Source organism: Candidatus Palauibacter scopulicola, assembly GCF_947581915.1.
GTDB classification, from domain to species: Bacteria; Gemmatimonadota; Gemmatimonadetes; order Palauibacterales; family Palauibacteraceae; genus Palauibacter; species Palauibacter scopulicola.
In genome coordinates this window covers 1-113,293 of sequence record NZ_CANPWG010000054.1, presented here as the reverse complement: position 1 = coordinate 113,293, position 113,293 = coordinate 1, and the positions used below count along the sequence as shown (strand labels likewise).

General features: G+C 69.6%; 107 protein-coding genes and 1 tRNA gene (1 of these 108 cut by a window edge). 74 read left to right on the top strand and 34 right to left on the bottom strand.

Features of this window, described 5'->3' with window-relative positions:
* The 7 genes in view from RN743_RS10480 to RN743_RS10450 are tightly spaced (at most 52 nt apart) and all read left to right on the top strand, a layout consistent with a single transcriptional unit that may run on beyond the window.
* Nucleotides 1–651: the 3' portion of a type II toxin-antitoxin system VapC family toxin gene (locus RN743_RS10480; protein WP_310779682.1), read on the top strand. Its footprint begins 180 nt before the window's first position; the window shows 651 of its 831 coding nt (coding positions 181–831); its start codon lies beyond the left edge, outside the window; it ends in the stop codon at nucleotides 649–651.
* A gap of 5 nt (nucleotides 652–656) precedes the next feature.
* On the top strand, nucleotides 657–2,453 hold the full coding sequence (locus RN743_RS10475; RefSeq protein ID WP_310779681.1) for a DUF885 domain-containing protein: 1,797 nt from the start codon (nucleotides 657–659) through the stop codon (nucleotides 2,451–2,453).
* Nucleotides 2,454–2,488: 35 nt separating this feature from the next.
* A complete protein-coding gene (locus tag RN743_RS10470; protein ID WP_310779680.1) occupies nucleotides 2,489–3,328 on the top strand; it encodes a metallophosphoesterase in 840 nt (279 codons plus the stop codon).
* A 52-nt stretch (nucleotides 3,329–3,380) separates the two neighbouring features.
* Complete coding sequence (locus RN743_RS10465; RefSeq protein WP_310779679.1) at nucleotides 3,381–4,055, top strand: hypothetical protein; 675 nt, start codon at nucleotides 3,381–3,383, stop codon at nucleotides 4,053–4,055.
* Nucleotides 4,048–4,533: an MOSC domain-containing protein gene (locus RN743_RS10460; RefSeq protein WP_310779678.1), complete on the top strand. Its 486-nt coding sequence runs from the start codon at nucleotides 4,048–4,050 to the stop codon at nucleotides 4,531–4,533. Before RN743_RS10465 ends, RN743_RS10460 begins: the two co-directional genes overlap by 8 nt.
* Complete coding sequence (locus RN743_RS10455; RefSeq protein WP_310779719.1) at nucleotides 4,455–5,498, top strand: alpha/beta hydrolase; 1,044 nt, start codon at nucleotides 4,455–4,457, stop codon at nucleotides 5,496–5,498. Before RN743_RS10460 ends, RN743_RS10455 begins: the two co-directional genes overlap by 79 nt.
* Complete coding sequence (locus tag RN743_RS10450; RefSeq protein ID WP_310779677.1) at nucleotides 5,495–6,199, top strand: gamma-glutamylcyclotransferase family protein; 705 nt, start codon at nucleotides 5,495–5,497, stop codon at nucleotides 6,197–6,199. The genes RN743_RS10455 and RN743_RS10450 overlap by 4 nt, the downstream gene beginning before the upstream one ends.
* A gap of 39 nt (nucleotides 6,200–6,238) precedes the next feature.
* Here RN743_RS10450 and mazG read toward each other — a convergent pair whose 3' ends face one another.
* Nucleotides 6,239–7,090 (bottom strand): nucleoside triphosphate pyrophosphohydrolase, encoded by an 852-nt coding sequence (gene mazG, locus RN743_RS10445; protein WP_310779676.1) that lies wholly within the window; start codon nucleotides 7,088–7,090, stop codon nucleotides 6,239–6,241.
* A 65-nt stretch (nucleotides 7,091–7,155) separates the two neighbouring features.
* Between mazG and alr the strand changes: the two genes are divergently transcribed.
* The 8 genes from alr to fbp all read left to right on the top strand — a co-directional run bounded on the left by alr (nucleotide 7,156) and on the right by fbp (nucleotide 16,567).
* Entirely contained in the window at nucleotides 7,156–8,328 is a 1,173-nt protein-coding gene (gene alr, locus RN743_RS10440; protein ID WP_310779675.1) for an alanine racemase, read from the top strand.
* Nucleotides 8,325–8,771 carry a cytidine deaminase gene (gene cdd / locus RN743_RS10435; protein ID WP_310779674.1) on the top strand — a complete coding sequence of 149 codons (447 nt, stop codon included), beginning with the start codon at nucleotides 8,325–8,327 and terminating at the stop codon, nucleotides 8,769–8,771. Before alr ends, cdd begins: the two co-directional genes overlap by 4 nt.
* On the top strand, nucleotides 8,768–10,000 hold the full coding sequence (locus RN743_RS10430) for a hypothetical protein (RefSeq protein ID WP_310779673.1): 1,233 nt from the start codon (nucleotides 8,768–8,770) through the stop codon (nucleotides 9,998–10,000). The genes cdd and RN743_RS10430 overlap by 4 nt, the downstream gene beginning before the upstream one ends.
* Nucleotides 10,000–11,217, top strand: coding sequence for a hypothetical protein (locus tag RN743_RS10425; protein ID WP_310779672.1), 1,218 nt, complete (start codon nucleotides 10,000–10,002; stop codon nucleotides 11,215–11,217). The genes RN743_RS10430 and RN743_RS10425 overlap by 1 nt, the downstream gene beginning before the upstream one ends.
* A 7-nt stretch (nucleotides 11,218–11,224) precedes the next feature.
* The gene (gene miaB, locus RN743_RS10420; protein ID WP_310779671.1) at nucleotides 11,225–12,628 is read left to right on the top strand and encodes a tRNA (N6-isopentenyl adenosine(37)-C2)-methylthiotransferase MiaB; all 1,404 of its coding nucleotides are present in this window, start codon (nucleotides 11,225–11,227) and stop codon (nucleotides 12,626–12,628) included.
* 8 nt (nucleotides 12,629–12,636) lie between these two features.
* A complete protein-coding gene (locus RN743_RS10415; RefSeq protein ID WP_310779670.1) occupies nucleotides 12,637–12,975 on the top strand; it encodes a hypothetical protein in 339 nt (112 codons plus the stop codon).
* 115 nt (nucleotides 12,976–13,090) lie between these two features.
* Nucleotides 13,091–15,466, top strand: a complete 2,376-nt coding sequence (locus RN743_RS10410; RefSeq protein WP_310779669.1) for a DNA internalization-related competence protein ComEC/Rec2 — start codon at nucleotides 13,091–13,093, stop codon at nucleotides 15,464–15,466.
* A gap of 99 nt (nucleotides 15,467–15,565) precedes the next feature.
* Nucleotides 15,566–16,567, top strand: coding sequence for a class 1 fructose-bisphosphatase (fbp, locus tag RN743_RS10405; RefSeq protein WP_310779668.1), 1,002 nt, complete (start codon nucleotides 15,566–15,568; stop codon nucleotides 16,565–16,567).
* An 83-nt stretch (nucleotides 16,568–16,650) separates the two neighbouring features.
* Here fbp and RN743_RS10400 read toward each other — a convergent pair whose 3' ends face one another.
* The 13 genes from RN743_RS10400 to truA all read right to left on the bottom strand — a co-directional run bounded on the left by RN743_RS10400 (nucleotide 16,651) and on the right by truA (nucleotide 35,230).
* Complete coding sequence (locus tag RN743_RS10400; RefSeq protein WP_310779667.1) at nucleotides 16,651–19,860, bottom strand: carboxypeptidase regulatory-like domain-containing protein; 3,210 nt, start codon at nucleotides 19,858–19,860, stop codon at nucleotides 16,651–16,653.
* Between the two features lie 142 nt (nucleotides 19,861–20,002).
* Complete coding sequence (locus RN743_RS10395; RefSeq protein WP_310779666.1) at nucleotides 20,003–21,247, bottom strand: ABC transporter permease; 1,245 nt, start codon at nucleotides 21,245–21,247, stop codon at nucleotides 20,003–20,005.
* 3 nt (nucleotides 21,248–21,250) lie between these two features.
* Nucleotides 21,251–22,483 (bottom strand): ABC transporter permease, encoded by a 1,233-nt coding sequence (locus tag RN743_RS10390; protein ID WP_310779665.1) that lies wholly within the window; start codon nucleotides 22,481–22,483, stop codon nucleotides 21,251–21,253.
* Nucleotides 22,484–22,528: 45 nt separating this feature from the next.
* Nucleotides 22,529–23,623, bottom strand: a complete 1,095-nt coding sequence (locus RN743_RS10385) for an efflux RND transporter periplasmic adaptor subunit (protein ID WP_310779664.1) — start codon at nucleotides 23,621–23,623, stop codon at nucleotides 22,529–22,531.
* A 160-nt stretch (nucleotides 23,624–23,783) separates the two neighbouring features.
* Nucleotides 23,784–25,361, bottom strand: a complete 1,578-nt coding sequence (locus tag RN743_RS10380; RefSeq protein ID WP_310779663.1) for a bifunctional UDP-sugar hydrolase/5'-nucleotidase — start codon at nucleotides 25,359–25,361, stop codon at nucleotides 23,784–23,786.
* On the bottom strand, nucleotides 25,361–26,806 hold the full coding sequence (purF, locus tag RN743_RS10375) for an amidophosphoribosyltransferase (protein ID WP_310779662.1): 1,446 nt from the start codon (nucleotides 26,804–26,806) through the stop codon (nucleotides 25,361–25,363). Before purF ends, RN743_RS10380 begins: the two co-directional genes overlap by 1 nt.
* On the bottom strand, nucleotides 26,803–29,109 hold the full coding sequence (gene purL, locus RN743_RS10370) for a phosphoribosylformylglycinamidine synthase subunit PurL (RefSeq protein WP_310779661.1): 2,307 nt from the start codon (nucleotides 29,107–29,109) through the stop codon (nucleotides 26,803–26,805). The genes purF and purL overlap by 4 nt, the downstream gene beginning before the upstream one ends.
* Nucleotides 29,106–29,888 carry a phosphoribosylformylglycinamidine synthase subunit PurQ gene (purQ, locus tag RN743_RS10365; protein WP_343219021.1) on the bottom strand — a complete coding sequence of 261 codons (783 nt, stop codon included), beginning with the start codon at nucleotides 29,886–29,888 and terminating at the stop codon, nucleotides 29,106–29,108. Before purQ ends, purL begins: the two co-directional genes overlap by 4 nt.
* 40 nt (nucleotides 29,889–29,928) lie before the next feature.
* Complete coding sequence (gene purS / locus RN743_RS10360) at nucleotides 29,929–30,186, bottom strand: phosphoribosylformylglycinamidine synthase subunit PurS (RefSeq protein ID WP_310779659.1); 258 nt, start codon at nucleotides 30,184–30,186, stop codon at nucleotides 29,929–29,931.
* On the bottom strand, nucleotides 30,183–31,136 hold the full coding sequence (locus RN743_RS10355; protein WP_310779658.1) for a phosphoribosylaminoimidazolesuccinocarboxamide synthase: 954 nt from the start codon (nucleotides 31,134–31,136) through the stop codon (nucleotides 30,183–30,185). Before RN743_RS10355 ends, purS begins: the two co-directional genes overlap by 4 nt.
* An 85-nt stretch (nucleotides 31,137–31,221) precedes the next feature.
* Entirely contained in the window at nucleotides 31,222–32,652 is a 1,431-nt protein-coding gene (gene purB / locus RN743_RS10350) for an adenylosuccinate lyase (RefSeq protein WP_310779657.1), read from the bottom strand.
* 143 nt (nucleotides 32,653–32,795) lie between these two features.
* Nucleotides 32,796–34,301: a trypsin-like peptidase domain-containing protein gene (locus RN743_RS10345; protein ID WP_310779656.1), complete on the bottom strand. Its 1,506-nt coding sequence runs from the start codon at nucleotides 34,299–34,301 to the stop codon at nucleotides 32,796–32,798.
* A gap of 110 nt (nucleotides 34,302–34,411) precedes the next feature.
* Entirely contained in the window at nucleotides 34,412–35,230 is an 819-nt protein-coding gene (truA, locus tag RN743_RS10340; RefSeq protein ID WP_310779655.1) for a tRNA pseudouridine(38-40) synthase TruA, read from the bottom strand.
* A gap of 80 nt (nucleotides 35,231–35,310) precedes the next feature.
* Here truA and trpD point away from each other — a divergent pair, with 80 nt between their 5' ends.
* The 4 genes from trpD to RN743_RS10320 all read left to right on the top strand — a co-directional run bounded on the left by trpD (nucleotide 35,311) and on the right by RN743_RS10320 (nucleotide 39,440).
* Nucleotides 35,311–36,324: an anthranilate phosphoribosyltransferase gene (trpD, locus tag RN743_RS10335; RefSeq protein WP_310779654.1), complete on the top strand. Its 1,014-nt coding sequence runs from the start codon at nucleotides 35,311–35,313 to the stop codon at nucleotides 36,322–36,324.
* Nucleotides 36,325–36,440: 116 nt separating this feature from the next.
* A complete protein-coding gene (locus RN743_RS10330) occupies nucleotides 36,441–36,926 on the top strand; it encodes a hypothetical protein (protein ID WP_310779653.1) in 486 nt (161 codons plus the stop codon).
* 16 nt (nucleotides 36,927–36,942) lie between these two features.
* The gene (locus RN743_RS10325) at nucleotides 36,943–38,151 is read left to right on the top strand and encodes a hypothetical protein (protein ID WP_310779652.1); all 1,209 of its coding nucleotides are present in this window, start codon (nucleotides 36,943–36,945) and stop codon (nucleotides 38,149–38,151) included.
* 137 nt (nucleotides 38,152–38,288) lie between these two features.
* The gene (locus RN743_RS10320; RefSeq protein WP_310779651.1) at nucleotides 38,289–39,440 is read left to right on the top strand and encodes a carboxypeptidase-like regulatory domain-containing protein; all 1,152 of its coding nucleotides are present in this window, start codon (nucleotides 38,289–38,291) and stop codon (nucleotides 39,438–39,440) included.
* A 132-nt stretch (nucleotides 39,441–39,572) separates the two neighbouring features.
* Here the strand turns inward: RN743_RS10320 and lexA are convergent, their stop codons facing one another.
* Nucleotides 39,573–40,181 carry a transcriptional repressor LexA gene (gene lexA, locus RN743_RS10315; RefSeq protein WP_310779650.1) on the bottom strand — a complete coding sequence of 203 codons (609 nt, stop codon included), beginning with the start codon at nucleotides 40,179–40,181 and terminating at the stop codon, nucleotides 39,573–39,575.
* A gap of 170 nt (nucleotides 40,182–40,351) precedes the next feature.
* Here lexA and trpC point away from each other — a divergent pair, with 170 nt between their 5' ends.
* The 19 genes from trpC to RN743_RS16030 all read left to right on the top strand — a co-directional run bounded on the left by trpC (nucleotide 40,352) and on the right by RN743_RS16030 (nucleotide 57,092).
* Nucleotides 40,352–41,203 carry an indole-3-glycerol phosphate synthase TrpC gene (gene trpC / locus RN743_RS10310; RefSeq protein WP_310779649.1) on the top strand — a complete coding sequence of 284 codons (852 nt, stop codon included), beginning with the start codon at nucleotides 40,352–40,354 and terminating at the stop codon, nucleotides 41,201–41,203.
* The gene (locus RN743_RS10305; protein ID WP_310779648.1) at nucleotides 41,200–41,829 is read left to right on the top strand and encodes a phosphoribosylanthranilate isomerase; all 630 of its coding nucleotides are present in this window, start codon (nucleotides 41,200–41,202) and stop codon (nucleotides 41,827–41,829) included. Before trpC ends, RN743_RS10305 begins: the two co-directional genes overlap by 4 nt.
* Nucleotides 41,826–43,088, top strand: coding sequence for a tryptophan synthase subunit beta (gene trpB, locus RN743_RS10300; RefSeq protein WP_310779647.1), 1,263 nt, complete (start codon nucleotides 41,826–41,828; stop codon nucleotides 43,086–43,088). The genes RN743_RS10305 and trpB overlap by 4 nt, the downstream gene beginning before the upstream one ends.
* A 2-nt stretch (nucleotides 43,089–43,090) precedes the next feature.
* Nucleotides 43,091–43,309, top strand: a complete 219-nt coding sequence (locus RN743_RS10295; RefSeq protein ID WP_310779646.1) for a hypothetical protein — start codon at nucleotides 43,091–43,093, stop codon at nucleotides 43,307–43,309.
* A 138-nt stretch (nucleotides 43,310–43,447) separates the two neighbouring features.
* Nucleotides 43,448–43,636 carry a hypothetical protein gene (locus RN743_RS10290; RefSeq protein WP_310779645.1) on the top strand — a complete coding sequence of 63 codons (189 nt, stop codon included), beginning with the start codon at nucleotides 43,448–43,450 and terminating at the stop codon, nucleotides 43,634–43,636.
* An 11-nt stretch (nucleotides 43,637–43,647) separates the two neighbouring features.
* Nucleotides 43,648–44,331 (top strand): VOC family protein, encoded by a 684-nt coding sequence (locus tag RN743_RS10285; protein WP_310779644.1) that lies wholly within the window; start codon nucleotides 43,648–43,650, stop codon nucleotides 44,329–44,331.
* 41 nt (nucleotides 44,332–44,372) lie between these two features.
* Nucleotides 44,373–45,650 carry an amino acid ABC transporter substrate-binding protein gene (locus tag RN743_RS10280; protein ID WP_310779643.1) on the top strand — a complete coding sequence of 426 codons (1,278 nt, stop codon included), beginning with the start codon at nucleotides 44,373–44,375 and terminating at the stop codon, nucleotides 45,648–45,650.
* Between the two features lie 10 nt (nucleotides 45,651–45,660).
* Nucleotides 45,661–46,557, top strand: coding sequence for an arginase (gene rocF / locus RN743_RS10275; protein ID WP_310779642.1), 897 nt, complete (start codon nucleotides 45,661–45,663; stop codon nucleotides 46,555–46,557).
* A 104-nt stretch (nucleotides 46,558–46,661) separates the two neighbouring features.
* A complete protein-coding gene (locus tag RN743_RS10270) occupies nucleotides 46,662–46,883 on the top strand; it encodes a YlcI/YnfO family protein (RefSeq protein WP_310779641.1) in 222 nt (73 codons plus the stop codon).
* Nucleotides 46,861–47,121 carry a type II toxin-antitoxin system RelE/ParE family toxin gene (locus RN743_RS10265; RefSeq protein ID WP_310779640.1) on the top strand — a complete coding sequence of 87 codons (261 nt, stop codon included), beginning with the start codon at nucleotides 46,861–46,863 and terminating at the stop codon, nucleotides 47,119–47,121. The genes RN743_RS10270 and RN743_RS10265 overlap by 23 nt, the downstream gene beginning before the upstream one ends.
* A 99-nt stretch (nucleotides 47,122–47,220) precedes the next feature.
* Entirely contained in the window at nucleotides 47,221–49,308 is a 2,088-nt protein-coding gene (locus RN743_RS10260; RefSeq protein ID WP_310779639.1) for a S9 family peptidase, read from the top strand.
* Nucleotides 49,305–50,150, top strand: a complete 846-nt coding sequence (gene trpA, locus RN743_RS10255; protein ID WP_310779638.1) for a tryptophan synthase subunit alpha — start codon at nucleotides 49,305–49,307, stop codon at nucleotides 50,148–50,150. Before RN743_RS10260 ends, trpA begins: the two co-directional genes overlap by 4 nt.
* Nucleotides 50,147–52,549: a choice-of-anchor B family protein gene (locus RN743_RS10250; protein WP_310779637.1), complete on the top strand. Its 2,403-nt coding sequence runs from the start codon at nucleotides 50,147–50,149 to the stop codon at nucleotides 52,547–52,549. Before trpA ends, RN743_RS10250 begins: the two co-directional genes overlap by 4 nt.
* Nucleotides 52,550–52,577: 28 nt before the next feature.
* A complete protein-coding gene (locus tag RN743_RS10245; protein ID WP_310779636.1) occupies nucleotides 52,578–53,033 on the top strand; it encodes a CDGSH iron-sulfur domain-containing protein in 456 nt (151 codons plus the stop codon).
* Between the two features lie 3 nt (nucleotides 53,034–53,036).
* A complete protein-coding gene (locus RN743_RS10240) occupies nucleotides 53,037–55,355 on the top strand; it encodes an acyl-CoA dehydrogenase (RefSeq protein WP_310779635.1) in 2,319 nt (772 codons plus the stop codon).
* Nucleotides 55,356–55,440: 85 nt separating this feature from the next.
* Nucleotides 55,441–56,169 (top strand): ion transporter, encoded by a 729-nt coding sequence (locus RN743_RS10235; RefSeq protein ID WP_310779634.1) that lies wholly within the window; start codon nucleotides 55,441–55,443, stop codon nucleotides 56,167–56,169.
* A 91-nt stretch (nucleotides 56,170–56,260) separates the two neighbouring features.
* Nucleotides 56,261–56,566 (top strand): BrnT family toxin, encoded by a 306-nt coding sequence (locus tag RN743_RS16035; RefSeq protein WP_343219019.1) that lies wholly within the window; start codon nucleotides 56,261–56,263, stop codon nucleotides 56,564–56,566.
* Nucleotides 56,514–56,768, top strand: coding sequence for a BrnA antitoxin family protein (locus RN743_RS10230; RefSeq protein ID WP_310779633.1), 255 nt, complete (start codon nucleotides 56,514–56,516; stop codon nucleotides 56,766–56,768). The genes RN743_RS16035 and RN743_RS10230 overlap by 53 nt, the downstream gene beginning before the upstream one ends.
* 96 nt (nucleotides 56,769–56,864) lie before the next feature.
* Nucleotides 56,865–57,092, top strand: coding sequence for a type II toxin-antitoxin system HicB family antitoxin (locus RN743_RS16030; RefSeq protein ID WP_343219018.1), 228 nt, complete (start codon nucleotides 56,865–56,867; stop codon nucleotides 57,090–57,092).
* Here the strand turns inward: RN743_RS16030 and RN743_RS10225 are convergent.
* Together RN743_RS10225 and RN743_RS10220 are read right to left on the bottom strand one after the other, a co-directional pair.
* Nucleotides 57,059–58,054: an ADP-ribosylglycohydrolase family protein gene (locus tag RN743_RS10225; protein ID WP_310779632.1), complete on the bottom strand. Its 996-nt coding sequence runs from the start codon at nucleotides 58,052–58,054 to the stop codon at nucleotides 57,059–57,061. The genes RN743_RS16030 and RN743_RS10225 overlap by 34 nt on opposite strands.
* A complete protein-coding gene (locus RN743_RS10220) occupies nucleotides 58,051–59,850 on the bottom strand; it encodes an NFACT RNA binding domain-containing protein (protein ID WP_310779631.1) in 1,800 nt (599 codons plus the stop codon). Before RN743_RS10220 ends, RN743_RS10225 begins: the two co-directional genes overlap by 4 nt.
* A gap of 61 nt (nucleotides 59,851–59,911) precedes the next feature.
* Here RN743_RS10220 and RN743_RS10215 point away from each other — a divergent pair, with 61 nt between their 5' ends.
* Both RN743_RS10215 and RN743_RS10210 read left to right on the top strand, forming a co-directional pair.
* Complete coding sequence (locus RN743_RS10215) at nucleotides 59,912–60,493, top strand: HD domain-containing protein (RefSeq protein WP_310779630.1); 582 nt, start codon at nucleotides 59,912–59,914, stop codon at nucleotides 60,491–60,493.
* 222 nt (nucleotides 60,494–60,715) lie between these two features.
* Nucleotides 60,716–61,231, top strand: a complete 516-nt coding sequence (locus tag RN743_RS10210; protein WP_310779629.1) for a LytR C-terminal domain-containing protein — start codon at nucleotides 60,716–60,718, stop codon at nucleotides 61,229–61,231.
* 27 nt (nucleotides 61,232–61,258) lie between these two features.
* Here RN743_RS10210 and rlmN read toward each other — a convergent pair whose 3' ends face one another.
* Nucleotides 61,259–62,329, bottom strand: a complete 1,071-nt coding sequence (gene rlmN, locus RN743_RS10205) for a 23S rRNA (adenine(2503)-C(2))-methyltransferase RlmN (protein WP_310779628.1) — start codon at nucleotides 62,327–62,329, stop codon at nucleotides 61,259–61,261.
* A gap of 174 nt (nucleotides 62,330–62,503) precedes the next feature.
* Between rlmN and aspS the strand changes: the two genes are divergently transcribed.
* The 6 genes from aspS (at nucleotide 62,504) to meaB (ending at nucleotide 70,714) form a co-directional block, all read left to right on the top strand.
* Entirely contained in the window at nucleotides 62,504–64,282 is a 1,779-nt protein-coding gene (gene aspS / locus RN743_RS10200) for an aspartate--tRNA ligase (protein WP_310779627.1), read from the top strand.
* Between the two features lie 2 nt (nucleotides 64,283–64,284).
* Nucleotides 64,285–65,262, top strand: a complete 978-nt coding sequence (locus tag RN743_RS10195) for a PhoH family protein (RefSeq protein ID WP_310779718.1) — start codon at nucleotides 64,285–64,287, stop codon at nucleotides 65,260–65,262.
* Nucleotides 65,259–67,754, top strand: coding sequence for an HDIG domain-containing metalloprotein (locus tag RN743_RS10190; protein ID WP_310779626.1), 2,496 nt, complete (start codon nucleotides 65,259–65,261; stop codon nucleotides 67,752–67,754). Before RN743_RS10195 ends, RN743_RS10190 begins: the two co-directional genes overlap by 4 nt.
* Nucleotides 67,751–68,269 carry an rRNA maturation RNase YbeY gene (gene ybeY, locus RN743_RS10185; protein WP_310779625.1) on the top strand — a complete coding sequence of 173 codons (519 nt, stop codon included), beginning with the start codon at nucleotides 67,751–67,753 and terminating at the stop codon, nucleotides 68,267–68,269. Before RN743_RS10190 ends, ybeY begins: the two co-directional genes overlap by 4 nt.
* Nucleotides 68,270–68,348: 79 nt before the next feature.
* Complete coding sequence (gene mgtE, locus RN743_RS10180; RefSeq protein ID WP_310779624.1) at nucleotides 68,349–69,710, top strand: magnesium transporter; 1,362 nt, start codon at nucleotides 68,349–68,351, stop codon at nucleotides 69,708–69,710.
* Nucleotides 69,707–70,714, top strand: a complete 1,008-nt coding sequence (gene meaB, locus RN743_RS10175) for a methylmalonyl Co-A mutase-associated GTPase MeaB (protein WP_310779623.1) — start codon at nucleotides 69,707–69,709, stop codon at nucleotides 70,712–70,714. Before mgtE ends, meaB begins: the two co-directional genes overlap by 4 nt.
* Here the strand turns inward: meaB and RN743_RS10170 are convergent.
* Nucleotides 70,701–71,552, bottom strand: coding sequence for a transporter (locus RN743_RS10170; RefSeq protein ID WP_310779622.1), 852 nt, complete (start codon nucleotides 71,550–71,552; stop codon nucleotides 70,701–70,703). The two genes, meaB and RN743_RS10170, sit on opposite strands and share 14 nt — an antisense overlap.
* A 137-nt stretch (nucleotides 71,553–71,689) precedes the next feature.
* On the opposite strand from RN743_RS10170, the gene RN743_RS10165 reads away from it, so the two are divergent.
* The 4 genes from RN743_RS10165 to RN743_RS10150 all read left to right on the top strand — a co-directional run bounded on the left by RN743_RS10165 (nucleotide 71,690) and on the right by RN743_RS10150 (nucleotide 75,047).
* On the top strand, nucleotides 71,690–73,357 hold the full coding sequence (locus tag RN743_RS10165; protein ID WP_310779621.1) for a methylmalonyl-CoA mutase family protein: 1,668 nt from the start codon (nucleotides 71,690–71,692) through the stop codon (nucleotides 73,355–73,357).
* 89 nt (nucleotides 73,358–73,446) lie between these two features.
* Nucleotides 73,447–74,358 carry an NINE protein gene (locus tag RN743_RS10160; protein WP_310779620.1) on the top strand — a complete coding sequence of 304 codons (912 nt, stop codon included), beginning with the start codon at nucleotides 73,447–73,449 and terminating at the stop codon, nucleotides 74,356–74,358.
* 32 nt (nucleotides 74,359–74,390) lie between these two features.
* Entirely contained in the window at nucleotides 74,391–74,615 is a 225-nt protein-coding gene (locus RN743_RS10155) for a hypothetical protein (protein WP_310779619.1), read from the top strand.
* 15 nt (nucleotides 74,616–74,630) lie between these two features.
* The gene (locus RN743_RS10150; protein ID WP_310779618.1) at nucleotides 74,631–75,047 is read left to right on the top strand and encodes a hypothetical protein; all 417 of its coding nucleotides are present in this window, start codon (nucleotides 74,631–74,633) and stop codon (nucleotides 75,045–75,047) included.
* 42 nt (nucleotides 75,048–75,089) lie between these two features.
* On the opposite strand, the gene RN743_RS10145 is transcribed toward RN743_RS10150, so the two are convergent.
* The 4 genes from RN743_RS10145 to ggt form a co-directional block, all read right to left on the bottom strand.
* Nucleotides 75,090–78,242 carry an amidohydrolase family protein gene (locus RN743_RS10145; RefSeq protein WP_310779617.1) on the bottom strand — a complete coding sequence of 1,051 codons (3,153 nt, stop codon included), beginning with the start codon at nucleotides 78,240–78,242 and terminating at the stop codon, nucleotides 75,090–75,092.
* Nucleotides 78,243–78,292: 50 nt separating this feature from the next.
* A complete protein-coding gene (locus tag RN743_RS10140) occupies nucleotides 78,293–78,661 on the bottom strand; it encodes a hypothetical protein (protein WP_310779616.1) in 369 nt (122 codons plus the stop codon).
* A 9-nt stretch (nucleotides 78,662–78,670) separates the two neighbouring features.
* The gene (locus RN743_RS10135; RefSeq protein ID WP_310779615.1) at nucleotides 78,671–79,024 is read right to left on the bottom strand and encodes a DUF5674 family protein; all 354 of its coding nucleotides are present in this window, start codon (nucleotides 79,022–79,024) and stop codon (nucleotides 78,671–78,673) included.
* A gap of 121 nt (nucleotides 79,025–79,145) precedes the next feature.
* Nucleotides 79,146–80,786, bottom strand: coding sequence for a gamma-glutamyltransferase (gene ggt / locus RN743_RS10130; RefSeq protein WP_310779614.1), 1,641 nt, complete (start codon nucleotides 80,784–80,786; stop codon nucleotides 79,146–79,148).
* A gap of 381 nt (nucleotides 80,787–81,167) precedes the next feature.
* On the opposite strand from ggt, the gene RN743_RS10125 reads away from it, so the two are divergent.
* From RN743_RS10125 to RN743_RS10110, 4 genes are all read left to right on the top strand, one after another.
* Nucleotides 81,168–81,779, top strand: a complete 612-nt coding sequence (locus RN743_RS10125; protein WP_310779613.1) for an AAA family ATPase — start codon at nucleotides 81,168–81,170, stop codon at nucleotides 81,777–81,779.
* Between the two features lie 64 nt (nucleotides 81,780–81,843).
* Nucleotides 81,844–83,469, top strand: a complete 1,626-nt coding sequence (locus RN743_RS10120) for a benzoate-CoA ligase family protein (RefSeq protein ID WP_310779612.1) — start codon at nucleotides 81,844–81,846, stop codon at nucleotides 83,467–83,469.
* On the top strand, nucleotides 83,457–84,182 hold the full coding sequence (locus RN743_RS10115) for a porin family protein (protein WP_310779611.1): 726 nt from the start codon (nucleotides 83,457–83,459) through the stop codon (nucleotides 84,180–84,182). Before RN743_RS10120 ends, RN743_RS10115 begins: the two co-directional genes overlap by 13 nt.
* Nucleotides 84,172–84,627, top strand: coding sequence for a hypothetical protein (locus RN743_RS10110; RefSeq protein WP_310779610.1), 456 nt, complete (start codon nucleotides 84,172–84,174; stop codon nucleotides 84,625–84,627). Before RN743_RS10115 ends, RN743_RS10110 begins: the two co-directional genes overlap by 11 nt.
* Here RN743_RS10110 and RN743_RS10105 read toward each other — a convergent pair.
* Nucleotides 84,582–85,142 (bottom strand): hypothetical protein, encoded by a 561-nt coding sequence (locus RN743_RS10105; protein WP_310779609.1) that lies wholly within the window; start codon nucleotides 85,140–85,142, stop codon nucleotides 84,582–84,584. The genes RN743_RS10110 and RN743_RS10105 overlap by 46 nt on opposite strands.
* Nucleotides 85,143–85,369: 227 nt before the next feature.
* On the opposite strand from RN743_RS10105, the gene RN743_RS10100 reads away from it, so the two are divergent.
* Nucleotides 85,370–86,419, top strand: coding sequence for a hypothetical protein (locus RN743_RS10100; protein WP_310779608.1), 1,050 nt, complete (start codon nucleotides 85,370–85,372; stop codon nucleotides 86,417–86,419).
* 24 nt (nucleotides 86,420–86,443) lie between these two features.
* Here RN743_RS10100 and RN743_RS10095 read toward each other — a convergent pair whose 3' ends face one another.
* Nucleotides 86,444–87,283, bottom strand: coding sequence for an SAM-dependent methyltransferase (locus RN743_RS10095; RefSeq protein WP_310779607.1), 840 nt, complete (start codon nucleotides 87,281–87,283; stop codon nucleotides 86,444–86,446).
* A 228-nt stretch (nucleotides 87,284–87,511) separates the two neighbouring features.
* Here RN743_RS10095 and RN743_RS10090 point away from each other — a divergent pair, with 228 nt between their 5' ends.
* From RN743_RS10090 to RN743_RS10080, 3 genes are read left to right on the top strand one after another with little or no spacing between them, the layout of a single operon-like run.
* Complete coding sequence (locus RN743_RS10090) at nucleotides 87,512–88,285, top strand: outer membrane beta-barrel protein (RefSeq protein ID WP_310779606.1); 774 nt, start codon at nucleotides 87,512–87,514, stop codon at nucleotides 88,283–88,285.
* Nucleotides 88,285–89,394: a hypothetical protein gene (locus RN743_RS10085; protein ID WP_310779605.1), complete on the top strand. Its 1,110-nt coding sequence runs from the start codon at nucleotides 88,285–88,287 to the stop codon at nucleotides 89,392–89,394. Before RN743_RS10090 ends, RN743_RS10085 begins: the two co-directional genes overlap by 1 nt.
* 20 nt (nucleotides 89,395–89,414) lie before the next feature.
* Nucleotides 89,415–89,906, top strand: a complete 492-nt coding sequence (locus RN743_RS10080; protein ID WP_310779604.1) for a hypothetical protein — start codon at nucleotides 89,415–89,417, stop codon at nucleotides 89,904–89,906.
* 6 nt (nucleotides 89,907–89,912) lie between these two features.
* Here the strand turns inward: RN743_RS10080 and RN743_RS10075 are convergent, their stop codons facing one another.
* Nucleotides 89,913–90,545, bottom strand: a complete 633-nt coding sequence (locus RN743_RS10075; RefSeq protein WP_310779603.1) for a nucleotidyltransferase substrate binding protein — start codon at nucleotides 90,543–90,545, stop codon at nucleotides 89,913–89,915.
* Between the two features lie 157 nt (nucleotides 90,546–90,702).
* Here RN743_RS10075 and RN743_RS10070 point away from each other — a divergent pair, with 157 nt between their 5' ends.
* The 3 genes from RN743_RS10070 to RN743_RS10060 are packed head-to-tail and all read left to right on the top strand — an operon-like array spanning nucleotide 90,703 to nucleotide 92,035.
* Nucleotides 90,703–90,870: a type II toxin-antitoxin system HicB family antitoxin gene (locus RN743_RS10070; RefSeq protein WP_310779602.1), complete on the top strand. Its 168-nt coding sequence runs from the start codon at nucleotides 90,703–90,705 to the stop codon at nucleotides 90,868–90,870.
* A 10-nt stretch (nucleotides 90,871–90,880) separates the two neighbouring features.
* Nucleotides 90,881–91,738 (top strand): DUF488 domain-containing protein, encoded by an 858-nt coding sequence (locus RN743_RS10065; RefSeq protein WP_310779601.1) that lies wholly within the window; start codon nucleotides 90,881–90,883, stop codon nucleotides 91,736–91,738.
* 6 nt (nucleotides 91,739–91,744) lie between these two features.
* Nucleotides 91,745–92,035, top strand: a complete 291-nt coding sequence (locus RN743_RS10060; RefSeq protein WP_310779600.1) for a hypothetical protein — start codon at nucleotides 91,745–91,747, stop codon at nucleotides 92,033–92,035.
* On the opposite strand, the gene RN743_RS10055 is transcribed toward RN743_RS10060, so the two are convergent.
* Nucleotides 92,032–92,295: a hypothetical protein gene (locus tag RN743_RS10055; RefSeq protein WP_310779599.1), complete on the bottom strand. Its 264-nt coding sequence runs from the start codon at nucleotides 92,293–92,295 to the stop codon at nucleotides 92,032–92,034. The two genes, RN743_RS10060 and RN743_RS10055, sit on opposite strands and share 4 nt — an antisense overlap.
* Nucleotides 92,296–92,346: 51 nt before the next feature.
* Complete coding sequence (locus RN743_RS10050) at nucleotides 92,347–92,988, bottom strand: hypothetical protein (protein WP_310779598.1); 642 nt, start codon at nucleotides 92,986–92,988, stop codon at nucleotides 92,347–92,349.
* Between the two features lie 283 nt (nucleotides 92,989–93,271).
* Here RN743_RS10050 and RN743_RS10045 point away from each other — a divergent pair, with 283 nt between their 5' ends.
* Together RN743_RS10045 and RN743_RS10040 are read left to right on the top strand one after the other, a co-directional pair.
* Nucleotides 93,272–94,498 carry an ATP-binding protein gene (locus tag RN743_RS10045; protein WP_310779597.1) on the top strand — a complete coding sequence of 409 codons (1,227 nt, stop codon included), beginning with the start codon at nucleotides 93,272–93,274 and terminating at the stop codon, nucleotides 94,496–94,498.
* Entirely contained in the window at nucleotides 94,495–95,445 is a 951-nt protein-coding gene (locus RN743_RS10040) for an alpha/beta hydrolase (RefSeq protein WP_310779596.1), read from the top strand. The genes RN743_RS10045 and RN743_RS10040 overlap by 4 nt, the downstream gene beginning before the upstream one ends.
* Before the next feature lie 13 nt (nucleotides 95,446–95,458).
* Here RN743_RS10040 and RN743_RS10035 read toward each other — a convergent pair whose 3' ends face one another.
* Nucleotides 95,459–96,010 (bottom strand): hypothetical protein, encoded by a 552-nt coding sequence (locus RN743_RS10035; RefSeq protein ID WP_310779595.1) that lies wholly within the window; start codon nucleotides 96,008–96,010, stop codon nucleotides 95,459–95,461.
* 154 nt (nucleotides 96,011–96,164) lie between these two features.
* Nucleotides 96,165–96,773, bottom strand: a complete 609-nt coding sequence (locus RN743_RS10030) for a TetR/AcrR family transcriptional regulator (protein WP_310779594.1) — start codon at nucleotides 96,771–96,773, stop codon at nucleotides 96,165–96,167.
* Between the two features lie 113 nt (nucleotides 96,774–96,886).
* Between RN743_RS10030 and RN743_RS10025 the strand changes: the two genes are divergently transcribed.
* From RN743_RS10025 to RN743_RS10015, 3 genes are all read left to right on the top strand, one after another.
* Nucleotides 96,887–97,531: a DUF5671 domain-containing protein gene (locus RN743_RS10025; RefSeq protein ID WP_310779593.1), complete on the top strand. Its 645-nt coding sequence runs from the start codon at nucleotides 96,887–96,889 to the stop codon at nucleotides 97,529–97,531.
* Complete coding sequence (locus RN743_RS10020; protein ID WP_310779592.1) at nucleotides 97,528–98,028, top strand: hypothetical protein; 501 nt, start codon at nucleotides 97,528–97,530, stop codon at nucleotides 98,026–98,028. The genes RN743_RS10025 and RN743_RS10020 overlap by 4 nt, the downstream gene beginning before the upstream one ends.
* A gap of 123 nt (nucleotides 98,029–98,151) precedes the next feature.
* Nucleotides 98,152–98,733 carry a thioredoxin family protein gene (locus RN743_RS10015; RefSeq protein WP_310779591.1) on the top strand — a complete coding sequence of 194 codons (582 nt, stop codon included), beginning with the start codon at nucleotides 98,152–98,154 and terminating at the stop codon, nucleotides 98,731–98,733.
* Between the two features lie 9 nt (nucleotides 98,734–98,742).
* On the opposite strand, the gene RN743_RS10010 is transcribed toward RN743_RS10015, so the two are convergent.
* Nucleotides 98,743–100,338, bottom strand: a complete 1,596-nt coding sequence (locus RN743_RS10010; protein WP_310779590.1) for a M81 family metallopeptidase — start codon at nucleotides 100,336–100,338, stop codon at nucleotides 98,743–98,745.
* 220 nt (nucleotides 100,339–100,558) lie between these two features.
* On the opposite strand from RN743_RS10010, the gene RN743_RS10005 reads away from it, so the two are divergent.
* The 6 genes from RN743_RS10005 (at nucleotide 100,559) to RN743_RS09980 (ending at nucleotide 107,281) form a co-directional block, all read left to right on the top strand.
* Entirely contained in the window at nucleotides 100,559–101,143 is a 585-nt protein-coding gene (locus RN743_RS10005; protein ID WP_310779589.1) for a hypothetical protein, read from the top strand.
* 256 nt (nucleotides 101,144–101,399) lie between these two features.
* Nucleotides 101,400–101,507 (top strand) — tRNA-Leu (locus tag RN743_RS10000).
* Between the two features lie 371 nt (nucleotides 101,508–101,878).
* A complete protein-coding gene (locus RN743_RS09995) occupies nucleotides 101,879–102,412 on the top strand; it encodes a hypothetical protein (protein WP_310779588.1) in 534 nt (177 codons plus the stop codon).
* 63 nt (nucleotides 102,413–102,475) lie between these two features.
* The gene (locus RN743_RS09990; RefSeq protein ID WP_310779587.1) at nucleotides 102,476–102,673 is read left to right on the top strand and encodes a type II toxin-antitoxin system HicB family antitoxin; all 198 of its coding nucleotides are present in this window, start codon (nucleotides 102,476–102,478) and stop codon (nucleotides 102,671–102,673) included.
* Nucleotides 102,674–102,741: 68 nt separating this feature from the next.
* Nucleotides 102,742–102,969, top strand: coding sequence for a DUF433 domain-containing protein (locus tag RN743_RS09985; protein WP_310779586.1), 228 nt, complete (start codon nucleotides 102,742–102,744; stop codon nucleotides 102,967–102,969).
* A 355-nt stretch (nucleotides 102,970–103,324) separates the two neighbouring features.
* Nucleotides 103,325–107,281, top strand: a complete 3,957-nt coding sequence (locus tag RN743_RS09980) for an Ig-like domain-containing protein (protein ID WP_310779585.1) — start codon at nucleotides 103,325–103,327, stop codon at nucleotides 107,279–107,281.
* 557 nt (nucleotides 107,282–107,838) lie between these two features.
* On the opposite strand, the gene RN743_RS09975 is transcribed toward RN743_RS09980, so the two are convergent.
* Nucleotides 107,839–108,390, bottom strand: coding sequence for a hypothetical protein (locus tag RN743_RS09975; protein WP_310779584.1), 552 nt, complete (start codon nucleotides 108,388–108,390; stop codon nucleotides 107,839–107,841).
* 262 nt (nucleotides 108,391–108,652) lie between these two features.
* Here RN743_RS09975 and RN743_RS09970 point away from each other — a divergent pair, with 262 nt between their 5' ends.
* Nucleotides 108,653–109,729: an aldo/keto reductase gene (locus RN743_RS09970; RefSeq protein WP_310779583.1), complete on the top strand. Its 1,077-nt coding sequence runs from the start codon at nucleotides 108,653–108,655 to the stop codon at nucleotides 109,727–109,729.
* Between the two features lie 111 nt (nucleotides 109,730–109,840).
* Complete coding sequence (locus tag RN743_RS09965) at nucleotides 109,841–111,388, top strand: PD-(D/E)XK nuclease family protein (protein WP_310779582.1); 1,548 nt, start codon at nucleotides 109,841–109,843, stop codon at nucleotides 111,386–111,388.
* 239 nt (nucleotides 111,389–111,627) lie between these two features.
* Here RN743_RS09965 and RN743_RS09960 read toward each other — a convergent pair whose 3' ends face one another.
* Both RN743_RS09960 and RN743_RS09955 read right to left on the bottom strand, forming a co-directional pair.
* Nucleotides 111,628–112,122, bottom strand: coding sequence for a hypothetical protein (locus RN743_RS09960; protein WP_310779581.1), 495 nt, complete (start codon nucleotides 112,120–112,122; stop codon nucleotides 111,628–111,630).
* 10 nt (nucleotides 112,123–112,132) lie between these two features.
* The gene (locus tag RN743_RS09955) at nucleotides 112,133–112,954 is read right to left on the bottom strand and encodes a hypothetical protein (RefSeq protein ID WP_310779580.1); all 822 of its coding nucleotides are present in this window, start codon (nucleotides 112,952–112,954) and stop codon (nucleotides 112,133–112,135) included.
* Nucleotides 112,955–113,293: the final 339 nt, after the last annotated feature.

Genomic DNA, 113,293 nt, shown 5'->3' with positions numbered 1-113,293 from the left:
GCGTTCGTCGACGAAGTCGCCCGGATGTCGGAAGCCGTCGCGCTTCTCCCCGGCGCGGAACTGGTTCGGGAAGCGGCGAAGATCGCTCTGGAGGCCGGTCACCCTGTGTACGACTGCTTCTACATCGCATGCGCAAAGCTGACGGACTCGATTCTCGTCACGTCGGATCGAAGACTGCCGAATATCGTAACGCGGTGGGCCCCTGCCGTGACTGCCGTCACTCTTGAGGACGAGAAAGCGATGGCCCGGATCGAAGCGGCTGGTGTTCGGTTCATCATCAGCTCGGCGAAGGTGGAGGAACTGATCGAAGCGTGGGATCGCTTCATGGCCACATGGGACAGTGTCCTGAAGGACACTTTCTCGTCGGCATCAACAGAGAGACCCCGGATCATCAGCCACGAACACCGAGATCTTGCCAAGAACCTGGTACAGACATCCCCGACGTACCGGCGATTGATTGAAATGGTTCAGAATCTGGATCAGGAAGAACGCGTGGATCTGATCGTGCTCGCGTCGGCCGGAAGGGGCGAGCGGACGACACGACGACATCTCCTTGATCGGGCGCTCCACATGGTCGACGAATTGGACATCATCGATATCGTGCATCTGGGTGTCGACTGGCGCGAAGGTCGCGCGCGCCTGGCCGGGTAGGAACCATGCGAGGCCGCCAACACGCCGCAGGAATCCCGGTATGGCTGGTCGTTTGGACGGCCGCTTGCGGTGCCCCCGTCGACGAGCGCGGGGGAGAGGGCCGGTCCGCGCGTGCTTCGGCGCAACTGGCGGCGCTGCTGGACTCGGCTTGGGTCCGGGATCTGGAGACGAATCCCTTCGTCCGCCTGCGCGAGGGGGTGGACGTGGAGCGGCTCCCCGCGCTCGACTACGAGGCGGCGGAGGAGCGGGCGGCGTTCTCCCAGCGGCAGCTCGAGCGCGCCCTCGCCATCGACGCGGCGGCGCTCTCGGCCGATGAGCGCGTCACGCTGGAAACCCTGGTCTGGCAGGCGGAGATGGCCGTCGAGGGGCACCGGTACTTCTGGCTCCGGAGCGTCCTCACCCCGTATTCGAGCGTCCTGCGCAGCTACAGCCAGATCTTCCCGCTCCTCCCGCTCGAGGATGACGAGGATCTCGACCGTTTCGTGGCGCTCGTGGAGCAGGTGCCGTCCCATGTGCGGGACCTCGAGGACTACGTACGGGGGCAGTTCGAGCGCGACTTCATCGTGTCGAGCCAGAACCTGACGCCCGTCGTCCAGCTCGTGCGGGCGACGGCGGGCGAAGCGGAGGACGGTCCGTTCGCGCTCCCCGTGGGTCGCGCCTCCGGGCTGGACCCCGCCCGCGTCGCGGAGGCGAGGGCCCGCATCGGCGACATCGTGCGCGATTCCATCAACCCGGTGCTCGAGGAACTCGCCGCCTTCCTCGAGGGGCCGTACGCGGCGCGCGCGCCGGCCGGGGTCGGCCTCTCGCAGTATCCCGAGGGGCGCGAGTACTACCTCTATCTCACCCGCCTCCACACGACGATGGAGGTCACGCCGGAGGAGGTGCAGGCGGCCGGGCACGAACTCCTCGCCGAGTTTCGGGCGCGCATGGCCGAGATCCGCGACCGCCTCGGCTGGGAGGGGAGCGCGGAGGAATTCCACGAGCACCTGAAGACGGACCCGCGCTATTTCCCGGCGTCCCACGAAGAGGTGCGCGAGCGCCTGCTGGCCGCGTCGACCCGGATGCTCGAGCGCATCGACGCCTACTTCCCCGGCGTCCCCGAAGCCCCGTGGGATGCGAGGCGGCTGGCGCCCGAACTCGAGCCGGCGATGACGTACGGCTACTACTCGGCGCCGACCGCGGCCGAGCCGACCGGCATCTACTACTACAACGGCTCGAACCTGGACCAGCGGAGCTGGCTCGGACTTGCGTCGATCTCGCTCCACGAGCTGATCCCCGGCCACCACTTCCAGATCGCGGGCCAGCGCGAGAGCGGGACGCTGCCGGACTACCGGCGCAACACGTCGTACACGGCCTACACGGAGGGATGGGGGTCCTACGCCTCCTACCTCGGCTTCGAGGCCGGCGTGTACGAGGACCTGTACAGCGAGTACGGCTTCTACATCCTGGAGAGCTTTCTCGCGACCCGGCTCGTGGTGGATCCGGGGATGAACCATTTCGGCTGGACGAGGGAGGAGGCGCGGCGGTTCATGCGCGAGAACACGCTCGAATCGGAGACCCAGATCGCGACGGAGTCGCTACGCTATTCCACGGACCTGCCGGGGCAGGCGCTCGCCTACCAGATGGGGAAGCGGAAGCTGCTCGAACTGCGGGCCCGGGCCGAGGACGCGCTCGGCGACGGCTTCGACCTCCGCGGCTTCCATGATGTCGTGCTCCGCACCGGGTCCGTGCCCATGGTCGTGCTCGAAGGGCAGGTCGATGCATGGATCGGCGGGAGGGGGTCCGGGGACGACGGATCATAGCGCTGCGGCGACCGCGTCCCGGCTGGACGGGCTGGATGCTCCTGATCCTCCTCGCGATCGCGGTCCTGCTCGCCGCGTGGGCGTTCTGGTGGGAGCCCGGCCGGCTCGTCGTCAACCGGACCGACCTCGAGGTGCCGGGATGGCCCGAGGGGGAGGAGACCCGCATCGCCCTGATCGCCGACCTGCACGTGGGCTCGCCGCGGAACGGCCGGGACAACTTGCGTCGCGTCGTGCGACGGGTGAACGAGACGCTCCCGGATCTCGTTCTCATCGCCGGCGACCTGACGATCGACAACGTCGTGGGCGGCCGGTTCGTGCCGCCGGAGGAGATCGCCGAGGACCTCGCCGCGCTGGACGCCCGCTACGGCGTGTTCGCGGTGCTCGGCAACCACGACCGCTGGCTGTCCGCCGAGCGCGCGGAAAAGGCGCTCTCCGGCGCGGGCATCACGGTGCTCGACAACGAGGGTCGGCGGGCGCGCGTGCGAGGCCACGACGTCTGGATCGCGGGCGTGGCGGACTTCTGGACGGGCCACCCGTCGATCGAGGATGCCCTCGACGGGGCCCGCCCCGGGGAGCCCGTACTCGTCGTCACGCACAACCCGGACATCTTTCCCGAGGTGCCGGCGCGGGCCTCCCTGACGCTGGCGGGGCACACGCACGGGGGGCAGGTGGTCATCCCGTTCGTGGGTCCCCGGATCACCCCCTCCCGCTTCGGGGACCGGTACGCGGCGGGTCATGTGGTCGAGGACGGACGACACCTCTTCGTGACGAGCGGCGTGGGGACGAGCCGGCTCGGCGTGCGCTTCCTCGTGCCGCCCGAAGTCGTCACGCTCCGGCTCACGCGCTGCGAGTCCTGCGAGTCGCCGCCGGAGTGACTATCATGCCGCCCACGCGGGCTTTGGACCTGAAACCGGAGTGACGCCGAACATGCCGTCTCATTCGAATCTGCGCTTCCGCGAGGAGCGCGTCGCGGGCGCCGCGTGGCGCCTGGCCATCGCAGGCCTGGCTCTGCTTCCTCTCGCCGCCGCCGCCCAGGAAGACAAGCTGCCCCCGCCCGAGGGCTGGCTCGCCCGCACCGACCACGGGGGGGACGGGGTGGAAGCCCTCCAGGAGATGCCGCCCGGCTGGCACGTCACCACGGGGCCGGCCGGCATCTTCTACGATCCCGAGACCCGGGCCGACGGCGACTTTCGCGTCGAGTCCACCGTCTTCCTGTTCGACCCCGAGGGCCGGAACGAAGGGTTCGGCGTTTTCATCGGCGGCGCGGAGCTGGAGGGAGACGGCCAGGCCTACACCTACCTCCTCATCCGGGCGGACGGGAGCGTGATCGTGAAGCGCCGGGATGGCGGCGAGACGTCCACGCTCCTCGACTGGACGAAGCACGAGGCGGTCGTCACCTGGGCGGCGCGGGGCGAGGGCGCGGCGACGGCGAAGAACATCCTCTTCGTGGAGGCCGAGGGCGACGACGTGATCTTCGGCGTGAACGAGCAGGAGGTGTTCCGGACGGCGAGAGCGGGGCAGCACGTCGATGGCGTCGTGGGACTGAGGGTCAACCACGGCCTCAACCTGCACTTCTCCTCGCTGGAGGTGACCGATGGCTGAGTCCACCCCGGGGTCGGCGGGCTCCGGGTCCGCGGGCTCCGGCCCGGCGCGGCTCGAGGCGATCTGGCTCAAGTCGGCGCGGAAGGGCCCCATGGAGCCGGTGCCGGAAGCCACCCTCGTCGCGGGGAAGGGGCTGGAAGGGAACGTCGACCGCGGCGGCTACCGGCAGGTGACGCTCCTCGACGCGGACGCCTGGGAGACGGCGACGCGGGAGGTCGGCGTCGATCTGGCCCCCGATGCCCGCCGGGCCAACCTGCTCGTGCGGGGCGTCGACTTCTCGGAGACGGCGAACCGGGTGCTGCGGATCGCGGGCTGCCGCATCCGCATTCGGGGCGAGACGCTGCCCTGCGCGCGCATGGAGGACGCGGCGCCCGGCCTGAAGGCGGCGCTGGCGCCCGACTGGCGGGGCGGCGCGTACGGGATGGTGATCGAGGGCGGCCCCCTCGCCCTCGGCGATGCGGTGGCCTGGGAATCCTGACCGGCCCCCGCGCGCCCGCCGTCTTCGGCCTCGCCGTCCTCGCAGCCCTCACGGCGGGGTGCGACGCCCCCGCCTCCGAAACGGGTCCGCCGACCCGAGCGGGCTCGCTCTCCGTCTTCGAGGCGGAACTCTTCTACCAGACGGTCGGCGTCGGAGAGCCCGTCGTCGTCGTACACGGCGGTCCGGGCCTCGACCACTCCTACCTTCGTCCGTGGTTCGACCCGCTGGCCGAAACGCACCGGGTCGTCTTCTACGATCAGCGGGGCCTCGGGGCGTCGAGGGCCGTGGTGAACGCGGCGAGTCTCTCGATGGAGCGCTACCTGACCGATATCGATCGGATCCGCGAACGCGTGGCGCAACGCGAGAAGGTCACGCTGCTCGCGCACTCGTGGGGAGCGATTCCGGCCCTCCTCTACGCCATCGAGCGGCCCGAGCGGCTCGCGGCGCTCATCCTCGTCGCGCCCGTCGAGCCGGGCAGCCGATACCGGGAACGGACCGACGAGAACCAGTTGGCGAGGCGGGACTCGGCCGACCTCGCGGCCATCGACTCGATCCGGGGGACGCCGGCGTTCGCGGCGCGCGAGACGGAGGCCATCAGCCAGGTCTTCTTCCACGTCTTCCGCGGGACGTTCGCGGACGCCGGCGTGGCCGACAGCCTCCTTCGTCTCTCCCTGCACGAGAGAACGGCGAGCCAGGGTCAGCTCGTCGCGAGCCTGCTCATGTCGCCGCTCCAGGGGCTCGACTTCTGGGACCGACTCGGCGAGATCGAGGTGCCGGTGCTCATCGTGCACGGGGCACAGGACCCGATCCCGATCGAAATGGTGCGGGAGATGAACGACGCGCTTCCGGACAGTCATCTGATTCGGGTCGACGAGTCGGGACATTTCCCATTCATCGAGAATCCGGCGCTGTTCTGGCCCGCCGTGCACGCGTTCCTTCAGCAGCGGCCTCGGGACGGGCCGTGACCGCGGACGGCCCGGCGCCGGGCCCGATCCGCGACCCGGCTCCCCTGCGGGGCGCGCTCTCCCGCCTCAACGACGCGCGGCTCGCGCCCGAGCACAGTTCCGCCCGCCTCGCCGCCCTGCTGGCGGGGTTCGAGGAGCTGGCCGCCGTTCTCCCGGGCGAGGACCGGCGGCCGGGCGCGGCGGGAGCGCTGGCGGAACTCGAAGCGCTGCTGTCCGAACCGGGCGCGGAGACCGGCGCCGCGGCGTTGCGTGAATACCTCGAGCCGATCCTCGAACGGCTGATCGAGGCCCTGCTCGACCATCCCGAGCGGCGGCTGGCCGTGTACGGGTCCCTCCTTCCCGGCGAGAACAACCATCACCACGTGGCGACGCTCGTCGGGCGCTGGGTGGAAGGGACGGTGGAGGGCACGCTTCACGACCGCGGCTGGGCGGCGCGCCAGGGCTATCCCGGGTTCGTCCACGGAGGTTCCGGCGACCGGGTCGCGGTGAAGGTGCTGGAGAGTCCCGGACTCACCGACGCCTGGGACCGGCTCGATGCCTTCGAGGGTGAGGCCTACCGAAGGATCCTTGCCCCCGTCGAAATGAAGCGCCTGGGGACCGGAGCCGAAGGCGAGACTGGGTGGCGAGTCTGCAACATCTACGAACTCACGGACCGCGCCCGCGCGGCCCGCGCGCCGGATCGCGAGCGCGACCCCGCCTGAGCGGCGGCGAGCCGCAGCGGTCCCGGCGTGCCGCGGCCGCTATTCGGCGGCTTTCACTTCCTCCCACACGGCGTCGAGCGTCGCGAGGTCCGCCTTCTTCCACTCGAGGCCGCGACTCTCGGCAAGCTCGATCATGCGCCGGCAGCGGCGCTCGAATTTCTCGACCGCGCCGAGGAGCGCGTTGGCCGGGTGCACTCCGGCCCACCGCGAGGCGTTCACCACCGCGAATAGCAGATCGCCGACCTCCTCGACGACCTCCGGGCTCGCCTCTCCGATCCGGGGCGCCGCGGCCGCTGGCGGGGATCCGGACGCCTCTTCGGCGGCCGCGCGCTCGAGTTCCGCCGTCTCTTCGCGCACCTTTTCCACAGGTCCCGCGATGTCGGGCCAGTCGAACCCGAACCCGGCCATCCGCTCCTGCACGCGCGCCGCGCGGCTGAGCGGATCGAGTCCCCCCGAGACCCCGTGGAAGGGGTCGCCGCTCGCCTCGCGTTCCGCAGCCTTGAGCGACTCCCAGTCGGGCGGGGCGTCCGCGTCGCCGTACACGTGGGGGTGGCGGGCCTCCATCTTCGCCTCCAGCGCCTCGACGACGTCGGCGGCCGCGAAGGCACCGCGCTCTTCGGCGAGCACGATCTGGAAGGCGACGTTCAGGAGCAGGTCGCCGAGTTCCCCCTGCAGGTCGGCGTCATCTCCGGCCCGGATCGCGTCCGCGACCTCGTGCGCCTCCTCGAGGAGGTACGGACGGAGCGTCTGCGGCGTCTGCTTCGCGTCCCAGGGACAGCGGACGCGCAGGAAGCGGACGAGCGCGAGGGCCCGGGCGAGGGCATCATCCCCTTCGCGCGCTTCCTCGGCGTGGAGCGTCCCGGGGTCGGCCGCGGCGGTTGGCTCTTGCATGACGGCGAAGGTATCATCCCGTGGCAGGACGCCGCTGCATTCGACCCCCGAACCCCCGGCGACGCTTGACCCGCAGCCGCGAAGATCCCCCGTACCGAGCGTGGCTCGAGGTCGATCTGGCCGCGCTGTCGCGCAACGCCCGGCGCGTGGCAGCCCATGCCGCCCCGGCCCGCTTCGTCCCCATGGTCAAGGCGGATGCGTACGGCCTCGGCGCGATCGAGGTCGCCCGCGCCCTGGACCGGCTGCAGCCCTACGCCTTCGGGGTCGCGACGCCGCCGGAGGGCGCCGAACTCCGCCGGGGCGGGATCGAGCGCCGCATCATCGTCTTCGCCCCCTCCGCCACCGCCGAGATCTCCCAACTCCTCGAGGCGCGGCTCGAGAGCGCGGCCCTGAGCCTGGCGTCGTTCGCGAAGCTCGAAGCCGGCGCGCGGGCCGCGTCCACCCGGATCCCCGTTCACCTCGAAATCGACACCGGCATGGGGCGCGCGGGCCTCCCGGCGGCCGAAGCCGCCGCGTGGACGCCCGAGGTCGTGTCGATCCTCTCGCGCGGCGGCGTGACGCTGGCGAGCGTCTACACGCACTTCCATTCCGCCGGCACGGATCCGGCCGCGACATCTCTTCAGTTGACCCGCTTGCGGCGAGCCGCATCGGTCCTCGAGGACGCTGGCGTCGAGATCCCCTTCCTGCATGCGGCGAACAGCGATGCGGTGATGACGGATCCGCAGTATCATCTGGGGCTCGTCAGGCCGGGGATCTACCTGTACGGGGGACGGCGGGGGGCGAGCGCCGCCGGCGCGCTGGCGGACCCGGAGAGTGTGGCGCGGGTACGCGCGAGGGTGCTGGAAGTTCGTGACCTGGCACCGGGCTCCACCGTCAGCTACGGGGCCACTTACACGACGAAGCGCGCCGAACGTCTCGCCACCCTGGGCATCGGGTACGCGGACGGGCTGCCGTGGCGTCTGTCGAACCGGGGACAGGCGGTCATCGCCGGAATCCGGGTGCCGATCCGGGGCGGTGTCTGCATGGACGTGACGTCGGTAGACGTTTCCGGCGCGCCGGGTGTCGAAGCTGCGGACGTGGCCACGCTCCTGGGCCGTGACGGAGGAGAGGAGGTCGCGCTGGCGGACTTCGCGAGGACCGCCGGGACGATCGAATACGAAGTGCTGACGGCGATCGGACGCCGTCTGCCCCGACACTACGTGGGCAGGCCGGTCGACGCCGCGGATGGAAGCCGATGACCGAGACTCGAGGGACAGCCGGAGCGCCGCTCTCGTGGGACGATCTCGCCGACCGCGCGAGGGCCGCCCGCGAGCGCGCGTACGCTCCGTATTCGCGTTTCCTCGTCGGCGCGGCCCTCGAGGCCGACGACGGCCGGGTCTTCGCGGGGTGCAACGTGGAGAACGCGTCGTACCCCGTCGGGACGTGCGCGGAACGCGTCGCGCTGGGACACGCGGTCGTTTCGGGGGCGCGCGCCTTCTCGCGCATCGCCATCGTGACGAGCGGCGCCGTCCCGGCCCCGCCGTGCGGCATGTGCCGCCAGGCGCTCGCGGAGTTCGGCCGCGAACTCGAGGTCATGAGCATCGGAACGAACGGGGAGTCCATCGTCTGGCGGTTGCGCGACCTGCTGCCCGCGAACTTCTCGCTCGAGCGGATGGCCGCGTCGGCGGAGACGGGCCCGTGAACGGACGGCGACGCGCGGCGCTCATCGCGACGGCTCTACCGGTGCTGCTGGCCGCCTGCGCGGAGGACCCGCTCTCGCTGGGCTCAGAAGAGGTGCCGGGCGCCGGCGTGGTGACGCGGGACGTCACGATCGCCGTCTCGGAACTGTCGACCTGGCGGGACACGACGCTGACCGGCTTCGCCCGGCCCTCTACCGCGCCCTTCGTGTTCGTTTCGGCCGGGACGGACGTGTCGAGTCGCGGGCTTGCGCGCTTCAACGTCCCCGACACGGTCCGGACGTTCGTCGATACGCTGCCGGTCGCGACGTTCGAGGAAGTGGAGTTCGAGCTCCGCCTGGACACGATCCGCTCGGAGTTCACGGAATTCCCCGTCACGGTGAAGCTCGTCGAACTCGGGGAGCGTTTCGAGCCTCATCGCGCGACGTGGCAGGAGGCGGCGGCCGGAATCCCGTGGACGGAGCCGGGGGGCAGCCTCGGAGTCGAGATTGCGTCGGCGGTGCTGGAGGCGGCCTCGGACACGCTCCTCATGACGCCGGCCGTGGCGGAGGACTCGCTGATGAAGGCGTGGCAGCGGGAGGATGGGGGCAACGGCTTCGCCATCGTGGTGGACGGCCCCGAAACGAAACTCCGGGTCATTCAGATGGTCCTCCGGTACGATCCCACCCTGGTCGGGCGGAGCATCCCGGTGCCGCAGTCCCAGTTCTGGGAGGATCACGCGTTCATCCTGGATCCGCCCCAGCCGCCTACGGGCACGGAGCTTCGCGTCGGCGGCCTCCCCGCCTCGCGCATCTACTTCGAGTTCGTGCCGCCGGGCGTCCTCGGGGGAGCGGGACTCGAGGGGGCGACGGTAAGCCAGGCCGAGGTCATCCTGCATCCGCTGGCCGCGCCCGACCTGTACGCGGCGGAGCGCACGATCGCAGCCCGCAAGGTGAGCCTGCTCGGCGACCCGTTCGAGGTAGGCGAAAAGACCCCGATCGGGAGCGGGGATCTGGCCACGACGACGCTCGATCCCGACAGACTCCGCGAGGGTGAGCCGGTTCGCCTCGACATCACGCGCGTGATGGCGCAAGCCGTCCAGGATTCGCTGAGGCGCATCCGGATCGGCTTGCGGGCGGATCCCGATGCGCAGGCGCTGGGCTACTGGGAGTTCGGTTCCGCCGAATCGCCGCCGGAACTCCGGCCGCGGATCCGCATTGTGTTCAGTTCGCCGCCCGACTTCACGGTGCCGTGATGCCTCCCGTCCGAGGGCTCCGGGCACGGGTCCGGGCACGGGTCCGGGCATGCGTCCGGGCCGGGTTCGCGCTGGCGGCGCTGGCGGCTTCCCCCGTCGCCCTCTTCGCCCAGACGCCGCTCACGGCGGTCGGGCTCGGCTATCCGGTCGCGCCCGTGGATGGCCGGTCGGCGGCGCTCGGCGGCTCGGGCTCCGGCCTGCTCGGCGGATCGTACAGCGTCACGAACCCGGCGGACCTTCTCCTTCACGCCGAACCCGGCTTCTCCGTCTCCCTGGCCAGCGAGGGCGTGACACTCCAGGGCGATGGCCCGTCGCTCGACACGGGACGCGGGCGCTTCACCACGATCCGCGCACTCGTCCCCTACAACGACTGGGCCTTCAGCCTGGCCTTCGGCGGCGAGTTCGATCAGGACTGGTCCAACATCCTGCAGGACACGCTGCGGCTGAACGACGGGGCGGTCCCCTACGAGGAGACGCGGGAGCACAACGGCGGGATCAGCACGATCGACGCGTCGCTGGCGCGGCGACTCGGGCCGCTGGGCGTCGGCATCTCGGCGCAGCGGCTGACCGGCTCGCTGCGGCAGTCGTTCTTCCGTCAGTTCGACGATCCGATCGGCGGAGCTCCCGCGCTCGGCGGCATCGCGGGGGCGAGGGAGCTGTCGTGGCGAGCCTGGCGCTTCCGGGCGGGCGGGTCGATTCGGCTGGGAGACCGCGTCGTGGCGGGGGTGTCGCTCGGCACGGGAGGGACGCTGTACGCGACCCCCGAAGCGGCGGAAGAACCCGAGGCGGAGTTCGATCTGCCGACCTCGATCGAACTCGGCGGCAGCGTGCGCGTGACGGACCAGATCCTCGTCACCGCCGGCGGCGGCCGGGCCGGGTGGTCGGCCGTGGGGTCGCGCACCGCGGCGGCCGGTTCCGCGTTCCAGTCCCACGACATTGCCTGGCTGGGCGGCGGGGTCGAATACGGCGCGCTCTCCCTGCTCGGCGGGAGGTTGCCGCTTCGGGCCGGCTGGCGGCGGACGGGGCTCCCCTTCAGCCGGGGCGCCGAAGCGCTCGAGGAATCTGCCTTCACCGGCGGCTTCGGCTGGGAGTTCCAGGAGGGACTCGCCGTATTCGATCTCGCCTTCGAGAGCGGATCGCGCGGCGACGTCGCGGCGGCCGGGTTCGCGGAGAGCTTCCGGCGCGTCACCCTCTCCTTCTCCCTCCGGCAGCGCTGAGCCGCCGATGGAGAAGACGCTGGAGAAGACGAAGCTCGTCACCCTGAAGACGCCCGGCGCGACGCCCGGCGCGGATCGCCCCCGCGACCCCCGCCCGCTCGGGGGGCGGGTCTACATCGAGACCTACGGGTGTCAGATGAACATCAACGACACCGAGTTGATGGAGGGGCTGCTCGTCGACGAAGGCTACGTGAGCGTGGACGCGCCCGAGCGCGCCGATGTGATCCTCGTGAACACCTGCGCGATTCGCGAGCACGCGGAACGGCGCGTCCGCGGCCGGATCGGCGAGCTGCAACGCCACCGCAAGCGGCATGCCGGCCTCGTGCTGGGGGTGACGGGGTGCATGGCGCAGCGGCTGGGCCCGCGGCTCATCGAGGAGGCGGCGGGCGTGGACCTGGTGGCCGGACCGGATGCCTACCGCGCCCTCCCGGAACTCATCGGTTCGATCCGGGCGAATGCGATCGAGCGCGGACAGACGCTGCTCGGACTCGACGCGGAAGAGAACTACGAGGGCGTGGACAGCGTGAGGCGGGAAGGCGTGAGCGCCTGGATCACGGTCCAGCGCGGCTGCGATCATCGCTGCACCTTCTGCATCGTCCCCTATGTGAGGGGACCCGAGAAGAACCGGACGCCCGAGGCGGTGCTGGCCGAGACCCGGCGCGCCGTGGAGGATGGGTTCAGCGAAGTCGTGCTCCTCGGACAGACCGTGAACTCGTACGAGTCCGGAGACTGGGACTTCGCGGCGCTGCTGCGGGCCGTGAGCCGCGTGGACGGCATCCGCCGCGTCCGTTTCACCTCCCCCCATCCCAACGACGTGACGCCGGAACTGCTCGAGGTGATGGCGGAGGAGCCGACGGTTTGCCGCCAGCTCCACCTGCCCGTGCAATCGGGCTCCGACCGCATCCTCAAGCGCATGGTGCGGCGCTACACGAGCGCGGGGTTTCTCGAGAAGGTCGAGGCCGCGCGCCGCGAGGTGCCCGGGATCGCGCTCTCCACGGATGTGATCGTCGCCTTCCCGGGGGAGACGGAGGCGGACTTCGAGGCCACGCTGGAGCTGATGCGGGGCGTGCGGTTCGACGACGCCTACCTGTACAAGTACTCGCTGCGCGAAGGGACGCCGGCCACGCGCTTCCCGGCCCCGGATTTCGTGCCGGACGGGGTGGGTTCGGAGCGGCTGGAACGGCTGATCGGCGAGCACCGCGCGATCCAGCGCGAGATCAACGAGTCCGAGGTGGGCTCGCGGCGCGAGGTGCTGATCGAGCGCTCCGCGCGTTCGCCGGGTGACGTGCTCGGCAGGACGGAGCAGAACAAGGTCGTCGCCTTCCCCGGAGACCCCTGCCGGATCGGCACGTACGCGCACGTGCGGCTCACGGGGACGACCGGCGCGACCTTTACGGGGCAGCCCTGCTGATGCGCTTCGTGACGCGGCTTCTCGCCTTCGCCGTCGTCATCCTCGCGGCGTTCTGGTTTTCGGTTCGGAACGGGGGCGAACTCGTGAACGTCGTGCTGCCCTTCCTCCGCATTCGCGCGCCGCTCCCGCTCGTCGTCTTCGCCTGCATCCTCGGGGGGATGGGCCTCTCGGGCCTGCTCGCGTGGCGGGCCGAGCGCCGGGCCCGGCGCCTCGCGAACCGGGCGGCGTCGGCGCGCCCCGCGTACGAGCCGCCGCCCGCACCGGAGTCTCCGGCCCCCTCGGAGTCCCCGGCTGCGGCGGACCCCCCCGCTCCGCCGGAGCGATCTGAGCCGAGCCCTCCCCTTTGATGGACGGTTGACGCCCTCTCCGAGCGTAGGGGTGTACCCTGCGCCCGGAGGCTGATCGACGTCCCGCTCACTTTCTCCCCTGCTTCTGACCGCCCTGGCGCTCGCCGCCGGGGATGTGGCCGGGCTCGCGCTCGCCCGGACTGACGGCGTCGCTCTCCAGGCGCCGGCGGCGATCGCGACGGGACTCGTCTGTGTCCTCGTCGGCCGGGCCGCGCTGCGGGCTGGCGGCCGCGCGCGTCCCGGCCGGGTCGGCGGCGTCCCGCCGTACGCAGGCGTCGGCCTCTCGCTGGCGCTCGCCGCCGTGGCCGGGTTGCTGGCGGGGCTGCCGAGCGGCACGGCGGCGCGGGCGGCGTGTGTCGCGACGATGGAGGTGGGCGCGCCGGCCGCGGCAGTCGGCACGCTCGGCGACCCGGTGCCGGCGCGGCAGTCGGGCCGGGGGGCCGGCCCGGTCCGGGTGTCGATCCGCGACGTCCGCATCGTGTCGGGGGGGCGGGTCTGCCGCCTGGGCGCGGTGCGCGCCTTCGTGCGGCCCGGCGCGGGGCGCGAGGCCGGCGCGGCGGTGCTCGCCCGGGGCACATGGCGCACGGCGGGCGGGATGGATCCGGACGCCGGACGGGCGCGGCTGCCCCGTCCGCCCGCGACGCTGGGCTGGATCGGCGGCGCGACGCTGGAGCCGCTGGACGTCCCCGCGGACGCGGTGGGTCCGCGCGGCCCCGGCCGCTGGATGATCGAATGGCGCGCCGGGCTGCTCGCCCGGCTCGACGCCCGGCTCGCCCCCGCGCACCGGGCGATCGGCAAGGCTCTGCTGCTCGCCGACCGCAGCACCCTCGACCCCGGGACGAGAGAGGCGTTCGTCGGGGCCGGGATCATCCACCTGCTCGCGATCTCCGGGCTCCACGTCGGCCTGATCGGGGCCTCGCTTTCCTGGCTCATCGGCCTTCGCGTGCGCGGTCCACGCCGGCTCCTGTATGCCGCCGGCTGCACGAGCGCCTACGTGTGCCTCATCGGGGCGCCCCCCTCGGCCGTGCGCGCAGCGCTGATGTTCTGGGGCTGGGCGCTCGCCTTCCGCCGGGCCCGCCCGGCCCGCGTCGGCGACCTCGCGGCGCTCGCGGCGATGCTCGCCATCCTGGCCGACCCGCTCATCGTAACGGACGTGGGCTTTCAGCTCTCGTTCGCCGGGTTCACGGGCGTCGTGCTCGGGGGTCGCGCACCGCTGCCGCGTCCGCTCTCCTCCCGACGTCTGCGCGGGATCGGGCGGGCACTCGCCGTGAGCTGCGGTGCGTTCCTCGTCACCGCGCCCATCGCGGCCTTCCACTTCGAACGCATCGTCATCGCCTCGATCCCGGCCAGCGTGGTGGCGGGCGGGGTCGTGAGTCTCGCGCTTCCCGCCCTCGCTCTGACGCTGGTCCTGCCGTGGAATCTCTGGATGCTATTCGCCGGCGCCGCGGACATGGCGCTCGCCTGCCTCGCGGCGATCGCGGCCTTCTTCGCGGGGCTCCCGCTGAGCTGGACGGGCCCCGGCCTGGGCTCGCGCGCGTGGGCGGTCACGGCCGCGCTCATCGCCCTCGCACTCGACCGCACGCGCGCCCGGCGCGGCCTCGGCCTCCTCTCGGTCGGCGCCGTGCTCGCGCTCACCGTCGCCTGGCCTCTCGTCCGGGCCGGACTCGACCGGGGCACGGCGCTCGTCTGCACCCTCGCCGTGGGGCAGGGCGACGCCGCCGTCGTGCGAACCGGCGCCGGCCGATGGCTCGTCTTCGACGCGGGTCCCGGCGCGGCGTTCCGTACGGCCGGCACGGCATCCGGCCCGCCGCTGATCGCCGACGCGGGAAGCCGCGTCGTCGTGCCCTTCCTGCGCGGCAAGGGCGCCCGGACCGTGGAGCTGCTCCTGATCTCCCATCCCCACCTCGACCACTACGGCGGCGCCGCCGCCGTGTTCGAGGCCCTCCGGGTCCGCCGTGTGTTCGATCCCGGCGTCCCGGAACCCAGCGCGTCCTACCTCGCCTTCCTCGAACGGCTTCAGGAGGAGGGCGCCTCCTGGCACTCGCCCCGCGCCGGAGATCGCCTCCGCATCGACGACGTCGAACTCGATATTCTCTGGCCCGACGGCCCCGCCGGCTCGGACGCGAACGAAGGCTCCCTCTCCTTCCGTCTCACGATCGGCGGCTTTCGCTACGTGAACACGGGCGACGCCGGCGTCGACGTCGAACGCGAGATCCTGGAGCGCCTGGCGCCGCGCCGCCCCGAGGCGGATGTGCTCAAGCTCGGCCACCACGGCAGCCGGACTTCCAGTTCCGTCGAGTGGCTGGAGGCGACGGAGACGGACATCGCCGTAATCTCCTCGGGCACCGGGAACCGGTACGGGCACCCGCACGCCGTGACGCTGGCGCGACTCGACTCCGCCCGGGTGCCGCACGTGTGGCGGACCGATCTGGACGGCCCCCTGTGCATCGAAGTCGACGCCCGCGGCTGGAGGATCGCCGACGCGCCTTGACGCGAAAAACCACCCCTCCGTAAGCTCAGCGATCCGTGGCAAAGCCCCGCGTCAGCGCCACGGACCGCCAGCCCACCCCCCGACTTCCGCGGAGCCATCTTGACCGGATCCATCGTCACCGTCGAGCACTTCATCGCCGAGCAGGAGCGCGAATACCCCAAGGCCACGGGCGCGCTCACCGACATCCTCCTCCAGATCAGCCTCGCCGCAAAGGTCATCTCGGCGGCTGTGAATCGCGCCGGCCTCATCGACATCCTCGGCGTGATCGGGAGCACGAACGTGCACGACGAGGAAGTGCAGAAGCTGGACGAGTACGCGAACGACGTCCTCCTGAACCTGCTGCGGCGCTGCGGCAGCCTGAGCGGCATGGTGTCCGAGGAAGAGGAGGGGTTCGTTCATGTCCCCGAATCACGCGACCCCGGACCGTACATCATCGCGTTCGATCCGCTCGACGGGAGTTCGAACATCGACGTGAACATCTCGGTGGGGACGATCTTCGCCGTCTACCGCAAGCGGAGCGAGGGGCGCAAGGTGCGCAGGCGCGACCTGCTCCAGCCGGGATCCGAACAGGTCGCGGCGGGATACGTCCTGTACGGCTCTTCCACCATGCTCGTCTTCACGACCGGAGCGGGCGTCCACGGCTTCACGCTCGACCCGGGGATCGGGGAGTTCCTCCTCTCGTACCGGAACCTGCGCATCCCCTCGCCCGGCAAGAACATCTACAGCATCAACGAGGCCTATTTCGACAAGTGGACGCCGGGTCAGCAGCGACTCGTGGAACGGTTCCGGCGGCCGCCCCGCGACGCGCCGTCGTTCTCCGCGCGCTATGTCGGATCCATGGTGGCGGATTTCCACCGCACGATCCTCCGAGGGGGGATCTTCATGTATCCGGGGACCGTCGCGAAGCCGGAGGGGAAGCTCCGCCTGCTGTACGAGGTGGCTCCGATGGCCATGATCTGCGAGCAGGCGGGCGGTCTGGCCACCGATGGCCGCCGCCGCATCCTCGATATCGAACCCGAAGGGCTGCACCACCGGGTGCCGACCTTCCTCGGCACCCCCGACCTCGTGGAGATGGCGGGCCGCTACCTGGCCGACGACTGACGAGACGCGAAAGGGGGCCCGAAGGCCCCCTCTCTCGTGCCCGCTGCGGGAGCGTCGCCGCTCCCGTTCTGCGACCTACCGCATCAGAACGAGATCCGCGCCCCGAGCTGAAGCGCCCAGCGCGACAGGATGTTGTCGATCTGGTACACATCATCGATGCCGAGCGCACCGCTCTCGTCGGTGTCGCGCTGCGTGAAGCGCACCACCGGCACGCCCGTCTCCGCGTCGTAGCGCCGGAACGACAGGATGGTCGAGGTGCCGAAGTTCGTGTAGCGCTGCCGGCCCCACTCGGAGTTGAGGAAGTTCCCGACGTTGATGAAGTCGAGCGTGACCTGGATGTTCCGGCTGCCCGGCCCCGGAAGCGGTACATCCTGCGCGATCCGCAGGTCGAGGCTGCGCACCCAGGGCTCGCGCGAGGAGTTCCGGCCCACGATCCCGCCGCGGTACTCGTCCAGCCCCGGAATGTCGCTCACGAACGCGTCCCAGGCGGCGAAGTCCATGCAGCCGCCGCAGTTCGTCTCGAAGATCGCGTCGTCGGCATCGCCCGGAACGAACGCGAGGTCGTTGAAGCGCCGCCCGTCGTTGTTCGCGTCCCCGAAGTAGGTCCAGCTGAACGGACGCCCCGCGCGTGCCTCGTAGAACGCAGTGATCGTCGTCCCGACGTCTTCGCTCCACGCGATGCGCTGCGAAAGGGAGGCGATGATCCGGTGCTTGATCTCGAAGTCCGCCGTCCCCTCGCCGGGGTTGTTGGGGTCGACGCCGATCTCGTTGTACTGGAAGTTCGAGATCGCGCGGCTGGACTGCCCGCTGTTCACGTCCGTGGCGTCCGTCCACGTGTAGGCGAGACTTCCGAACATGTTCGGCAGGAAGTCGCCGCCGAAGCGCTTCTGCAACTGCGTCGTGAACTGAATCTGGCGGCCCTGGTCCGTGTTGGCGAGCAGGAAGACCCCGGGCGAGAACTCCCGGTCCACCGGGTCGTTGGAGAAGAGCACGCGACCGTCGCTCGTCCTCCCTTCCGGCTGGATGCTGAGATCCTGGTAGAGGATGTCGTTGACGTTCTTCGTGTAGATCCCCTCGACAGTGAAGACGAGGCCATCGCGCAGTTCGCGGTCGATCCCGATCGTCGTCCGCCACGCCTGCGGGAACTTGAAGTTCGTGTCGGTGAGATTGACCTCCGTCGTCGCGATCTCCGCGCCGGGCACCGGCACCGGGGTGGGGTCGCCCGTGAACGGCGGCGGCGTGCAGCCCCGCCACGGGGCGCAGTCGATGCGGATGAAGTCCATCCCGGTGTTCGAATACTGATTCGAGATCCACACGAACGGGTTACGGCCCGTGAAGATCCCGGTGCCGCCGCGGATCTGCGTCCGCCGGTCTTCGTCCAGCGCGGCGTTGAATCCGAGCCGCGGCGACCACATCACGTTGCCGCTCGGCACGTCGCTCGTGTGCCGGCCCGGGAAGGCGGCCGCGAAGCTCGGGTTCTCGAGCGGCGGATCGGGCATCGCCATGATGTCCGCGCGGAGCCCGAGCGAGACGTTGAAACGATCACTGAGGTCGATCTGGTCCTGGGCGTAGAAGCCGAACTGCATCGCGGCCCACTCCGCCCTCGGGTACGGATCCGCGAGCCGCGAGATCGACGCCCGGTATCGCGTCGCCATCCCGTTGCGGAAATTGTCGAGCGCGTTCTCGCCGTCGAACTCCCACTGCCCGAAGGCGTCCTGGATGAAGAGGTTCGAGAACGAATAGAACTCGTTGTGCGTCCCGAGCGTGAGCGTGTGGTCGCCCCGGAAGAGCGTGAGGTCGTTGGTGATCTCGAACACGTCCTGGTCGAGCGCGTTCTGCTGTGAGAAGCGCTCGATCCCCAGCGTCACGCTCTCGCTCTCGCCGTCGAACGGTTCGATGTCGACCTCGGGGAAGATCGCGAGGTCCGGCGTCCGCTTGTCCCGCTGACGCTGGTACGAGACGCGGAACATGTTGGCGGAAGCGGCCCCGAGCCGGCTGTCGAGCTGTATCACGGTGGAATTGGACACGGCGTCGAACGTGTACCCCTGGCCGGGCAGTCCGACCTCACCGGAGTGCCGGCTGATCCCGCGCTGCGAATTCGCGTTCACATGGTTGTGCCGCACGATGAGGTGGTTGCTGTCGGACAGGTTGAAGTCCAGGCGGGCGAAGAACTTCAAGTCGTCCGTCTCCCGCTGGAGGCTCTCCTCGAAGCGACCCGGGTCGTAGTTGTATACGGAGTTCGCGATGTCGACGATCTCGTTGATCGTCCCCGCGTCGACGAAATCGATGGTGTTCGTCTGGCTGCTGCCGACCAGCCCCAGCGCCAGCGGGCGGCTCGTCTGCTTGATCTCGCCGCTGGTGAAGAAGTGGATCTTGTCGCGCTGGATCGCGCCGCCCGCCCGGAAGCCCGCCTGCAGCTCGCTGAAGTCGGAGAGCGGGTTGTCGTCGAGGTTGCCCGTGAAGCCCTGGTTCCGTCCGAAGGCGTAGCCGGAGGCGTCGAAGTCGTTGGTCCCGGAGCGGGTCACGACGTTGATCGAGCCGCCGGTGAAGCCGCCCTGGCGGACATCGAAAGGCGCGATCGCGACCTGGAACTCCTGCACCGCGTCGAGCGAGATCGGCTGCGAGTTGGCCTGGCCGCCGGGCGTCCCGCTCGCCGGGAGCCCGAACACGTCGTTCAGGATCGCGCCGTCCACGGAGATGTTGTTGAAGCGGTTGTTCTTCCCGCCGATGCTGATGCCGCCGATGTTCTCGCTGCTCCCGATGTTCGTCCCCAGCGCCTGCGGCGTGAGCCGTGCGAAGTCCTGGATGCTGCGGGCGATCGTCGGGAGGTTCTCGATCTCGCGCGTCGTCACGGTTTGCTGCGGCCCCGTGCGCCCGCTCGAGAGGATCGCCCCGCGTTCCGCCGTGACGGTGATCTCGCCCACGGCCACGGCCTCGACGCCGAGCACGAAGTCGACTCGACGGTTTTCCCCCAGCGCGAGCACGAGGGCCTCGGCCGACTCGTCCCCGAAGCCGATGAGCGACACGGTGATCGTGTAGGGTCCGCCGACCCGCATGCCCGGGATGTTGAAGCGCCCGTCCGCGCGCGTGAGCGTCGAGTACGACGTCCCGCTGGGGCCGTGCACGGCGCTGACCACGGCGCTCGCGAGCGGCGCGAGATCCTGCCCGGTCACGCGCCCGTTGATGGCGGCGGTGGTGACGCCCTGAGCGAGCGCGTCGGACGGCGCGATGAGGCCGCCGAGCGCCGCAAAGGCGGCGATCGCCGCGGTTCGTAGGGAGAGGCTGTATCTCATGGCGTACTCCTGCTTGGAAGAGGGCGAATCCGGGGCGCCATGCGCCCGGATCAGGCAACAAAAAGCAGCGCACAACATCGCTTTGGAATGTAACGACGGCCGACGGTTTGCGTAACGGGTGAAGAGCGCCGAACGGCCCCGATTATTCGTACCTCAGCGATTCCACCGGATCGAGCCGGGCGGCCTTGCGGGCCGGGAGGATGCCGGCCACCAGACCGATCGCCATGAGGATCCCCGCGCACACCGCGGCGATGGGCACGGAGAGCTTCGGGTTCACGATGTACTGCAGGGCCGGATCGTCGATCGGCAGGGCATCGATGCCCGTCACGAGGAGCGATGCGATGGCGAGCCCCGCGAGGCCCCCGCCGACGGCGATGAGGATCGCTTCGAAGAGGAACTGGCTCACGATGTGCCGCTTCCGCGCGCCCACGGCGAGCTTGACGCCGATCTCCCGCGTCCGTTCGCGCACCACGACGTACATGATGTTCGCGACGCCGACGCCGGCCACGATCAGCGTGAAGGCGCCCACCAGGCCGAGAAATATCTGAATCCCGAGCCCGATCTGGCTCACGATCTTCTCGTCCTCGATGAAGTCCCAGATCGCGAGCGCCCGCTCGTCCGCCCGGTCGAACCGGTAGCGGCCGCCCAGCACCCGGTACAGCTCCTCCTTCGCGACCGCCGCGTCCCGCACGTCGCGAGGCCGCAGGAGCAGGTGGTTCACGAAGTCCTGGCCGTAGATGCTCCGGAAGGTGGAGGCCGGGATCACCGCCCGATCCTCGTCCGGCCCGTTGTTGCTCGAGTCCTGGAACTTCGACTCCATCACACCGATGACGCGGAACGGAAGGCCGTCCAGCATCACCGTGCGGCCCACGGGCGGCGCGTCGCCGAACAGGCGTCCGGCGATGCCGTCTCCGAGGAAGAGCACGCGCCGCTTCTCGTCGATGTCGCGCTGGTTGATGAACCGGCCGCCCGGAGCCGGGAACATGCGCCGCAACTCGGAGAAGACCGGGTTCACGCCCTCCATGTAGGTCGTCGTCTGGCTCTCCTCCACCTTCAGGTGCGTCCGGCCCCGGCCGTAGGAGGGACTGCCCATCTCGAACTCCGGCACCGCGCGCAGCAGCAGGTCGAGATCCTCCTCCCGCAGCCGGATCCGCCGTCCCTTCGACAGCCCCTCGTGCTCCATGCTCGTCTGGCCGCCGTAGACCATGAAGATGCGTTCGCCGGCGTTGAGCAGGCCCACGGAGAACTGGTTTCGAAGCCCCTCGCCGAAGGCGAGCAGGAGGACGATCGAGATCGTCCCCCACACCACGGCGAAGATCGTGAGAAAGGCGCGCGTCTTCTGGGCCCGCAGGTCGCCGAGGAACTCCTCGAGGAGGATCTTCCACATGGGTCAGTCGCGCAGACACTCGACGGGGTCGAGCGCCGCGGCGCGGCGGGCGGGGAAGAACCCGGCCAGCATCGCGATGAAGGCGAGGAGCGCCAGAGTCACCGCCGCCACCTGCAGCGAGATGGTCGGTGTCCCGACGAACTCCTGCATCGGGACGAGCGACATGAGCTTCACGACGCCGAGCGAGACGACGACGCCGAGCGCCGCGCCGGCAACCACGATGAGCATGCTCTCGGTGAGGAACTGCCACAGGATGGATCGCCGGGTGGCGCCGAGCGAGCGCTTGATCCCGATCTCGTTCGTCCGCTCGCGCACCACGATGTACATGATGTTCGCGACCCCGATCCCGCCCACGCTGAGCGTGAAGCTGCCGACGATCGCGAAGAAGATCTTGAACCCGAGGAAGAGGAACCCGAACATCCGCTCCCACTCGGCCGTGTCCCAGACGGCCAGCGCGTCGTCGTCGGCGGGGTTGAAGCGGTACTTCGCGCCGAGAACCTCGTACACCCGCGCCTCCACGTCCTCCGTCCGCGACGCGTCCGCGGTCCGGTACACGAGGTTGGAGACGAAGCGCGAGCCGAACAGCGCGGCGTGCGTGCCGGCCGGGATGAACACGCGGTCCTCGTCCCGCGAGTTGTAGGATGAGTTCTGGACCTTGGGCTGGAGCACGCCGATGACGGTGAAGGGCGAGTCGCCGATCCGGACCTGGTCGCCGACGGGGTCGGCGTCCCCGAACAGGACGCGGGCGACCTCGTCTCCGAGAAACACGACGCGTCGCCGCTCCCGCTGGTCCCGCTCGTTGATGAAGCGGCCGCCGGGGAGGGGAATGATGTTCCGCATCTCGCCGTAGATGGGGTAGATCCCGGTGATGTTCGGGTTCACCCCGTTGCGGCCGTAACGGACCGGCGCCGCCCGCGTCGAGTACTCCGGGCTGATCATCGTGATGTCGGGGATGCGCCGGGCGAGGATCTCCGCGTCCGCCTCCCGCAGCCGGATCGAGCGCCCCTCCCTGAACCCCGCGTGCGGCATCGTCGTGCGTCCGCCGAAGAGGATGACGATCCGGTCGCCGAGCCCGTGGAACCGCTTGATCGTCTGCCGCTCGAGCCCGACGGAGAAGGCGAGCAGCACGACGACCGCCACGGTGCCCCAGGTGATGCCGAGCACGGTGAGCGTGGTCCGGACGCGCTGCGCCGAGAGGTCGGCCCAGAGCTGCCGTGCGGCGTCGAGCAGCCTCACCGGACCCCGGCCTCGCGCACCGTCACCGGCGGCTGGTGTCGCGCACTAGGTGATCTCGCGCCGCGGGGGCTCGAGCACGCGCTCGCCCTCCGCCAGCCCGTCCAGCACCTCGACGCTGATTCCGTCGCTCAGTCCGGTGCGGATCTCCCGTTCCTCCGTCTCCTCGGGCCCCAGCCGGACCGTGACCAGCGTGCGCTCGTCCTCGAACCGGACCAGGCGCTCGGGGATGACGAGCACGTCCGCACGGCGCTCGATGATCACGTGCGCGTTGGCGGAATAGCCCGCCCGCAGCGCCGCGCCGTCCAGCGGAAGCACCGCGATCTCGACCGGGAAGAGGGTGGCGTTCTCCTCGTCGCGGCCCTTGAGCGAGATCTTCGTCAGCCGGCCCTCGATGCGCGCGTCCGGGAGCGCGCCGATCGTGATCTCCACCGGCATGCCCTCGGTCAGCCGTCCCACGTCGATCTCATCCACCGTGCCGCGGAAGAGCAGTTCGTCCATCTCCGCCATCGTCATGAGGGCGGTCCCTTCCTGGAACGTCGTCAGCGGGACGACGGGATCGCCGATCTCCACCATCTTCTCGAGGATGAAGCCCTGGATCGGGGAGGTGATGACCGTCTCGACGGCTTCGTCGCCGATCGTCACGCGGCCCTCGGAGAGGAGGGCGAGCCGTTCGGTCGCGATCTGGACCTGGAGCGAAGCTTCGTCGTGCTGGCGGGCCACGGTCTCGTATTCCTCCTCGGACACGAATCCGCGGTCGCGCAGCGCGTCGAGCCGGTCGCGCTGGCGCTCGAGCTGCTGGAGTTCGATGTCCCGCAGCTCCACGTTGCGCCGCGCCTCGACGAGCTCGATCGGAGTGGGGTTGGGCTGGACTTCGAGGAGGGGCTGGCCTCGCTGGACGTACTCGCCCGGCTCCTTGAACATCTGCCGCACGACCCCCGCGAGCTGCGATTTCACGCTCACTTCGACCAGCGGCTCGATGCGTCCCACGGCGAGCGCCCGGTCCACGATCTCGCCCCGCTCCACGGCGACCGTGCCGGTCTCGCCATCGTCGCTGTCCCCGGCGCTCGACACCGCGAACGCCGTCGCTCCCAACCCGCCGATCAGGACCGTGGAGACCAGTACCTTCGTGCCTCGCTTCATACGAACCGTCGCTCCCCGTCAGGTTGAATCCGCGTGCGCGCGCCCGCTTGCCATCACCGGCCCCTTCACCTGAGAGCCTACGGGGGAGTCGAGGGTTGGTTTCGTCCGGCGCCGCCCCGGCGGACGGGATCGGCGAATCGCTACTGGCCCGGGGCGTGGGCTAGGGCGTGGGAGATTCGATCCAGCGGGGGGCGCGGGGGATGGGGAGGGGTTGCGGCTGTGCCTCGAGGTAGGCGACGAGCGCCTCCAGGTCCGCGATTTCCATGAGGTCGATGACCTCGGCTTCGGCGAAGGTAGTGTAGCCGCCGCCGCCGCCCGCGATGAAGTCGTTGGCGGCGACGACGTAGCGGCCCTCCGGCCGGAGCGTCGAGCCATCGTCGAACGTCACGTTGAGAATCCGCTCGCCCCGCGGCGCCCCCGGATTGTAGCGGACGACGATGCCGCTCGCGTGCAGATCCACGTCGCCGCCCCGGGCCGAGTGCTCGAGCGTCCGCAACAGTTGCGCGCCGGTCATCGTGTGGCGGACAAGCATGTTGTTGAAGGGCTGCAGTTCGAACAGGTCGGCGAAGGTGATCGGCCCCGCCGGCAGCGACCGCCGGATGCCGCCGTTGTTCATGAGGGCGACATCGGCCCCGCTCGCGTGCCGCTGCGCGTCGGCCACGATGCGGCCGAGCGGGAAGTCCCCGTCCCGCGGGGCGGAAAGCGCCTCCGGGAGGTCCACGATCACGCGGTCGACGATGCCCGCGATCTCGGCGCTGTAGGAGGCGACGAGCCGCTCCACGTCCGGGTCCGGCGCGACCTCGTCCGCCCACGCCTGTCGCACGCCGAGGCGCTCGGCGCTCACGGCCCCGGCCGCGCTCCGGTCGATGCGGCCGAGTCCGTACGCCATCGTGTTCGAGTACGACTGGATGACGGGGACATCCCGAATCTCGGTCTCCAGGCGCGAGTGCGTATGCCCCGTGACCGCGTAGTCGAAGCTCTCCGTCGTCGCGGCCAGCGCCTCCAGGGCCGGACCCCGGCACGCGTCCGCCGCATCCGGCAGACCGACCTCGCAGAAGGCGCCTTCGTGCATGACCGCGACCACGAAGTCCACGCCGGCTGCCCGCACCTCCGGGATGTAGCGGTCGAGCGCGTCGGAGATCGACCGGAAGTCGAAGTCCGCGACGAGCGAAGGCCGGGCGACGACCGGCGTCGACCGCGTCGTCGCGCCGATGAAGCCGACCCGGACCCCGTCCCGCTCGACGATCGTCCAGGGCCGCACCCAATCGGGGTGCCGGTCGGTGCCCTTGAGGTAGATGTTCGCGCCGAGCATGGCGAAGTCCGCATCGGCGATGCGCTCGATGAGGACGTCGACCCCCCAGTCGAACTCGTGGTTCCCGATTGCGGCGGCGTCGTAGCCGATCCCGTTCATCGCCTCGATCATCGAGCGCCCATCCGTGAAGTTCGAGATCGGCGTGCCCTGCATGATGTCGCCGCCGGAGACGACGAAGAGGGGACACTCCGGCGTCGTCGAGCGCTCGCGCGCGACGTAGGCGGCGAGCGCGGCGGATCCGCCGACCGGCCGGCCGGCCGACCAGTTCTGTTCCGCCGGCAGCAGCCGTCCGTGCGAATCGTTCGTGGAGAAGATCATCGCGCAGGCCGCCGGGTCCTCGGGGGCGCACGCCGGGAGGGCCGCGATGCCGACGCAGAGAAGGACGGGGAGGGCCGACCTGAAACGGGCGGCGGAGCGGCGCGGCATCACACCGTCTGCAATGCCCGCGACCGGTCCAGGTCCACGAGCGGCGCGGCGTAGTTCCCGGTCCAGCAGGCGTCGCAGAAGGGACCGTGATCCGCGACCGCCTCGCGCATGCCTTCCATGCTGAGATAGCCGAGCGATTCCACCTGCAGGTGTTGCCGGATCTCCTCCACCGTGTGGCTGGAGCCGATGAGTTCCTCCTTCGTGGGCATGTCGATGCCGTAGTAGCAGGGGGAACGCACCGGCGGCGAAGCGACCCGGAAGTGCACCTCCCGCGCCCCGGAGTCCCGGAGGAGCCGGACGAGGCCGCTGCTCGTCGTGCCGCGGACGAGCGAATCGTCCACGACGACGATGCGCTTGCCGTCGACGAGTTCGCGCACCGGGTTGTACTTCACCCGCACCTTGAAATCGCGCCCCCGCTGGGTCGGATGGATGAAGGTCCGGCCCACGTAGTGGTTGCGGATGAGCGCGAGTTCGAACGGGAGGCTGCTGACCTCCGAGTACCCGAGCGCCGCCGAGTTCGACGAGTCCGGCACCGCGAACACGCAGTCGGCCTCCGCCGGATGCTCGTGGGCGAGCTGGCGGCCGAACGCCCGCCGCGCCTCGTCCACGCTGCACCCCCACACGCGCGAGTCGGGCCGCGCGAAATACACGAGTTCGAACAGGCAGGCGCTGGGCTCGGCCGGGGGCAGCGGCCGGAGCGATTCCACGTGGCCGTCGCGGACCTTCAGCACCTCGCCCGGCGCCACGTCGCGCACGTAGGCGGCCCCGATGATGTCGAGGGCGCACGTTTCGGAGGCGAAGACGACGGCTTCGCCCAGCCTGCCCATCACCATGGGCCGGAATCCTCGCGCATCGCGCGTCGCGTACACCGTGTCGCCGATGCAGAGGAGGAGGGAGAAGGCGCCGACGAGCTGCGAGAGCGCGTCGTCGATCTTGCCGTCCAGGTCGCGGTGCCGGGAGCGGGCGATGAGATGGACGATGACCTCCGAGTCCGCATCCGTCTGGAAGATCGAGCCGTCGCGGGCGAGCGAGCGCTTGAGCTGGTTCGCGTTCGTGAGGTTGCCGTTGTGCGCGAGGGCGAGCGGCTTGTCCTCGTACTGCACGAGGAGCGGCTGCGCGTTGCGAAGGCTGGATCCCCCCGCCGTCGAGTAGCGGACGTGGCCGACGGAGAGCGACCCCTCGAGGGCGCCGAGCACCTCGTCGTCAAAGACGTCCGCCACGAGGCCCATGCCCTTGTGGACCCTCGACATGCCAGACTCGTCGACCGTGACGAGCCCGGCGGACTCCTGCCCGCGGTGCTGGAGCGCGTACATCGCGAGGAACGCGAGTTCGGCTGCGGCGCCCGAGCCGCTGACCGCCACGATGCCGCACTCCTCCCTGGGCTTGTCCAACTCGAGCGCCCCGCGCCCCGCGCCCGGGGCGGCATTCGTCGGGAGCTTCTTCATGACGTGATTCCCGCCTCCTCGCTCATGCGGCGCGGGATCGCCTCCTCGTAGATCCGCGCCAGTTCCGCGGCCGGCGGGGCGATCGCGTGGCCGGCGCCGGTCAGCCGGCACGGGCTGTCGGGGCCGTTCACGACGCCCACACGCGCCACGGGCACGCCGTGACGCCGCCCGTGCGCGGCGATCCGCTCGCCCGCGCCGGGCCGGCACGTCAGCACGACGCGCGAGTGCGACTCGCCGAACCAGCGCGCCGCGGCCGACACGTCCGCCCCGGCGGGCGCCGCGTCGAGATCGACCGTGCAGCCGAGCGGCCCGCCCGCCGCCCCCACCGCGCACTCCGCAAGCGCGACGGCAAGTCCCCCGTCCGAGCCATCGTGCGCCGACGCGAACGCCCCGTCCGCCGCTCCCTCGACGAGGAAGTCGACCAGCGCCGCCGCCTCCTCCAGCTCCAGCGCCGGCGGCAGGCCGGCCACGAGGCCGTGGCAGGCCGCGAGATACTCGGACCCGCCGATCTCGTCGCGGGTCGCGCCCGCGACCCAGATCTCGTCGCCCTCGCGCCGGAAGGCCGACGGGACGCGCCGTTCGAGATCCTCGATCACGCCGAGCATGCCGATGACCGGCGTAGGGTAGACCGGCTGGCCGCCCGTCTCGTTGTAGAGCGACACGTTGCCGCCCGTGACCGGGGTGCGCAGCGCGCGGCACGCCTCGCCCATCCCCTCGACGGCCCCCGCGAGCTGGAAGTACACCTCCGGCCGCAGCGGGCTGCCGAAGTTCAGGCAGTTCGTCACGGCGAGCGGCCGCGCCCCCGAGCAGGCCACGTTCCGCGCCGCCTCGGCGACCGCCGCCCGGCCCCCCGTGCGCGGGTCGAGCCACGTGTGCCGCCCGTTCCCGTCCGTCGAGGCCGCGAGCGCGCGCCCCTCGGCGGGCAGCCGCAGCACGGCCGCGTCGGAGCCCGGCCCCTCGAGCGTGTTCGTCTGCACCGTAGTGTCGTACTGCTCGTAGATCCAGCGCCGCGAGGCGATCGAGGGGGCGTCGAGCAGCGTCCGCAGCGCCGCGTCCACCTCCCGGTCCGACTCGAAGGAGGCGTACGCGCCGAGGTCCGCAGCGCGGGCTTCGGCGACGGCCGGGCTCATCACCCCCTCGCGAACGTACGTCGGACAATCGTCCACCAGCGGCTTCACCGGGATCTCGACGCGCACGACGCCGTCTTCGCGCACGCGGAACATCCCGTCGTCCGTGACCTGTCCGATCGTCGCCGCCTGCAGGTCCCAGCGCTCCAGCACCTCGCGCACCGCCCCCTCGTGTTCGGGCTTGGCGACGAGGAGCATCCGTTCCTGAGACTCCGAGAGGAGCATCTCGTAGGGCGTCATCCCCTCCTCCCGGACGGGGAGGTACGCCACGTCGATGTCGATCCCCGAGCCCGAGCGCGCCGCCATCTCCGTCCCGCTCGAGGTCAACCCCGCCGCTCCCATGTCCTGGATCCCGACGAGGAGGTCCCGCTCGATGAGTTCGAGACTCGCCTCGAGCAGCAGCTTCTCCGTGAACGGGTCGCCCACCTGCACCTGCGGCCGGCTGTCGACGGCCTCCTCGTCGAGTTCCTCGGACGCGAAGGTCGCCCCGTGGATCCCGTCCCGTCCCGTGCGGGCGCCGACCGCCATCACCGGATTGCCGACCCCCTCCGCCTCGCCCCGGATAAGGCGCTCGAGCGGGAGGACGCCGATGCACATCACGTTGATGAGCGGGTTGCGCTCGTAGGCCGGGTCGAAGATCGCCTCGCCCCCCACCGTGGGGACCCCGACGCAGTTGCCGTAGTCGCCGACCCCGCGCACGACCCCATCGAAGAGGTAGCGCGACTGCGGCGAGTCGAGCGACCCGAAGTGGAGGCTGTCGAAGATGGCGATCGGCCGGGCCCCCATCGTGAACACGTCGCGCAGGATCCCGCCCGACCCCGTCGCCGCGCCCTGGTAGGGTTCGACCGCCGAGGGATGGTTGTGGGACTCGATCTTGAACGCGACGCCCCATCCGCCGCCCACGTCGATGACCCCGGCGTTCTCTCCCGGACCCTGAACGACGGCGGCGCTCTCCGTGGGCAGCGTCCGCAGCAGGGGCCGCGAGTTCTTGTAGCCGCAGTGCTCCGACCACATGGCGCTGAACACGCCGAGTTCCGTGAAGGTGGGTTCCCGCCCCATGAAACCGAGGATCTGCTCCCACTCCTCCGGGCTCAGCCCGTGCTCCGCCACGAGCGCGGCGCTCATCACCGGATCGCCCGGCCGGGCCTCCACGCGTTCGAGCGAGGCGCGCGTCATGACGACACCCCCGCGCCCGCCCCGGCCACGGCTCCCGCCGCGAATTCCGGGGCCTCCGGCGGCGCAGGGTCGCTTCGGCGTCCCCTCCCGCGGGCGACGGCCGCGAGCAGCGACTGGAACACGCCGAGCCCGTCCGTGTTGCCGAGGACGGAGAGGGAATGGCGCTCCGGGTGCGGCATGAGTCCCAGGATGTTGCCCTCCGCGTTCATGATCCCGGCGATGTTGCGCGCCGAGCCGTTGGGGTTCGCGGCGTCCGTCGCCTGCCCGCGCCGGTCGACGTAGCGGAACACGACCCGTTCCTCCGCCTCGAGTTCATCGAGCGTCGATGCCTCCGCGACGAACTGGCCCTCGCCGTGCGCGATCGGGATGTGGAGCAGGTCGCCCTCGGCATAGGCCGACGTGAACGGTGTCCCGGCGTTCTCCACGCGGAGCCCGACGTCATGGCAGCGGAAGCGGAGGTTCCGGTTCCGGACGAGGGCGCCCGGCAGGAGGTGCGCCTCGCACAGCACCTGGAACCCGTTGCAGATCCCGAGCGTGAGCCCTCCGCCGCGCGCGAAGTCGATCACCTCGCCCATGATCGGGCTGAAGCGGGCGATCGCCCCCGCCCGCAGGTAGTCTCCGTACGAGAACCCGCCCGGCAGCACGACGACGTCCACCCCTTCGAGGTCCGTCGACTTGTGCCACAGGTACGTGGCGCTCTCGCCCAGCCCCTCCGTCACGGCCCGGTACACGTCCGCATCGCAGTTCGAACCCGGGAACCGCACGATGCCGACCTTCATCCCGACCTTCATCCCTGCCTTCATCCCCACCGTCATCCGTTCACCCCTCCCGCACGCGCACGACGTAGTCTTCGATGATCGGGTTCGCGATCAGTTGCTCGCACATCTTCTCCGTGGAGGCTCTGGCGGCCTCCGCCCCGTCGGCTTCGACCTCGAGACGGATCAGCCGCCCGGCGCGCACCGAGTGGATGCCCTCGTACCCGAGGTTCCCGAGCGCCCGGCGGATCGTCTCCCCCGCCGGATCGAGGATCCCCTCCCGCGGCGTGACCCGGACGTCCACGGACCAGACCCGGCTCATGCGGGCGCCTCGTAGAGTTCGTGGCCCGCGATGCGCCGGAAGGCCTCGAGGTAGCGCTCCGAGGTCGTGCGGATGACCTCCTCCGGGAGCGCCGGGGCCGGCGGCGTCTTGTCCCATTCCCCACGCCCGACGATCTCCTGCAGGTGGTCGCGCACGGGCTGCTTGTCGAGCGAGGGCTGGCCGCCTCCGATCCGGTACGAGGCGGCGGGCCAGAAGCGCGAGGAGTCGGGGGTCATCACCTCGTCGATGAGGATGGTGCGCCCGTCCGCCCCGCGCCCGAACTCGTATTTCGTGTCGGCGAGGATGATGCCCCGCTCGCGGAGCGTGTCGCGGCCCGCGGCGTAAAGCGCGAGGCTGATGTCGCGCAGTTCCTCCGCGAGTTCCGTTCCGACGATGTCGCACATCCGGTCGAACGTGATGTTCTCGTCGTGGAGACCCTGCTCGGCCTTCGTCGAGGGCGAGAAGATCGGTTCCGGATACTCCTCCGACTCCTGCAGCCCCTCGGGGAGGGGTTCGCCGGCCAGCGTCCCGTGGCGGCTGTACTCCTTCCACGCGGAGCCGGAGATGAAGCCGCGCACGATGCACTCGACGGGCAGGGGTTGCGCCTTCTCGACCAGCATGGCGCGGTGTCCCCACGTGTCGGCCGAGCCGGCGAGTTCCGGCACCGCCTCGGCGATGGCCGCCGGGTCGCTCGCGACGCGGTGGTTGCCCACGATGTCCGTCGTGCGGTCGAACCAGAACGCCGAGAGTTGCGTGAGCACGGCCCCCTTGTGGGGGATCGGGTTCGGGATCACGCAGTCGAAGGCGCTGATGCGGTCGCTGGCGACCATCAGGATGCGGTCGTCGAGGTCGTACATCGAGCGCACCTTCCCCTTGCGGAGAAGCGGCAGCGGGAGGTCGATGTCGTGCAGCGCGGCCGGCGCGCCGGCGCCGAGCGTGGTCTGTGTCATGGTGTCCTTTCGAGTGGCCCTGTGCATGAAACCGGCAGAGGGGTCACGGGTTCGGGTCCGGCCGCGTTCCCGCGGGAACGCCGCGTCATACGCGGACCTCCTCGGCGGGCCGCGGCGCGTCCGCGGCCTCGAACAGCGGGTCGATCCTCATGGTCAGGAAGCGCTCCACCTGGCGGGCGGAGCGGCCGACGAGCCGGTGCGGGTCGGCGAGCGCGTGGAGTTCCTCCATGCCGAGGCCGAAGGCGCCATCGGCGGCGATGCGCGCGAAGAAGTCGTTGTCCTCCGCGCCCTCGTCGAGCCGTTCGCGCGCGGCGAGGGCGTGCCCGCGCACCCGTTCGTGCAGGTCCTGCCGGTCGCCGCCCCGCCGCACGCCCGCGATGAGGATCTCCTCGGTGACCATGAACGGCAGGGCACGGCCCAGCCGGCGCGCCACGACGGCCGGGTGGACGACGAGTCCCGCGCTCACGTTGCGCGCGAGGATGAGGAGCGCGTCCGCCGACAGGTAGCCCTCCGGGAGCGAGATGCGGCGGTTCGCGGAGTCGTCGAGCGTGCGCTCGAACCACTGCACGGAGGCGGTCCACGAAGCGTCGAGTTCCAGCGTGCAGAGATGCCGCGCCAGCGCGCAGATCCGCTCGCTCCGCATGGGGTTGCGCTTGTAGGGCATCGCCGACGAGCCGATCTGGTGCTTCCCGAACGGCTCCTCGATCTCGCCGAACGCCTGCAGGATCCGGATGTCGTGCCCGAAACGCGCCGTCGAGGCGCCGATGCCGGCGAGCGCCGCGAGCGCCCGGTGGTCGACCTTCCGCGGATACGTCTGCCCGATGACATCGTACGTGCCGGCGAAGCCGAAGCGTGCCGCGAGCCGTTCGTTGAGCCGATCCACCTTCGCGCCGTCCCCGTCGAACAGTTCGAGGAACGTCGCCTCGGTCCCCGTCGTGCCCCGGGCGCCCCGGAAGCGGAGTTCCGCCCGCACGGCCTCGATCTGCTCGAGGTCGAAGAGGAGGTCCTGGAGCCACAGGCAGGCGCGCTTCCCGATCGTCGTCGGCTGGGCCGGCTGGAGGTGCGTGTAGCCGAGGGTCGGCTCGGTCGCCTGCGCGCGGGCGAAGGCGGCGAGGTCCTCGATCGTCCCCAGCAGCCGGTCGCGCACGATGTCGAGACCCTGCCGGTGCTGGATGAGGCCGTGGTTATCGCCCACGAAGGCGCTCGTCGCGCCGAGGTGGATGTACTTGCGGGCCTCCGGGGCGACCTCGCCGAAGTGATGCACATGCGCCATGACGTCGTGACGGAGGTCGCGCTCGATGACGGCGATGCGGTCGAGGTCGATCTGCTCCCGCGCCGCGTGCATCGCGACGATGGCGTCGTTGGGAATCTCGACGCCGAGCGCCCGTTCCTCCTCGGCAAGCGCAATCCACAGGTCGCGCCAGACGAGCGCCTGCATGCGAGGGGAGAAGATCGCCGCCATCTCGCTCGAAGCGTAGCGGTCGATGAGAGGATGTGGGTAGTGACGTTCCGCCATCAGAGGCGCAGTCCAATCCAGCCAGCGGCCCTCCCGGGGCGACCTCGGTCGCCGTAAGGTCGCAGTCTAGCCCATCGTCGTTGCGGAAAAAAGCCCCGGAGGCCGATTTCCGACGGCTCCGGCCCCGGCCGTGGGCCGCCGGATCAGCGCACGCGGAAGGGCTGGAGGTATCCGATCTCCGTCCCGCGGGCGATGTAGAGCTGCACCGTGCCGTCGCGGGACCGCGCGTAGTAATCGAAGAGTTCGCCCGCGTCCTCGGCGGAGCGCACCTCGTTGCGGTTGATGCTGAGGATGACGTCGCCCTCGCGGAGCCTCGTTCCGCGCGCCTCCTCGCCGACCGACGCGATGAGCGCGCCGGCCTCGACCCGGAGGTTGAGTTCCTGCTGGATCTGCGGCGTGACCGTGATCAGCCGGAGCCCCGCGAGCACCTCGATGCGCTCGGCCCGCCCGGTGGGCACCTCGTCCAGCCGGAAGCGCGCCTGGAGTTCACGTCCCCCCCTCTGGAAGGTCACGTCCACCGTCGATCCCACCCCGGAATCCACCAGCCCCACCTGCCAGTCGAGATCGTGGTTGATGACGCGCCCGTTGAGGGTCACGATCTCGTCCCCCGCCTGCAGTCCGGCATCGTCCGCCGGCGTCCCATCCAGGACCTCGACGACGAGCGGGCGGCCGAAGACGGACTCGGGGTCGGGCCGGTCGGTGAGCACCTGCAGTCCCGCCCAGGGCCGGCGCACGCGCCCGAACTGGAGGAGTTCCGAGGCGACGACGAGCGCCCGGTCGATGGGGATCGCGAAGCCCATCCCCTCCGACCCCCCCGAGCGCGAGAAGATCGAGCTGTTCACGCCGATGACGTCGCCGTCCGCGTTCGCGAGCGGACCGCCCGAGTTGCCCGGGTTGATCGACGCGTCGGTCTGGATCATGTCGGCGTAGAGCACCTCCTGGCCGCCAGGCGCCTGGATGTCGCGCCCCACGCCGCTGACCACGCCCGAGGTCACGGTCGCCTCGGTGTTGCGGAGGGCGTAGCCGGACGGGTTCCCCAGCGCCACCGCGGGCTCCCCGATGAGGAGGTTCGAGGACGCACCCAGCGGCGCCGCGGGCACCCGGCCCGGAGGCACCCGCACGACGGCGAGGTCGGTGAGTTCGTCGAAGCCGACCACTTCGGCCTCGAACCGCTGCCCGTCGCGGTCCACCACCTCGATGCGGTCCGCCCCGCTCACCACGTGCGCGTTCGTGATGATCGTGCCCGCGTCGTCGATCGCGAACCCGGAACCCAGGCCCGCCTCGACCCTGGAACGGCCGCCGCGGTTGAAGAAGCGGGTGAACATGTCCTGCGACTGAACGGTCCGCTCCGTCCGGAGGCTCACGACCGAGGGGAGCACGCGGACCGCGGCGATGACCGTGGGCGTCCGCCGGGCCCCCGAGATCTCGGCCAGCGACTGGGGCGCGGGCCGGTTCGCGGGGCCGGCCAGCGAGGTGCGGGCGAACGGGTTGTCCGCGGGCCGGCTCTCCTCCTCCGGCTGTCGCGGCGCGTTCCCCAGCGTGGTGACGAGCGCCCCCACCCCGAGGCCGGCGAAGATCAGGACCGTGGCCGCCACGACCACGCGCGCGGCCGCCAGCAGGATTCTCCTGACCCGATTTCCCTCGTTCATGGACTCCGATACCTCATGTCGCTCGTGACACGTTCAGGCCCGGTCGGCAAGCCGCCACACGCGCGGCGGCGACCCACACGATAACTGTACGCCAGACAACCCCCGAGGGTTCACCTTCGATGCCCCTCGGCCGGGAGCCACGGGATCCCGGGGCCGGCATTCCATTCGCCGCCGTAGCGCACGCCCGTCAGGTAGAGGCCGCCCGGCGGGGCGGGGAAGACCGGCCTCGATGCAGCTTCGCCCGCCAGCAGGCGTTCGAGGTCGTCGAACGGGCGGCGCTCCGCGGCGATCTCCACGGACGTCCCGACCAGGTAACGCACCATGTGGTGGAGGAAGCGGTCGGCGACAATCTCGAAGAAGAGGAAGGGAGGTCTGTCGAAGCGCCAGGCGGCGCTGGCGACCCGGCAGCGCGTCCCACGCTCGGGCTGCCCGGCGCGGGCGAAGCGCTCGAACGACCGTTCCCCGGGAATCGCCGCCGCCAGGCGGACGAGCGCGTCGCGGTCGAGCGGCCAGCGCGGGGTCCAGACGCGGTCGCGCAGGAACGGCCGCTTCCGGCCGCTGTCCGCGATCACGTAGCGGTATCGTCGTCCCTCCGCCTCGAAGCGCGGATGGAAATCGGGCGCCGCGTTCCTCACCCTCCGAACCGCGACATCGTCGGGGAGAATCGCCCCGAGCGCCCGGGCCAGTTCCTCCGGACTCCAGGCGGGGGGCGCGTCGAACGCGACCTCCTGCGCCGTCGCGTGAACCCCCGCGTCGGTGCGGCCCGCGAGGTCGATGCGCACGGGGCGGTCGAGGAGTTTCCCGAGCGCCTCCTCCACCTCGCGCTGGACGGTGCGCACCCCGGGCTGTAGTTGGGATCCGTGGAAGGAGGTCCCATCGTACTCGATCGTGGCCCGGAAACGGGCGGGAGGGGCGGTGGAATCCGACATGCGCGAAGATTAGCGACTTCCGGGCGACGAGGGGAAACCGATGAGGGGAAACCGATGAGGGGAAACGAGGAGGAATCGAGGTGACGAACACGATCCGGCGCGTCCTCTCCGGAGAGACCCTGGATGCCGCCGCCGCCGAAGCCACGTTCGACCGCTTCATGAGCGGCGAGGCCACCCAGGCCGAGATGGCCGCGCTCCTCGCCGCGCTCAGGATGCGCGGGGAAACGCCCGCCGAGGTGGCCGGCGGCGTCCGCGCGCTGCGGAAGGCCATGATCCCGCTCGCCCTCGACGACGACCGCATCATCGACACCTGCGGCACCGGCGGCGGCACGCTGACCACGTTCAACATCTCGACCGCGGCCGCCATCGTGGCTGCGGCGGGCGGCGTCCGCATCGCAAAGCACGGCAACCGCTCGTTCACCTCGAAGTGCGGCAGCGCCGACGTGCTGGAGATCCTCGGCGTGCCCATCGAGCTTCCTCCCGAGGACGAGAAGCGGATGTTCGAGGAAACCGGGTTCGTGTTCATGTTCGCCCCGGCCCACCACCCGGCTATGCGGCACGTGGGGCCCGTCCGCGCCGCGCTCGGCGTAACCACGATCATGAACCTCCTCGGCCCGCTCGCGAACCCGGCCGGCGTGCGGCGGCAGGTCGTCGGCGTCGCCCACCCCGATCTGCAGCGCCTCGTCGCCGACTCCCTCCTCGAACTCGGCCACGAGCGCGCGCTCGTCGTCCACGGCGAACCCGGCATGGACGAACTGAGCCCCCTCGGCCCGACCCGCGTCTTCCGCATCGAGAACGGGACGCTGTCCGAGTTCGAGGTCGCGCCGTCCGACTTCGGCTGGCCGGAGTACGCACCGTCCGACCTGGCGGGAGGCGAGCCGGAGGAGAACGCAGAACGGGTCCGTCGCGTGATCGACGGCCGCGAAGCCGGGGCCGGCCGCGCGGCCGTCGTCCTCAACGCCGCCGCCGCCTTCTGGGCCGCGGGCGCCGTGGACACCCTCGCCGCCGGCGTCGCCGCTGCCGAACAATCCATCGATTCGGGCTCCGCGGAGTCACAACTCCAATCCCTGCAATCGTTTCAACCGACGGCATAACCCCGCCGGAAGCGTCGGAGGAAAATCCGCACAGCGAAGTTTCGCCCACTCGGAACCTATTAGGAGTAGGGGGATGTGTATCCCCGTGCGATCACTTCGAGTGGTGAGGGGGTGGAATGATCTGGATTCTGGCGGATACGCGTAGCGACGCCGAGCGCATACGGCGGGCAGCCGGCGCCGCCGCTCACGTCGTCGACGGTGAGGGGGAACTCACCGCAGGCGACAACGGTGCCAGCAGCATCATCGTCGGCTGTGGGCTCCGGTCGCTGCGGGCACGAACGGAGCTGCTGGCGGATCTCGGACTGAGACGGCCCTGGGTTCCGGTGATCCTCGTGACGGATCGCGATGCTGACATCGCACGAGCGCTGATATTTTCACTCGACGGACGTTCGCTGGCACCGGAGGTGCCTGAGGCTCCCAACTTCGATGACCTCCGCGAAACAAGGCCGCTCGCCGCGATGTTCGCGTCCACGAAAGTCTCTGCAGTGCCGCCTCCCAACGCGCGGCCGAGGCGGGCTTACGACGGCGGGATCATCGCAAAATGGTATTCTCCCAACGATTTGCGCGCAGCGCGGGATGCGACGGCGCGCCTCCGGCTGTAGGAATCAACGAATGGGCATGCGTATGCGAGTGGCCAAGCGGTTTCTGAAAAGCATCCTCGTCGTTCCGCTGGCGCTCGCCTGCGCAGCTCCGGTGCCGGAAGGAGCGCCCTGGGAGGTGCCGGAGTGGACACTGCGGAGGACCGTCAGGATCGGAAGCGCCGACGATCCGATCTACGGGTTTTCGACCGTGGGCGACGTGCTGGCCGGCGAGAATAGGGTGTACGTCATTCTGCCCCAGGAGGGCAAGATTCGAGTGTTCACGCGGAGTGGAGAGTTCGTCCGCGACCTCGGTGCCGGCCAGGGCGTGGGCCCCGGCGAGTTAACGGCCCCGACAATGCTCGGCTGGGGCGGACCGGGGACCATCTGGGTCGGCGATCAGAGGCTGGGACGGTTCACGTTCTTCGATGTCGCATCCGGCGAAGCGGAGACGATTCCGTACCACGCCTATGTGTCGGACCTGCATGGAACGACAGGGTTTCAACCCCTGGTCCCGTTGTTCGATCTGCGCGCGGCGGCCATCCGGATTCCCTCGGGCACGGGAGCGGAGCGGGGGGCGTTTACGACTATGCCGCTGGTGGCGCTTGATACCGCCGGGAGGGTACGCGGCACGCTGGCAACGCTCGGGCGGGCCGTCCGCGTCGCAATCACCGCCGGTGCGGTGGACGACGGCGTGTTGCACCGCCGCCACCCTCTTGATCGCGGCGACACTTGGCAATTCGCGCGCGATGGCTCGGGTGCCGTGATCGTCCAAGGACGGAGTTGGACAGGTACGGGTCCGGCCGAGTACGGCGTGACGCGAGTGGATTCAGAGGGTGACACGCTGTTCCACCGTCGCATCGCATATGAGCCGCTCCCCGTGCCGAACGGATACTACGATCGCGATATCGAGGAGTCGCTGGATCTCCCCATCGTCGCCGACCGGCGGGAGTTCGCGGATGCCCTGCGCGAGTTCCTGGAGCGGGTCCGGTACTTTCCCCCGGTGACCAACCTTCAGATGGGAAGCGACGGCACCGTCTGGATCGCAGGGCCCGATGAAGCGGGAGAGCGGACTTGGCTCGTCTTGGAGCCCACGGGCGCGACCATCGGCCGGTTTCGGCTCCCCGCCGCATCTAGGGTGTCGGACGCCAACCGGACCGAGGCCTGGGTCGTGGAGAAGGATGCCCTCGACATCCCCTACGTTGCACGCTACGAGATCGTGTTAGACCGGCGGGAGGCCGGGGGCTGACCTCCATGCCGTTGGGTGCCGCCACCGTCGATTCGCTCGTGGCCTCGACGGAGGTCTGCTCGGGATCAGTGGGGCCTGTTCCGGGTAGTTGACTCAAGTGCGGGTTTCACGGATCTGCGTTTGAAGTGGAGGGTCCGATGCGCAACGACGCTGGCCGGATGGTGCGGGCGGGCTCGCTGGCTGCGTGGATGTTGGCGTTTGCGGTTACAGCTGGCGGCGGATCCCTCGCCGCGTTGCAGGAGGATGGCTGTGGCGGCCGCGAGTCGCTCGCGGTTGAGGTGCTCGACGATTCGGGGCTGGTGCCGATCCCGGGCGCGACGGTGGCGTTGCGCTGGACGGATGCGGAACGGCGACCGGTGCGGGAGCCGGTGGGCGCCGACGGACAGCTCGTACTCTGCGTTCCGCCGAACACGCTACAGGGCGTCCTGTGGGCCGAGTTCGGCGACGCGTCGAGCGAGGAGATGGCAGTGACCGTGGAGCCCGGAGCGGCAGTTACAGTCCAACTCCGCCTCTTGTTCGGGTCCACGGCCACGGGGCGGGTCATCGGGCAGGTTCGGGATGCGCGGAACGACCGGCCTGTTGCTGCGGCCGCGGTGTCCGTCCCGGGCCGGACGGAGGCGGCTCAGAGCAACAGCCGCGGGTATTTTGTGCTCAGCGCGCTGCCGGTGGGCGAACACGAGCTGTCGGTGCGGCATCTCGGCTACGCGCCCCTGGTCCATCGGGTGGCGGTCGAGCGGGGCGTCACGACCGAGGCCATGATCGGCTTGTCTCCGGACCCGGTGGTCCTGGCGCCTCTGGTCGCAGTCGCGACGAGGTCCCGGCGTCTGGAGATCTCGGGGTTCTACGAACGCAGAGAGTGGGGGGAACTCACGGGTGGCGGCGAGTTCTTCACCGTCGAGGACATCGAACGCCGCAACCCGCTTCGCATTTCGCACATGATCGCGGACGTGCCGGGCGTACGGCTGGGCAACTGCGGGGTACAGGCCCACGGCTGCCAGTTGTACGGCACGAGGGCATCGGCGGGCTTCGGCAACCAGGGCTGCAAGCTGAACATCTTCGTTGACGGCAACCTGGTCATTCGAGGGAGCGACGAGCGGTGGGCCGCCGAGGAGGTGCCCCCCGCGATCCTGCGCATGAGCCGCATGACCAGGGAGAATGAGACGATCAACGATTACGTCCTGCCGGCGGAGATCGAGGGGCTCGAGGTGTACACGGGTGCGGCCGTGCTCCCGGCGGAATTCTCCGGCTATGACGCCCGTTGTGGCGCCGTGGTGATCTGGACCAAATAGGCTTGTTGATTCCGGAGACGGGAACCTCCGCCCCGACGGTTTTTGGTGGGAGGTGGGTGGCCGTCGGGACGGGAACTCTCGGGGAGTCGAGAGCGGTCCTCCGTCAACTGCGGTGAGGGTTCTTCTCCGTCGTCAGTAGCGCCGGATCACTCCGATCACGACGCCCTGGATCGTGACCTGCGAGGGGTGCAGGTAGATCGGCGTGAGCGCCGGGTTTGCGGGCTGGAGCCGGATCCGGCCCTGCTCCAGGTAGATCTTCTTCATGGTGGCGTTCTCGCCATCGACGAGCGCGATCACCATTTCGCCGTTGTGCGCGGTCTCGCGCGACTGGACGATGACGTAGTCGCCGTCTCGGATCTGTTCGTCGATCATCGAATCGCCGCGCACTCGGAGCACATAGTGCTCGCTCAGTGAGCCCGCGATCATGTCTTCGGGAACGGAGACCGTCTCCTGCTCCTGGATGACCTCTATCGGCTGGCCGGCCGCCACGTTGCCGTACAGCGGCAGCTCGACCGCGGCGACCTGGAGCTTTCCTTCCACCAGTTCGACGGACCGACTTTCATTGTAGTTTTTTCGGATATACCCCTTCGCCTGCAGGTTCTGGAGATGTTCGTGCACCGTCGCGAGCGAGCGGTAGCCGAACTCCTCCGCGATCTCCTCGAAGCTCGGGGAATACCCGCGGAACCGTATGAAGCCCTCGAGGAAATCCAGCATCTCGCGCTGTCGCTTCGTAAGCGCCATCGTTATTCGCTCCGCTCGCGCTTCCGCACTGCGCGGCCCGCCGTCTCTTGCGCCGGGCCGAACGGTTACCGAAATCTACCCGAACATGCACCGAAGCGCAACCTTCCACCCGAACCGGCGCGGCCGCCGGGGTTTTGCGGCGGGATAGCGGCGGTCGCAGCTTGGCGCCCATGGCACACGACACGATTCTCGAAGAGATCCTCGCGGCGAAGCGGGAAGAGGTCGCGCGGCTCCAGTTGTTCCGGAGCGCGATTCGCGGGCAGGCCGATGAAGCCCCGCCCCCCCGCGGCTTCGAGGCGTCTCTGCGGCGGCCTGGGGAAGTCTCCGTCGTCGCCGAGTTCAAGCGGCGCTCTCCCTCCGCGGGCGACATCAACCCGTACGCCCAGGCCGCGGGCGTGGCGAGCGTGTACGCCTCCGCGGGGGCGGCCGCGATTTCGGTCCTCACGGACGAGCGCTACTTCGGCGGCTCGCTGGACGACCTGAGGTCCGCGAAGGACGCTGTGGGAGTGCCCGTCCTCCGCAAGGACTTCACGCTGGATCCCGTCCAGTTGTACGAGGCGCGAGCCGCGGGTGCGGATGCGGTGCTGCTCATCGTGCGCGCGCTCGGCGACGCCCGGTTGCGTGAACTGCTCGAAATCGCGGGCGAACTCGGCCTCGGGGCGCTCGTGGAGGCGCACGACGAGGAGGAGGTGGCGCGGGCGCTCGAAGCCGGGGCCCGGATCCTCGGCGTCAACGCGCGGGACCTCGCGACCTTCGAGGTGGATCTCGAGCGCTCGCTGCGCCTGATCGAGGAGCTTCCGGCCGACGTCGCGGCCGTGGCGGAGAGCGGGATCCGGTCCGCGGAGGACGCGGCGGCGGCGGGCTCCGCGGGGGCGGACGCGGTGCTGGTCGGCGGCTGGCTGATGGCGGGCGACCCGGCGGCGGGCGTCGAGGCGCTCGTCGGCCACCCGCAGCGGCCCCGGAGCGGCCGGATGCAGCCGGCGGGCGCCGACGCGGCGGGCGACAGCGACGGCGCGCCGTGAGCCGGGTCAGAGTGAAGATCTGCGGTCTCCGGGAGCCGGGACACGCCACGGTGACGTCCCGCGCCGGCGCGGACTACGTGGGCGTCGTGTTCGCGGGCCGGGTGAGGGAAATCACGGCCGGGGAAGCCGCCGGGGTCGTGGCGGCGCTCGAGGGCGGCACGCGCGCCGTGGGCGTGTTCGTGGACGCGGGCCCGGCGGAGATCCTCGTCAAACGGGACATCGCGGAGTTCCACATCGCCCAGCTCGCCGGCTCGGAGCCGCCCGAAGTCTGCGACCGCCTGCGGGACGAGGGACTGGATGTCTGGAAGGGTCTCCGGCCCACGTCGAGCGACGCTCTGGTCCGGGGGTGGGACGAGTACCGGGAGGCGGCGGACGCGATCCTCCTGGAGGGGTTCTCGCCGCGCGGACCCGGAGGCACCGGGACGGCCTTCCCGTACGAGTGGCTGGCGGGGCTGGAGCGGGACGGGTGTCGGCTCGCGCTCGCGGGTGGGCTGAACGCGGACAACGTGGCGCGCGCCATCCGCGACGTGCGTCCCGATATCGTCGATGTCTCGTCGGGCGTCGAGCGGGCCCCCGGGGAGAAGTCGGTCGACCTCATCCTCGAATTCCTGGCGGCCGCAAAATGAGCAGCCGCGAAATGAGCGGCCGCCAACTGAGCAGCCCGGCCCCCGGCTGGTTCGGCGATTTCGGCGGGCAGTTCGTGCCCGAGACGCTGATCCCGGCGCTCGACGAGCTCACCGCGGCCTGGGCGGAGGCGCGCGACGATCCCTCCTTCCTGGAGGCGCTCGAGGCCAGCCTCGCCCATTACGTGGGCCGGCCCACGCCGCTCTACCGGGCGCCGCGACTCGGGGCGGATCTCGGGCTCGACCTGTGGCTGAAGCGCGAGGACCTCAACCACACGGGCGCCCACAAGATCAACAACACGCTCGGCCAGTCGCTGCTCGCGAAGCGCATGAACAAGGCCCGGATCATCGCCGAGACCGGGGCGGGCCAGCACGGCGTGGCGACGGCCACCGCCTGCGCGGCGCTCGACTTCGAGTGCGCCGTCTACATGGGCGAGGAGGACATGCGCCGGCAGGCGCTCAACGTCGAGCGCATGGAGATGCTGGCCGCCGAGGTCATCCCCGTCTCCAGCGGGAGCCGGACGCTGAAGGACGCGACGAACGAGGCGATCCGCGACTGGGTCACGAACGTGGACACGACGCACTACATCATCGGCTCCGTCGTCGGCCCGGCGCCCTATCCCGAACTCGTACGCGACTTCCAGCGCGTCATCGGCGACGAGACGGTCCGGCAACTCGCCGACCATGCCGTGGAGCCGGATGCCGTGTTCGCCTGCGTGGGCGGCGGCTCCAACGCGATCGGCATCTTCGCCCCCTTCATCGAGCGCAACCGCGAGGTCGCGGCGGAGGCGCGGGTCGCCCTCGTCGGCGTGGAGGCGGCGGGGCACGGCGTCGAGACCGGCCGGCACTCTGCCTCGCTCACGGCGGGCGAGCCCGGGGTGCTTCACGGCAACTACAGCTACCTGCTCCAGGACGAAGACGGGCAGGTGATCCCCGCCCATTCCGTCTCCGCCGGCCTCGACTACCCCGGCGTCGGCCCGGAGCACTCGTGGCTCAAGGAGACGGGACAGGTCCGCTACGAATCGGTGACGGATGAGGAGGCCCTCGCGGCCTTCGCGGACCTGTGCCGGCTCGAGGGGCTGATCCCCGCGCTCGAGAGCGCCCACGCGCTGGCGGGCCTGCGGCGGGAAGCCGCGCGCTGGGCGGGGAGCCGCGTCGTCATCTGTCTCAGCGGCCGGGGCGACAAGGACGTGGAGGAAGTCGCCCGCATCCTGGCGGCGGGTGGCGAACCCGGCCTCGAACCCGGCGCTGGCGGGCGCTGACCGTGGCCTTCATCGACTACCCGGATCCGGCGGGGATTCCCGAGGAGGACCGCGTCGCGGACGATGACAACATCATCCGCATTCACGGCGTCCATAGCCGCGTCATCCGGCTCCACTACGACCTCTACCGCGAACTGATGTACGGACCGGGGCCGCTGACCCGGATCCAGCGGGAGATGATCGCGGTCGTCGTGTCGGGCCTCAACGCCTGCCGCTACTGAATTGTCCATCACGGAGAGGGTCTCCGTCGTCTGCTCGACGCGGCCAACGCCGGCGGTTCCAGCGAGGAGAACGAACGCCTCATCGCCGCCCTCGCAACGGACCAAGCGGCGGCCGAACTGGACGAGGCCGACCGGGCGATGCTCGACTACGCCGCGCGGTTGACGCTCGACCCGGGCGGCGAGCACGGATCCGCGGTCGACGGATTGAAGGCGCACGGCTTCGATGACCGCGCGATCCACGATATCTGCGCGGTCACCGCCTACTATGCGTTCGTGAACCGGATCGCCGACGGGCTCGGCGTCGAACTCGAAGACGAGGGAGGCTGACGGAAGTGGCCATGCTCCCGCCGACACCGCCTCGGGGCGCACCCGGTATGCCGGGCGCCCCCGCCGTTCCCGCGAATCTCGACCATCTGCTGCTGGGCACCGCCGACCTCGAGGAAGGGGTGGCGTGGGTGGCCGAGCGGCTCGGCGTCGAAGCCCCGTTCGGCGGCCGCCACGGGAACCTCGGCACCGCGAACCACCTCCTCTCGCTCGGGGGCGACATCTATCTCGAGATCCTCGGTCCGGACCCCGAAGCGCCGCCCCGGGACGAGCCGCTCCCGTTCGGGATCGAGGGACTCGCCGAGCCGAGGCTCGTCACGTGGGCGGCCCGCGGGACCGACCTCGCGGCGCTCGTCGCGCGGGCCTCGGGCCGGGGCGTGCCGCTGGGCCCGGTGCGGCCCGGCTCCCGGCTGCGGCCGGACGGCAGCGAACTGAGCTGGGAGATCACGGCCTTCGCCGCCGTCCTGCACGACGGTCTCGTACCTTTCTTCATCGACTGGGGAACGACGCCGCACCCGGCCCGCGCGACGCCGCCGGGCGGGCGGCTGATCTCGTTCCGGGCCGAACATCCGGACCCCGCCGCGGTACGATCCACCCTCGAGTCGCTGAACCTGGCGCTCGAAGTGGACGAGGGGCCGGAGCCCGCGCTCGTGGCGAGGATCCGTACCCTGGACGGCGACGACGTGGAGCTGCGCTAGCAGAACTGTCTTCAAGTTTCGAGGCGATATTCATGGGACTCATGAGCGATACACATCGGGCACATCGCGGCGGTCGCACGATCGGCCTGGCCGCAGGCTTCCTGACACTGGCCCTGGCCGCGGCCGGGTGCGTGGACGACCCGGCGGACCCCACGGGGCCGGAGCCGGGCTCGGATGGGACGCCGATCACGTTGGCGGCGGCCATCTCCGAGACCGGGCGGCACGGCGTGGAGGGGATCGAAGTCGTGCGCGGGTATCGTCTCGCCGTTGAGATCCTCAACGAGAAGGGCGGCATCCGCGGCCGGCCGGTGCAGCTGGAGATTCGCGATGACGGGAGCGACGCGCAGGCGAGCGCGCGCCTGTACGCGGAACTCATCGCCTCCGGCACGGTCCATGCCCTGCTGGGACCCTACAGCAGCCCGATCACGGAAACCGTCCTGGCCGTGAACGAGGCCGCGGGCATGCCGATGGTCGCGCCGATGGCGGCGGCGCCCTCGATCTGGTCCGAGCGGCAGCGGCAATGGAGCGTCCAGTTGCTGACGCCGGGACCGGCCTACCTGCAGGGTTCCGTCGAGGTGGCCGTGTTCGGCGGGGCCCGGACCGCGGCGATCGTGTACGAAAACAGTTCGTTTCCGGCATCGGTGGTCGAGGGCGTGCGCGAAGCGGTCCGCCGCCACGGACTGGAGATCGTGCTGGACCAGTCCTATGAGGTGGGAGCCGCCGACCACGAGGCGATCGCCACCGCGGCCCGGGACGCCGGCGCGGACCTCTTCATCGGCGGCGGCTACACGGCCGACGCCGCCGGCTTCGCCACCGCGGCGCCCGTCGTGGGCTACAGGCCGGTCCTCATGAGCCTGATCATCGGGCCGGGTCAGCAGCACTTCGTCGAGGACGTAGGGCAGGCCGCGCGGTGCGTCGCCGGCAACTCGCCCTGGCACCCGGCCCTCGAGACGTCCGGGTTCATCGCGGACAACGCCACCTTCGTCAGCCGCTACCAGGCGGCGCACGGCACGACACCGGGCTACCACGCGGCGGGCGGTTTCGCGGCCGTGGAACTCATGGCCGAAGGACTCGACCAGACGCTCTCCGGGCCGGGCGGACCCAACCGCGGCGCGCTCCGCGACTTCCTGTTCTCGGCCCGGACCGGGACCATCGCGGGTCCGTACGAGGTCTCCCCCCTCGGCGACGCGGAGGCCGGGGCCCAGCGAGCGCTCAAGGGGTTGCAGGTCCAGTGGCAGGACGACGGCGCCGGCGGGCTCGCCCTCCGGATCGTTCATCCGTGGGCCGCCGCCAACGCCACCCCCTGCTACACGCGCTGATCGCGGCCCGGTGGACATCGCGCTGATCTCCGTCTCCATCGACCTCGGCGCCGGACGCCGGGGCGTGGACATGGGTCCTTCCGCTCTGCGCATCGCCGGGATCAGCCGGGAGATCGAAGCCATCGGCCACCGCATCGTCGAACTGGGCACCGTGACGGCCGGCGGGCTGGAGACCACCGACGCAGGCGAGCACGAGTTGCGCTTTCTGGACGAGATCGTCCACGTCGCGGAGGAGACGCGGAGGCTCGCGCGCGAAGGGTTGGCCCGGGGCTGCACGCCGCTCGTGCTCGGCGGAGACCATTCGCTCTCGATCGGATCGGTGGCGGCGGTCGCCGACCACCACCGGTCCCGGGGGGCGTCCATCGGCGTCATCTGGGTGGACGCCCACGCCGACATGAACCGCCCCGGCACCACGCCCACCGGCAACATCCACGGGATGTCGCTCGCGGTGCTGCTGGGGCACGGGGAGCCGCAACTGACCCGCGGCGCGGCGAGCGTCGCGCCCGAAAACGTGAGCGTCCTGGGCGCGCGGTCGCTGGACGCCGGCGAAAAGCGGCTCGTCCGGGAGCTCGGCGTCCGCGTGTTCACGATGTCGGAGATCGACGAGCGCGGCGTGGGGGCCTGCATGGACGAGGCCGTGGAGCGCGCCGGCGCCGGCACGTCCGGGTTCCACCTCTCGTTCGACGTCGACGCGCTCGACCCGCGGATCGCCCCCGGCGTGGGGACGCCGGTGCGCGGCGGCCTTACCTACCGCGAAGGGCACCTGGTGTGCGAGAAGGCCGCGCACTCGGGAAAGCTGCTGAGCCTCGAACTCGTCGAGCTCAACCCCATCCTCGACCACCGCAACCAGACCGCCGAACTCGGAGTCGGCCTCGTCGCCTCCGCCCTCGGCGCCGCAATCCTCTAGCGTCGTCTCCTTGCCGGGGATGCGGCAGTGACATTACTATGACTGCAGTGACATTCATTGACATTGCATCGATGTACGTGAGAGACATCGGAGAGACCAGCACCATGGATCAGATCACCGCGCGCGTCCCGCACGAGATGGTCGAAGCGCTGGATGCCGCGGCGTCAACGCTGAGGCGCAGCCGGGCCGACGTGGTTCGCCAGGCCCTGGAGCGATATCTGGAAGACTTCGATGACCTGACGGCTGCCGTGGAGCGGTTGCGTGACCCCAGCGACCCGGTACTCGACTGGGATGAGGTCAGGGGTGGCCTACTCCGTTCGGATTAAGCGGAGCGCGGTCAAGGCGCTTGGCCGGATTCCGAAGCACGACCGCGTGCGCATCGTGGACGCCATCGACGGACTGGCGGAGCATCCCCACGCGGGCAGTTCCCTGAAGGGAGGCCTGCGCGGGCTTCGGCGCATCCGGGTCGGCGGCTACCGCGTGGTGTACGAGGTGCAGGACGCGACGCTCGTCGTTCTCGTCGTACGCGTCGCACACCGCGGAACCGTCTACCGTCCGCTCTGACCGACCTCTACCGTCGGCTTCCGGCTGGCCGCCGCTCGGCTCATCTCCGATAATTCCAGGTCTGACCACGGGCCGCCCAAGAAGCCGAAGGAGCGAAGGATGAAGACGAAGTTCGGAAGCGCCGTCCTGCTGACAGCCATCGCCGCCGGAGCGCTCGCCGCGGACGCGGCGGCCCAGACCCGCCGGCTGTCCCTCGACCACTACATGGACATGGAGTCGGTCTCCAACCCCCGGATCTCGCCGGACGGGTCGAGGATCGTTTACACCCGCGGGTGGGTGGACAAGGTCAACGACCGCCGCGAGTCGTCCCTCTACATGATGAACGCGGACGGCAGCCGGAAGCGGGCGCTCCTCGAGGGCGGCGGGGCGCGCTGGTCGCCCGACGGCACGCGCATCCTGTACACGGCGGCGGGCGAGCCCTCCGGGAGCCAGATCTTCGTGCGCTGGATGGATGAGGAGGGCGCCACGACACAGGTCACGCGCCTCGAGAACGGCCCCTCCTCGCCCCTCTGGTCGCCCGACGGAGAGTGGATCGCCTTCACGAGCCGGGTGAACGACCGCGCGGACTTCGCCGGCGTCGATCTTCCGTCGCGGCCGGATGGGGCGACGTGGACCACGGGCCCGAAGATCGTGGAGCGCGCCGGCTACAAGCGCGACCGCCAGGGGTACGTCGACACCGGCTGGACGCACGTGTTCGTCGTCCCCGCCGACGGGGGCTCCGCCCGCCAGCTCACGACGGGGGACTGGAACCACGGCGGGATCGCCTGGAGCCCCGACGGGACCGAGATCTACTTCTCCTCGTACCGCGTCCCCGACTGGGACCGGCCCGAGCACTGGCAGGAGTCGGAGATCTACGCGGTCTCCGTGGCCTCCGGCGAGATTCGCCAGCTCACCGACCGGCGCGGCTCCGACGCGGGCCCCGTTCCCTCGCCCGACGGCCGCCTCATCGCGTACAGCGCCGGGGACGAGCACCGCGACACCTACCGGAACGGCAGAATCCACGTCATGAACCGGGACGGATCCGGCTCGCGGCTCATCTCCGGGGACTATGACCGGCAGTCCGGCGGCTTCCAGTGGGCGCCCGACGGGAGCGGCCTCTACTTCAACGTGAACCGGGAAGGGTACCGGCAGCTCCACTTCGTCTCCGTCGACGGCGGCGTCACGCAGCTTACGGAGGGGGCGCATCTCTTCTCCCTCACCTCCTTCTCGGACGACGGCACGGCGGTCGGCACGATCTCCACGGACCACGAGCCCGGCGACCTCTACCGCTTCTCCCTGTCGGACCCGGGCCGGACCACCCGCCTCACGGAGGTCAACGCGGACGTGCTCCACGGCGTGACTCTCGGCGAGGTGGAGGAGGTCTGGTACGAGTCGACGGACGGCTTCCGGATCCAGGGCTGGATCGTGAAGCCGCCCGACTTCGACCCGAACCGCGAGTATCCGCTGATGCTCGCGATCCACGGCGGGCCGCACGCGATGTACAACGGCGGGTTCAACTTCGCCTTCCAGGAACACGCCTCGAACGACTACGTCGTCCTCTATACGAACCCGCGGGGAAGCACGGGATACGGGACGGAGTTCGCGAACGCGATCAACCACGACTATCCGGGCGCGGACTTTCCCGACCTCATGGGCGGGGTCGACGAGATGCTGCGGCGCGGCTACGTGGACGAGGACAACCTGTTCGTGTACGGGTGCTCGGGCGGCGGCATCCTCACCTCGTACATCGTCGGGAACACGGACCGCTTCCGGGCCGCCTCGGCGAACTGTCCCATCGTGAACTGGATGTCGGCGATGGGGACGTCGGACGCCATCGCCTATCTGCGCACCTTCGAGCAGCCTTTCTGGGAGGACCCGGAGGAGTGGATGGACCGGTCTTCGATCTTCTACGTCGGGAACGTGACGACGCCGACGATGCTGATGACGGGGGAGATGGATCTGCGGACGCCGATGGGTCAGACGGAGGAGTTCTACCAGGCGCTGCACTACGAGGGCGTGCCGACGGTCATGGTGCGCTTCCAGGGGGAGTGGCACGGGACGAGTTCGCGCCCGTCGAACTTCCTGCGCACGCAGCTCTACCTGAGGAAGTGGTTCGAGCAGTGGGGGACGCACCGGCCGGCCGTGACGACGGAGGAGGACGCGGAGGACGCGGAGGGTGCAGAGGACGCGGAGGACAACGGCTCTTGAGCGTTCCCCGCGGCGCCATGCCCGCCACGGCCCCCGTCGCCCGCGCCGGATCGCGCATCGGGGGCGCGTTCGAGGGGCGGGAAGCGGGGGCGGCGTTCATCCCCTTTCTGTCCAGCGGGTTTCCGGGACCGGGGGACACGCCGCGACTGCTGGAGCGGCTGGCGGCGGACGGCGCGGACATCATCGAACTCGGGATCCCGTTCAGCGACCCGCTCGCGGACGGGCCCACGATCCAGGCCGCGAGCTGGCGGGCGCTGGAGCAGGGCGTCACGGTCGAGTCCACGCTCGACCAGCTGGCCGGGATCTCGGCCGATCTGCCGCCGGTCGTCGTCTTCTCCTACCTGAATCCGATTCTTCGCATGGGAGTGGAGCGCTTCCTGGCGCGGGCGGAGGCCGCGGGGGCTGCGGGACTCCTCGTCACCGACCTCCCCGTGGGTTCGCACCCGGCGCTGGAGCGGCGGCTGGCCGCCGGGTCGCTCGACCTCATCCCGCTCGCGGCCCCCACCACGCCGCGGGCCCGCCTCGAGACGATCCTCGGCCACGCCTCGGGGTTCCTGTACTACATTTCCCGCCTCGGCGTCACGGGCGCGCGGAAGGCGCTCGACGCCTCGCTTGAGGACCAGGTGAGAGGGCTCCGGAAGATGGTGCGGCTGCCGGTGGCGGTGGGGTTCGGGATCTCGACGCCGGAGCAGGCCGCCGCGGTCGCGGGCATGGCCGACGGGGTCGTCGTCGGATCCGCGCTCATCGCAGCTTTGGGCCGCGGCGAGACCGCCTTCGCGGAGCTGTCCGCCGCCCTCGCCGCCGCCGTACACGAGAACGATTCCTGGAGGAAGGCAGAATGATGGCTCGCTCGCGACACCTCGCAGTGGTTGCGCTGCTCGCGTGCGCCGCGACCGTACCGGTGGCGGGGCAGGATGGGTTCGGGGCGGCGGTATGGGCGCCGGCGGCGGACGAGATCCTCGTCCTCAAGCCGGAGTTCGGCCGGGGGGCCGCCTCGGTGCTCGTGTTCGGGAAGGGCGACTCCGGCTGGTCGCAGATCCAGGAGGTGTGGTCGGCGGGCTCGCTGCTCGGGGAGTCGTTCGGCCGCACGCTGGCGCCGGTGGAGGGCGGATTCCTCGCGGCGAGCGGGGATCCGCAGGTGATGATCGGCGCGTACGGGTTCGCGCGCGGGGCGGACGGGGCCTGGGCGGAGTCGGGTGCCCTGCCGCTGCGGGACGAAGCCGCCGCGGCCCCCGAAGAGATGAGCATGGGCAGGGTGATGGCGATCCTGCAGCCGCCGGCGCGCGTCGTCGCGGCGGACGGGGATGTGGCGCTCGTCTCGGCGCCGGGCGGGCAGGGCGCCGGCACCGAGGTGCGGGTCTACGCGCGCGGGGCGGACGGCGCGTGGAGCGACGCGGGCACGCTGGAGGCCGGAGACCTGCGGGCGAACGCCCGGTTCGGGGCGGCGCTGGCGATCCGCGGCGGGCTCGCGGCGGTCGGGGCGCCGGGGCAGGGAGGTTCGGGCACCGTGTACGTGTTCGTGCGCGGGGCCGGCGGGGGGTGGACTCGTGAGGCGGCGCTCGAGGCGCCCGCGCTGAGCGGGGGCGCCGGGCTGGGCTCCAGCGTGCTCTTCACCGGGGACGACGAACTCGCCGTGGGCGCGCCCTCCGCGGATGGGTCGGTCGGCCGCGTGGTGCTCTTCGCCCGCGGGGCGGGGGGCGGCTGGGCCGAGACGGCGACACTGCGGCCCGGGGACCCGGGGCCCGGCCAGCGCTTCGGGACCGCGCTCGCCGCCGCCGCGGACGAACTCATCGTCGGGGCGCCCGGCGCGGACGACGGCCGGGGCCGGGTGGACGCCTTCACCCGCGCGGATGCGGGCGACGAATGGCGCGCCGCGCACGCGTTCGCGCCCCGGGAGACGGGCCTCGTGGCCGGCTTCGGTGCGGCCCTCGCCCTTCGCCCCGGCCTTGCCGTGGTCGGCAGCCCGGAATCCGAGGGCAGCGCGGGGCTTGCGGCCGTCTACGAGGCGGCGGAGGACGGCGCCTGGTCGGGGCCGGTCTGGCTGCGGCCCGGGACACCGCCCGTCGCCGTGACGTCGGCCGAGGTGCGCTGCGAGGACGACCGCGCGGCCGGCTTCGACTGCGCGGATGTGGACCTTCAAGCGTATCTGCCGCTCGCCTCGATCGGCGCCGAACCCGGGGAGCGCGTGAGCGACGCGTGGGGCTGGACGGACCCCGAGACGGGCCGCGAGTACGGCCTCGTCGGCCGTTCGGGCGGGGCCGCGATCGTGGACGTCACTGACGCCGTCAACCCCGTGTATCTCGGCGTCATCCCTGCGAACCGCAGCGGCGCCCGCGACCTCAAGGTCTACGCCGACCACCTCTTCTTCACGGGGGACGGGGCCGGCGCCCACGGCCTCGTCGTCTTCGACCTCACCCGCCTGCGCGACGTGGCGAATCCCCCCGTGGAGTTCGCGCCCGACCTCCGCTGGGACGAAATCGGCAGCGCCCACAACCTCATCATCGACACCGGCGCGGGCACCGCCTTCACCGTCTCCACGAGCGGGGATGGGCACACCTGCGGCGGCGGCCTCGTGATGATCGACATCAGCCAGCCGCTGGCGCCCGAGTTCGCCGGCTGCTACACGGACACCGAGGGGCTCATCTTCCAGGGGCGGACGCACGACGCGCAGTGCCTCGTGTACGACGGGCCCGACACGGACTACCGGGGCCGGGAGCTGTGCTTCGCATCGAACGAGACCGCGCTCCGGATCGTCGACGTCACGGACAAGGCGAACCCGCGCCCGATCTCGGCCGCCGCGTACCCCGGCGTCGCGTACATTCACCAGGGGTGGCTGAGCGACGACCGGCGCTACTTTTTCCTCGACGACGAACTCGACGAACTCGTCGGCACCACGGACCGGACGAAGACAATCGTGTGGGATGTGACCGACCTTGATGACCCCGTCGTGATCGCGGACTACTACGGACCGAACAACGCGACGGACCACAACCTCTACGTGAAGGGCGACCGGATGTACCAGGCCAACTACCAGGCCGGCTTCCGCGTCATCGACATCAGCGACCCCGAGAACCTGCGGGAGGTCGGGCACTTCGACACCACGCCGTACGGGGCCGATCCTCCCGGCTTCAACGGGGCATGGACCGCGTTCCCCTACTTCGAGAGCGGGACCGTGCTCGTGACGAGCATGCTCGAGGGCGTATTCCTCCTCAAACCGAGGCGAACCGAACTCGTCCCCTGAAGGTGGACCCAACAGCGACGGAGATCGGATGACGGCAAACGGATGCATCGTTCACTGCGGCGGCGACGGCCCGCTGCTCGTTCGGAGCCCGCTGCGCGTTCTAACGGCGGGAGCGGAAGACGGGATCGCGAAGCCGAAGGCCGCGCTGTGCCGCTGCGGGCAGTCGGCGAACAAGCCGTTCTGTGACGGGGCGCACCGCGACATCGAGTTCCGGGCCTCCGGGCCGATCGACACGAGCCGCGCGGCGTCGGAATCGGAGTCGGCGTCTGGGGCGCCGTCCGGCGAGGAGGCCGGGGAAGCGGTCGTCACGGCGCACGCGAACGGTCCGCTGCACTTCGATGGCGTCGTGGAGATCAGCGGGGAAGGGCACGAGGGGTCCGCGGTCTTCCGGCAGCCCTGGCTCTGCCGCTGCGGCGCGTCGAGCAACAAGCCGTTCTGCGACGGGTCCCACAAGGAGATCGGGTTCGAGGCGGAGGGACTCTGAGGCGTGGCGGGTCCGGGGCCCACTGCCGAGCCGGGGTCGCTCGCCTTTCATCCTCTCCTCTATGTCGCGTGGGCCGACGGGGAACTCGCGGCCGAAGAACTCGCCATGCTGCGCGGGCACCTGCGCCAGGCGGGGGTTGCCGAAGGAGCCCTCGCGGAGTGGCTCGATCCCGACGCGCCCCCGTCGGCGGAGCGGCTCCTCCACCTCCTCGATGAGGTGCGGCGGCGGGCGGCGGACATCTCGCCCGAGCGAAGGCGATCCCTCACCGAACTCGGCATCGCGATCGCGAAGGCCGACGGCGCCCACCCCACGCGGGAGGAGCGCGCGGCCATCCTCCGCATCGAGGAGGCGCTGGGTCTGGGCGGTCCGGACGCGGTGGCGACGCTCTTCGACCCGGTGCGCCCGATCGCGCCGCTACCCGACGTCCAGCCGCGGTTCGACCCGGGCGCGATGGCGCGCTTCCTCGGCGGCCCCGCTCCGGAGACCCGGCAACGTGTGCGCGCGCTCCTCTCGGACGGACGGTTCGAGACGGTCGCCGGCCTCTCGACCGACGACTACCGCGCACGCGTCTCAGAGTGGTGCCGGGTGCTCGCCGACGAGGGACTCGGGGCCCTCAGCTATCCCGCGGAGTTTGGGGGCGGGGACGATCCGGCGGCCTTCCTCGCCACCTTCGAGACGCTCGCCTTCTTCGACCTCAGCCTGCTCACGAAGTTCGGCGTCCAGTTCGGGCTCTTCGGCGGCAGCATTCACCAGCTCGGGTCCCGGCGACACCACGAGAAATACCTGAGGGACGCGGGCACGCTGGCGCTCCCGGGGTGCTTCGCGATGAGCGAGACGCTGCACGGGTCCAACGTCCAGGACATTCAGACGGCGGCGGTCTACGATCACGGGACGGAGGAGATCGTCGTCCACACCCCGGTGCCGGGAGCGCGCAAGGACTACATCGGGAACGCCGCGCGGGACGGCCGGCTTGCCACGGTGTTCGCGCAACTCGAGGTCGAGGGGGAAGGGCGCGGCGTACACGCGATCCTCGTCCCCATCCGCGGCGAAGACGGGGAGCCGCTGCCCGGCGTGACGATCGAGGACTGCGGGGAGAAGCTCGGCCTGAACGGCGTGGACAACGGACGCCTCCACTTCGATCGCGTGCGCGTGCCGCTCGGGAACCTCCTCGACCGCTTCGCCTCCATCGACGACGACGGGGCCTATCGGAGTCCGATCGCGAGTCCGGCCCGCCGCTTCTTCACCATGCTCGGCACCCTCGTCAGCGGCCGGGTCGCCGTGGGGAGCGCGGCGCTCAGCGCGACGAAGGTCGCCCTCACGATCGCGGTCCGGTACGGCGCGCGGCGCCGGCAGTTCGGTGCGTCCGGCGAGGCCGAGCGCATCCTGCTCGACTATCCCGCCCACCAGCGGCGACTCCTCCCGCGCCTCGCCACGACGTACGCGCTCAACTTCGCCCTCCACGACCTGCAGGCCGAGTACCTGGCCGCCGTGACGGCGGAGGCGGGGGGCTCCGGCGAACCGGAGGCAGGGGATATGGCGCGGCGGCGACGCCTGGAGGCGGCTGCGGCCGGGCTCAAGGCCTGCGCCACGTGGCACGCGACGGACACCATCCAGGCATGCCGCGAGTCGTGCGGGGGGCGCGGCTACCTCGCGCACAACCGGTTCGCCGCGCTCAAGGCGGACAGCGACGTATTCACGACCTTCGAGGGCGACAACACCGTCCTCATGCAACTCGTGGCGAAGGATCTCCTCACGGGCTTCCGCCAGCAGTTCGGGGATCTCGGCGCGCTCGGGATCGCGCGCTTCGCCGCCGCCCGCGCCCGCCGCGCGATCGCCGAGCGCAACTGGATCATCGCACGGAAGACGAGCGAAGCCCACCTCCGCGACCCCGGCTTCCAGGACGCGATTCTCGACGCCCGCCGCTCGGACCTCGTGCTTTCGCTCGCGCGGCGGGTCCGGCACCGGATCGCCCGCGGGATGACCGCGTTCGATGCGCTCACGGACTGCCAGCACCACGCGCTCACGGCCGCACGGGCCCACGTCGAGTGCGAGATCCTGCGCTCGATGACCGCCGCCGAGCGGCGGACGCCGAGTTCCGGCGTCGCGGAGTGGCTCGAGCGGCTGCGCTGCCTCTATGCGCTCGCCGCGATCGAGCGCGAGGCGGCGTGGTTCCTGGAGCAGGGCTACCTGGATCCCCCCAAGAGCAAGGCCATCCGCCGCACCGTGACCGCGCTCTGCGCCGAAATCCGCCCCCAGGCTCTCCCCCTCGTCGACGCCTTCGACGTCCCCCAATCCAGTCTCGGAGGCTCCATCGGCCTCTAGCATGTCCTGATTCGGAGTCAGGCTCCGGATCGGGACACTCTGGCAGCCCGCAACCGCAACTCCGAACACACTCTCGGGAGGCAGCATGACAGAAGCAGATCGACCACCTCCGACCGCGTCACCGTATCAGATCTTCATGCTGGTCTGCTGCGTGCTCGTGCTCGTGGCTCTCGTCCTGGAACTCGCGCTGCCGCTGGACCCCGAGATCCTGCGCATCCTCTTCTACGCGGACACGGCATTCTGCGTCGTCTTCTTCGCGGACTTCCTCCTTTCCCTCGCTCGGGCCAAGGACCGCAAGCGATACATGCTCACCTGGGGCTGGATCGATCTCCTCTCCAGCCTGCCCGCCATCACGGAACTCCGCGCGTTCCGAATCGGCCGCGTACTGCGGATCCTGAGGTTCCTCCGCGCCGCGCGCGCCGCGAGGGTCGTCGGCTCGTTCTGGATGGGACGGCGGGCACAGACCACGGCGCTCGTCGCCGTGTCCGTCGCGATCCTGACGGTCGTGGGCGCGAGTATCGCCGTCCTTTACCTCGAGCGGGCGGCGGGGGGCGAGATCGGCTCGGGTCCGGCTGCGCTGTGGTGGTCCTTCTTCACGGTGATGACAGGCCAGCAGGGCGACCCGTTTCCGGTCACCGCGGCAGGGCGCGCCATCGGCCTCGCCCTCATGACGGTCGGCGCGGCGCTCGTCGGAACGCTGACCGCCACGCTGGTGTCCTGGGTGATCCGGCCGCGGGAGGACGCGAAGGACCGCCAGCTGAACGCGATCCGCGAGGAAATGGCCGCGATCCGAGCACTCCTCGAGGCCCGCTGACCCGAAGCCGGGCGGCGCCGGAGAAAGTCTTGCCTTTTCGATGCCATAGAACTACAATTGTAGCTACAGAATGGCGGAACGTTCCTGAGGGATGGGGAGTGAGGTGGGGTCGTATGAATGGGATCGCGAGAAGAGCGAGGAGAACCGGCGTAAGCACGGGCTGAGCTTCGACGATGCTCCCATCGTCTTGGGCGGTCCGTGCTTGACCTTCGCAGACACTCGTTTCGAATACGGAGAGGAACGCTACATCACGTTCGGTTTCTTGCGCGGTCGAATGGTGGTCATCGCACACACTCCACGTGACGAGACCACACGGATTATTTCGATGAGAAAGGCCAATAGCCGTGAGCAACGAGCCTATCAAGAGCGATCTGAAGCGAATCGATCGGATGCGTGATGACGATATCGATTACTCCGATATCCCCGAGGTCAACGCAGCCTTCTTCGAGACCGCCCGTGTGGTGGTTCCGCCTGGCAAGAAGCAGGTCACGGTCCGCCTGGACAGCGATGTCCTGACGTGGTTGAAGAGTCAGGGCAGGGGCTATCAAACCCGGATCAACGCCATCCTGCGCGCGTACTACGAGGCCCACGCAGAGTAGTCGACACTACACAGGTAGCCTCTGCGCCAGGTCCAACGCGTTGACCGGCCCATACACCTTGGGGCGTGGTCGCCCTACGCCGGAGAGACGCCGGGGATGAAATACGCGGTGATAGTCGAGAGAGCCGGAAACAACTATTCGGCATACGTCCCGGACCTGCCCGGTTGCGTCGCGACCGGGGACACGAGGCGAGAGGTTGCCCGGAAGATGCGGGAGGCGATCGCCTTCCATCTCGACGGTCTGCGAGAGGACGGAGCGCGGATCCCGAGCCCGCGGACTGTCGCCGGACGTCAGCTCGCTGGGGGTTCCGGGCGTAGGAGTTGAGTGGCGAGGTTGAGGGCGTCGGTCGGCCAGTACACCTTCGGGCGCGGGCGCCGGACGCCGGGTCGGCCCGCTTCCGGGCGGCAGCGGAGGATCGGCCCGGTCCAGCGCGCGGGCACCGCCTCCAGCCCGTGGACCGCGCCCAGGAGCGCCCCGCAGATCGCGGCGTTCGTGTCGGTGTCGCCGCCCCGCATCACGCTGTCGATGACGCCTTCCTCGAGCGATGGGGCGTGCCGCAACTGCCACAGCGCGTTACGGAGCGCGATCAGGACCCAGCCCATGTGCGTCATGTAGTCGTCCGGCGGCCCGGCGGCGGCCGCCGCGACGCACTCCCGCACCGCCGCGCAGATCTCCTCCTCGTTCGCCCACGCCGCGATCCGTTCGTACAACTCGCGCGGCGTCGGGCCGCTGTCGATCGCGTGGGCGAGCGCCATCGCGAAGAGGGCGTTCGCGTCGAGACAGACGCGGTTCGGGTGCGTCAGGCGGGCGTCTTCCCGCGCCCAGCGCGCGACGGTGTCGAGTGGATGACGGGAGCCGAAGATGCCCAGCGGAGCGATGCGCATGAGCGCCCCGTTGGCCTGGCTCTCGCGGCGCGGATTTCCGAGCAGGCCGTCGCGGATCGTCAGGCCGCAGTCGAACGGGTCCGAGTCGAGCCACTCGCAGTAGGCGCGGTTCGCCGCCTCCGGGTCGTACGTGCCGCGAGCGATCAGCGTGCGCGCCAGCGCGAGGGCCATCTCGGAGTCGTCCGTCGGCTGCCCCGCCTGCGTGTCGAACGTGCCCCCGTCCCGGAGGTCGCGGATCCCCTCGGGATGGAGGTCGCGGATGTCCTCGGCCGACTGGAACTCGACGAGGCTGCCGAGCGAATCGCCGGCGATCTGGCCGATGAGGCAGCCGCGGGCGCGGTCGAGCTTCGGGTCCCGGTCACGAGACGTTCCCGCGGGAACGTCGGCCGCCTTCGCGTTCATGCGTCCTCCGTGCGCCGGGCCATCGCCTTCACGAGGTCCGAATCCGGTTCGACGAAGATGGTTTGCACGCGGTCCGCGGTCACCGTGCCCGGCGGGGACTTCCGCGGCTTGCGGACGTACTTGCGGCGGGTCCAGATGACCGGGGCCGTGCGGTTGTGGCGGGCGCCGCTGTGAACCGCCGCCGCGGTCGCGGCCTCGAGCAGGTCGCGGCGCGGCGGGTTCTCGTCCCTTCGCCCCCAGCGCAGAATGACGTGCGCGCCCGAGGCCTGAGAGGCGTGCAGCCAGATGTCGTCCGGTGCGGAGTGGCGGAAGGTGAGGTCGTCGTTGTCGCGGGGGCCGCGCCCGACCCGGATCTCCAGCCCGCCCGAGGACCGGAGCCGCGTGTAGGGTATCCGGAGTTCGGGCCCCCCGGCCCGTGTCCCGCCCGCGCGGGTGCGCACCGGCTTCCCCCCGGCCGCGGACCACAGGGCGTCCGATGGGCCGGACTCGGCGAGCCGCTCCAGGTGGGCGTCGAACTCGGCCGCGCGCTCACGGGCCGTCGCGACCGCGGCGGGCAGCCGCTCCAGCGCGCGCTCCCGGCGCCGGGCCTCGTCGAAGAAGGCCTCCGCGTTGGCGACGGCATCGCGGGCGGGGTCGAGCGCGATCTCGCGCGGAGCGCCATCGAAGTCCGGCAGCGTCACGGCGGAAGCGCCCTTCGGCACCTCATCCTTGCGGGCGAGAAGGATCTGGCCGAGGAGGCGGGGCTCGTCCGGCGGACCCGCCGCGGCCAACTGCCGCTCGAGCGCGGCGGCCCGGCGCCGGTGCCGCTTCCGGCGGGCGCGGAGGCGCTTCCGGATCTGCGCGGCTTCGTCCCCCGCGTCGTCGTCGTCGGCCGCCGCGGGGAGGGCCTGAAGCGCGGGGGCGGGGCCGCCGCCGGGGGCGAGCAGTTGCGCGGCCGCGTTCAGCAGTCCGGCGGCGGACCCGCTGCCGGCCCCGGCGGGGTGCGGATAGGGCTGGGGGCCCCACGGGCGGTCGAGCACGAAGGCCGGCCGGGGCGGCGCGCCCGGCGCATCGGACGCGGCCGGGTCGCCCGAAGGCGCCGCCGCGAGCGCGTGCAGGGCCCGGTATCGCGCGTACGACTCCGCCGGGTCGGAGCCGGCCAGGATCCAGTCGACGTTGAGCGCGCTCGTCCACGCCCACGTCCGCAGCACCGCCCGCCGGCGGTCGGCCTCGTCTCCCGCCAGCACGGCGGCCCATTCCGCCTCCGATGGCGGCGCGTCCACCGCTCGCCGCGCGGACGAGGGCGGCACGTACGGCGCCCCGCGACGCAGCGAGCGGTCGCCCGCATCCCGCGCCAGGAGCGCCGCTTCGATGCGCCACGCCGGGCGGGAATCGCCGCCGGGCTCCCCGGCACCGGACTCCCCGGCGGCGGACTCCGCTCGCCGGCAGTGCAGGGCGTTCCGGCGGCGGGCCGGGAGTTCGATCGCCAGCATCTCCCACGGCCGCCCCGCCCGGTCCCCGAACGTCAGGAGCAGGGCCCGCTCGTCCGCCGGCGCCCGCGCGTCCACGAGCGACAGGCGTCCGACCCGGAGCCTCTTCCCCTCCACCCCCGAGGCCGGCGCATCGGCGCCGAGTTCGAGGATGTACCCATGCAGCGGATGCAGCATCGCGACGAGCCGCGACCCGTCCTCGAAGACGAGTTCCACGGCGCGCCGCCCCGATGCCATGCGGAGGCCGGCGATCCGGACGCCCCGCCAGCGGTCGAGGATCTCGCCGGCGAGGGCCCGGGCGAGGAGGGAGTCGTATCGGATGCCCATTGCAGGTATATTCGGGACCCCGCGCGATCCCGACAAACTCACCGATCGAGACGAACCTCACGTGGACAACCTGCACCCGATCATCCACGCGGCCGGCGCCGAGGAACGCCTCCCCGACTGGGCCGTCATGAGCCCCGCGCGCATCCGCCATGCCGGACGCGTCGGCACGTTGATGGGCGACTGGGCGGAAGCCCTCGGGCACGGCGCGGCGACGCGGATCCGCTGGCGCGCGGCGGGCCTTCTGCACGACGCGCTCAAGGAGGAGGGTGTGGACGTCCTGCGACCCCTCGTCAACGGAGCGGAGGAGTGGCCCGACGCGCTCCTCCACGGTCCGGCGTGCGCGAGCCGGCTGCGCGCGGACGGTGTCGACGACGAGCCGCTCCTGCGAGCCATCGCCTTTCACACCACCGGACACCGGGATCTCGGCGCCCTCGGGCAGGCCCTCTACATGGCCGACTTCCTGGAGCCGGGCCGCCCCGCCTCGGCCGAGGAGCGCGCCGGCCTGCGCCGCCGCATGCCGGACGACTGGCACGCCGTTCTGGTCGACGTCGCGACCGCGAAGATCGGCGTTCTCATCGACGCCCTGATCCCCGTTTCCGCCGTCACCGCCGGGTTCTGGGAGGCGATCACCGCCCCGCGCTGACGGCCCGTTTTTCGCAAATCGCCAAACGGTTGATTAGATTGCCGGGGACGGCGGGACACACGTGGTTTGAGGCGGGGTGGCCGGCACGGTCGATGGGCGGACGGGAGGACGACGGGAGGCGACAAAGTGCTTTCGAGGTCCAGACGGCGGTCCAGGCGGGAAACTCGACGAGGTCCCGAGGGTCGTGCCCGCTATCGCAGGCGGCAGGGCGCTTTCCAGCGAGTGGCTTCCGCGTTCCGGGGACTGATCACGACGGCGATCCTCATCGGCGCCGGCGCCTTCATCGGTCTCTTCTGGGAGGAATGGAAAGTCGTGCGGCTCGCGGTGCTCGCCGGGGCCGGACCCGTACCGGCCGCGACCGCGGCGGGCGCGGGGGAGGACGGTCCCGCAGCGACGGATTCGGCCACCGGGGAGATTCCCGGACGGGGCGACTTGACGGACCGGATCAAGGTCGAAGTCCTCAACGGGGCCGGCGAGAGGGGGCTCGCGCGTCAGTTCGCCGACCGGCTCCGGCTGCTCGGCTTCGACGTCGTCGCGACCGGTAACGCCGAGCACTTCGACCACGAAGTCACACACGTCCTGGATCGGTCGGGCCGTCTCGGCGCCGCGCTCGCCGTGGCCCGCGAGCTGAGTACCGACTCGCTCGCCGTCGCCATCGATCCCGAGCTCTTCCTCGATGCGAGCGTGGTCGTGGGGGGCGACTGGTCCGGCCTGCTCGTCAACCTCGGAAAGGACTGAGCCGCACCCGCGTTCCGGCGGCAGGCATCAGCTCTCCCGCGCCAGACGCAGCTGTCCGCACGCGGCGGCGATGTCCCGTCCCCGCGGCCTCCTCACCGCATTTCCCACCCCTCGCGCGGCCAGCGCCTCCGAGAAACGCGCGATCCCCTCGGCGGAACTCGGCCCCCACTCCGGACGCGACGGAATCGGGTTGAAGGGGATGAGGTTCACGAAGCAGATGAGCCCCCGTGCCAGCCTCGCCAGCGGCTCCGCCAGCGCCGGGTCGTCGTTCACCCCCCGGATGAGCGTGTACTCGAAGCTGATGCGCCGGTTCTTGTAGCTCTGGTACGTGCGCAGGGCGTCGAACAGCTCCGGCAGCGGGTAGCGCTTCTCGATCGGCATCAGCTCCAGCCGCAGTTCGTGGGACGGCGCGTGCAGCGAGACGGCGAGTTCGAACGGCTCCGATCGCCGGGCGAGTTCCAGAATCCCGGGGATGAGACCGACGGTCGACACGGTGATCCGCCGAGCCCCGAGACCGAACCCTCCGTGCAGCGACGCGAGCGATCCGATGACCCCATCGAGGTTCGCCAGCGGTTCTCCCATCCCCATGTACACGACATTGGAGATCGGGCTTGACGCGCGCCGCCCCATCTCCTCGCGCGCGACGCGTAGCGAGTCGCGGTACTGGGCCACGATCTCGGCCGCCCTCAGCTGGCGCCGGAACCCGAAGTCGCCGGTGGCGCAGAAGCGGCACGCGAGCGCGCAGCCGGCCTGCGACGAGAGACAGAGCGTGAGGCGGTCGCGCGTCGGGATGAGCACGGACTCGACCCGCTCGCCGTCGTCGAGCCGCCACAGGTGCTTCACCGTCCCGTCCTTCGAACGGGCGACGAAGTCCGGTTCGATCGGCGTGAGCGAAAAGACCGCCTCCAGCGCTTCCCGGAGGCCGGCGGGGAGGTTCGTCATCTCGTCGAACGAACGCGCGCCCCGCTCCCAGACCCACTCTTCGACCTGCCGCGCCCGGTACGCCGGCTCTCCACGCGCCGCGAAGAACGCCCCCAGCCGCTCCCGTCCGCCGTCTCCCGGCTCCGCGAGCAGTTCCGCTCGTGTGCTTTCCGTCATCCCCCGCTTCCCGATCCCCCGCTTCTTGCTGGCGTTGCCGAAAATCGGCTATCTTTCGCAGCGTTCCGCACTTCTCAGACCCGATTCCGAACCGATTCCCTGGCGCCGCGAGTTCTCCTGACCAAACTATCGCCACCGACCGAACGACGTGAGCCGGCCTCCCTCGAGACCGCCTTGCGCGACGCCGGCTGCGGGCAGGTCGAGGCCTCGTGGTCCGGACGCGAAGTCCGGGTCATCGGGTGGGTACACCGCCGACGGGACCTCGGAGGGCTCTTCTTCGTCGACCTGCGCGACCGGACCGGCCTGCTCCAGCTCTCCTTCGGCCCGGAGTGGTCGGACGCCGCCTGCCTCGAGCTCGTGGCGGAGCTGAACCCGGAGGACGTCGTGCAGGCGACCGGCGTCGTCGCGCCGCGCCCCGAGCCCAACCCGGACATGCTCACGGGCGAGATCGAGATCCGCGTGTCGAGTCTGCGGCGGGTGTCCGTCTCCGACCCGCTCCCGATCCTCGTCTATCAGCCGCCGGACGAAGAGTTGCCCTCGGAGGAACTCCGCCTCAGGCACCGGATTCTCGACCTGCGCCGTCCGGAGATGCAGCGCAACCTGAGGCTCCGGCACGTGGCGACGAACGCGGTGCGCGCCTCGCTCAGCGAGCAGGGATTCGTCGAGATCGAGACGCCGCTCCTCACTCGGCAGACGCCGGAAGGGGCGCGGGACTACCTCGTCCCCAGCCGGGTCCACCGGGGCCGGTTCTTCGCCCTCCCGCAGTCGCCGCAGCTCTACAAGCAGCTTCTCATGTGCGGCGGCTTCGACCGCTACTTCCAGATCGCGAAGTGTCTCCGGGATGAGGACCTGCGGGCGGACCGCCAGCCGGAGTTCACGCAGATCGACGTGGAGATGGCGTTCGTCGAGCAGGACGACGTCTTCCGCGCCGCGGAGAAGATGTTCGCGCGCATCTGGCGGGACGGGCTCGATCGAGACCTTCCCGTGCCCTTCCGGCGCCTGCCCCACGCCGAGGCGCTGGAGCACTACGGCACGGACAAGCCGGACCTCCGCATCCCGTGGGAGATACGGGACTTCACGGACGCGCTCACCGGCATCGGCTTCGGCATCTTCGACGGCGCCGCGCGGGCCGGCGGACGCGTCCGGGGACTCGTCCTGCCGGGCGGCGCGGCGCTCTCCCGCTCGCGGATCGCCCACTACGACAAGCTCGCGCAGGAGGCCGGCGCGAAGGGCGCCCTGTGGCTCAAGCGCACCGCGGACGGCTGGTCCGGCCCGCCCGCGAAGGTCGTCGGCGAGGAGGTCGCGGGCAGGCTCGAAGCGGAGTTCGGGGTGGAGGAGGGCTGTCTCGTCTTCTTCGTCGCCGGCCGCGACGCGGAGAGTTCGCCCGCCCTCGACCGGCTGCGGCGCGCGGCGGCCCGGGAACTCGGCGCCGTGGACGAGAGCGGCGAAGCGTGGCTCTGGATCACGGAGTTCCCCCTCTACGAGCGGGATCCCGACACCGGCCTTCCCGTGCCGGCTCAGCACGCCTTCACCATGCCGGCGGACCCCGACCCCGAGCGCCTGCGCGAAGATCCGCTCTCCGTGAACGCGATCGCGTACGACATCGTCTACAACGGGATCGAGTTGGCGAGCGGGAGCATCCGCTGCCACCTGCCCGAGGTTCAGCGCGCCATCCTCGAGGCGACGGGGCTCACGCCCGGGGAGGTCGAGGCGCGCTTCGGCTTCCTGCTCGAGGCGTTCCGCTACGGCGTACCGCCGCACGGAGGGTTCGCGGTCGGCGTGGACCGCCTGGTGTCCGAGATGGCCGGCTGCGCGTCCATCCGGGACGTCATCGCGTTCCCGAAGACGGCCGCGGCCCGGGGCCTGCTCGAGCGGTCGCCCTCGTCCGTGACCCCGGCCGAACTCGACGAACTCGGGATTTCCGTGACTGGCGAAGCCGGGAACGGCGCTTGAGCGTGGCGACGGAGCGGCGCCTCTCCATCGACGGGGCCGACCAGCAGTTGCTGGCCGGCGTGAACGACTCGAACCTCACGACGCTGGCCCGCCACTGCGACATCCGCGTCGTCCTCCGGCGCGACGAGATGATCCTCTCCGGGCCGGAGGCGGACGTGGATCGCGCCTCCCCCACCGCGCGGCGCATGATCCGCTACGCGCGGCTGCGGCGTCCCTTCGATGCGGTGGATGTCGAGCGTTTTCTCGAAGCGCCCGCCGACGGCGATGGCGGCTCGCGGAAGTCCGCCGGCGCCCGGGGCTCCGATAGACGGTCCGCTAAACAGGAGGTCGCGCTGGCGGGGGCCCGGCGCGCGATCCGGCCCAAGTCGCCGGGGCAGGACAAGTACCTGGCCGCGATGCGCGAGCGGGACATCGTCGTCGGCATCGGCCCGGCCGGCACCGGAAAGACCTATCTCGCCGTCGCCGCGGCGGTCGAGGCGCTCAACCGGAAGCGGATCCGCCGCATAATTCTTACGCGGCCCGCCGTCGAGGCCGGCGAGGCGCTCGGTTTCCTGCCCGGCGACATCCGCGAGAAGGTCGACCCCTACCTGCGCCCGCTCTACGACGCGCTCGAGGACATGATGCCGCACGACCGCGTCCGCCGCGCGATCGAGGACCGCGTGATCGAGGTCGCCCCGCTCGCCTACATGCGCGGCCGCACGCTCTCAGACGCGTTCCTCATCCTCGATGAGGCGCAGAACGCGACGACCGCCCAGATGAAGATGTTCCTCACCCGGCTCGGGCTGAACTCGAAGACCGTGATCACGGGGGACAAGACGCAGATCGACCTCCCGCGCCCCGAGGATTCCGGACTCCTGGAGATCGAGGAAGTCTTGCGCGACGTGGTCGGGATCGACTTCGTTTACCTGGATGACGCGGATGTCGTCCGGCACCGACTCGTGAAGGAGATCATCCGCGCGTACCGGGAGTCCGAGCGTTGAGTTTCTTCGGTCGCGTCCGAGACTACCTGCGCCCCGTGAACCGGCCGCCGGCCGGCGGGCGCCGGGACGCGTGGGTCCACCACGGGTTCCGGGCCGGGATGGTCGCCGTCATCGCCCTCGCCGTCCCCCTGATGTTCCCGCAGAGCACGCCGGGCGGGTTCGACGGCATCGACCCCGGCAGCGTCGCCCGGCAGACGATCAACGCGGACTTCGACTTTGACGTGCCGAAGGACCCGGACCGCCTGCGGGAGCAGCAGGACGACGCGGAGGCCGGCGTGACGCCGAGGCTGCGCTTCGAACCCGCGCGCGCGGACAGCAGCGTCGAGCGCGTCAATGCCTTCGTCGCCCAGCTCGACTCGGTCATCCCCGCGGCGCAGGCGCGGGTCGAGGAGGAGGAACTCCCGGCCGCCGCCGGCGCCGCGCTCGTCCGGGACGAAGTGCGGCGGATCGCGGGCGGCATCGGGATCGACCTCACCGCCGAGGGGGTGATCGACTCGCTGCAGGTCGACTACCTCCTCGATGGAGCGTCGCGCGGCGCGCTGCGCGATGAACTCGCGGCGGCCTTCGAGGGACTGCGCGAGGGCGTGATCCGCGAGAGCGAACTCGCGGACATCAGCGCGGCGAACGTCGTCGTGCGCGAGGGATCTGCCGGCGACGACCGCGTGCGCGCCGTCGCGGACCTCGTCCGGCTCGGCGACTTCACGCGGGCGGCCCGGGAGGGGGCGGGAGAGCGGTTGCCGCCCGGCGGCGCGGCGCTCTTCCAGCAACTCCTCCTCATGGGGCAGCCGACGCTGCGCATCGACCAGGACGCGACCCGGCAGGCGCGCGAGCAGGCCCGCGCCGCGATCCCCCAGGTCGAGGGCTTCGTGCTCGAGGGAGAGCGCATCATCACCGAGAACACGGTGGTGACGGAGGAGGAATACCGCCGGCTCCTCGCCTACCAGGCCCAGATCCTGGAGCGTGGAGGGACGCGCACGACATCGGACTTCCTCCGCAGCGTGGGCATGGTCCTTCTCGTCGTGAGCATGCTCGGGATTCTCGTCTTTGCGACGTTCCGCTTCCGCCGCGACATCTACGAGGCTCTGCCCAGCTTCACCGTCCTGCTCGGGCTCGTCGTCATCGTGATGGCGGCGGCCGGCGCCGTGGCCGCCACGGAGGGTTCGCCCGCGCTCGTGCCGGTCGCGTTGGCCGGCCTCCTCGCGGCGGCGCTGTTCGACAGCCTCCTCGGCCTCGTCGTCGTCTCGACGATCACGGGGATCCTCATGGGCCAGCCGCACTTCTCGGGACTCGCGGCCCCGATGGTGACCGTGGCGGGCGGGGTCACGGCAGCCTTCGCGGTCCACACGATCCGCACGCGCTCGCAGAGCTGGGTCCTCGTCATGCTGATCACCGCGGCCTACGTGGGGGCCGGCCTCGTGCTCGTCCTCACGGGCCACTACGCGCTGGGCGAGATGGGGTCGACCGCGGCGCTCGGGTTCCTCAACGCCACCGTGTGCGTCGGACTCGGCGTCGGCGTCGGCCTCCCGCTGCTCGAGGCCTTCACCGGGCGGACGACGGAGGCGTCGCTGCTCGAACTCTCCGACATGAACCGGCCGCTCCTGAGGCGGCTGGCCCGCGAGGCGCCCGGCACGTACGCCCATTCCATCAACGTGGCGAACCTCGTCGAGGCGGCCTGCGAGGCGATCGGGGCCGACGCCGTCCAGGGCCGCGTGGGGGTCTACTACCACGACATCGGGAAGCTCGAGCGTCCACAGTACTTCATCGAGAACCAGCCCCGGGGGCTGAACCCGCACGACCACCTCACGCCGTGGCAGAGCGCCGAGATCCTGCGCGACCACGTGCGCCACGGGCTCGTCATGGCCGAGGAGGCGCGCCTGCCCGAGGTCGTGAAGGACTTCATCCGCGAGCACCACGGGACGCAGCTCATCCGCTACTTTCTCGAGAAGGCGCGCGCCCTCGAAGGCGTCGCGGAGGTGGACCCGAGCGACTTCGCCTACCCCGGCCCCAAGCCGCAGAGCAGGGAGACGGGCGTGGCGATGCTGGCGGACGCGGTGGAGGCCGCGTCGCGCGTCCTTTCGAACCCGAGTCCCGAGCGCATCCGGGCGCTGATCGACCGCCTCGTGGAGGACCGGATCGACTCCGGCGAACTCGACGACTGCCCGCTCACGTACCGCGACGTCCGCATCGTCAAGCGGGAGTTCGCCCACGTCCTCACGGGGCTCTATCACCACCGCATCGACTATCCGAAGCCGGCGGGGCCCGGCGAAGCGCCCGGCGGTCCCGGTGCGCCGCCCGCTGGCGGGCGGCCGGAGAAGCACGGAGTGGAGGAGGCGGCGGCGACCGCGGGGGAGAAGGCGGCGTCGGCGCCGATTGACCTTGAGCAGGCCGCGCAGGGCGACACCGGCCCCATCCCGGCCCTGGACTCACTCCCGGATGGGGACACGGAACCGGCCGCGGAGCCGGAAGGAGTCGCAAGCGGGCGGACGGATTGACCGAAGCCGTGCCGTCCGAGATCCGCATCGACTTCCCCTCCGGCGGGGCCGAGGGTTGGCGGGGTCCCTCCGAGGCGGAGTTGAAGGCGGCCGCGCGGGCGGCCCTGCGCACGGGGCGCGCGGACCGGGCCCCCGGGGAGGGCGCGGACGACGGCACGGGCCAAGGCCCGGGCGAGAGCGCCGAGCTTTCCATCGCCTTTCTCCCGGCGGCGGCCATGCGCGCCCTGAACCGGGACTACCACGGGGTCGACGCCCTCACCGACGTGCTCGCGTTCGGGCTCGGCGAGGACCCGCTCGTCGGCGACATCTACATCTCTCCGGACGCCGCCGAGGCTTCCGCGGGCGAGCTGGGGCTCGATCCGGGCGAGGAAGTCCTGCGCCTCCTCATCCACGGCGTCCTCCATCTGCTCGGGCACGACCATCCGGAAGGCGAGGCGCGCTACGCCTCGCCGATGTTCGAACTCCAGGAGCGGCTGCTCGCGCGGCTGCTGGCCGAGTTTCGCGGCCGCGCGTAGCATTCCCCGTCCTCCGGGGCCTCCCCGAAGGCCCTGAGCCGCGAACCGCCCGCCTCCGCGGGCCGGCGCCCGAGCGAGCATGCACGAGCACCTGGAAGAGCAGCTCCACCTCCTGATCGAGGAGGTCCGCGTCCGCCTCGAGGCGGGCGACGGGGACGCGCTCCGCGCGTTCCTGGAACCGCTGCATCCGAGCGACATGGCGGACGTGCTCGAGCACGTCGAGGAGGGGGAGCGCATGGCCCTCCTCCAGCTCATCCCCGCCGCCCTCGCGTCGGACTCCCTCGCCGAGATGGAGGAGGAGGAGAAGCCGGGCGAACTGCTCGCGAGCATGGAGCCCGAGCGGATCGCCGAAATCGTCGAGGAACTCGCCGACGACGACGCGGCCGACCTCATCGGCGAACTCGACCCGGAGGAGCGGGACCGCGTCTTCGAGTCGATGCCGGACGAGGAGGAGCGGGAGATCCGCGAACTGCTCGAGTATCCGGAGGAGTCCGCGGGCGGGATCATGACCCGCGAGCTGTGCGCGGTGGACTCCGAGGCGACGGCGGCCGCGGCGATCGAGGAACTGCGGGGGCAGGTGGAGGGGACCGGGGACCTCTACACCGTGTTCGTCGTCGGGCGGCGGGGGCGGCTGCGCGGCGTCGTCACCCTGCGGGACCTCGTGCTCGCCGCGCCGGAGACGCGGATCTCCGACCTGCTCCAGGAACCCCCGGCCGTGGTTTCGGTGGACCTCGACCAGGAGGAGGTGGGGCGGCTGCTGTCCCGCTACAACCTCGCCGCGATCGGGGTCATCGACGACGAGGAACGGCTCGTGGGGCAGATCACCTTCGACGATGTGATCGACGTCGTCGAGGCGGAGGTCACCGAGGACATCCTGCGCTTCGCCTCGGTGTCGGACGAGGAGCAGTTGCGCGGGACGACGCTCGGCGCGATCCGGAGCCGGCTGCCGTGGCTCGCGGTGAACACGCTCACGCTGTCGGTCGCCGCGGTCGCGGTGTGGCTGTACCGCGACACGATCGAACAGATGGCGATCCTCGCGGCCGTGATGCCGGTGATCGCGGGACTGGGCGGAAACGCGGGCACGCAGGCGCTGGCCGTCACGATCCGCCGCATCGCGCTCGCCGACGAACTGCCGGAGGAGCGCTGGTCCGCCGTGGTCAAGGAACTTGTCGTGGGCCTGGTGAACGGGCTCGCGATCGGGCTGCTCGTGGCGCTCGTCTCGCTGCTGCTCCCCAACACCGGGGCCATCTTCGGGCTCGTCGTGATGATCGCGATGTGGGGGAACCTCGCCGTGGCCTCGGCGCTGGGGGCGTTCTTCCCGATCCTGCTCGAGCGGTCCGGCGTGGACCCGGCGATCGCCTCGTCGGTCTTCGTCACGACCTTCACGGACCTGTTCGGGTTCGTGCTGCTGCTGGGGCTCGCGACCCGGTTCCTCCTGTGAGGCCGACGTTCGATGCGGGGGGGCTCGCCGGGCGCATCGCGGGCGGCGAGCCCCTGGCGCTGGCCCGGGGGATCTCGCTCGTCGAGAACGAGAGCGACGGATTCGAGGCGCTTCTCGAGCGGCTGGACGGGCGCACCGGACGCGCGCGGCGCATCGGCATCACGGGGCCGCCCGGCGCCGGCAAGTCGACGCTGACGGCGGCACTTACGCGGCGTTACCTCGACCAGTCTCTCAAGGTCGGGATCGTCGCCGTGGACCCGACGAGTCCGTTCACCGGCGGGGCCCTGCTCGGCGACCGCATCCGCATGGGAGAACTCGCCACCGAGCCCGGCGTCTTCATCCGCTCGATGGCGAGCCGCGGGTCGCTCGGCGGCCTCGCGACCGCGACGCGGGAAGCCGCCGACCTCATGGACGCGGCGGGTTACGACCGCGTGATCCTGGAGACGCTCGGCGTGGGCCAGGCGGAACTCGACATCGCCGTCTCCGCCGACACGACCGCCGTCGTCCTCGTCCCGGAGTCGGGCGATGGGGTGCAGGCGATGAAGGCCGGGCTCATGGAGGTGGCGGACCTCTTCGTCATCAACAAGTCGGACCGGCCCGGCGCGGACCGACTGGAGAAGGAGATCGCGATCATCATGTCGATCCGCTTCGCGAACCGCCCCCCGGCCGGCGCGGGCGCCAGCGCGAGTGGCTCCAACGACGCCGACGAAGTCTGGCGCATGCCGATCACCCAGACGGTCGCTTCGGAGGCCCGCGGGATCGAGGAGTTCGCGGGGCACCTGGACCGGCACTTCGACTGGCTCCGGTCCACCGGAAGGCTCGAGGCGAACCGCCGCGCCGCCCGCCTGCGCCGCGCGCACGACGCGCTCCTTCGCCGCTCCCAACGCGACGCGCAGCGGATCTGGCGCGCCGCCTCTCCCGAGGCGCTGGATTCCGGCGCCTCCCCCTACGCGCTCGCGCGCCGGCTGTACGAGGAGTTCAGGGAGGGTCTCAGGGGAACCTGACGACGAGTCCCGTCCCCGCGAAGAAGCCCGTCGCGGACTCGTTCAATCCCAGGCCGGCGCGGATGTCCCACTGGAGATCGTCGCCGAAGCTCCACGTGAAGCCGCCATTCGCGTAGTGTTCCGCGCGGGTCCCCCTCGCCTCCGTGTGGAAGAAGGCGAACCACTCCGCGTAGACCCCGGCCCGCGCGCCCACCGAGAACCCGGCCACGGCCGACTGCGCCCACTCCGCGTACTCCGCCGCTTCGCCCCGGGGCCCTCCGCCGCCGGCATCGCTCAGCGCCCGGTTCACCTGCGTGCTGCCCGCCAGCGAGACGTCCTCCGAGAGGTCCCAGCCGTAGATGAAGTTCACCCCCGGCAGCGTGCGGTCGCTCGTGAACGCATCGCTCCCCGTGGGGACGGTCACCTGGGGCAGGACCGCCAGCGCGGGCCGCAGCCCTTCCTGTTCGGCCAGCAACAGCTTGGTGCCCAGGTAAAGGTCCTCCATGCCGGTCTCGGTGAAGCTCCGCCCGTCCGCCCCCGCGCCCACGGACACGGGGCTCAGGCCCAGCCGAAGTTCGAGTCGCTCGCCGAGCACCCCGATCCGCAGGAGAGGCTCGCCCAGCGAGTGCGTCCACACGCCGCCGCGCCCGCCGCCCCCGCTGCTGTCGCCCGGCCGGTCGTACTCATACGTGTAGCCGAACTCGAGCTGGACCACGCCGCGCCCCACGGTGGCCGCCGCCTCGGTGAAGTCCGGCCGGTCCGCCACGAGCGGTCCCCGCTGCCCGTGCGCGGACCCGGTCGCCATCGCGAAGAGCGAGCCGATCGCGAGGGTCCCAACCATCCATCGTCTGCGCATCATCCTGCCTCTCTCAGGCGTTCGCGGCCCGGTGTGGTCTGCACGGGCACGTTCCCGCGGGAACGTCCGTTCCCTACTTTGGGAGCCGGTAGCGCGCGGCAGGGAGGCCGCGGCGTGAGCCCGACGATACAGGACGGGGCATGAGCAAGCACGGTGCGCTGAGCGATCAACTCGAGCTGTGGGAGGCGGTCTTCCGCCAGGCGCCGCAACGCGACGACACCAGCTTCCGGAGCATCTCCGGGCGGGAGATCAAGCCGCTCTACACCCCCCTCGACGCCGGCGACACGGGCCCCGCGGGCTACCTGGACCGGCTCGGCACGCCCGGCGAGTTCCCGTTCACGCGCGGCCCCTACCATTCGATGTACCGCACGAAGCTGTGGACGATGCGCCTCTTCTCCGGCTTCGCCACCGCGCACGAGACGAACGAGCGCTACAAGTACCTCCTCCGGCGCGGACAGACCGGCCTTTCCGTCGCCTTCGACTTCCCCACCCTCATGGGATACGACTCCGACGACCGCCGCTCCGAAGGAGAAGTGGGGAAGTGCGGCGTCGCGATCTCGAGCCTCGCCGACATGGAGACGCTCTTCGACGGGATCCCGCTCGACCAGGTCTCCGTGTCGATGACGATCAACGGGCCCGCCCTCATGCTGTACGCCTTCCTCCTGGTCACGGCGGAGAACCAGGGGGTGCCGCTCGACCGGGTCCGGGGCACGATCCAGAACGACATCCTCAAGGAATACCAGGCGCAGCACGCGTGGATCTTCCCCCCCGAGCCCGCGCTCAAGATCATCGCCGACATCTTCGAGTGGTCGGCGGACGCCGCGCCGCGCTTCAACACGATCTCCATCTCCGGCTATCACATCCGCGAGGCGGGGGCGACCGCCGCGCAGGAACTCGCCTACACGCTCAAGAACGGCTTCACCTACGTGGAGCGGGGCATCGAACGCGGGCTCGAGGTGGACAGCTTCGCGCCCCGGCTCTCCTTCTTCTGGGACGTGCACAACGACTTCTTCGAGGAGATCGCCAAGTTCCGGGCGGGCCGCCGCATCTGGGCCCGGCACGTGCGCGACGTGTACGGGGCCCGGGATCCCCGGAGCCTGCGGCTGCGGACGCACGCCCAGACGGCCGGCGTCTCGCTCACCGCCCAGCAGCCGCACAACAACATCGTGCGGGTCGCGTACCAGGCGATGGCGGCGGCGCTCGGCGGCACACAGTCGCTGCACACGAACGCGATGGACGAGACGCTCGCGCTCCCCACGGAGGAGGCGGCGAAGATCGCCCTCCGCACCCAGCAGATCCTCGCCTACGAGACCGGCGTCCCGAACACGATCGATCCGCTCGCGGGCTCCTACTACGTCGAGTCGCTCACGGATGAACTCGAGGCGGAGGCGGAGGAGATCTTCCGCGAGATCGACGACATCGGCGGGGTCGTGTACGGGATCGAGTCCGGCTACTTCCAGGCACAGATCGCGGCTTCCGCGCGCCGCTTCCAGGACGAGGTGGAGAAGGGGACGCAGACGATCGTGGGCGTGAACCGCTTCGAGGATGCGGAAGAGCCCCCGATCGAGATTCTGAAGATCGGGGAGGAGGCCGCCGCGAAGCAGGAGGCGCGGCTGGCGGATCTCCGCGCGCGCCGCGATTCCGGCGCGGTCGAGCGGGCGCTCGAGACGCTGGGGCGGGCCGCGCGCGAGGACGAGAACCTGCTGCCGCCGCTGCTCGACGCCGTGCGGGCCTACGCGACGCTGGGCGAGATCCGGATCGTGCTGGAGAAGGTGTACGGCCGCTTCAAGGAGCCCGTGGCCTTCTGAAGCGACGAAACCGCGCCGCCGGGACCTCCGACGACGCCTCCGACGACACCCTGTTCGGGCTCTCCGCGCTGCACCAGGGCCCGCCGCAGGTGCCTGGGCGGGGCGACCTCGACTTCTCCCGGGCGGTGCTCGACCAGCTCTACAGCTACCGGCCGAAGCGCGAAGGCATCGCCTATCCGCTGTGGCTCCTGACGGGGATCTTCGGCGGCCACCGCTTCTATCTCGACCGTCCCGGCACCGGCCTCCTCATGCTCCTCACGCTCGGAGGTGCGGGGCTGTGGTGGCTGCTGGATGTGCTCCTGATTCCGCGCATGGTGCGGAAGTTCAACGAAGACCAGGCGCGGCGGCGCTTCCTCGGCCTGCCGCCCCGCCAGCTCGCCTTCATGCCGGCCAAGGGGGAGACGCTCCCGCCGGAGCCGCACTGGGCCGCCAAGCGGGGGACGCGCGTCCGCCTGGTCGCCGACTCCGTCGTGATGATGCTGGCGGGCGGATCGATGGGCGCCTTCGCGCGCGGCTTCGGGATCTACGAGCCGATCGTCGCGGCGCTCGCGCTCATCGCGATCACCCTGCTGGGAACGCGCTGGGCCGCCCTCTCCAACCTGCCAATCCTGCGGGGGTTCGACCGCTGGGCGCACCGGCTGCGCCTGTTCTACTACACGAACGATCCCGGCGGGGCCGTGTCGCTCGCCTTCCGCCAGGTGCTGGCCGCGTTCGCCATCCTCCGCAGGCGCCGGCGCGCCGAGGCCAAGCTCTACCTGCAGTTCGGCGTCTGGTTCACGATCATCTTCACCGTCTTCGACATCATCGAGGCGAGCAGCGGCACGGGGGGCTTCACGTTCTCCCTGGTGCAGGACTTCTACATGACGCTGTTCGCGACCTACGCCTTCGCCGCCCCGATCGGGGCGATCCTCAACAAGCACGTCCTCCTCCAGCGCAGCGACCGCGTGATTTGGGTGCTGAGCGGCGTCGCCGTACTGTTCATCGTCACGAGTCTCTTCTGAGCCACGGTGTCTTCCGAAAGGTCGGTTTCCACATGCGCAGAATCGTCGCGTCGCTCCTTCCCCTCCTGATCGCCGCCCCGCTGATGGGGCAAACGACGCTCGGATTTCGTGGCGGGCTGAGCGATGCCACCATCTCCACGGATGTGGACGAGTTTGGGGACCAGGAGGCCCGGCGGGGCGTGGTTGCGGGCCTCGACATCGCGTTTCCGGTCGGAAGCTCGGTCGAGCTGCGGATCGGCGGAGCGTATGTCCAGTAGGGTACGGCCCAGTCCGTGGACCTCGCGTCGGAAGGCATCGAAGGCGTCGGGTCGGGCCGCATCGAGGCGGACTGGGTACAGGCGTCGGCGCTCGTGCGCATCGGAACACCTCGAGGCCGCGGAGCGTCCTTCGGTCTGCTGCTGGGCCCGTGGGCGGCCTCCCTGCTTTCCTGCGACACGAGCGTGGAGGTCGATCTTGGCGAATTGGGATCGTTGAGCGAGGCCGGGTCGTGCGACGCCGATACGAAACCGACCGACTTCGGCATCGCGGCGGGCGCCGGGGTGGAACTGGCGATCTCCGGCGATGTGCGGCTGGGGGTCGATCTGATTTACTCGCTGGGACTCGCGAACATCGATGACACGTCAACGGGAACCGTCAACACGCGGCACCTGGCGCTTCAGGCCGGGTTCGTGTTCCCGGTCGGAGGCTGACGAGATTCTCCCGCCGTAACCCGCCGAAGCGTCCCCACGCGGTCAGGGCACGAGCGCGCGGGGGGGCTGCAACAGGTCCTCGAGGCGGAAGATCTCGCCGTCCTTGATGACGATGCGGGCGCGGCGCAGGTCCTCGATGTCCTCCAGCGGGTTGCCTTCGACGATGAGGATGTCGGCCAGGGCTCCGGCGGACAGCGTTCCGATCTCTCCTTCCATCGCGAGCGCCTCGGCGGCCACCGACGTCGCCGTGCGCAGCGCCTCGACCTCCGTGAGGCCGCCCCACACGTAGTTCTCGACCTCCGCGATGAGGGCGGCGCCGTAGGGGATGATGGGGGAGTCCGTTCCCGCCACCACCTTGCCTCCGCCCCGCACGACGCGGGTTACGGTGCGGCCGGCGTCGGCGAGCAGCCCGTCGATGCCGCCGGCCCGGCCCCTCGTGAGGGCGCGCGCGGTCATGGCCTCGGCCATCCCCTCGGGGAACACGGCCTCGAAGCGAGCGTCGGTCGTCCACGACGGGTCGTCGCCGACGGACTTCCACCAGCCGCCCATGAGGGCCATCGTCGGCGTGATCGTCATGCCGGAGGCGGTAAGGAGCTGGATCACGTCGTCGTACGTCCGGTACATCGCCGTCACCTTCGGCGAATAGCCGCGGCGGCTCGTGCCCGAGATGTGTTCGACGTGGTCCTGGCCGTGGGCGACGGCGGGATAGATCTCGTGACTCGCCACCGGAATCCCGATCCCGTGCGCGAACTCGATGATGCGGCGCTGGATGAGGTCCGGCATGCGGACGTAGGTCTTGATGAGCGAATAGCCCGTGTGCTCGGCGCGGTCCAGCTCCAGCTCGAGGTTCCCGTTGGGGCCGAGGGAGCCGGCGCCCGAGTAGTAGATCCGGTTGCCGTCCATCGTGCGGCCGGTGGCGAACTCCCGCGGTCCGATGCGGCGGCCCGAGTCGATGGACTCCCGGCGCTCGGCGATCTCGTAGGGGTCCGAGGTGGGATCGCGGATCGTCGTCACCCCGTAGGCGAGAAAGGCGCGGCCCAGCGCCTCGCCCATCCCGTAGCCCATGTGCGAGTGCATGTCGACGAGGCCCGGAAGGACGGTGAGGTCGCCCGCGTCCACGACCTCGCCCCCCGCGTCGATGACCGCGGCGAGGTTCGCGTCGCTGTGCGGGACGACGGAGACGATCCGGTTGCCCTCGATGATGACGTCCATGTCGCGGGAGATCTCGTCCGAGACGCCGTCCCACACGCGCGCCGCGCGCACGAGCACGGCACCCTCGCGCGCGGGGCGCTGCCACTCCAGCCGCAGCGGAATCTCCTCGGAGCGGCCGTCGTCGAGGTGGTAGCGGCGCAGGCCGCGCGTCGACTGATAGACGATGGACCGCGAGTCGCCCGTCCACGAGATCGCGTCCGCGTGGTGGTTGGAGAGACGTGTCGGCGGCGCGCTGGGCACGCCGTCCGCGTCGACCTCGACCATCCACAGCACGCCCTCGCTGGCGTACGCCATGCGCCGCCCGTCCGGCGACCACACCGGCCCGTCGAGCGCCCGCACGCCCATGTTCTCGTGATCGGCCGCCGTGACCACGCGCGTCTCGCCTCCGTCCAGCGGCTGCAGGAGGATCTCGTTCCGCCCCTCCCGGAAGCGCGACGAGTACTGGGAGAGGACGGACATCGCGATCGTCCGCCCATCCGGAGAGAACGACGGCCGGCTGGGAGCGAAGAGATCGCCGCGGATCGTGGTGAGTTCGCCCGTCGCGAGGTCCACGGCCTGCACGGCGGCCTGCAGGCCCATGACCGAGGTGAAGACGATCCGGTCCCCGGCGGGGGAGAACACGGGGCCCACCTCTCCGCCCGGCTCGGCGGTGGCGCGCGTCTCGGTGCCGGTGGCCATGTCGCGCACCCAGATGTCGAGCGAGCCCGCCCGGTCCGAGGCGTAGGCAAGCCGCGAGCCGTCGCGCGACCACGCCGGCATCAGGTCGACGAAGGGGTCGTCCGTGAGCCGCCGGGGCCTCGCGCCGCCCGCCTCGTCGGTCCCGTCCGCTCCGCCCGCCCCGATGTCGAGCAGCCACAGGTCGCCGAGCGCGGTGAAGGCGATGTGGCGACCGTCCGGGGAGACCGCCGGGGCGACGATCCCCTGCACGGGCTCCGGTCCTCCCGCCTCGAACGAACGCGGCGCGCGCTCGTAGTCGCGCCGCGTGAACGCGAACGTGGCCTCGAAGGGGATGTCCGCCCCCGGCGCGCCGTCCGCCGACACGCGCCGGATGCGGCCGTCGCCGGTGTAGGCGATCTCCGCGGCGTCCGTCCCGTCTCCCATCCCGTCCCCCATCCACATGGGACGGAAGGGGAAGACGTCCGCCCCTTCTTCGGTGAGGCGCGTCGGCGTGGCGGCGCCCCCGCCTCCGCTGTCGTCGGCGCCGGCGTCGGCCACCCAGAGGCCGGTCTGGCCCTGGACGACGGCCGAGTACGCGATCCGGCTTCCGTCCGGGCTCCACGCCGGCGAAATCGCGCCCGCGTTCCGCGCCACGACCCGGATCGAGCCGCCGCTCTCGCGGACGACGATCGCCCCGAGGGCGCGGTCCGAAGCGTAGGCCAGGGACTCGCCATCCGGTGACCACTGCGGCGTGAACTCGTGCGTGGGCGCGTCCGTCACCCGCTGGATTCGGCCGTCGCCGGGCCCGCCCGAGACGTCGAGCGTCCAGATGTCATAGTTGCCGGAACGATCCGAGGCGAAGACGATCGCGCCGCCATCGGGGGAATAGGCCGGCTCCCGCTCGTCGTAGGGACCGAAGGTGTGCTGCACCGGATCGGTCCCGTCGGACGCGATCGACCAGATGTGCCAGCGCCCGTCCCGAAACGACTGGAACACGATCCGGCTCCCGTCCGGCGCCCACTGCGGCTGCCGCGCGTCGTAGTACATGTCCGTGATCGCGCGCGCCTCGCCGCCCCCCGCGTCCATCACCCACAGCGTCCCCTGCAGGTCGAGCACGATCCGGCTCCCGTCCGGCGATACCGCCGCCGCCATGTTCGTCCCCTCCGACACCGTGACCTGTACCTCGCGATCCTGCGCGTGCGACGCCGTTGGCAGGAGAAGCGATCCGGACAGGAGAAACAGCGCCAGGGGCAGGAGAAACCGCGCCGCCAGGGGGATCAGCGCGCTGGACGGCCGTCGTAGTCGCGGGACCGATAGCTGGTACATGGAGTCATCTCCTGGTCTCTCGGGATGAAGGAGATGATACGGCAGGCCCATCAGTCCTCGGCAAGCCCCGGGTGCTGGCGGTAGTGGCGCATGCGCGCGGCGTAGGCGAAGCCGAAGAAATACTTGCGCAGTCCCTCCGCCGAGCCGGAAGGCGCTTCGGCGTCGAAGAAGAGGCGGCAGAACTCCTCGCGGGCGCGGAGAACTTCCTGACAGCGGTGGCCGTGCCAGCGGGGGTCCGCGGCCGTCAGGTCGAAGAGCTCCAGCGCCCGCGCAAGAGCGCCCTCGAACCGGCTCGCCTTCCCGCTCTCGTGGGCGCGAATCGCGCGCTCCACCTCGCTGCCGATGTTCCCGAGCTGCTCGACCAGATCGAGCTTGGCCCATCCGCCCGCGGCGGCCTGCTTGTGAAGAGGCGGCGTCATTGTGCGCGCTTACTCGGCGAGAACCAGCGACTCGACCAGCGTGCGGATGCGCTCACGCGTCTGCTCGTCGTCTACGCCGCGGGAGCGGTTCGCCTGCGCGGGCCGAATGTTTATCAGCGAGTCGAACTCGATCCATTCCGCGCCTTCGTCCTCCAGATACAGGTTGATGCCCCAGAGATCCTGCTGGCGGGAGTCGTGCTGGAGGAGCAGCGCCTCATCATCCGCGTGCAAATCGCCTCCGACGGCCATGACCTCCCGGGAGATGTCGACCACGGCCTTGATCCAGTCGCCGAACTGGGTCTCGGCCATTTGCGCGAGATCTGCGCGGGAGATGGGCTGCGAGATGATGCGCCCCGCCGTCAAGCCTCGTCTCCTGGAGTAGGTGTGAGCGATGGGGAACGCAACGTAACCGCCGTGCCCTTGGCCGCACAGCGGACGGGAAATCCAGCTCCGGTCGTTGCGCTGTGCCCCCGGCGCCGGGACCCTAGCGGCCGAGCGCCGTCCCGCCGCGGCGGGGGTCGGACCAGGCCGTCCAGGATCCGTCCGGCATCGCCATGATCAGCTGCACGTCGCCCGACATCCCGCCGGTGAAGTAGGCGTCGGGCGGGCCCGGGTCGCGCTCGAGGACTGTGTGTCCCAGCGCCTCCAGCGCGCTCGCCGCGGCCGGCCCCAGTCCCCCGAACTCGTGGAAGACGAGGTCCGGGAGGTGCTGGTGGTGCACCCGCGGGGCGTGGACCGCCTGCACGACGTTCATCCCGTGGTCGACGACGTTGAAGATGGACTGCAGCACCGTCGTGATGATCGTGGCGCCGCCGGGGGTTCCCGTGACGAGGAAGAGGTCGCCGTCCGCGTCCTCGACGATCGTGGGGCTCATCGCCGACAGCATGCGCTTGCCGGGGCCGATCGCGTTGCGCTCGCCCTGCACGAGGCCGAACTGGTTCGGCGTGCCCGGCTTGGCCGCGAAGTCGTCCATCGTGTTGTTGAGGAAGAACCCCGCCCCGTCCACGACGACCTTGCCGCCGTACCACGAGTTGATGCTCGTCGTGACCGCGACCGCGTTCCCCTCCGCGTCGACGACGGCGTAGTGGGTCGTGTGGCTCTCGTCGAGGAAGGCGTCGATCCCGGGATTGACCTCGGCGGAGGGCGTCGCCCGCTCCGTGGAGATCGTCGCCGCGCGGCGGTCCGCGTAGGCCTCCGACAGGAACTCGCCGGCGGGAAGCTCGACGAAGTCCGGGTCCGCGAGGTACTCGTTGCGGTCGGCGTAGGCGCGCCGGAAGGATTCGGCCATCACGTGGATCGTCTCGGGGCTGTTCCAGCCCATGGCGCCCAGGTCCCAGCGTTCCAGGATGTTGGCGATCGCCGCCATGGTGAGGCCGCCCGAGGACGGCGGCGGCATCGAGTGCACCGTGTAGCCGCGGTAGTCGAAGGCGGCCGGCTCGCGCCACACCGTTTCGTAGCGGTCGAGGTCCTCCAGCGTGATGATGCCGCCGCCGCGCTCCATCTCCGCCACGATCAGGGCGGCGGTCTCCCCGCGGTAGAAGTCGTCGGGCCCCTGGTCGCGGAGGCGCGTGAGGACGGCGGCGAGGTCCGGCTGCGCGAAGGTGTCGCCCAGGCCGGGGACGGCGTCGCCGGGGAGGAAGATGCGCGCGCTGTGCGGGAAGGCGCGGATCCCCTCCTGGGCCGCGTCGAGCGTGGACACCAGCCGCGTCGTGACCTCGAACCCGTGCGCGAGGTCGATGGAGGGCTGCACCACGTCGGTCCACTCGAGCGCGCCGAAGCGCCGGTGCGCCTCCCACAGCCCCGACACCGTCCCGGGCACGCCCGCCGCCAGGTGCCCCAGGACGGAGCGGTCGGTCACGTTCCCGTCCTCGTCGAGGTACATGTCGCGGGTGGCGGCCAGCGGCGCCTTCTCCCGGTGGTCCTGCGCGAAGACGGTGCCGTCGGCGAGGCGGATCATCATGAACCCGCCCCCGCCCAGGTTACCGGCCTCCGGGTTCACGACCGCGAGCGCGAGTCCCGTGGCCACGGCCGCGTCCACCGCGTTCCCGCCGGCCGCGAGGATCTCGATACCCACGCGCGACGCAAACTCGTCCGTCGAGGCGACCATCCCCTCCGTGCCCGTCACCGGCGCGTCTTCGGCCGCGAAGGGCCACCCGTCCGGGAAGGCGCCCCCCGCTTCGCTAAAGGCACTGGCTGGGGAAGTTGCAACGCCCGTTTCGGCGCCGGCCCCGGCCCCGGCGTCCCCCGCCTGACACCCGCCGACGAGCCATAAGACCGCAAGGAACGCACCCAGCGAGAGCGGCGCCCGGACGCGGCGGAACGTCGGCCACCGTGGCCGCGAGGTATCAATTCGGTCTGCGTCGCGCATCTGAAATGACTCCCGGGATTGGAGTTCGGAGTTGGACATCGGGCGCCGGCCCTCGGCTCGGGCATCCGGCCGCCATTGTGCCCCTCGCCCCGACCGACCGGCAAGCATCCCGGCGCGCTCCACCGTAGACTGCCGACCATGATCCGCCGAGTTCATGGTAGTCGAATCGCGCCGGACGCCGAGATCGGCGGCCGTGTCCAGGTGGTGGGCAACAGCGGGTCGGGGAAGAGCACGCTCGCGGCGCGGCTGGCGGAGGCGATGGGTGCGCCGTTCGTGGAACTGGACGCGCTCAACTGGCTGCCCGGCTGGGTCGGGCTGAACCAGACGGACCCCGACAGGTTCGAGCGCCGAATCCGAGACGCGACCCGGGGGGAACGTTGGGTCGTCGCGGGTTCCTACGAGAAGTTCTCCCGGCGGGTGCTGTGGCCGCGCCTCGATACCGTCGTTTGGCTCGACCTGCCGCTGCCGCTCCTCGTGGGGCGCTTCCTCCGCCGCTCGTGGCGACGCTCGCGATCCGGGGAACTGGTTTGGGGTACGAACCGGGAGTGGTTCTGGCGCCACCTCCTGGTCTGGCGGCACGACTCGCTCCTCGCCTGGATCATCACGCAGCACAGGCGCAAGCGGCGAAACATGCTCGCGTGCATGTCGGGCCCGCGCTGGGCGCAAATCCGGTTCGTGCGCCTCGCGTCCCCCCGCGAAGTCGAGGCCTTCGCCGCAGCCGTGTTTTCCGTTTGGTCTGACCAAATGTAAAATACGATTATGGTTTGGCGTCCAATCCGGTTGGTCCTTCCTCCGCCGTAGCGGTTAGCCGCCGATGCGAATCGAGCGTTCGGTGGTCCCCGCGCGTCTCCGGTATGGGGAGACGTTCAACGCGGCCTCTTGGTACATCGACCGGCATGTGGCGGAGGGGCGGGGCGGCAAGGTCGCCATCGAGCAGGCGGCGGCGACGGTCACGTACGCGGAACTGGCCGGGCGGGTGGCGCAGGCGGGGAACGCGCTCCTCGGGCTCGGGCTCGCGCCGGGCGACCGGGTGCTCATGGTCGTGAAGGACGGTCCCGAGTTCTTCTTTTTCTTCTGGGGGGCGATCAAGGCGGGGATCGTGCCTGTGCCCGTGAGCTACCTCATGCGGGCGCGGGATCTCGCGTTCATTGTCGCCGACTCGGAGTGCCGGGCCGTCGTCTACTCGCCGGAGTTCGCGGCCGAGGTCGTGCCGGCGCTGGCGGCGGCGCGCACGGGCGCCCGCGGGCTCGCGCTCGAGGCGGAGGGCGGGGTGCTGGACGACGTCGACGCCGCTCCTCCAGAGCTGGAGGCCGCGACCGCCCGCCCGGACGACGTCGCGTTCTGGCTCTACTCCTCGGGCACCACGGGCCGTCCCAAGGGGGTGCCGCACCGCCACCGCGACATGCCCGCCACGTGCGAGCACTATGCCGTGGGGATCCTCGGGCTGGGCGAGGACGACCGCTGCTACTCCGCGGCGAAGCTCTTCTTCGTGTACGGGCTGGGGAACGCGATGACCTTCCCGCTGTGGGTGGGAGGCACCGCGATCCTCGACGAGCGGCGGCCGACGCCCGCGACGACGTTCGAGACGATCGAGACGCTGCGCCCGACGGCGTACTTCGGCGTGCCGACGCTGTACGCCGCCCAGTTGCAGGCGCTGGACCAAGCCGGCGCGGCGGGCGGCGGCCCGGCGGGGCAGGGCGGTCCCGATCTGACTTCGCTCCGGCTCTGCGTCTCGGCCGGCGAGGCACTGCCCCCCGACCTCTTCCGCCGCTGGAAGGCGGCGACGGGGCTCGAGATCCTGGACGGGATCGGCTCCACCGAGGCGCTCCACATCTTCATCTCCAACGCCCCTGGCGACGTGAAGCCCGGGAGCACGGGCCGCGTCGTCCCCGGCTACGAGGCGCGGATCGTGGGTGAAGACGGCGCCGAGTCGGGGCCCGGCGAGGCGGGGCAACTCGAGATCCGCGGCGACTCGACGACGCCCGGCTACTGGAACCGTCCGGAACTCGAGGGACGGACGATCGTCGACGGCTGGCTCCGCACGGGCGACCAGTACGTGCGCGACGCCGCAGGCTGGTTCCACTACCAGGGCCGCGCCGACGACATGATCAAGGTGGGCGGGATCTGGTGCTCCCCGTTCGACATCGAGGCCCGTCTCATGGAACATCCCTCGGTATTGGAGGCTGCGGTCGTGGGCCGCGAGGACGACCACGGCCTGGTGAAGCCGGAGGCGCACGTCGTGCTGTCGGAGCCGCTCCGGGAGAGGGTGGGCGCCGAGTCGGCCGGTGACGCGCTCGCCGCGGAACTCGTCAGACACTGTAAGGAGGAGCTGCCGCGCTACATGTACCCGCGCTGGGTCCGGTTCGTCGCCGAACTGCCGAAGACGGCGACGGGAAAGATCCAGCGGTTCAGACTTCGGGAGTCTTCATGTCCACCCTGACGAAGTCCTTCACCGTCACCCTTCTCGCCTCGCTGCTCACCTCGCTGGCGGCCGTGCCGCTCGCCGCGCAGACCACCATCGGTCTCAGGGGCGGCATCGGCACCGCGACCCTGTCCCGGGACGCGCCGCAAGTGGAACGGGGGGAACTCAACAGATCCCGATTCGGGGCCGTATCGGGAATCGACGTCGGGATCCCCCTGAGCGGTACCCTGGATCTCCGCGTCGGCATGGGGCTGGCCCAGAAGGGCGGCGGCACGGACACACCGCCGTCGGTCACCTCGAGCAGAGCGTTCGTCGTTGCGACCGCCGAGTTGGACTACCTGCAGTTCTCCGCACTTTTCCGCGCGAGTGCCGATGCCGAGCGGGGGCTTCTGAAGGTCGGCGTCCTCGCCGGGCCCTACGTGGCCCTGAACCATTCGTGCGACATCGCGGTGACGACACGCCATTCTCCGCCCGGATCGGGGCAGCAGCAGCCCTCCAGCAAGTCTCCGCCCTGGAGAACGGAAGCGTCCTGCCTCAAGGAAGATGGCGCCGATTTCAGGTCCACCGATCTCGGACTGGCCTTCGGGGCGGGGGTCGAAGTACGACTGGGCGCGTCACTCGGCCTGGCACTGGACGTGATCTACGCGATGGGTCTCTCCCGAATCGACGACGACGGAACCCGAAACCGTCACCTGGCCCTGCAAAGCGGGATCGTGTTCGTTGTCGGGTGAACGTCGTTTTGCGCTCCCGGCCGTCCTCGCCATCGCGCTGCTCTCGAGCGGGTGCTCGATGCTCTTCATGCGCAGGCCGCCCAAGGGCGAGGGCCCGGTGGCGCGCGGCGACTGCACCCGCAGCCTCGCCGCTCCGGTCATCGATGGCGTCGTCGGCTGGGGGCACCTCGGACAGGCCGCCGGCATCTGGGGCGAGTCGCGCGACGCGTTCGATTCGGATGACGCCTACGACGGCTACCGCGTCGCTTCCGCCATCCTTGCGGGCTCGTTCATCGTGTCCCAGGTCCACGGCGCCCTGTGGAGCGTGGAGTGCCGGCGCCGCAACACGCTCAGCGAAGAGGCCATGCGCGACCACCTCCGCGCCGTCTCCAACCACCTCCGCGCCGCCTCAGGGCCGGGTCAGGGCCAGAGCCAGCCGAAGGCGCCGCCGGTCAGGAGGCCGTAGACGACGCCGTCGAACATGCTGCGCGCCGTCGCGGGCCAGCCCTGGAACATCCAGATCGCGTCCTGGGCGTGGGCGAGCGCGTATCCCATGACCGCGGCGGTCGAGGCGATCTTGAAGACCGACATGTACTCCGCGCCCGGTCCGAGCCCGAGGCCGGTGACGTACGCCGCGAGCAGACTCACGACGAGGCAGTAGACGAACCACTGCACGAGTTGGCTGCTCCGCATGAGCGGGTGGCCGGGGGGCAGCACCGTCATGAACGCGACCGGGCCCCGCTTCACCTTCTCCTGGAACGCCTCGCTCATGAGGACCTCGCGGGATGCGGCGTGCGGGACGGAGTAGGTCCCGCCGGGGATGTCGAAGACGCGGAGGGCATCCATCACGCCGTCCTCGTCCGGGAGCGCGCGGTAGTCGTGCCGGTGGTAGTTGATGACCATGTGAATGACGCAGCTCGCGACAAACACGAGCACGCCGGAGACCAGGATCGGCAGCCACAGACTGAACACGGAAACCATGAATTCGCTCCCTTGCCGGGGGTGAGCGGGACCTTCCCCTGTCGGATCTCATGATCGGCGATCCAACCGGACGGTGACAAGAAGAGGAACGCCGGTCGGCGGCGCCTTCGGGGGATGGCGCCGGCGTCTGGGCACCTCGGCGAAATCTCGCGGAAGCTTGACGGACGTTCCCGCGGGAACGTCTCGTAGCAACTTCAGCCTGGCGCCTGACGGCCGACGCCGAGCGCATGTACAAGGACGAGCGTGTGTACAAGACCTGCATCTTCTGCAAGAAGCCCCTCGACTCCAACGAGGTGGTGGAGGAGTTCCCGGTCGGACGGAGGCTCGCATTCGATCCGGCGAAGGGGCGGCTCTGGGTGGTGTGCAGGAAGTGCTACCGGTGGAACCTGACCCCGCTCGAGGAGCGCTGGGAGGCGATCGAGACCTGCGAGCGCATCTTCCGCGACACGCGCACCCGCGCCTCGACCGACAACATCGGCATCGCGCGCCACCGGGAAGGGCTGGACCTGGTGCGGATCGGGAAGCCGCCGCGGGGCGAGTTCGCGGCGTGGCGGTACGGCGACCAGTTCGGGAAGCGGATGCGCCGTGCGGTTCTCATGACCGCTGGGAGTTCGGGGGGCGTGTTGCTAGTTGGTCTGCAGCTCCCCTTCCCGGTCATGGCCGCGATCGGCGGGCTAGGGGGCACCGCCGCCTCGTTCTCCCTGGTGGCGTGGGCCTACCTTCGCCCAATGGCCAGGGTTCGCGTCGGCGGAAAGGCCAACGACGGTGACGCCGTCACTCCGGACACCGTCGCGAAGTTCAGCTTCCTCGATCTGAATTCCATCCGCTTGTTGCCGGACGATGGCGACCTCGGCTTCGGCGTCGAGATCAGACGGTCGATGCGGAGAGCGTGGTTCGCAGGCGAAGACGCCCGCCGGGTGGCGGGGGCCGTCGTCCCGCACCTGAACGGATGGGGCGGTTCCCGCTCCGCCGTCCAAAGGGCCGTGGCAGAAATCGAATCCAGCGGCCACCCCAGCCGTTTTCTCGCCGATGTGGCCAACCGGGATCGCGTCGGCGCGCTGCGCCAGAAGGGACGCATCCGCGGCATGTCCCCGCCCACCCGCCTCGCCCTGGAAATGTCCCTTCACGAAGAGCAGGAACGCCGCGCGCTCGAGGGCGAACTCTGGATACTGGAACAGGCGTGGAAGGAGGCGGAAGAGATCGCGGCCATCGCCGACCGTCTCCTCCTCCCCGCGCGCACCGACGAGTTCTTCGACCGCCACGGAACCCGTGACTGATGCGGCCATGGCGGGCGCCGCCGGCTACCGCCGTTGCAGGATGCAGTAGCGGTAGAGTTTGAGTGTTTCGCGCCAGTCTTCGGGGTACTCGGCGACCATCTCGCCCAAGCCGTATTCCTCCGCGAGCTCCGCGAACGTGCCGGACTCGGCCACCTCGAACGGCGCCTGCTTCTCGAACACCGTCAGGTCGGGGAAGCCGGTAGGGAACGAGGCGTTCATCGCGCGCTCCACGCCTTCGAGCCGCCTGCGGTCCTCTTCGTTGTCGAATTCGCGGCGCTGCAGGTCGACCGAGAAGTAGTCGAAGGCGATGCGGAACGACGGGATCGCGCTCCCGAGCCGGTTCAGGAACGGCATGATGCTCTGCGGGGGCAGGTACATCGTGTTGCCCTCCCAGACCATCAGCGTGGGCGCCTCGGGGTCGAAGCCGAGGTCGGCCAGGCCGCCCGGAACGTCCTCCTCCAGGTAGTTGGCGAAGAGCGACGGCGGCTGTTCGATCCCGTTGTCCGTCAGGATGTGGCGCTTGAATTCCAGGACCGCCTTCTGGTCCACCTCGTAGAAGGTCGCGCCCGTGCCGCGGTAGAAGTGGGCGCGCATGTCGAAGCCGCCCCCGAGCAGCACCACCTGCCGGGCCCCGTCCACGATCCCGCGCTCGACGAAGCGGTTGAAGAAGCGGGTGCGGAAGCGGACCATCGTCGTCGAGGGCGGGAACACCGCCTCCAGTTGCCGGGCGGCCGTGCGCGCCCGGTCGTTCGAGAACCACGGCGCGTAGGGATCGTTGAAGAGCGGCCGCGGCTTCTCGGGTTCCAGCGCCCGGATGGACGCGATGACGAAGGCGGTCGCACCGATTTCGTTGATATCGATCATGGGTCGGAGACCTGGATGTGTGAGAGTGAAGGATGTGGTCGAGAGGACTTCAAGTGGCCGCCACACACTATGCGGCGGCCCCACACATAATACGAAGGCGGGAAGCCACCTCAACAGCGCGTGAAGTTGATGATCGGAGGTCAACGGCGGAGAATGGTGCGTGGGAGGACCGCCGCCTCGCTCCGTGGGTGGCGACCAGCGCACGCAATTCGCATGGAGGGAGACGCCATGTCCGCAGGACGCAATTCCGCGCAAGCCGCGATCCACGCGGTGGCTCTGGTTCTCGCCCTGGCGGCCGCGCCGCTTGCGGCGCAGACGACCATCGGCCTGAGGGTCGGCCTCGGTTCCGCGACCCTGTCCGGGGGGGACGCGGCGGCGCGAGGCGGGCAGGCGTTCGACGAACCCAGGGGCGGGATCGTGGCGGGGGTGGACGCGGGGATCCCGCTGAGCGGCGGCCTGGGCGTGCGCTTCGGCATGGGACTTGCCCAGAAGGGCGGCTCCGTGGAGGTGCCGCCGTCGATCACCGCGAGCCGCCTGCTCGCCGAGCCGACGGCCGAGTTGGACTACGTGCAGTTCTCCGGGCTCCTCCGCGCGGGCACCGCCGGCGAAGGGGGAAATCTCAGCTTCGGCCTTCTCGCCGGACCCTACGTGGCCTTCAACCTCTCCTGCCAGGTGGCGGTGGCGTCGGTCGATCCCGGACCCCTGCGCCCCGAAGTCCCGCCGGGGATTCCCAACCGCGTCGGTGCGGCAGGGGCCGGGGGCGCCGGGAGGACGGCGAGCGCGCAGGACACCGAAGTCGCCTGCGGGGAGGGCGGCGTGAGCGCCGTCAAGTCCACCGACTTCGGACTCGCCGTCGGCGGCGGGTTCCAGGTGAGACTCTCCGCTTCGATGGACCTGGCGTTCGAGGTCATCTACTCCCGGGGCCTGTCCGAAATCGACGATGAGGGGAAGAAGACCGGCCACGTAGCCTTCCAGGGCGGCCTCGTATTCGCGATCGGCTGATGCGACCCGCGCCGGGGATCGCGCTCGCCGCCCTGCTCGCAGCCGCCTGCGGGGAGCCGAGCGATTCCGCTTCGCCCTACATCCGGCTCGATCCGTACGCCTCCGTCGTGTCCCCTCCCAGCCAGCGCGATGAGGTCGTCCTGCTGGAGGGCGGCACGGCGTGCGTCATCGAGACGTATTGGTACCGCGTCGTCTGCACCGACCCCGAAAGCGATTCGTTCACGTTCGGCACGGAGGGCGAAGGGCCGGGTGAGTTCACGGATCCGAGCGATATTCTGCGCGGACCGGCGGGCACGATCGGCGTCGTGGACAGACGGCTGAACCGCGTGTCCATGTTCTCGCCGCCCGGCCAGTTCATCGCCTCCACGCCGGGGCTCCCGGACCTCCTGAGCTACAGCGATCCGTCCGCCGTGCGGGGGACGATGACCGCGCGCTATAGGAAGTTCGATCCGGGCGCGGGCTCTTCCTCCGTACAAGGGGAAATCGATGCCGCCACGGGCCGTGTGATATGGGAACGGACGGTCCCCGAAGAGGCGGACGTCGTGGATTGCTCGACTTCGCGGGCCGGCCGGGATCGTCCTCCGCTCGGGGCAGGGTATTCCGATGGCAGCGGCGGTCTGCTCTTCGTCACGTGCCTCGGCGAGTTTCTCATCTGGTATGCGGACCGGGACGCGGAAGACCCCACGGCCATCGTGCGGTCGACATACGTCGAGCGGTATCCGTCCGACGAGGATGTGGCGGCGCTGATGGGATGGCTGAATTCACTGCCGGCGGGCGGGTTCCGCCCGTTCTCCAGCGAAGAGGAGATCCGGGAGCGACCCAAGGTCTGGTACGGCGCACGGGTGGTGGATGATGGACGTCGATTCTGGGCCGTGTCGCACTGGAATTCGGTGGACGACGTGATCCCCGCCCTCAGCTACATCGACATGTTTCGACTCACCGAGCAGGGCCCCCGGCATGCCCTGACGTTGCAGGTAGCGGACAAGGTCGTGGCGATGGACGTCCTGGGGAACACGCTCGCGGTCCTGGTGCAGCGCGACGTCGGCGGCGTGATCCCGGAGCGCCGCGTGAACTGGTTCGACGTGACTCAGGTAACCGCCCAGCGCTGATGGCAAAGAAGGACGCGCGGTTGAATCCGACGCTCCTCAGCCGACGGGCGGTGGCACGGATGCACGCGCGTATCGACCGGCTCCTGCCGGAGAGCGATCCCCGTTGGGGAACGATGTCGGCGGCGCAAATGGTCTGCCATGTTGCTGACCACCTGCGCGTCGCGCTGGGCGACACTCAGGTCAACCCGGGGAAGCTCGCGCTCAGATTCCGTAGCCGGGACATCGCGGTGAACCCGGGGCTGCTTCGGTTCAAGCCGGTTCGACACCTCTTCGTTCACCGGCTGCCGTGGCCGAAAGCGAGGTTTCGTGCTCCTCCCGAGATGCGGAGGGCGGCTCCGGGCGAGTGGCGAGAGGATATCGCTTCACTTCATGCCCTCGTGGATCGCGTCAGTGACAAGCCTCCCGTCGAGCCGTGGGGCCGCCATCCGTGGTGCGGCTCGATCTCAGGGCAGGAATGGGGATCGATCTGCTGGCGACACCTCGACTATCACCTCAGGCAGTTCGGCGTATAGCGACGTTCAAGCGCTCGCATGGCCGCCCCCCGCGACCACCACCTGTTTCCGTTCCATCAGGTGGGCGAGCGCGCGGGCGTCATCGATGAAGCCAGGCAGCAGCTTCAGCGTGGCTTCGGCGAAGTCCTCGCCGGAGTTGCGCGTCGTGACGTCCAGGTTGTCCCGGTAGCGCAGCCACCGTTCGGCCGCTGCGCAGTCGATGAGGTCGTGGCGGGCCGCATGGCGGAAGAGGTCCTTGAAGTGTAGACGGTCCGTTTGGCGGCTATTGACGAACGAGGCGGCGAGCCGCCGGCGCAGCAACCTTCCGCTCTGCCCGAGGACGAGCTCGAATTCCTTGACGCAGGCAGCGCGGTAGATGTCGTACATGACATCCTCGCGATCCTCCTGCCGCTCGATGCCCTCGACCGCCCGCTCCAGCGAAGCGATGCAGCGGCGCAGGAAAGTGGTGTCGATGCTCACAGCTTGCTGGCCTCCCTTCTCGGACTGCTTGGCGAACTTCTCCGGCCAGCCATCCCTGGAGAGGTCGGGCGCCGTTTCCGGATCAAAACCTCGGGCCGTAGAGCCGTCGTTCTCGTTCGTTTTTTTGCTTGGGGTCCTGATCGTCTTGGCGCGTCGTATCTTGTCGAATTCGATTCGCATGAATCTTAGGTTACCACCCAAATGCCGTGTCAACGTTTCGCTTGGGCGGATGCTGTGCCTGCGAACCTCTCCGACGTGAACGGGCAGAGGCTTGGTCACGAAACGGGCCCTCTGTGCGTTACTGACCAGCCCGATCAGATGAAACCTGGAGGTGGAGATGAAGTACCTGGCGGCGCTGCAAGAGTCCGAAGAGGGATTCTCTGTCTGGGTTCCCGGCCTTCCGGGTTGTGCGTCCCAGGGGGCGACCGAGGAGGAAGCCCTGGCGAACATCGCGGATGCCGTCCGCGAGTACCTCGAAGTGAAACGGCAGCTGTCGCATGGGTGAGGACGTCGGTATGACAATGCCCCGGCTATTCCGTCGACAGCGCGTCCTTCTCGCTCTCCTGAGCGCCGTCGGCGGGAAGCTGGGTGAGCGCGACGTCCAGTGGCTCCTCTTCGACTACGGCCGCCGGTGTCGGGAGCGCGGCATCGAGCCGCCCTATGACTTCATCGCCGACGAGGGCGGGCCGCGTTCCTTCACCGCCATGGCCGACCGGGACAAGCTCGCCGCCCGTGGCTTCCTTGTCTCCGGTGCGTGGCATCTCACGCCGGAAGGCCATCGGCTCGCGGGCAATCTCAAGAACGGCGACGTCTCCGTCTTCGCAGCCAGCGGCCGGAGCGGAGGCCGCGATCCTGTAGCTGGCGGGAAACGCCGACCGCCGGCTACCCGCGGTCGTGATGAAGCTGCCCGCAGCAACGGCAGGCCAAGGGGCGGTCTCCTCGCGACGATCGGTTACGAGGGGCGGAGCTACGAAGCCTACTTCAACGAACTTCTCCGGGCTGGAATCACGCGCCTCTGCGACGTGCGCCGGAACCCGATCAGTCGCAAGTGGGGATTCTCAAAGCGACTTCTCCAGCAAGGCTGCGACGAGTTCGGCATCCGGTATGAGCCATTCCGGGAGCTCGGCGTCGATTCCGGAGCGCGCTCAGACCTCACGGATCGCGCGGCGTACGAGCGCCTCTTCGCCCAATACGAAGCCACGACCCTGCCTCGATGCCAGGACGCCGTGGCCAGAATCGCGGGGTGGATCGACGCCGGAGACCGCGTGGCGATCACCTGTTACGAACGCGATTCTGGGGACTGTCACCGTTCGCGTGTCGCCAGCGCCGTCATGGCGGCCGCAGCCCAGCCTCTGCGCCCGAAGCACCTGTAGGCCGCCGTGGTGCTCTTGCTGGCGGGGTGCAGCGAGTCGTCCGAGCCGCTGGAGCCGGCTCCGCCCGAGCCGCTCCCGCCGCGGGACAACATCACCGGCACCTACGCGGGACCGTTGGGGGCCTGGGGGTTCAGGATCCGGCTGACCGACAACGACGGGACGCTGGTCGGCTCCTACTTCCTTCGCACGAGTCCCACCGGAGAGTTCGAGACCGCCGGGACGCTCATGGGGTCGGCGACCCAGCGGCCCAACCAAGCCCTGACACAGGATGTCACGCTCACCCGCTCCGGCTTCTAGCTCAGCTTTCCGGCGATCGTGAGGACGGTGCCGGCCAGGTCCTCGATGTTGTCGACGATCCGGTTGATCTTCCGGTTCCGCGAGCCTGCCCCGTTCACGATCTCCATCAGCTCCGCCAGCCGCTGCTTGTCGTCGTGGGTCGGGAACAGCTCCTCGATCTCGCGGTCGGTCATCGTGGTGAGCGACGAGATATCGCCGGCCAACTGACGGTCGGTCTCCTGCGCCGCCTCTGCGGCGATTTTGCTCCAGTCCAGGCCCATGGGGCGTTCTCCTCTCGCGTTGGTCAGCTCGGGTTGGTCAGCTCCCGTTGGTCAGCTGCCCGCAATCGTCGTCTTGATCTCTTCGAGCTGTTCCAGGTACTCGGTGGCCTCGCCGGCGCCCGACACCAGGCGCGACACGGCGGTGTCGACCCCATCGATCACGCCGGACACCCGGTCCTCCGTCACGCCGGCCGCGTCGAGAAAGCGGTCGCGGTTCTCGGCGACCTCCGCCGCGGACCAGAGGAAGCTGGTGAGCGTGTTGTTGATCGCCGCCGCCTCGTCATACGCCCGCTTGATGCTCCGGCCGATCTGACGCTCCAGCGCGTCGAGCGGCGCCACGAGCTCGAGACGCTTCTCGTTGATCTGCGTCTGAAGAGCGGGGCCCGCATCGACCAGAAACCGGAGCCGGTCCGCGTCGCTCCCGTCCTCGACGATGCGACGCCACTCCGCCGCCACCTGCGGGTTGGCGAAGATGTTCCGGGCGAACCGCGGCACCCATTCCTCGGCGAGAAAGCGGTCGATCTCACGACGCTTGAGGTCGAAGTACCGCTCCAGGAGCGTGACGTTGGCGTTCTCCAGAGCCTTGATGCGTTGACCGAGCGTCTGCGACAGCTCCGGCGCCTCGCTCGGAATGCTCACGCACCCCTCCACGACCAACGTCAGGAGACCCAGCAGGGCAGAACGGGTCCTCATCGCTACACTCCTCCTTGCTTGCCTGAACCGGCCGGAACACGCAATCGCGTCCGTCGACCCCGCCGCGCGCGGCGCGCCGGGGACTCATGTACAACGCATCCCGACCCCCGATTGCGACGAATCCCCGCCATCCGCCGGAGCCGAGGGGCGAAAATAACGATTGGACGGCAAGACAGTTGACGATCAGACGCGCTTTACATGTCGATCAGACGCCGATAGGATGGCCAATCGGCCGCTGCACCGAGACAGCGGCCGCGGGACCCTGCGAGAGGCGCCCATCGCCATGTTTCCGCGCTACATCGCTCGCCTCGTACGGGAGGCGCTGGCCGACACGCCCGTGGTCTTCATCATGGGCGCCCGCCAGGTCGGCAAGACCACCCTGGTCAGGCGCCTGATCGATCCCGGCTGGGAGTACATCACCTTCGACGACATGGCCCAGGCCGAGGTGGCGAGGGCGGATCCGGTGGGGTTCATCCGCAATCTCCCTCCGAAGAGAATCGCGCTCGACGAGGTGCAGCGGGTTCCGGATACCCTTCTCGCCATCAAGCAGGCGGTCGACGAAGACCGAACCCCGGGCCGCTTTCTTCTGACCGGTTCCGCGAACGCCCTGCTGTTTCCCAGGGTCTCCGACGCGCTCGTGGGGAGGATGGAGGCCGTGCGCCTCGCAACGCTTTCCGAGTGCGAAATCAACGGTCGCGAGCCCACCTTTCTCGACGGGCTGCTGCGCGGCGACGCCCCGGCGGCCGAAGAGGTGCGGATCAGAGATCGGCTGGCCCGGCGGATCGTGACCGGCTGCTTTCCCGAACCGCTTCTGCGGGAGAGCGAGAAGAGACGGCGCGCCTGGCATCAGCAATATCTGAAGACCCTGATTCAACGCGACCTGAACGACCTGTCGCGGATCGGGCATGTCGAAGCCATGTCCCGGCTGCTCCGCCTGACGGCCGTTCACTCCGGTCAACTGGTCAACCTCGCGGAGCTTGGCGGCAAACTGGGGCTCAGCCGGATCACGGCCGGCAAGTACCTTGCCCTCCTGGAACAGCTCTTCCTCGTCGAGCGCCTTCCTCCCTGGCACGCCGGCGAGTCCAGGCGGTTGGTCAGGACGCCCAAAATGCACGCCGTCGACACCGGAATGATGTGCGCCCTTCGAGGGATCGACCGCCGCAGGCTGCTCCGCAATCCGGCAGAGTTCGGGACGCTCCTTGAGTCGTTCGTCTACAGCGAGCTGCGGAAACAGGCGCTGTGGACGGAGGAGCCCCTGACCTTCCATCACTATCGCGACAAGGACAAGGTCGAGGTCGACCTGGTGATCGAAGACGCCGCGGGCGACTGCTACGGGGTCGAGGTCAAGGCGGCGGCATCGCTGCGCCCCCGGGACTTCATCGGCTTGAAGCGCCTCCGGCGCATCGCGGGCAAGCGGTTCCGGATGGGCGTGCTCCTCTACGACGGAGATCACACCACGTCGTTCGGCGACGGACTCTTCGCGGCGCCGATCGGAGCCCTGTGGCGATGAGCCCCGACCGTCAGCCCGCGCCCGGCTCCGCCGTGAGTGGCCCGGAACGCACGCGGGTCTGGCAGGTGCCCGAGCCCCTGGCCGTGCACGACGCGCGCCTGGGCGACGGCGCCGTGATCGCGCTCCGGCGCCACGGGAATCCCTCCGGCCCGCGCATAGTTCTCAGCCACGGCAACAGCCTCGCGATCGACCTCTACTACCCGTTCTGGTCGCAGTTCGCCGACGCCTGCGATCTCGTGGTCTACGATCTCAGGAACCACGGCTGGAACGCTCCCGGGCCGCTGCGCACCCACCACGTGCCCACACTCATCGATGACCACCTGCGCATCCAGGATGCCATCGAGCAGGGATTCGGGAAGAAGCCGCAGGCCGGCGTATTCCATTCACTCTCCGGGCTGGTCTCGCTGCTGTCCCCGACGCGAGGGGGGGAGTTCACGGCCCGCGTGCTGTTCGATCCGCCGCTGGGCGAGTTCGGGCCGGCCAGGGAGGAGTGTGTCGAGGTGGCGAGGCGGGCGGCCAAGATGACGCTTGCGCGCGCGGAGCGGTATCCGACTCGCGCGGAGTTCGCGAAAGTACTTCGTGAGATGCTCGCCTTCCAGCATGTGGTCCCCGGCGTCCGCCGCCTCATGGCCCGGACGACGCTGCGCCGGTCCCCGGACGGAGACGGCTACATCCTCCGTTGTCCCCGCGAATACGAGGCCCAGATCTACAGGTACGGCGGACAGTACGCGGCGTTGATCGACTTCGGGGCCCTCGCCTGTCCGACGATGGTCATGGGGGCCGACCCCGCCATCCCGCACACCTATTTCCCGACCACCGAACTCCATCACATCCCGACCGTGGACTACGCCTATCTGCCCGGAGGCACGCACCTCCTCCAATTGGAGCAGCCCGAGGCGAGCGCGGCGGCGACCCTGGACTACCTGAAGGCGAACGGCCTGTTCTGATCGCGCCTTGGGGTCACGAGTCCTTCGCGCGTGTTCGGTTGGCTTTCAGCAGATCTTCGATGAGTGCCATCGCTTTGTGGATGGTGGCGGATCCGCCGGCGATCAGTCCGGCCGTCACGATGACGTCGGTGAACTGGAACAGATCTCGCTGGAAGGGCGGGGTGCCGGCGCCAAACTCGAAGAGCGAGCCAAGGAGCCGCACGCCCGAGAGCGACACCATGACTCCGAGTACCAAACCGAAGAGAAGTGCTCGCCGCTGGGTCCCCACACTGTATCGCCGGAGCTTCGCCTCGGCGGCGGCCCTGCCGTCCTCTCCGGCTGACCGCGCCTCTTCCTCGAGGCGAAGCTTCCCGCCCTGCCGCCATGTCTTGAGGAGAACCTCGAGCGCGCGTTCGATGAACACCGCAACGACGTACAGGACTCCCAGTCGGCTGAATGCAGCGGGGAGCGGACTTACGCCTTCCGCTACGTCGACCGCGACGAAGGCATCGCCTGGCCCGAAGACCGCGTAAGCCACCGCCGCGCCCAGCAGCCCCACGCAGATTCGTCCACCGTATTTTCTCATGCTCTGCTTCCCTTGTTATCCGCCCCTGTTATCCGCGTTATCCGCGCCCCCGCTGACAGCCGCGACGGCCCGTAGGAACGCGACATACTCGTCTCGCTCGCGACGTTGGCAGCCCCCAATTTCGGGGGCGTGCGACATGCCTCGCGTACGGCCTCTAGCGGTTGGCGCGCATTCCGTCGAGGAGGGTGGAGGTGGTTTGGCGGATCAGGGCGTCGACGTCCACGGCGGTGAGGATCTGGCCCTCGATCAGGAGTGAAGCCAGGCCGTGCACGGCGCCCCATGCGACGTAGGCCTGGAGGTGCGGGTCCTCTCGCCTGATCGTGCCGCTCTGCTGGTATGACTGGACGATGCGGACGAGTTCGTCGAACAGGGCGTTCGCGGTCTCGCGGAGTTCGGGGTGGTCCTCGCGGGTGATCGCTTCCTTGCCGTACATCAGGCGGTAGTGGCCCGGGTTCTCGAGCGCGAACCGCACGTACACCCGGCCGACCTGCGGGAGCTGCTCGATCCCGGCGTCCGGGGCTCCGGCGCCCACCGCCTCCAGGCGGTCTCGGAGACGGTCGAAACCGGCGGCGGCGACCGCGACCAGGAGCGCGGACTTGTCCTCGAAGTGGCGATAGGCGGCGGACCGCGATACGCCCAGGCGCCGCCCGATCTCGCGCATCGTCACGCTCGAGGTCCCCCCCTCGTCGATCATCGCGGCGGCTTCGGCGAGCAGTGCCGCCCGCAGGTCTCCGTGGTGATACGCGGTGCTTTCCCGGGTCATGCGGCCAAGGTATCCGTCTCGGGTTGATCAGCAATGTTGACAGCGTCAACGTGGCCCGCTAAGTTGACGGCGTCAACAAGCTCGGATCGACCACTCGAAGGAGGGAAGGGAAGATGGCCGGCAACGAGGAGATTACCGGATTCCTGAAGGCGGGCCTGGAGCGAAGCCTGCCCCGCGAGCAACTCAAGGGGGTGCTTCTCGAGGCGGGCTGGCCGCGGGACCAGGTCCGACGCGCCCTGGACGGTTTCGCCGACGTCGCGTTTCCGATTCCCGTCCCGCGTCCCGCCCCGTACCTGTCCGCTCGCGAGGCCTTCGTCTACCTCGTCCTCTTCGGCACGCTGTACGGGAGCGCGATCAGCTTCGGGAGCCTCCTGTTCGCGTTCATCCACCAGGCGTTTCCCGATCCTTCCCTGGCCCCCGCGGCCGCACTCGAGATGGCGCGGGAAGAGATCCGGTGGTCGATCTCCTTCCTCGTCGCGACGTTTCCCGTCTTCGCCTTCGTCTTCTGGACGAACGATCGCGCGGTCCGGAAGGACCCGGGCCGGCGGCTCTCGCGCGTTCGGCAATCGCTGACGTACCTGTCCCTCTTCGTGGGCGCGGCCACGCTCATCGGCGTGGTCACGAGCATCGTCTACAACCTTCTTGGCGGCGAACTCACGGTCCGGTTCGCCCTGAAGGTCCTCACCGTCGGGACGATCACCGGCTCGCTGTTCGGGTACTTCCTCCGCGACGTGCGCAGGGAGGAGGCGGCGGAATGAAGCGCTCGACGCGAGCCCTCGTGCTGGGCGTCTCGGGAGCCGCCGTTGCCGCGGCGGTGGCGCTCGGGATCGGTTTCCTGGGATCTCCCGCCGAGGAGCGCGAGCGCCGGGTCGACGACCGGCGACTCGCCGACCTGCACGCAATCACGGCGGCCGCCGATCTCTACTGGACGCGACACGGGCGGCTTCCGGCCTCGCTGGACGACCTGGCGGCCGAGCCCGGCCTGAACATCAGCACCCGCGACCCCACCAGCTCGGAGATGTACGAGTACCGGGCGCTCGACGACGGCCGCTACGAGGTGTGCGCCACCTTCGCGACGGATGCCGGGGGGGCAACGGGAAGCGCTTCAATCGTTCAGAGGAGCTGTCAGGGCTGCCACGGCCCGGGCTCGCCCATTGCGGGCCGCCTCGACGATCCGGTGGCCGCGCACGTCGCGTTTCGGGACGTGTGGGCGCACGGCGCGGGACGGCACTGCTTCCAGATGCGCGTTCGGTGAGGCGCCCGGCCGGGCTGCCGGCCCCCCGCCCTTCGCATAGCTTTCGCGCATGCCGAGCGGGACGCGGCGTTTTGGAGATCGTCGAGCTGGAGACGTTAAACCTTTGCGGATGGGGATGACCTAATGGTGCTCACGCCTTCGACCATGGTGGAGCTGGGAACGCCGGCGCCGGACTTTCGCCTGCCCGATCCGTCCGGCCGGGAATGGGCGCTGTCCGATGTGGTCGGGGAGGGCGGGCTGCTCGTCGCCTTCATCTGCAACCACTGCCCGTACGTGATACACCTGCGCCACGGGCTGGCCGAGTTCGCGCGCGACTACCAGGCTCGCGGGCTGGGCGTGGTCGGGATCAATGCCAACGACGTGGCCACCCATCCGGCGGACTCGCCGGACCGCATGGCGGAGGAGGTCGAGCAGGTGGGGTACACCTTCCCGTACCTCTTCGACGAGTCGCAGGACGTGGCGAAGGCGTACGGCGCGGCCTGCACGCCCGACTTTTTCCTGTACGATGGCGACGGCAGGCTGGTGTACAGGGGCCAGTTCGATGGCTCCCGCCCGAACAGCGGGGTCCGGGTGACCGGCGAGGATCTGCGCGCGGCGGCGGACGCCCTGCTGGAGGGGCGAGCGCCGCTGGCCGCGCAGACCGCGAGCATCGGGTGCAACATCAAGTGGAAGCCGGGGAACGAGCCGGGTTGGTTCGGGTCGTGAGGAGGTTCCTCACCGCCGGTTCTCGGGCACTCCGAACGGGTAGAGGCCGCTGAGGTCCACGTGCTCGTAGGGCAGCGCGTCGAGGAAGACGGTGCCCACGAAGGGCCCGGGCGCCTCCACGACCAGAACGGTGGGCGCGTAGCCGGTTTCGTCGAAGCCGCGGCGGAAGTGGATCCGTGACTTGACGACGAAGACCTCGTAGTCGGCCGGGTCGATGGTCCCGAAGCGGAATGCGTCCGGGTAGAGGACCTGTTCGTAGGCGGGGGTGAGGAAGACGACATTGCCGTCGCCGAAGGAGACGGCGGCGATGCGGTCGTAGCCGAAGCCTTCCCCGAAGTACTCCAGCGTGCCGGTGACGCGATGGGGGGAGCCGCCGGAGGGGGTGAACCCGCCGATCTCCTGGTCGAACGGGTCGCCGGGCCGGGCGTTGGCCGCCGCGAGGGCGTCGAGGGTGGCGGGGGAGGTGATCGTGCCGTAGAGGACCCTGCCGATGCCGGCCGCCTCGAAGGCGCTCAGGATGTGCGTGGCGTCGCCGGGGCGGTCGCTGTAGTCGCCGACCGCGACGGGGGTCTCGCCGCGCGAGATGGCGCCCGCGACGGTCCGGGCGGCCTCGGTGGGGCCGGGGAAGCTGCCGAGCGCGAAGTCCTCGCGGACGCGCCACATGAAGTCGTCCATGTCGTCGGCGATCCGGTCCGCGAGCGCCTGGTCCCCGTTGGTCATGACCTGGATGGTGGCGCCCACGTCGGGCACGTCCGACCAGGGATAGCCGAAGAAGACGCTCACGTAGGCGTCGTGCTCGCGGGCCTCCCAGCGCCGCGCGCGCTCCATGATGTCCATCGCGGGAGACTGTCCGGTCCACTGCAGCACGGTGGCGGTGATGACGCCGGGTTTGCGGGTGGCGGTCGTGGGCTCGTATTCCCCCCGCGCGGCGAGCCGCAGGGCGCGGGCCGCGCGTTCGCCCTGGATGTACGAGTCGTAGTGGGGGAAGCGCTTGGTCACGAAGGAGAAGTCGGCGTGCTCGAGGAACTCGCCGTCCTCGTTGCCGTGGAGGTCGAAGGTCGCGGCGATCGGCACATCCGGGCCGACGATCTCCCTGAACCGGCGGGCGATCTCGGCTTCGGGGCGGGGGACGTCCCGCACGGCCATCGCCCCGTGCAGCGCGAGAAAGACCCCGTCGACCGGCAGTTGCGCCTCCAGTTCGGCCAGCATGGCGTCCAGGAAATGCTCGAAGGTCTCCCGCGTGTTCCAGCTGCGCGACGAGCCCCCGAAGACGCCGAGCGGCGAGGTGAGCGGCACGAGTTCGATGTCCCCGAGCTCGCCGGCCCGTTGGACGAAGCCGCCGATGTAGTCGCCGGCGCCGAGCAGCGCGTCCCCGGAAACCGGCTCGCTGTAGCGAAGCCAGTCATCGACTTCGGTGTCGCCGCCGGGGCAGAAGGTGCAGGTCTCGTGCTGGTAGCTGGCGACGGCGAAACGGAGCGGGGCCACGTCGTCCCCCGAGGGAGAACCGCAGCCGAGGAGCGTTGCGGCAAGCGCCGCGGTGGCCGACAGCGCCCCTCCACGCGGCGATCCGGGGGTCCGTTTCGATCCTTCGCGTTCCGTTGTCATTCTCTCGTCCCTCGTCTGTAGCCACCCTCGTTGTCGCCACCGGTGAAGCCGTGGCGGAGTATGGGGAAGAAGCGGTCCAGCGGCCACTCGTTCCACCCTCTCCAGCTAGCGCGTCGTCGCCCGGGGGGATCGGTTCACAGCGGCCGGTGGCGGCGGCCCGCCGATGAGGTTGACGTGGCGGGGGATCGCGTTCGATCCTGCGAGTACTCCGGGGGGAACCATGACCGAACGTTCGAAGCGCATCCCGTCGCTGGTCCTGCCGGTTGCCGGCCTCGGGCTTACCACATTCTTCACGATGGCCATGGCGACCGCCGGAGCCGCGGCGCTCTGGATCATCCTCTTCGGCCTCCTGATGGGCGTCCTCGCCAGCCAGATCGCCCAGCTCGAAGTGAGGAGCTACCTGGACGCTCAACGCGAGGCGTCGGACGGACTCCCGGGGCGTTTCCGACTCGTGTTCGTGCTGGGCGTTCTCTTCGGGATCGCGGGAATGACCGTGATCGTCGTGTCGGACGCGGTAGGCGGGTTCGCGTTGCTGCTTTTCATGCTCGCCCTCCTGATGGGCGGACGCGTCAGCAGGAGCGTTCGCCGGGCCCTGACGGGCGAGATGAGCACAGAGGCGGAGTCCGCGGACGAGGGTGAAGATCCTCAGTCGCAGACCGCCTTGATGTCACGACTAACGGCTATCGGCGATACGACCGGCAAGCAGATGGTCAACCTGGCCTGGCTCCTGCTCGGGTTCGCGGTGGGGGCAGGCCTCGCACTGCTGGCCGCGATGCTTGTCGACACCCAATTGGGTGGGGGATAGCGGCCGATCCGTCGTCAAACCTCCGATGTCATGCTGGCCGACGAGCCCGGAACAGCAGGCAACGTTCTCGTCCGTGACGTTGGCAACCCCCGATTTTGGGGGAGTGCGACAGCCCCGGACGTGCTGGAAGGCCGCCGGCTGGCAGGTTGAACCCGACACGTCCGCAGGGTATGGTGAGAGACGAAGCTGGCGGGAAAAAGCGAATCGCCTTGCAACCCGATCCCACGTCGCGGTTGCAAGGCGATTTTCGCTATCGGGCGGGGTGGCAGAGTGGTTGATTGCACCGGATTGAGGATCCGGTAGGCGCTGCCTTCGATTTAGAAGCAGCAAGAGCGTCTCGCGGGTTCGAATCCCGTCCCCGCCGTTCACCCTCCCGTATCCTCAAGTTTACCCGGCGATACCCCTACGAAGCAAATCCGGGCGTCTTCCGGCCCGTGAGCATACGATACCTTGACCCTTCAGATCCGTGATCGAATGGCTGGGCGCTCCCCCGGACGATTCCTGAGGGGGCGGACGGACCACAAGACGGCGAGAGGCTTGCAGGTCATGCCGGAAGAGAGTTCCAAGGAAGCGCAGACGCCGCGTGGGACCGGTGACGAAAGCGAGCTGCCCGTCTCCCCAGGCCACGCAGGGGGTGGAGGTCGTCTGACCCATCGCATCCCCTTCGGCCGTCTTGCGCTTGAGTTCGTGGTGATCGTGGTCGGCGTTCTCGTTGCCCTCGGCTTCGATCAATGGATGACGAACATCGACCACCGCCGACTCGTCGACGAGACGCTTTACGCGCTGGCCGCGGAAATCGCCGAGAACACCGTAGCGCTCGAGCGTCGCATGGCCTATCACGACCGGATCCTGCCGGGGCTTGTCGAGAATCAGCGGGCTGCCGAAGGGGGCGAGCGCCAGAGAATCTCGATCAGCGGAGCACTGCCGGAAGGGCTCGGCCTCACGCCGCTGAGGAGTACCGCGTGGGAGTTGGCCAGCGTGACCGAAGCCGTGCGGCACTTCGACTTGCCGATTCTCTCCACGCTCTCCCTCACGTACGCCATTCAGGAATCGCTCCACGAGTACGACCGGATCGTTTCGGCCGGGATCATCCAACCTCAGTTCTTCGCGGCCACGGACCAGCCCGGCGCGGTCATCTACCTCGGCGTCATGTTGAGCGACGTTCGGGCACGGGAAGACGAGCTTGGGCGGTTTTACGCCGAGACGCTGCGGCATGTGCGCCAGCGACTGGGAGACCCCGAGGCTGGCGCGGTGATGGAGGTCCGCTGACGATGGCAAAAAGCGTGACCGAGGCTAGATTGAGTCGTTCGCTGACGGCCCTGGAGGTGGAAGATGAAATACCGGGTAGCGCTTCAAGAGTCCGAAGAGGGATTCTCCGTCTGGGTTCCAGGCCTACCGGGTTGTGCGTCCCAGGGGACGACCGAGGAGGAAGCCTTGGCGAACATCGCGGAGGCAGTCCGCGAGTACCTGGACGTGGCGGTCGAGAACGCCGCTGGCATGGTGATCCGCGAGATCGAGGTCGCCGTATAGGCCGTGCCGAGGATTCCCGGTGTCAACCACCTCCGAGCGGTGCGGGAGTCAAGAAACGAGGTGCCCACATGTCGAGCTGGAAAGAATGTGACGCGGTTGAGCGTGATCCGCGGAAGGTCAGCGGCGCCTGGGTCTTCGCGGGGACCCGAGTCCCGGTCAGTGCCCTGTTCGAGAACCTGCGGGCGGGGGCTTCGATTGAGCAGTTTCTTGACTGGTTCCAGGGCGTGGAGCGCTGGCATGTCGAGTCCGTCCTCGACCACGAAGTGAAAGCGCTGGCGGGCGCCGGTGGTCAGTGAAGATCCTGTTCGACCAAGGCACTCCAGTGCCGCTGAGGCGGCAAGCGCCCCCAGGAAACCTATCCCCTTCCCGTGACCAGCATGGGCTGGTCCGTGGGGTCGTTGCGCCAGCCGGGTGAAACGGTCGCCAAAATATCGTCAAACCAGGTCGATTTGTCGGCCACGGATCGTATTCCAAGTGGTATCTTTCAGGCGATATGTCCACGGCCGACCCGCAGTCTGGTTCAGACGGTCACGAGGCAGGGAAAAAGATCGACGTCGGTGAGGCCGGGAGTCAGGCGAATACCGTATGTGGACGCCCGGAAGGATGGTGGGACGAAGAATGCGGCGCAGGCACAGTCGCCGGGGTGGGGCGTTGGGGGATCGGGGACTGCCTGGCGCGGGCTTCGCGATCCCGGCGATCGTTGGGATCGCCGCGCTGGTCCTGTCCTGCGGCGATGACGGCGTCGGGCCGACGGCGCCGCCCGCTCGTCCTCCGGGTCCCGCCGCCACGACCGTAACGATCAACCCAAGTTCAGCCACGTTTACCGCCCTTGGCGAGACGGCCCAGCTCGCTGCCGAGGTGCAAGACCAGACCGGGCAGGTGATGGCGGGGGCGGCCGTCGCGTGGGCGAGCAGCGACGCCTCGGTCGCGTCGGTGGCCGCCTCGGGGCTGGTGACGGCGGCGGCGAACGGGCGTGTGACGATTACCGCAACTGCGGGCTCAGCGTCGGGGACGGCTGCGGTAACGGTGGAACAGGAAGTGAGCGCGATTGCCGTGTCCCCGGCGGCGGCTACTCTGGTGGCGTTCGGGGGCACGTTGCGCCTGGTGGCGGAAGCATCCGACGCGAACAGCCATGCGGTCGCAGGCTCGGAGTTCTCCTGGTCGTCCAGCGACACGCTGGTGGCCCAGGTGGACGATTCGGGGCTGGTGACCGGAGTGGACGAAGGGACGGCGACGATCACCGCGGAGGCGGGCGGCGCTTCGGGCGAAGCGGAGATCACCACCGTCGAGAATCCGGACCGGGCCGCGTTGGTCGCCCTCTACGAAGCCACCGACGGCCCGAACTGGGTCAGCTCCGATAACTGGCTGACCGAAGCGCCGCTGGGAGAGTGGTACGGGGTGGAGACCGATGGTTCCGGGCGGGTGGTCGGGCTGGACCTCGCCGGCAAGTTGGACCGCGAGGCGGGGGAGGAGTTGGTTCATGGCCTTGCCGGCACGATTCCAGCTGAGATCGGCAGCCTCGTCAATCTGAAATCGCTGAATCTGGAGCTGAACGGACTGACGGGCCCGATCCCTCCCGAAGTCGGTGAACTTACCAGCCTGACAACCCTGGATCTTGGCTACAACAACCTCAATGGCCCGATCACGCCTGTACTCCATAACCTCGTCGACCTGGAGCGGCTGCGTCTGGCGAGGAACCATCTGACGGGCTCGTTGCCGCACGAACTGGGCAGCCTGTCCGGCCTGGAGGAGTTGGATATCTGGGGCAATGACCTCAGGGACCCGATCCCCGACAGCTTTCTCGCGCTCGGTTCGTTGAGGAGGTTCACCTTCTCGTCGAACGCGAACCTCTGCGCCCCCGGAACGGCCGATTTCGTCGCTTGGTTGGTGGACATCGGGTGGTACGGCGGACCCTACTGCCACGAATCGGACATGGAAGTGCTCGCCCGCCTGTACCAATCCTCTGGGGGGCCGAATTGGAGATACTCCGGTGGCTGGCTGGAGACTCCCGTACTCGACGAATGGTACGGCGTGACGGCGGGCGCCCTCGGCCGGGTTGCGACGCTCGACCTTTCCGGGAACGGCCTCGACGGCCGGCTGCCTCCCGATCTGGGAAGCCTGGAGGAGCTGACCGTGCTTCGCGTCAACGACAACGCGCTATCCGGCCGGCTGCCGCACTCTCTGGCCAGCCTCTCACTGGTCGAGCTCGATTATGCGGACACCGGCCTGTGTGCTCCGCCCCACGCATCGTTCCAGACCTGGCTGTCAGGAATCACGGCCCACGAAGGCACTAGCCTTGCGTGCAGCCCCCCGTCGGACCGCGAGGTCCTGGTAGCCTTCTATGAATCCACTGACGGACCGAATTGGATCAACTCCCGCAACTGGCTGACCGACGCACCGCTCGGGGAGTGGTACGGCATCAATACGGATGCTTCGGGCCGGGTCGTTCAACTGAACCTCTTCGCCAACAACCTTGCGGGCCAGATTCCACCCGAGCTAGGCGACCTCGCCACCCTAGAGCACCTGACCTTGTGGAGGAACAACCTGTCGGGTCAGATCCCGCGCGAACTCGGAGAACTTGCCAGCCTGATCAGGTTGGTTCTGTCCGAAAACGAATTCACGGGCCCGATGCCGCACGAACTATTTGGCAGGCTTACTAGCCTGCGGCAGCTGGATCTCGGCGACAACGACCTTTCGGGTCGGATCCCGCGCGAACTCGGTGAACTTGCCAGCCTGACCCGGCTGTCGCTCACAACCAACGGACTGACGGGTCCGATCCCATCCGATATCGGCAGGCTCACGAACCTTCGTTTGATGTCACTCTCCGGCAATGACCTTACGGGCCCGATTCCGTCCGATATCGGCAATCTCACGAGGATGGAGGCCCTGGACCTCGCCAGTAACAATCTCACGGGGGCGCTGCCGCCCGAGTTGGGCGGAGTATCGAGCCTCCGAGAACTGGCTGTCGGGAACAATGCCGGCTTGTCAGGGCCGCTCCCGGACGGATTGACGGACCTCCGGCTCAAGAGGCTTCTGGCGGGGGGCACGGATCTCTGCGCGCCGTCGGATCCCGGTTTCCAGGCCTGGCTGGAGACCCTTTACCACCGGCGGATCGCAACCTGTTCCCGTGGTGGCGGGTCGATGGCATACCTGACCCAGGCGGTGCAGTCACGGGAACACCCGGTTCCGCTGGTTGCGGGCGAGCAGGCCTTGCTCCGGGTCTTCGTCACCGCCTCACATCCGACAACAGCGAGTATCCCCCCTGTCCGGGCGCGGTTCTACCTGAACGGGACCGAGAGGCATGTGGCGGACATTCCGGCGACGGCGACGGCCATCCCCACCGAGCTTGTCGAACACAGTCTATGGAGCTCCGCCAATGCCAATATCCCCGGCGAGGTCGTGCAGCCTGGCCTCGAGATCGTGGTCGAGATCGACCCGGACGGCACGCTGGATCCCGGTCTCGGTGTCGTGAACCGGATCCCGGAGACGGGCCAGATGGCAGTCGACGTGCGCAAAATGCCCGTGTTCAACCTCACTGTGATCCCATTCCTCTGGAGCGAGGATCCCGATTCGTCGATTGTCGCGCTGACCACCGCGATGGCCGCCGATCCTGAGGGCCATGAACTGTTCCGGAGGACACGTACGCTGTTGCCGATCGGCGACCTCGAAGTGGCGGCGCACGAACCCGTGCTGAGTTCAAGCAACAATACATACGACCTTATGAGCGCAACACGAGCGATAATCGCCCTGGAAGGCGGTGCCGGTCGTTACCTGGGCATGATGTCGCGACCTGTCAGAGGCGCGGGAGGGTTGGCCCAGCAGCCAGGCCAGGCAGTTTTCGCGGTACCACATCCGGGGACCATAGCCCACGAACTCGGCCACAGCCTGAACCTCGGACATGCGCCGTGCGGGAGTAGCCGTCAGCTGGACCTGTCGTATCCCTACACGGACGGGTCGATCGGTTCCTGGGGCTACGACTTCCGTGACGGCGGCCGACTGATTGGACCGGGGCACAAGGATCTGATGTCGTACTGCGGCCCAGCGTGGGTCAGTGATTACCACTTCGCAAACGCGCTCCGGTTTCGTCTCTTCGACGAGCGACCTTCCCGGGTGGCGAGCCTAGCCGTTCAAGAAGACGCATCCCTCCTCCTATGGGGAGGCACGGACGCGGAAGGCGCACCGTTCCTCAACCCCGCTTTCGTTGTAGATGCGCCGGCACTCCTTCCCGACTCTGCGGGCGCGCACCGGATCACCGGACGCACGGCCGACGGCGGTCAGCTCTTCTCCCTCAGCTTCACCATGCCCGAGACAGCCGATGGCGACGGGAGTTCGTCCTTCGCATTCGTTCTGCCGGCACAGGCGGGATGGGAAGGCGACTTGGCGAGCATCACGCTTTCCGGACCCGAAGGATCAGCCACGCTGGATCAGGAGACGAACCGCCCGATGACGATCCTGCGCGATCCCCGCAGCGGGCAGATACGCGGATTCCTGCGGGATCCGGCTCCCGCGACCCGGAGTGCGGCGGACGCGGTGGGAGGCGCCGTTGTTCCCGGACTGGAAATGCTGTTCAGCCGTGGCATACCTGGCGCGGGGGCTTGGCGGCAGTGAGGGTCCACCGTCGCTCGGTATGGCTGGCGTCTCGGTGCTCATGTTCCTGGTTCCAACCCGGCGAGTGGAGGAGCTTTGGCCGCGGCTGCTCGGCCGGCCGGACCGGGAGGAGATTTCATACGCCCGACTTGAACATCCGCGCTGCGTCCGGATCGATGGGGCCGGCGTCAGGGCCATACTCGAGGCTCGCATGGGTTCGAAAACTCCATGCGGATGGCAAGAAGCTGCGGGTCCCGGTTGCACCTTCACGCACAGTTGGTACATCTGCTCGACAGTTTCTTGGGAACTGCAGCCGAGCAGCCTGCCGAGGCGCCAACCGAGGTTGTCCCAAGTCAGTTTTCTTAGCGCCTTGCGATCGTAGCATTTGCCACGCACGGCGTTGTCCCAGCCGATCCGGAAGCGGGCCCGGCGGTGGCCCGAAGCGTCGGGGTCCTGGTCTCGAACGTCGACCTCAAAGCTGAGCCCATCAAACGTAGGGTCGGTCATGTTCGTTGCCATCCTTCCTTTCCCCTTGGAGGGGCGGGACTGGGTGCGCAAGGGCCGATTGCGCCCGGGGATCACGAGTCCTTCGCGCGTGTTCGGTTCGGGTTCAGCAGATCTTCGATGAGCGCCATCGCCTTGTGGATGGTGGCGGATCCGCCGGCGATCAGTCCGGCCGTCACGATGACGTCCGTGAACTGGAACAGGTCTCGCTGGAGGGGCGGGGTTCCGGCGCCGAACTCGAAGATCGAGCCAAGGAGCCGCACGCCGAAGAGCGACACCATGATGCCGAGCGTCAAACCGAAGAGAAGTGCCCGCCGCTGGGTCCCCACCCTGTATTGCCGGAGCTTCGCCTCGGCCGCGGCCCTGCCGTCCTCTCCGGCTGACTGCGCCTCCCCCTCGAGGCGAATCTTCCCGCCCTGCCGCCATGCCTTGAGGAGAACCTCGAGCGAGCGTTCGACGAGCACCGCAACGATGTACAGGACTCCCAGCTGGCTGAGCGCCTTGCGGAATGGATCTACTCCGTCCGCCACGTCGACCGCGACGAAGGCATCGCCCGGCCCGAAGACCGCGAAAGCGACCGCCGCGCCCAGCAGCCCCACGCAGATTTGTCCACCGTATTTCCTCATGCTCTGCTTCCCTTGTTATCCGCCCCTGTTGTCCGCGTTATCCGCGCCCCCGCCGATAGCCGCGACGGCTCGTAGGAACGCGACATACTCGTCTCGCTCGCGATGTAGGCAACCCCCAATTTCGGGGGCGAGCGACATGCCTCGACCTTCCCCTTCCCGTGACCAGCATGGGCTGGTGAAACCGGCGCCGCGCGTGGTACTCTCGCAGCCGCCGCGCATTGGCCCGATCTGCCGAGCGATCCAAGTCGAGAAGAGGAGACGGATGCGTTACAAGCTGCTGGGAAGGAGCGGACTCCGCGTGTCGGAGGTCTGCCTGGGCACCATGATGATGTCGACGGAGTCGCCCAGCTCCGCCGGCCCCGAGGAGAGTCGCCGGATCCTGGAAGCGTTCGCGGACAGGGGCGGCAACTACTTCGACACGGCCAACGAAGTCTACAGCGGGGGGCTCAGCGAGCGGATTCTGGGGGAATTCGTCGCTTCCGAGCGCCATCGCTACGTCGTGACGACGAAGTACACCAACACCCTGCACAGCGGTTTCGACCCGAGCATCCGCGACCATCCCAACGCCGGAGGCAACCACAAGAAGAGCATGGTGCAGTCGGTCGAGGGGAGTCTGAAGCGCCTCGGCGTGGACTACATCGACCTCCTCTGGATCCACTTCTGGGACTACAGCACCGACATCGCGGACGTGATGCGCAACGTGAACGACCTCGTGCGGCAGGGGAAGGTCCTGCACTTCGGCCTGTGCAACACGCCGGCCTGGGTGGTGGCGCGCGGCCAGACCGTGGCCGACCAGAGAGGCTGGGAGCCGATCTCGGCCCTGCAGTACCAGTACAACCTGGTCTCGAGGGATCTGGAACTCGAGATCATCCCCTGTTCCCGCGCGCTCGGCATCGGCGTGAACGCGTACTCCCCGCTGGCCGGCGGCTTCCTGACCGGCAAGTACACGCGCGGCGACAGCACCGAGAGCCGGCGCTTCGACAGCGAGTTCTTCAAGCAACTGACCTTCCAGTTCGACGAGAAGGCGTACGACACCGCCCGCAAGGTGGACGAGATCGCCGACCGCCTCGGCACCAGCTCGGCCGCGGTGGCCCTGGCGTGGGTGCGCGACCGCGGCGTGATCCCGATGATCGGGGCCCGGAAGGTCTCCCAGATCGAGGACAGCCTGCGGTACCTGTCACTCACCCTGCCTGCCGAGGACATGCAGGCGTTGACCGAGGCGAGCGCCCCCGTCCTGCCCTGGACGTACCACCTCCTCCACGGCGACGACAGCCGGATACGCCAACTCGCCGCCGGCGGCATGCTGGACGCGATCGACAACGAGCACTTCCCCTGCTGACCCGTCCCTCATGGATGGCCGGGGGGGACGCAGCTACGACACGCTCCACAACGGGGGGTATGGACGCGTGAGATTTGCCAGCATGGCCGAGCCGACGCCGGAAGATGTTGCGTGACAGAGCGCGCCGCGGGCATCCCGATGTTCTTCGCCGGAGTGGAGGCGCGGATGGTTGAGGCACGGCACGCCGATCGCCGCCGGCTTCAGCAGCTCTTCGTCGAGCTGAATCCCGTATTGGAGGCGGCGCGGAAGCTGGAGCGAGAGCTTGATCGGCATCTCGCGCATCGCTTCAACGTCTTCGACTACATGGGCGAGGATCGCCCGAGCGAAGTGCTGCTGTCGAGAATCATCGGCGACCTGCTCAACCCCGCGGCCCGACACGGCCAGGGCACGTCCCTGCTCGGGATTCTCCTGGAAGAGTTGTTCGCGGAGAGCGGCACACCCAAGCCGAGGCCAGACTTCTCGAAACCGGTACGGGTGCAGTTGGAGCGCGTGATCCCCGAGAGGCGTCGCATCGACATCACCGTGGACGTCAAGACCGGCGCCGGGCCGTGGTGCCTCGCCATCGAGAACAAGCCCTTCGCGGACGATCAGCGTCACCAGGTGCGGGACTACCTGAAGTACCTCAAGGGGGAGTACGAGGAGCGGTTTCTGCTCATCTATCTGTCGCCGCGGGGAGAAGGACCGACCGCTCACAGCCTGCCGAAGAAGGAACTCTCCCGTTGGCGCGGACGGTTCGTCGTTATGCCCTATTGGGGAGACCCTGGGAGCGCGGATCGGGACGTCGAGTACGCCGAGGCGGACGATACGCCCAGCGATGAGCAAGCTCTCGCGGACGATGTGTTTGCCGACTTCCGGACTCGGTTCTCCCTGGCCGATTGGTTTGCCGCCTGTCGCACGCAGTGCCACGCCGACCGGCTCCGGTGGTTTCTACGGGATGCCGAAGCATTCTGCCGACAACAATTTGGAGGACATTCGATGGCGACGGACAGCGACACCCGCGCAATACAGGATTATCTCTTCGCCAACCCGAATCAGCTGGCCACCGCGCAGACCGTCTGGGATGTCTGGCCGAAGCTCAAGACAGAGATATGCGGAGGTTTTCTGGAGCACCTGCGCGCGGAGGTCCACCGAAGAGTACAAGAGCAGTTGCCCGATTTCGCTCCGGATCTCAGCGTAGAGTACAGGTACGGCGGAGAGAAAAAGTGGTCCAACTTCCTCTGGCTGTACCTCGTGGGGTGGCCTCCGTGGGACAAGGCGGCCAAGGGGCATCCTCCGATCGAGGGATGCACGGGCGTTGTCCTGCAATCGACCGGACCGGGGCCGAACCTCTGGAGGTGGGGCGTGCTGCATCCGTTGGGCACGGCCGGCATGACCACTGCGGACAAAGCGCGGCGTGAAGAACTGGAGCGCCGGCTTCGGAGTCACCTCGATCTCGGCCGAAGCGAAGGCTGGTGGCCGTATGTCCGCCGGGTGAGCGACGAGATGATCAGTTGGGATTCTCTCCTTCCGGACCTGTACCGAGAATGGAAGGATGGCGGTGGGCCCATCACCGAGTACTACGTCGATGGCATGTTGGATCTCGCCACGAGGGCGATTCCAGTAATTGACGAAGTCGAACGCAAATGGGAGCAGGCGAAGGCTGGCGGACCAGACCAATAGGGGGAAGCGGCGGACCTCATCGGTCCCCGAGCCCCCACCTGATTCACGCGATTTCGTTGAGGCTTTCTCTCTGCGGTAGGGCGACCCAGCCCTCCCGTTGAGCCAACTCGTGATCTCCCATGGGAATCGGTTCGCGGCGGCCGATAGCGGCCGCTCGGGCGACGAGGGCTACCACGAGCGCATCGAGCATGTCGTCCGCCCCTAAACCCCGCCCTCGAACTGACACTGCAATGCGTAAACTACGTCCCTGTGAACACTTCTCCCGCGAACACTTCATCTCGGAAATCCTGCAGAATGCGGTCGGCAACATAGGAATTGACCCGCACCTGCCCCCAAGGATCGTTGGGTGTGATTGGCCTTCGCGAAGCTACCTTCCGGGCGGCCTCGATTGCCTCATGTACTTGGTTTGCAGCATGTACTCGAAGAGCAACACTCTCTGCTCCGATGGCTTTCACGTCGATTTCAAAACCAAGGATTCGACCTGTCTTCTTCCCTACCACTGCTGTCACTTCGGCAGGACCAAAATTCTCATACTTGCGCGGCTCATCCGTGATGTACTTGAAGTCGATCACGAATCGCTCCCGTTTCCGTTCGTAGTATCCTCGAACAGCCTTCGGGATGTCGAAGGGCGAAATGAACACGTCTAATTCCACGTCAGCCGACGCGCTCATTCCAATCTCGCGCGGTTCGTCGTACTTGCCTTGGTCAACTCTTATCCACGGTCGCTCGTTCATGTGTCTCCCCTCACAAGCTCTGCACGAGCTGCGCTAGGACTGGCGCATAGGCACCGAATTCCGCTTGTGCGAGTTGCATGTCAAACGTCGGTGACCGGCTGTCGACTACCAGTACACCCCAACGCGCGCTCTGCGCATCCTCCACCCTAAACCCCATCAGCGATCTCGCTCGCGGCTTCTGCGCTCGCACCCAATCATACGTCACGAACGTCTCCTCTGCGTAACGGCGCCGAGCATCCTCCGAACACGTCGAGCTTGCCAGGTCCGGCAGCTCTCTTACCTGCACCGCGGTGGTTCGTGCCCACGCCCTCCCTGCTATCCCTTCTGCCTTGTCGGCGTCGTCAGGGCTTCGGAATCGAACGTGCGTGTTCTTCGTATCGTACCCCGACCTGGCCACTGGTATGAGCCACCGACGACCCGGACGCTTCAGCTCTCCGAACGTGTCCTTCGTGAACCAGAGCCCCCGCACCTGTTTGAAGAGGGTGATCCGATGATGGGCCTCAGCACCTTCGACCTCGCCGAATAGCGTACCTTGGATCTTGGTGAGAATCGCATTCGTGGCGTTCAGCGCAACGGGGTCAGACTCCTTGGGGATGATCGCTGCGATAACGGTCGCGGCGAAGGCCGCTAGGAGCCAGAGCCACGCCGTGTCGTGCAAATGTTGGAAGGTGCTTTCGAGGGGACTCCACACCCGGTCGGGCGTCGTCGACAAGACACACGTGATCCCACCGACGATGATCGCGCCAATCGCCCGCGCCCCTTTCCGAATCCACCGGAGGGCACCGCTCCTGCGAATCCAGCGCTGGAACGGGGTACCTGCGGGCTGGTCCATCAAGTGAAGCTCACTCGGAGACGTGCGATGTTGGCAACCGAAACGGAGCGCACCTCGTGGCAGTGGCGACGTTAAGGCGAGTGCGTGAGTGCATGGGAGGCTAGGGTACGCGAAGTATCAAGCCAGTGTCAACAGCAACAGCAGCGCGTCGCACGGCCGTCGTTGGTGGCGGCGAAAATGCGACAGGTATGGCCGCCGACAAAACGACGCCGGTCGTTCCCGAAGGCCAGAAGGAGGCCGCTCCGTCACGGAACTCGGAGGCTTGGCGTCTCGTTAGCTAGCTAGTTCTCGTCCGTAAATCGCTTCATGGCAGAGCTTTACCGGCGTGTTTTCACCAGT

Excerpts from the sequence above, each read along its gene's own strand:
- RN743_RS10475 (WP_310779681.1), top strand. The coding sequence starts at position 657 with ATGCGAGGCCGCCAACACGCCGCAGGAATCCCGGTATGGCTGGTCGTT.
- RN743_RS10470 (WP_310779680.1), top strand. The coding sequence starts at position 2,489 with ATGCTCCTGATCCTCCTCGCGATCGCGGTCCTGCTCGCCGCGTGGGCG.
- RN743_RS10465 (WP_310779679.1), top strand. The coding sequence starts at position 3,381 with ATGCCGTCTCATTCGAATCTGCGCTTCCGCGAGGAGCGCGTCGCGGGC.
- RN743_RS10460 (WP_310779678.1), top strand. The coding sequence starts at position 4,048 with ATGGCTGAGTCCACCCCGGGGTCGGCGGGCTCCGGGTCCGCGGGCTCC.
- mazG (WP_310779676.1), bottom strand. The coding sequence starts at position 7,090 with ATGCAAGAGCCAACCGCCGCGGCCGACCCCGGGACGCTCCACGCCGAG.
- cdd (WP_310779674.1), top strand. The coding sequence starts at position 8,325 with ATGACCGAGACTCGAGGGACAGCCGGAGCGCCGCTCTCGTGGGACGAT.
- RN743_RS10425 (WP_310779672.1), top strand. The coding sequence starts at position 10,000 with ATGCCTCCCGTCCGAGGGCTCCGGGCACGGGTCCGGGCACGGGTCCGG.
- miaB (WP_310779671.1), top strand. The coding sequence starts at position 11,225 with ATGGAGAAGACGCTGGAGAAGACGAAGCTCGTCACCCTGAAGACGCCC.
- RN743_RS10400 (WP_310779667.1), bottom strand. The coding sequence starts at position 19,860 with ATGAGATACAGCCTCTCCCTACGAACCGCGGCGATCGCCGCCTTTGCG.
- RN743_RS10395 (WP_310779666.1), bottom strand. The coding sequence starts at position 21,247 with ATGTGGAAGATCCTCCTCGAGGAGTTCCTCGGCGACCTGCGGGCCCAG.
- RN743_RS10385 (WP_310779664.1), bottom strand. The coding sequence starts at position 23,623 with ATGAAGCGAGGCACGAAGGTACTGGTCTCCACGGTCCTGATCGGCGGG.
- RN743_RS10380 (WP_310779663.1), bottom strand. The coding sequence starts at position 25,361 with ATGCCGCGCCGCTCCGCCGCCCGTTTCAGGTCGGCCCTCCCCGTCCTT.
- purF (WP_310779662.1), bottom strand. The coding sequence starts at position 26,806 with ATGAAGAAGCTCCCGACGAATGCCGCCCCGGGCGCGGGGCGCGGGGCG.
- purL (WP_310779661.1), bottom strand. The coding sequence starts at position 29,109 with ATGACGCGCGCCTCGCTCGAACGCGTGGAGGCCCGGCCGGGCGATCCG.
- purQ (WP_343219021.1), bottom strand. The coding sequence starts at position 29,888 with ATGAAGGTCGGCATCGTGCGGTTCCCGGGTTCGAACTGCGATGCGGAC.
- purS (WP_310779659.1), bottom strand. The coding sequence starts at position 30,186 with ATGAGCCGGGTCTGGTCCGTGGACGTCCGGGTCACGCCGCGGGAGGGG.
- RN743_RS10355 (WP_310779658.1), bottom strand. The coding sequence starts at position 31,136 with ATGACACAGACCACGCTCGGCGCCGGCGCGCCGGCCGCGCTGCACGAC.
- purB (WP_310779657.1), bottom strand. The coding sequence starts at position 32,652 with ATGGCGGAACGTCACTACCCACATCCTCTCATCGACCGCTACGCTTCG.
- RN743_RS10345 (WP_310779656.1), bottom strand. The coding sequence starts at position 34,301 with ATGAACGAGGGAAATCGGGTCAGGAGAATCCTGCTGGCGGCCGCGCGC.
- truA (WP_310779655.1), bottom strand. The coding sequence starts at position 35,230 with ATGTCGGATTCCACCGCCCCTCCCGCCCGTTTCCGGGCCACGATCGAG.
- RN743_RS10330 (WP_310779653.1), top strand. The coding sequence starts at position 36,441 with ATGATCTGGATTCTGGCGGATACGCGTAGCGACGCCGAGCGCATACGG.
- RN743_RS10325 (WP_310779652.1), top strand. The coding sequence starts at position 36,943 with ATGCGTATGCGAGTGGCCAAGCGGTTTCTGAAAAGCATCCTCGTCGTT.
- RN743_RS10320 (WP_310779651.1), top strand. The coding sequence starts at position 38,289 with ATGCGCAACGACGCTGGCCGGATGGTGCGGGCGGGCTCGCTGGCTGCG.
- lexA (WP_310779650.1), bottom strand. The coding sequence starts at position 40,181 with ATGGCGCTTACGAAGCGACAGCGCGAGATGCTGGATTTCCTCGAGGGC.
- trpC (WP_310779649.1), top strand. The coding sequence starts at position 40,352 with ATGGCACACGACACGATTCTCGAAGAGATCCTCGCGGCGAAGCGGGAA.
- trpB (WP_310779647.1), top strand. The coding sequence starts at position 41,826 with ATGAGCAGCCGCGAAATGAGCGGCCGCCAACTGAGCAGCCCGGCCCCC.
- RN743_RS10290 (WP_310779645.1), top strand. The coding sequence starts at position 43,448 with ATGCTCGACTACGCCGCGCGGTTGACGCTCGACCCGGGCGGCGAGCAC.
- RN743_RS10285 (WP_310779644.1), top strand. The coding sequence starts at position 43,648 with ATGCTCCCGCCGACACCGCCTCGGGGCGCACCCGGTATGCCGGGCGCC.
- RN743_RS10280 (WP_310779643.1), top strand. The coding sequence starts at position 44,373 with ATGAGCGATACACATCGGGCACATCGCGGCGGTCGCACGATCGGCCTG.
- RN743_RS10270 (WP_310779641.1), top strand. The coding sequence starts at position 46,662 with ATGGATCAGATCACCGCGCGCGTCCCGCACGAGATGGTCGAAGCGCTG.
- RN743_RS10260 (WP_310779639.1), top strand. The coding sequence starts at position 47,221 with ATGAAGACGAAGTTCGGAAGCGCCGTCCTGCTGACAGCCATCGCCGCC.
- RN743_RS10250 (WP_310779637.1), top strand. The coding sequence starts at position 50,147 with ATGATGGCTCGCTCGCGACACCTCGCAGTGGTTGCGCTGCTCGCGTGC.
- RN743_RS10245 (WP_310779636.1), top strand. The coding sequence starts at position 52,578 with ATGACGGCAAACGGATGCATCGTTCACTGCGGCGGCGACGGCCCGCTG.
- RN743_RS10235 (WP_310779634.1), top strand. The coding sequence starts at position 55,441 with ATGACAGAAGCAGATCGACCACCTCCGACCGCGTCACCGTATCAGATC.
- RN743_RS16035 (WP_343219019.1), top strand. The coding sequence starts at position 56,261 with ATGGGGAGTGAGGTGGGGTCGTATGAATGGGATCGCGAGAAGAGCGAG.
- RN743_RS16030 (WP_343219018.1), top strand. The coding sequence starts at position 56,865 with ATGAAATACGCGGTGATAGTCGAGAGAGCCGGAAACAACTATTCGGCA.
- RN743_RS10225 (WP_310779632.1), bottom strand. The coding sequence starts at position 58,054 with ATGAACGCGAAGGCGGCCGACGTTCCCGCGGGAACGTCTCGTGACCGG.
- RN743_RS10220 (WP_310779631.1), bottom strand. The coding sequence starts at position 59,850 with ATGGGCATCCGATACGACTCCCTCCTCGCCCGGGCCCTCGCCGGCGAG.
- rlmN (WP_310779628.1), bottom strand. The coding sequence starts at position 62,329 with ATGACGGAAAGCACACGAGCGGAACTGCTCGCGGAGCCGGGAGACGGC.
- mgtE (WP_310779624.1), top strand. The coding sequence starts at position 68,349 with ATGCACGAGCACCTGGAAGAGCAGCTCCACCTCCTGATCGAGGAGGTC.
- RN743_RS10170 (WP_310779622.1), bottom strand. The coding sequence starts at position 71,552 with ATGATGCGCAGACGATGGATGGTTGGGACCCTCGCGATCGGCTCGCTC.
- RN743_RS10165 (WP_310779621.1), top strand. The coding sequence starts at position 71,690 with ATGAGCAAGCACGGTGCGCTGAGCGATCAACTCGAGCTGTGGGAGGCG.
- RN743_RS10155 (WP_310779619.1), top strand. The coding sequence starts at position 74,391 with ATGCGCAGAATCGTCGCGTCGCTCCTTCCCCTCCTGATCGCCGCCCCG.
- RN743_RS10145 (WP_310779617.1), bottom strand. The coding sequence starts at position 78,242 with ATGTACCAGCTATCGGTCCCGCGACTACGACGGCCGTCCAGCGCGCTG.
- RN743_RS10140 (WP_310779616.1), bottom strand. The coding sequence starts at position 78,661 with ATGACGCCGCCTCTTCACAAGCAGGCCGCCGCGGGCGGATGGGCCAAG.
- RN743_RS10125 (WP_310779613.1), top strand. The coding sequence starts at position 81,168 with ATGATCCGCCGAGTTCATGGTAGTCGAATCGCGCCGGACGCCGAGATC.
- RN743_RS10120 (WP_310779612.1), top strand. The coding sequence starts at position 81,844 with ATGCGAATCGAGCGTTCGGTGGTCCCCGCGCGTCTCCGGTATGGGGAG.
- RN743_RS10115 (WP_310779611.1), top strand. The coding sequence starts at position 83,457 with ATGTCCACCCTGACGAAGTCCTTCACCGTCACCCTTCTCGCCTCGCTG.
- RN743_RS10105 (WP_310779609.1), bottom strand. The coding sequence starts at position 85,142 with ATGGTTTCCGTGTTCAGTCTGTGGCTGCCGATCCTGGTCTCCGGCGTG.
- RN743_RS10100 (WP_310779608.1), top strand. The coding sequence starts at position 85,370 with ATGTACAAGGACGAGCGTGTGTACAAGACCTGCATCTTCTGCAAGAAG.
- RN743_RS10095 (WP_310779607.1), bottom strand. The coding sequence starts at position 87,283 with ATGATCGATATCAACGAAATCGGTGCGACCGCCTTCGTCATCGCGTCC.
- RN743_RS10090 (WP_310779606.1), top strand. The coding sequence starts at position 87,512 with ATGTCCGCAGGACGCAATTCCGCGCAAGCCGCGATCCACGCGGTGGCT.
- RN743_RS10085 (WP_310779605.1), top strand. The coding sequence starts at position 88,285 with ATGCGACCCGCGCCGGGGATCGCGCTCGCCGCCCTGCTCGCAGCCGCC.
- RN743_RS10075 (WP_310779603.1), bottom strand. The coding sequence starts at position 90,545 with ATGCGAATCGAATTCGACAAGATACGACGCGCCAAGACGATCAGGACC.
- RN743_RS10070 (WP_310779602.1), top strand. The coding sequence starts at position 90,703 with ATGAAGTACCTGGCGGCGCTGCAAGAGTCCGAAGAGGGATTCTCTGTC.
- RN743_RS10065 (WP_310779601.1), top strand. The coding sequence starts at position 90,881 with ATGACAATGCCCCGGCTATTCCGTCGACAGCGCGTCCTTCTCGCTCTC.
- RN743_RS10055 (WP_310779599.1), bottom strand. The coding sequence starts at position 92,295 with ATGGGCCTGGACTGGAGCAAAATCGCCGCAGAGGCGGCGCAGGAGACC.
- RN743_RS10050 (WP_310779598.1), bottom strand. The coding sequence starts at position 92,988 with ATGAGGACCCGTTCTGCCCTGCTGGGTCTCCTGACGTTGGTCGTGGAG.
- RN743_RS10045 (WP_310779597.1), top strand. The coding sequence starts at position 93,272 with ATGTTTCCGCGCTACATCGCTCGCCTCGTACGGGAGGCGCTGGCCGAC.
- RN743_RS10040 (WP_310779596.1), top strand. The coding sequence starts at position 94,495 with ATGAGCCCCGACCGTCAGCCCGCGCCCGGCTCCGCCGTGAGTGGCCCG.
- RN743_RS10035 (WP_310779595.1), bottom strand. The coding sequence starts at position 96,010 with ATGAGAAAATACGGTGGACGAATCTGCGTGGGGCTGCTGGGCGCGGCG.
- RN743_RS10030 (WP_310779594.1), bottom strand. The coding sequence starts at position 96,773 with ATGACCCGGGAAAGCACCGCGTATCACCACGGAGACCTGCGGGCGGCA.
- RN743_RS10025 (WP_310779593.1), top strand. The coding sequence starts at position 96,887 with ATGGCCGGCAACGAGGAGATTACCGGATTCCTGAAGGCGGGCCTGGAG.
- RN743_RS10020 (WP_310779592.1), top strand. The coding sequence starts at position 97,528 with ATGAAGCGCTCGACGCGAGCCCTCGTGCTGGGCGTCTCGGGAGCCGCC.
- RN743_RS10015 (WP_310779591.1), top strand. The coding sequence starts at position 98,152 with ATGGTGCTCACGCCTTCGACCATGGTGGAGCTGGGAACGCCGGCGCCG.
- RN743_RS10010 (WP_310779590.1), bottom strand. The coding sequence starts at position 100,338 with ATGACAACGGAACGCGAAGGATCGAAACGGACCCCCGGATCGCCGCGT.
- RN743_RS10005 (WP_310779589.1), top strand. The coding sequence starts at position 100,559 with ATGACCGAACGTTCGAAGCGCATCCCGTCGCTGGTCCTGCCGGTTGCC.
- RN743_RS09995 (WP_310779588.1), top strand. The coding sequence starts at position 101,879 with ATGACGAACATCGACCACCGCCGACTCGTCGACGAGACGCTTTACGCG.
- RN743_RS09990 (WP_310779587.1), top strand. The coding sequence starts at position 102,476 with ATGAAATACCGGGTAGCGCTTCAAGAGTCCGAAGAGGGATTCTCCGTC.
- RN743_RS09985 (WP_310779586.1), top strand. The coding sequence starts at position 102,742 with ATGTCGAGCTGGAAAGAATGTGACGCGGTTGAGCGTGATCCGCGGAAG.
- RN743_RS09975 (WP_310779584.1), bottom strand. The coding sequence starts at position 108,390 with ATGAGGAAATACGGTGGACAAATCTGCGTGGGGCTGCTGGGCGCGGCG.
- RN743_RS09970 (WP_310779583.1), top strand. The coding sequence starts at position 108,653 with ATGCGTTACAAGCTGCTGGGAAGGAGCGGACTCCGCGTGTCGGAGGTC.
- RN743_RS09960 (WP_310779581.1), bottom strand. The coding sequence starts at position 112,122 with ATGAACGAGCGACCGTGGATAAGAGTTGACCAAGGCAAGTACGACGAA.
- RN743_RS09955 (WP_310779580.1), bottom strand. The coding sequence starts at position 112,954 with ATGGACCAGCCCGCAGGTACCCCGTTCCAGCGCTGGATTCGCAGGAGC.